112 protein-coding genes, 2 tRNA genes, 1 rRNA gene and 1 riboswitch (1 of these 116 running past the window's edge) are annotated in these 115,343 nt (G+C 40.7%); of the genes, 9 read left to right on the top strand and 106 right to left on the bottom strand.

The window, feature by feature from the left end:
* The 35 genes from G592_RS0113440 to G592_RS0113610 all read right to left on the bottom strand — a co-directional run.
* Window positions 1-251, bottom strand: a 16S ribosomal RNA gene (locus G592_RS0113440); the annotation flags it as partial.
* A gap of 458 nt (window positions 252-709) precedes the next feature.
* Entirely contained in the window at window positions 710-1,732 is a 1,023-nt protein-coding gene (locus G592_RS0113445; RefSeq protein WP_028248271.1) for a threonine aldolase family protein, read from the bottom strand.
* A 191-nt stretch (window positions 1,733-1,923) separates the two neighbouring features.
* Window positions 1,924-2,009 (bottom strand) — tRNA-Ser (locus tag G592_RS0113450).
* A gap of 156 nt (window positions 2,010-2,165) precedes the next feature.
* Window positions 2,166-2,861, bottom strand: coding sequence for a 2-C-methyl-D-erythritol 4-phosphate cytidylyltransferase (gene ispD / locus G592_RS0113455; protein WP_028248272.1), 696 nt, complete (start codon window positions 2,859-2,861; stop codon window positions 2,166-2,168).
* On the bottom strand, window positions 2,861-3,886 hold the full coding sequence (tsaD, locus tag G592_RS0113460) for a tRNA (adenosine(37)-N6)-threonylcarbamoyltransferase complex transferase subunit TsaD (protein WP_028248273.1): 1,026 nt from the start codon (window positions 3,884-3,886) through the stop codon (window positions 2,861-2,863). Before tsaD ends, ispD begins: the two co-directional genes overlap by 1 nt.
* Complete coding sequence (locus tag G592_RS0113465; protein WP_028248274.1) at window positions 3,876-4,460, bottom strand: DUF6715 family protein; 585 nt, start codon at window positions 4,458-4,460, stop codon at window positions 3,876-3,878. Before G592_RS0113465 ends, tsaD begins: the two co-directional genes overlap by 11 nt.
* A gap of 1 nt (window position 4,461) precedes the next feature.
* Window positions 4,462-5,373 (bottom strand): ribonuclease Z, encoded by a 912-nt coding sequence (locus tag G592_RS0113470; protein WP_028248275.1) that lies wholly within the window; start codon window positions 5,371-5,373, stop codon window positions 4,462-4,464.
* The gene (gene rimI, locus G592_RS0113475; RefSeq protein WP_028248276.1) at window positions 5,373-5,819 is read right to left on the bottom strand and encodes a ribosomal protein S18-alanine N-acetyltransferase; all 447 of its coding nucleotides are present in this window, start codon (window positions 5,817-5,819) and stop codon (window positions 5,373-5,375) included. Before rimI ends, G592_RS0113470 begins: the two co-directional genes overlap by 1 nt.
* Window positions 5,819-6,529 (bottom strand): tRNA (adenosine(37)-N6)-threonylcarbamoyltransferase complex dimerization subunit type 1 TsaB, encoded by a 711-nt coding sequence (tsaB, locus tag G592_RS0113480; protein WP_028248277.1) that lies wholly within the window; start codon window positions 6,527-6,529, stop codon window positions 5,819-5,821. Before tsaB ends, rimI begins: the two co-directional genes overlap by 1 nt.
* Before the next feature lie 3 nt (window positions 6,530-6,532).
* Complete coding sequence (gene tsaE, locus G592_RS0113485) at window positions 6,533-6,964, bottom strand: tRNA (adenosine(37)-N6)-threonylcarbamoyltransferase complex ATPase subunit type 1 TsaE (RefSeq protein ID WP_028248278.1); 432 nt, start codon at window positions 6,962-6,964, stop codon at window positions 6,533-6,535.
* The gene (locus G592_RS0113490) at window positions 6,961-7,464 is read right to left on the bottom strand and encodes a YcxB family protein (protein WP_036953088.1); all 504 of its coding nucleotides are present in this window, start codon (window positions 7,462-7,464) and stop codon (window positions 6,961-6,963) included. Before G592_RS0113490 ends, tsaE begins: the two co-directional genes overlap by 4 nt.
* A gap of 250 nt (window positions 7,465-7,714) precedes the next feature.
* Window positions 7,715-9,874, bottom strand: a complete 2,160-nt coding sequence (locus G592_RS0113495; RefSeq protein ID WP_028248280.1) for a Tex family protein — start codon at window positions 9,872-9,874, stop codon at window positions 7,715-7,717.
* Window positions 9,875-9,883: 9 nt separating this feature from the next.
* Window positions 9,884-10,933, bottom strand: coding sequence for an acyltransferase family protein (locus tag G592_RS0113500; protein ID WP_028248281.1), 1,050 nt, complete (start codon window positions 10,931-10,933; stop codon window positions 9,884-9,886).
* 137 nt (window positions 10,934-11,070) lie between these two features.
* Window positions 11,071-11,658, bottom strand: a complete 588-nt coding sequence (locus G592_RS0113505) for a 50S ribosomal protein L25 (RefSeq protein ID WP_036953091.1) — start codon at window positions 11,656-11,658, stop codon at window positions 11,071-11,073.
* A gap of 203 nt (window positions 11,659-11,861) precedes the next feature.
* The gene (locus G592_RS0113510; protein ID WP_028248283.1) at window positions 11,862-12,227 is read right to left on the bottom strand and encodes a DUF1667 domain-containing protein; all 366 of its coding nucleotides are present in this window, start codon (window positions 12,225-12,227) and stop codon (window positions 11,862-11,864) included.
* Window positions 12,228-12,245: 18 nt separating this feature from the next.
* Entirely contained in the window at window positions 12,246-13,508 is a 1,263-nt protein-coding gene (locus G592_RS0113515; protein WP_028248284.1) for an NAD(P)/FAD-dependent oxidoreductase, read from the bottom strand.
* On the bottom strand, window positions 13,508-14,965 hold the full coding sequence (locus G592_RS0113520; RefSeq protein ID WP_028248285.1) for an NAD(P)/FAD-dependent oxidoreductase: 1,458 nt from the start codon (window positions 14,963-14,965) through the stop codon (window positions 13,508-13,510). The genes G592_RS0113515 and G592_RS0113520 overlap by 1 nt, the downstream gene beginning before the upstream one ends.
* A gap of 117 nt (window positions 14,966-15,082) precedes the next feature.
* Window positions 15,083-15,805: an MIP/aquaporin family protein gene (locus tag G592_RS0113525; RefSeq protein WP_028248286.1), complete on the bottom strand. Its 723-nt coding sequence runs from the start codon at window positions 15,803-15,805 to the stop codon at window positions 15,083-15,085.
* A 34-nt stretch (window positions 15,806-15,839) separates the two neighbouring features.
* Entirely contained in the window at window positions 15,840-17,339 is a 1,500-nt protein-coding gene (gene glpK, locus G592_RS0113530) for a glycerol kinase GlpK (RefSeq protein WP_028248287.1), read from the bottom strand.
* A gap of 67 nt (window positions 17,340-17,406) precedes the next feature.
* The gene (locus G592_RS0113535; RefSeq protein WP_028248288.1) at window positions 17,407-17,985 is read right to left on the bottom strand and encodes a glycerol-3-phosphate responsive antiterminator; all 579 of its coding nucleotides are present in this window, start codon (window positions 17,983-17,985) and stop codon (window positions 17,407-17,409) included.
* Window positions 17,986-18,353: 368 nt separating this feature from the next.
* On the bottom strand, window positions 18,354-18,956 hold the full coding sequence (gene thrH / locus G592_RS0113540) for a bifunctional phosphoserine phosphatase/homoserine phosphotransferase ThrH (protein WP_028248289.1): 603 nt from the start codon (window positions 18,954-18,956) through the stop codon (window positions 18,354-18,356).
* An 11-nt stretch (window positions 18,957-18,967) separates the two neighbouring features.
* On the bottom strand, window positions 18,968-20,164 hold the full coding sequence (locus G592_RS0113545; RefSeq protein WP_028248290.1) for a homoserine dehydrogenase: 1,197 nt from the start codon (window positions 20,162-20,164) through the stop codon (window positions 18,968-18,970).
* A gap of 7 nt (window positions 20,165-20,171) precedes the next feature.
* The gene (locus G592_RS0113550) at window positions 20,172-20,615 is read right to left on the bottom strand and encodes an ACT domain-containing protein (protein WP_028248291.1); all 444 of its coding nucleotides are present in this window, start codon (window positions 20,613-20,615) and stop codon (window positions 20,172-20,174) included.
* 135 nt (window positions 20,616-20,750) lie between these two features.
* Window positions 20,751-21,888 (bottom strand): peptide chain release factor 2 gene (gene prfB, locus G592_RS0113555; RefSeq protein WP_155942212.1). Its coding sequence is split into 2 segments (ribosomal slippage): window positions 20,751-21,812 and window positions 21,814-21,888, totalling 1,137 coding nucleotides; the frame shifts between segments, so codons are not numbered across the junction.
* A 153-nt stretch (window positions 21,889-22,041) separates the two neighbouring features.
* Window positions 22,042-23,337, bottom strand: a complete 1,296-nt coding sequence (locus tag G592_RS0113560; RefSeq protein WP_051194936.1) for a S41 family peptidase — start codon at window positions 23,335-23,337, stop codon at window positions 22,042-22,044.
* Window positions 23,338-23,409: 72 nt separating this feature from the next.
* Window positions 23,410-24,318, bottom strand: coding sequence for a permease-like cell division protein FtsX (gene ftsX / locus G592_RS0113565; protein WP_028248294.1), 909 nt, complete (start codon window positions 24,316-24,318; stop codon window positions 23,410-23,412).
* Window positions 24,308-24,988 (bottom strand): cell division ATP-binding protein FtsE, encoded by a 681-nt coding sequence (gene ftsE, locus G592_RS0113570; RefSeq protein ID WP_028248295.1) that lies wholly within the window; start codon window positions 24,986-24,988, stop codon window positions 24,308-24,310. Before ftsE ends, ftsX begins: the two co-directional genes overlap by 11 nt.
* A 33-nt stretch (window positions 24,989-25,021) precedes the next feature.
* A complete protein-coding gene (locus tag G592_RS0113575) occupies window positions 25,022-26,110 on the bottom strand; it encodes a PucR family transcriptional regulator (protein ID WP_028248296.1) in 1,089 nt (362 codons plus the stop codon).
* 608 nt (window positions 26,111-26,718) lie between these two features.
* Window positions 26,719-27,945, bottom strand: a complete 1,227-nt coding sequence (locus G592_RS0113580; protein ID WP_028248297.1) for an SH3 domain-containing C40 family peptidase — start codon at window positions 27,943-27,945, stop codon at window positions 26,719-26,721.
* A 153-nt stretch (window positions 27,946-28,098) separates the two neighbouring features.
* Complete coding sequence (gene trxB / locus G592_RS0113585) at window positions 28,099-29,013, bottom strand: thioredoxin-disulfide reductase (RefSeq protein ID WP_028248298.1); 915 nt, start codon at window positions 29,011-29,013, stop codon at window positions 28,099-28,101.
* Between the two features lie 18 nt (window positions 29,014-29,031).
* Window positions 29,032-29,409: a RidA family protein gene (locus G592_RS0113590; RefSeq protein ID WP_028248299.1), complete on the bottom strand. Its 378-nt coding sequence runs from the start codon at window positions 29,407-29,409 to the stop codon at window positions 29,032-29,034.
* 81 nt (window positions 29,410-29,490) lie between these two features.
* Window positions 29,491-30,321, bottom strand: coding sequence for a S1 RNA-binding domain-containing protein (locus G592_RS0113595; RefSeq protein WP_028248300.1), 831 nt, complete (start codon window positions 30,319-30,321; stop codon window positions 29,491-29,493).
* Window positions 30,321-31,019, bottom strand: a complete 699-nt coding sequence (locus tag G592_RS0113600) for an acyl-[acyl-carrier-protein] thioesterase (RefSeq protein ID WP_028248301.1) — start codon at window positions 31,017-31,019, stop codon at window positions 30,321-30,323. Before G592_RS0113600 ends, G592_RS0113595 begins: the two co-directional genes overlap by 1 nt.
* A gap of 54 nt (window positions 31,020-31,073) precedes the next feature.
* Window positions 31,074-31,145, bottom strand: a tRNA-Gln gene (locus tag G592_RS0113605).
* Between the two features lie 99 nt (window positions 31,146-31,244).
* Window positions 31,245-31,898, bottom strand: a complete 654-nt coding sequence (locus G592_RS0113610) for a YigZ family protein (protein WP_028248302.1) — start codon at window positions 31,896-31,898, stop codon at window positions 31,245-31,247.
* 79 nt (window positions 31,899-31,977) lie between these two features.
* On the opposite strand from G592_RS0113610, the gene G592_RS0113615 reads away from it, so the two are divergent.
* Window positions 31,978-34,566, top strand: a complete 2,589-nt coding sequence (locus tag G592_RS0113615) for a transglycosylase domain-containing protein (protein ID WP_028248303.1) — start codon at window positions 31,978-31,980, stop codon at window positions 34,564-34,566.
* Between the two features lie 65 nt (window positions 34,567-34,631).
* Here G592_RS0113615 and G592_RS0113620 read toward each other — a convergent pair whose 3' ends face one another.
* From G592_RS0113620 to rpsJ, 47 genes are all read right to left on the bottom strand, one after another.
* Window positions 34,632-36,752 (bottom strand): glutamine synthetase III, encoded by a 2,121-nt coding sequence (locus tag G592_RS0113620; protein WP_028248304.1) that lies wholly within the window; start codon window positions 36,750-36,752, stop codon window positions 34,632-34,634.
* 114 nt (window positions 36,753-36,866) lie between these two features.
* Window positions 36,867-37,730 (bottom strand): class II fructose-1,6-bisphosphate aldolase, encoded by an 864-nt coding sequence (gene fba / locus G592_RS0113625; RefSeq protein WP_028248305.1) that lies wholly within the window; start codon window positions 37,728-37,730, stop codon window positions 36,867-36,869.
* A gap of 73 nt (window positions 37,731-37,803) precedes the next feature.
* The gene (locus tag G592_RS0113630) at window positions 37,804-38,697 is read right to left on the bottom strand and encodes a diacylglycerol/lipid kinase family protein (RefSeq protein WP_028248306.1); all 894 of its coding nucleotides are present in this window, start codon (window positions 38,695-38,697) and stop codon (window positions 37,804-37,806) included.
* A gap of 22 nt (window positions 38,698-38,719) precedes the next feature.
* Window positions 38,720-38,968 (bottom strand): HPr family phosphocarrier protein, encoded by a 249-nt coding sequence (locus tag G592_RS0113635; RefSeq protein ID WP_015548321.1) that lies wholly within the window; start codon window positions 38,966-38,968, stop codon window positions 38,720-38,722.
* Window positions 38,969-39,009: 41 nt separating this feature from the next.
* A complete protein-coding gene (gene whiA, locus G592_RS0113640) occupies window positions 39,010-39,852 on the bottom strand; it encodes a DNA-binding protein WhiA (protein ID WP_028248307.1) in 843 nt (280 codons plus the stop codon).
* Window positions 39,853-40,725, bottom strand: coding sequence for an RNase adapter RapZ (gene rapZ, locus G592_RS0113645; RefSeq protein WP_028248308.1), 873 nt, complete (start codon window positions 40,723-40,725; stop codon window positions 39,853-39,855).
* On the bottom strand, window positions 40,722-41,657 hold the full coding sequence (murB, locus tag G592_RS0113650; protein WP_051194937.1) for a UDP-N-acetylmuramate dehydrogenase: 936 nt from the start codon (window positions 41,655-41,657) through the stop codon (window positions 40,722-40,724). The genes rapZ and murB overlap by 4 nt, the downstream gene beginning before the upstream one ends.
* Entirely contained in the window at window positions 41,650-43,047 is a 1,398-nt protein-coding gene (locus G592_RS0113655; RefSeq protein ID WP_028248310.1) for an aminopeptidase, read from the bottom strand. The genes murB and G592_RS0113655 overlap by 8 nt, the downstream gene beginning before the upstream one ends.
* Window positions 43,048-43,133: 86 nt before the next feature.
* Window positions 43,134-44,072, bottom strand: coding sequence for an HPr(Ser) kinase/phosphatase (hprK, locus tag G592_RS0113660; protein WP_028248311.1), 939 nt, complete (start codon window positions 44,070-44,072; stop codon window positions 43,134-43,136).
* A gap of 55 nt (window positions 44,073-44,127) precedes the next feature.
* Window positions 44,128-45,978, bottom strand: a complete 1,851-nt coding sequence (gene uvrC, locus G592_RS0113665; protein WP_028248312.1) for an excinuclease ABC subunit UvrC — start codon at window positions 45,976-45,978, stop codon at window positions 44,128-44,130.
* 3 nt (window positions 45,979-45,981) lie between these two features.
* Window positions 45,982-47,991, bottom strand: a complete 2,010-nt coding sequence (ftsH, locus tag G592_RS16630) for an ATP-dependent zinc metalloprotease FtsH (RefSeq protein ID WP_051194938.1) — start codon at window positions 47,989-47,991, stop codon at window positions 45,982-45,984.
* Window positions 47,992-48,077: 86 nt separating this feature from the next.
* Complete coding sequence (locus G592_RS0113675) at window positions 48,078-48,875, bottom strand: ABC transporter ATP-binding protein (protein ID WP_028248313.1); 798 nt, start codon at window positions 48,873-48,875, stop codon at window positions 48,078-48,080.
* A complete protein-coding gene (locus tag G592_RS0113680; protein ID WP_028248314.1) occupies window positions 48,868-49,797 on the bottom strand; it encodes an ABC transporter permease in 930 nt (309 codons plus the stop codon). The genes G592_RS0113675 and G592_RS0113680 overlap by 8 nt, the downstream gene beginning before the upstream one ends.
* A 76-nt stretch (window positions 49,798-49,873) precedes the next feature.
* Window positions 49,874-50,902 carry an ABC transporter substrate-binding protein gene (locus G592_RS0113685; RefSeq protein WP_028248315.1) on the bottom strand — a complete coding sequence of 343 codons (1,029 nt, stop codon included), beginning with the start codon at window positions 50,900-50,902 and terminating at the stop codon, window positions 49,874-49,876.
* A gap of 153 nt (window positions 50,903-51,055) precedes the next feature.
* Window positions 51,056-52,420 carry an MATE family efflux transporter gene (locus G592_RS0113690; protein ID WP_028248316.1) on the bottom strand — a complete coding sequence of 455 codons (1,365 nt, stop codon included), beginning with the start codon at window positions 52,418-52,420 and terminating at the stop codon, window positions 51,056-51,058.
* A gap of 158 nt (window positions 52,421-52,578) precedes the next feature.
* Window positions 52,579-53,103: a bL17 family ribosomal protein gene (locus tag G592_RS0113695; protein WP_028248317.1), complete on the bottom strand. Its 525-nt coding sequence runs from the start codon at window positions 53,101-53,103 to the stop codon at window positions 52,579-52,581.
* Between the two features lie 136 nt (window positions 53,104-53,239).
* Window positions 53,240-54,199 (bottom strand): DNA-directed RNA polymerase subunit alpha, encoded by a 960-nt coding sequence (locus G592_RS0113700; protein WP_028248318.1) that lies wholly within the window; start codon window positions 54,197-54,199, stop codon window positions 53,240-53,242.
* Window positions 54,200-54,355: 156 nt separating this feature from the next.
* Complete coding sequence (gene rpsD / locus G592_RS0113705; protein WP_028248319.1) at window positions 54,356-54,949, bottom strand: 30S ribosomal protein S4; 594 nt, start codon at window positions 54,947-54,949, stop codon at window positions 54,356-54,358.
* Between the two features lie 16 nt (window positions 54,950-54,965).
* Entirely contained in the window at window positions 54,966-55,358 is a 393-nt protein-coding gene (rpsK, locus tag G592_RS0113710) for a 30S ribosomal protein S11 (RefSeq protein ID WP_015548335.1), read from the bottom strand.
* A 35-nt stretch (window positions 55,359-55,393) separates the two neighbouring features.
* Window positions 55,394-55,762, bottom strand: a complete 369-nt coding sequence (rpsM, locus tag G592_RS0113715; protein ID WP_028234412.1) for a 30S ribosomal protein S13 — start codon at window positions 55,760-55,762, stop codon at window positions 55,394-55,396.
* Window positions 55,763-55,972: 210 nt separating this feature from the next.
* The gene (gene rpmJ, locus G592_RS0113720; RefSeq protein ID WP_004604068.1) at window positions 55,973-56,086 is read right to left on the bottom strand and encodes a 50S ribosomal protein L36; all 114 of its coding nucleotides are present in this window, start codon (window positions 56,084-56,086) and stop codon (window positions 55,973-55,975) included.
* Window positions 56,087-56,217: 131 nt separating this feature from the next.
* Complete coding sequence (gene infA / locus G592_RS0113725) at window positions 56,218-56,436, bottom strand: translation initiation factor IF-1 (RefSeq protein ID WP_015548337.1); 219 nt, start codon at window positions 56,434-56,436, stop codon at window positions 56,218-56,220.
* Window positions 56,429-56,695 carry a hypothetical protein gene (locus G592_RS0113730; protein WP_028248320.1) on the bottom strand — a complete coding sequence of 89 codons (267 nt, stop codon included), beginning with the start codon at window positions 56,693-56,695 and terminating at the stop codon, window positions 56,429-56,431. The genes infA and G592_RS0113730 overlap by 8 nt, the downstream gene beginning before the upstream one ends.
* Window positions 56,686-57,486, bottom strand: a complete 801-nt coding sequence (gene map, locus G592_RS0113735) for a type I methionyl aminopeptidase (RefSeq protein WP_028248321.1) — start codon at window positions 57,484-57,486, stop codon at window positions 56,686-56,688. Before map ends, G592_RS0113730 begins: the two co-directional genes overlap by 10 nt.
* 1 nt (window position 57,487) lies before the next feature.
* Window positions 57,488-58,132 (bottom strand): adenylate kinase, encoded by a 645-nt coding sequence (locus G592_RS0113740; protein ID WP_028248322.1) that lies wholly within the window; start codon window positions 58,130-58,132, stop codon window positions 57,488-57,490.
* Window positions 58,133-58,239: 107 nt separating this feature from the next.
* Window positions 58,240-59,553 carry a preprotein translocase subunit SecY gene (secY, locus tag G592_RS0113745; protein ID WP_028248323.1) on the bottom strand — a complete coding sequence of 438 codons (1,314 nt, stop codon included), beginning with the start codon at window positions 59,551-59,553 and terminating at the stop codon, window positions 58,240-58,242.
* Between the two features lies 1 nt (window position 59,554).
* Entirely contained in the window at window positions 59,555-59,998 is a 444-nt protein-coding gene (rplO, locus tag G592_RS0113750; protein ID WP_015548342.1) for a 50S ribosomal protein L15, read from the bottom strand.
* 17 nt (window positions 59,999-60,015) lie between these two features.
* Window positions 60,016-60,201 carry a 50S ribosomal protein L30 gene (gene rpmD / locus G592_RS0113755; RefSeq protein WP_015548343.1) on the bottom strand — a complete coding sequence of 62 codons (186 nt, stop codon included), beginning with the start codon at window positions 60,199-60,201 and terminating at the stop codon, window positions 60,016-60,018.
* Between the two features lie 14 nt (window positions 60,202-60,215).
* Complete coding sequence (rpsE, locus tag G592_RS0113760) at window positions 60,216-60,725, bottom strand: 30S ribosomal protein S5 (RefSeq protein WP_015548344.1); 510 nt, start codon at window positions 60,723-60,725, stop codon at window positions 60,216-60,218.
* 11 nt (window positions 60,726-60,736) lie between these two features.
* Complete coding sequence (gene rplR, locus G592_RS0113765) at window positions 60,737-61,105, bottom strand: 50S ribosomal protein L18 (RefSeq protein WP_015548345.1); 369 nt, start codon at window positions 61,103-61,105, stop codon at window positions 60,737-60,739.
* A gap of 18 nt (window positions 61,106-61,123) precedes the next feature.
* On the bottom strand, window positions 61,124-61,663 hold the full coding sequence (gene rplF, locus G592_RS0113770) for a 50S ribosomal protein L6 (RefSeq protein WP_015548346.1): 540 nt from the start codon (window positions 61,661-61,663) through the stop codon (window positions 61,124-61,126).
* An 89-nt stretch (window positions 61,664-61,752) separates the two neighbouring features.
* On the bottom strand, window positions 61,753-62,154 hold the full coding sequence (rpsH, locus tag G592_RS0113775) for a 30S ribosomal protein S8 (RefSeq protein WP_015548347.1): 402 nt from the start codon (window positions 62,152-62,154) through the stop codon (window positions 61,753-61,755).
* 41 nt (window positions 62,155-62,195) lie between these two features.
* Window positions 62,196-62,381, bottom strand: coding sequence for a type Z 30S ribosomal protein S14 (locus G592_RS0113780; protein WP_015548348.1), 186 nt, complete (start codon window positions 62,379-62,381; stop codon window positions 62,196-62,198).
* 10 nt (window positions 62,382-62,391) lie between these two features.
* The gene (gene rplE, locus G592_RS0113785; protein ID WP_028234422.1) at window positions 62,392-62,937 is read right to left on the bottom strand and encodes a 50S ribosomal protein L5; all 546 of its coding nucleotides are present in this window, start codon (window positions 62,935-62,937) and stop codon (window positions 62,392-62,394) included.
* 22 nt (window positions 62,938-62,959) lie between these two features.
* Complete coding sequence (gene rplX / locus G592_RS0113790; protein ID WP_015548349.1) at window positions 62,960-63,271, bottom strand: 50S ribosomal protein L24; 312 nt, start codon at window positions 63,269-63,271, stop codon at window positions 62,960-62,962.
* Window positions 63,272-63,284: 13 nt separating this feature from the next.
* On the bottom strand, window positions 63,285-63,653 hold the full coding sequence (gene rplN / locus G592_RS0113795) for a 50S ribosomal protein L14 (protein WP_015548350.1): 369 nt from the start codon (window positions 63,651-63,653) through the stop codon (window positions 63,285-63,287).
* 18 nt (window positions 63,654-63,671) lie between these two features.
* Window positions 63,672-63,926 (bottom strand): 30S ribosomal protein S17, encoded by a 255-nt coding sequence (rpsQ, locus tag G592_RS0113800; protein ID WP_028234423.1) that lies wholly within the window; start codon window positions 63,924-63,926, stop codon window positions 63,672-63,674.
* A 40-nt stretch (window positions 63,927-63,966) separates the two neighbouring features.
* Complete coding sequence (gene rpmC / locus G592_RS0113805) at window positions 63,967-64,173, bottom strand: 50S ribosomal protein L29 (protein WP_015548351.1); 207 nt, start codon at window positions 64,171-64,173, stop codon at window positions 63,967-63,969.
* On the bottom strand, window positions 64,173-64,601 hold the full coding sequence (gene rplP, locus G592_RS0113810; RefSeq protein WP_028234424.1) for a 50S ribosomal protein L16: 429 nt from the start codon (window positions 64,599-64,601) through the stop codon (window positions 64,173-64,175). Before rplP ends, rpmC begins: the two co-directional genes overlap by 1 nt.
* A gap of 1 nt (window position 64,602) precedes the next feature.
* Entirely contained in the window at window positions 64,603-65,262 is a 660-nt protein-coding gene (rpsC, locus tag G592_RS0113815; protein ID WP_028234425.1) for a 30S ribosomal protein S3, read from the bottom strand.
* 11 nt (window positions 65,263-65,273) lie between these two features.
* Entirely contained in the window at window positions 65,274-65,663 is a 390-nt protein-coding gene (gene rplV / locus G592_RS16635; protein WP_036947839.1) for a 50S ribosomal protein L22, read from the bottom strand.
* Between the two features lie 22 nt (window positions 65,664-65,685).
* Window positions 65,686-65,967 carry a 30S ribosomal protein S19 gene (rpsS, locus tag G592_RS0113825; protein WP_028242197.1) on the bottom strand — a complete coding sequence of 94 codons (282 nt, stop codon included), beginning with the start codon at window positions 65,965-65,967 and terminating at the stop codon, window positions 65,686-65,688.
* Between the two features lie 11 nt (window positions 65,968-65,978).
* Entirely contained in the window at window positions 65,979-66,821 is an 843-nt protein-coding gene (gene rplB, locus G592_RS0113830) for a 50S ribosomal protein L2 (protein WP_028248324.1), read from the bottom strand.
* Window positions 66,822-66,907: 86 nt separating this feature from the next.
* Window positions 66,908-67,207, bottom strand: coding sequence for a 50S ribosomal protein L23 (gene rplW / locus G592_RS0113835; RefSeq protein ID WP_028248325.1), 300 nt, complete (start codon window positions 67,205-67,207; stop codon window positions 66,908-66,910).
* Window positions 67,207-67,827, bottom strand: a complete 621-nt coding sequence (gene rplD / locus G592_RS0113840) for a 50S ribosomal protein L4 (protein ID WP_015548358.1) — start codon at window positions 67,825-67,827, stop codon at window positions 67,207-67,209. Before rplD ends, rplW begins: the two co-directional genes overlap by 1 nt.
* A 29-nt stretch (window positions 67,828-67,856) precedes the next feature.
* Window positions 67,857-68,540: a 50S ribosomal protein L3 gene (gene rplC / locus G592_RS0113845; RefSeq protein ID WP_015548359.1), complete on the bottom strand. Its 684-nt coding sequence runs from the start codon at window positions 68,538-68,540 to the stop codon at window positions 67,857-67,859.
* Window positions 68,541-68,704: 164 nt separating this feature from the next.
* Window positions 68,705-69,016, bottom strand: coding sequence for a 30S ribosomal protein S10 (gene rpsJ / locus G592_RS0113850; protein ID WP_015548360.1), 312 nt, complete (start codon window positions 69,014-69,016; stop codon window positions 68,705-68,707).
* 473 nt (window positions 69,017-69,489) lie between these two features.
* On the opposite strand from rpsJ, the gene G592_RS0113855 reads away from it, so the two are divergent.
* Together G592_RS0113855 and G592_RS0113860 are read left to right on the top strand one after the other, a co-directional pair.
* Window positions 69,490-70,377, top strand: coding sequence for a class I SAM-dependent methyltransferase (locus tag G592_RS0113855; RefSeq protein ID WP_028248326.1), 888 nt, complete (start codon window positions 69,490-69,492; stop codon window positions 70,375-70,377).
* Window positions 70,378-70,477: 100 nt separating this feature from the next.
* Window positions 70,478-71,848, top strand: a complete 1,371-nt coding sequence (locus G592_RS0113860; RefSeq protein WP_028248327.1) for an MATE family efflux transporter — start codon at window positions 70,478-70,480, stop codon at window positions 71,846-71,848.
* Between the two features lie 34 nt (window positions 71,849-71,882).
* On the opposite strand, the gene G592_RS17205 is transcribed toward G592_RS0113860, so the two are convergent.
* From G592_RS17205 to G592_RS0113885, 5 genes are all read right to left on the bottom strand, one after another.
* Window positions 71,883-73,172, bottom strand: coding sequence for a diguanylate cyclase domain-containing protein (locus tag G592_RS17205; protein WP_081660420.1), 1,290 nt, complete (start codon window positions 73,170-73,172; stop codon window positions 71,883-71,885).
* Between the two features lie 456 nt (window positions 73,173-73,628).
* Window positions 73,629-74,660: an ABC transporter permease subunit gene (locus G592_RS0113870; protein WP_028248328.1), complete on the bottom strand. Its 1,032-nt coding sequence runs from the start codon at window positions 74,658-74,660 to the stop codon at window positions 73,629-73,631.
* Entirely contained in the window at window positions 74,660-75,724 is a 1,065-nt protein-coding gene (locus G592_RS0113875) for an ABC transporter permease (RefSeq protein WP_028248329.1), read from the bottom strand. The genes G592_RS0113870 and G592_RS0113875 overlap by 1 nt, the downstream gene beginning before the upstream one ends.
* A complete protein-coding gene (locus G592_RS0113880; RefSeq protein ID WP_028248330.1) occupies window positions 75,724-77,238 on the bottom strand; it encodes a sugar ABC transporter ATP-binding protein in 1,515 nt (504 codons plus the stop codon). The genes G592_RS0113875 and G592_RS0113880 overlap by 1 nt, the downstream gene beginning before the upstream one ends.
* Before the next feature lie 69 nt (window positions 77,239-77,307).
* Window positions 77,308-78,408, bottom strand: coding sequence for an ABC transporter substrate-binding protein (locus G592_RS0113885; protein WP_028248331.1), 1,101 nt, complete (start codon window positions 78,406-78,408; stop codon window positions 77,308-77,310).
* A 348-nt stretch (window positions 78,409-78,756) separates the two neighbouring features.
* Here G592_RS0113885 and G592_RS0113890 point away from each other — a divergent pair, with 348 nt between their 5' ends.
* Window positions 78,757-79,719, top strand: coding sequence for a GntR family transcriptional regulator (locus G592_RS0113890; protein ID WP_028248332.1), 963 nt, complete (start codon window positions 78,757-78,759; stop codon window positions 79,717-79,719).
* Here G592_RS0113890 and G592_RS0113895 read toward each other — a convergent pair.
* From G592_RS0113895 to G592_RS0113920, 6 genes are all read right to left on the bottom strand, one after another.
* Window positions 79,716-80,726 (bottom strand): ABC transporter substrate-binding protein, encoded by a 1,011-nt coding sequence (locus G592_RS0113895; protein WP_028248333.1) that lies wholly within the window; start codon window positions 80,724-80,726, stop codon window positions 79,716-79,718. The two genes, G592_RS0113890 and G592_RS0113895, sit on opposite strands and share 4 nt — an antisense overlap.
* A complete protein-coding gene (locus G592_RS0113900; protein ID WP_028248334.1) occupies window positions 80,719-82,164 on the bottom strand; it encodes a sensor histidine kinase in 1,446 nt (481 codons plus the stop codon). The genes G592_RS0113895 and G592_RS0113900 overlap by 8 nt, the downstream gene beginning before the upstream one ends.
* Window positions 82,161-83,768: a response regulator transcription factor gene (locus G592_RS0113905; RefSeq protein ID WP_028248335.1), complete on the bottom strand. Its 1,608-nt coding sequence runs from the start codon at window positions 83,766-83,768 to the stop codon at window positions 82,161-82,163. Before G592_RS0113905 ends, G592_RS0113900 begins: the two co-directional genes overlap by 4 nt.
* A 39-nt stretch (window positions 83,769-83,807) precedes the next feature.
* Window positions 83,808-84,407 carry an AAA family ATPase gene (locus G592_RS0113910; RefSeq protein ID WP_028248336.1) on the bottom strand — a complete coding sequence of 200 codons (600 nt, stop codon included), beginning with the start codon at window positions 84,405-84,407 and terminating at the stop codon, window positions 83,808-83,810.
* A gap of 175 nt (window positions 84,408-84,582) precedes the next feature.
* A complete protein-coding gene (locus tag G592_RS0113915) occupies window positions 84,583-85,932 on the bottom strand; it encodes an SLC13 family permease (RefSeq protein WP_028248337.1) in 1,350 nt (449 codons plus the stop codon).
* A gap of 77 nt (window positions 85,933-86,009) precedes the next feature.
* Entirely contained in the window at window positions 86,010-88,712 is a 2,703-nt protein-coding gene (locus tag G592_RS0113920; RefSeq protein ID WP_196801850.1) for a glycoside hydrolase family 3 protein, read from the bottom strand.
* Window positions 88,713-88,907: 195 nt separating this feature from the next.
* On the opposite strand from G592_RS0113920, the gene metF reads away from it, so the two are divergent.
* Window positions 88,908-89,759, top strand: a complete 852-nt coding sequence (gene metF / locus G592_RS0113925) for a methylenetetrahydrofolate reductase [NAD(P)H] (protein WP_028248339.1) — start codon at window positions 88,908-88,910, stop codon at window positions 89,757-89,759.
* A gap of 138 nt (window positions 89,760-89,897) precedes the next feature.
* Window positions 89,898-90,779 carry a serine O-acetyltransferase gene (locus tag G592_RS0113930; RefSeq protein WP_028248340.1) on the top strand — a complete coding sequence of 294 codons (882 nt, stop codon included), beginning with the start codon at window positions 89,898-89,900 and terminating at the stop codon, window positions 90,777-90,779.
* A gap of 80 nt (window positions 90,780-90,859) precedes the next feature.
* On the opposite strand, the gene G592_RS0113935 is transcribed toward G592_RS0113930, so the two are convergent.
* On the bottom strand, window positions 90,860-92,464 hold the full coding sequence (locus G592_RS0113935) for an RsiV family protein (protein ID WP_196801851.1): 1,605 nt from the start codon (window positions 92,462-92,464) through the stop codon (window positions 90,860-90,862).
* 136 nt (window positions 92,465-92,600) lie between these two features.
* On the opposite strand from G592_RS0113935, the gene G592_RS0113940 reads away from it, so the two are divergent.
* A complete protein-coding gene (locus G592_RS0113940) occupies window positions 92,601-93,542 on the top strand; it encodes a P1 family peptidase (protein WP_028248342.1) in 942 nt (313 codons plus the stop codon).
* A gap of 143 nt (window positions 93,543-93,685) precedes the next feature.
* Here G592_RS0113940 and G592_RS0113945 read toward each other — a convergent pair whose 3' ends face one another.
* The 10 genes from G592_RS0113945 to dapA all read right to left on the bottom strand — a co-directional run bounded on the left by G592_RS0113945 (window position 93,686) and on the right by dapA (window position 111,237).
* Window positions 93,686-95,194 (bottom strand): flotillin family protein, encoded by a 1,509-nt coding sequence (locus G592_RS0113945; RefSeq protein WP_028248343.1) that lies wholly within the window; start codon window positions 95,192-95,194, stop codon window positions 93,686-93,688.
* 96 nt (window positions 95,195-95,290) lie between these two features.
* Window positions 95,291-98,791: a C1 family peptidase gene (locus G592_RS0113950; RefSeq protein ID WP_028248344.1), complete on the bottom strand. Its 3,501-nt coding sequence runs from the start codon at window positions 98,789-98,791 to the stop codon at window positions 95,291-95,293.
* A 99-nt stretch (window positions 98,792-98,890) separates the two neighbouring features.
* Window positions 98,891-101,167, bottom strand: coding sequence for a cyclic nucleotide-binding domain-containing protein (locus tag G592_RS0113955; RefSeq protein ID WP_028248345.1), 2,277 nt, complete (start codon window positions 101,165-101,167; stop codon window positions 98,891-98,893).
* Between the two features lie 164 nt (window positions 101,168-101,331).
* Entirely contained in the window at window positions 101,332-104,127 is a 2,796-nt protein-coding gene (locus G592_RS0113960; protein WP_028248346.1) for a glycosyl hydrolase 53 family protein, read from the bottom strand.
* A gap of 255 nt (window positions 104,128-104,382) precedes the next feature.
* The gene (locus G592_RS0113965) at window positions 104,383-105,780 is read right to left on the bottom strand and encodes an MFS transporter (protein WP_028248347.1); all 1,398 of its coding nucleotides are present in this window, start codon (window positions 105,778-105,780) and stop codon (window positions 104,383-104,385) included.
* Between the two features lie 71 nt (window positions 105,781-105,851).
* Window positions 105,852-106,490, bottom strand: a complete 639-nt coding sequence (gene upp / locus G592_RS0113970) for a uracil phosphoribosyltransferase (RefSeq protein ID WP_028248348.1) — start codon at window positions 106,488-106,490, stop codon at window positions 105,852-105,854.
* A 120-nt stretch (window positions 106,491-106,610) separates the two neighbouring features.
* Window positions 106,611-107,966 (bottom strand): uracil-xanthine permease family protein, encoded by a 1,356-nt coding sequence (locus G592_RS0113975; RefSeq protein ID WP_028248349.1) that lies wholly within the window; start codon window positions 107,964-107,966, stop codon window positions 106,611-106,613.
* A gap of 47 nt (window positions 107,967-108,013) precedes the next feature.
* Window positions 108,014-108,766: a TraX family protein gene (locus G592_RS0113980; RefSeq protein ID WP_028248350.1), complete on the bottom strand. Its 753-nt coding sequence runs from the start codon at window positions 108,764-108,766 to the stop codon at window positions 108,014-108,016.
* Window positions 108,767-108,827: 61 nt separating this feature from the next.
* Window positions 108,828-110,366, bottom strand: coding sequence for a Na+/H+ antiporter NhaC family protein (locus G592_RS0113985; RefSeq protein ID WP_028248351.1), 1,539 nt, complete (start codon window positions 110,364-110,366; stop codon window positions 108,828-108,830).
* Window positions 110,353-111,237: a 4-hydroxy-tetrahydrodipicolinate synthase gene (dapA, locus tag G592_RS0113990; protein ID WP_028248352.1), complete on the bottom strand. Its 885-nt coding sequence runs from the start codon at window positions 111,235-111,237 to the stop codon at window positions 110,353-110,355. Before dapA ends, G592_RS0113985 begins: the two co-directional genes overlap by 14 nt.
* 67 nt (window positions 111,238-111,304) lie before the next feature.
* A riboswitch (Lysine riboswitch) is annotated at window positions 111,305-111,482 on the bottom strand.
* Between the two features lie 114 nt (window positions 111,483-111,596).
* On the opposite strand from dapA, the gene G592_RS0113995 reads away from it, so the two are divergent.
* Entirely contained in the window at window positions 111,597-112,397 is an 801-nt protein-coding gene (locus G592_RS0113995) for an N-acetylmuramoyl-L-alanine amidase (protein WP_028248353.1), read from the top strand.
* A gap of 22 nt (window positions 112,398-112,419) precedes the next feature.
* Window positions 112,420-113,391 (top strand): ion transporter, encoded by a 972-nt coding sequence (locus tag G592_RS0114000; protein WP_028248354.1) that lies wholly within the window; start codon window positions 112,420-112,422, stop codon window positions 113,389-113,391.
* Here the strand turns inward: G592_RS0114000 and G592_RS0114005 are convergent.
* Both G592_RS0114005 and rlmD read right to left on the bottom strand, forming a co-directional pair.
* Window positions 113,377-114,852, bottom strand: a complete 1,476-nt coding sequence (locus G592_RS0114005; protein WP_196801852.1) for a GGDEF domain-containing protein — start codon at window positions 114,850-114,852, stop codon at window positions 113,377-113,379. The two genes, G592_RS0114000 and G592_RS0114005, sit on opposite strands and share 15 nt — an antisense overlap.
* Window positions 114,853-114,937: 85 nt before the next feature.
* Window positions 114,938-115,343: the 3' end of a 23S rRNA (uracil(1939)-C(5))-methyltransferase RlmD gene (gene rlmD / locus G592_RS0114010; RefSeq protein WP_028248356.1), read on the bottom strand. Its footprint extends 1,004 nt past the window's final position; only the last 406 of its 1,410 coding nucleotides appear in the window; its start codon lies beyond the right edge, outside the window; it ends in the stop codon at window positions 114,938-114,940.

Below are 115,343 nucleotides of genomic sequence, written 5' to 3' on the forward strand. Positions count from 1 at the left end.
CGGGTCCATCTTGTACCGAAAAAACTTTTCACACTGCATCATGCGATGCTGTGCGCTTATGCGGTATTAGCAGTCGTTTCCAACTGTTGTCCCCCTGTACAAGGCAGGTTACCCACGCGTTACTCACCCGTCCGCCACTCAGTCAATAACTCGTCACCCCGAAGGGATCGTAAGAAATTGCTTCGTTCGACTTGCATGTGTTAAGCACGCCGCCAGCGTTCATCCTGAGCCAGGATCAAACTCTCATGTTAAAAAGTTTAATTCCGAATCAGTATAAAACTGACTTGTTTACTAATAAAGGTTTTTATTTCGTCTTAGAAACTAAATGAATTTCAAGGATACATGTTTTAAATAAAACTGTATTAATTCAAGGTTTGTTTCACTGTTCAGTTATCAATCTTCGCTTTATTGTTGCTCTCAGCAGCAACTCGTTTATAGTATCACGATGTCGGCTGTTTGTCAACAACTTTTTTAATTAATTTTTCTTGACTTTCTCAGGAAAACCAAGGGCTGATGCTCTCTCGAGTCAGCTTGTATATAGTATCAAGTGGATGTCTTTTTGTCAAGCACTTTTTACTAAATTTTTTCAGCTGATTTTGTGAGTATTTACAAGCACTTTTTCAAGTGTTTTCGCTCACGCGACAGCTTGTTTATAATAGCACCCAGCCCCTTATGTGTCAACAGCTTTTTAGATATTTTTTCACTTTTTTCACAGAATCTTTTTCAGCTCATTTACAGCTTCATCTGAAGTGGACCAACTGGTGGCAATTCGGATTACTGTATGGCTGTCATCGTACTTCTCCCAGAAGCCGTAAGCAACCTTTTCTCCAAATGCTTTCAAGGTCTCATTTTCCATTACAACAAAGATCTGGTTTGTAGGGTTCTCCATAAAGAGCTGATAACCCTTATGACGAAGATCCTCTCTTATTATAGAAGCCTGTTTAATTGCATGACGCCCCATTTCCATATAAAGGTCGTCTGTGAATAATGCACCGAACTGAACTCCAAGCAATCTGCCCTTAGCCAAAAGTGCACCGTGCTGTTTGATCTGTGTAATCATATGCTTTGGAGTATTTCCCCTTGTGAAGACTACAGCCTCACCAAAGAGTGCGCCCACTTTTGTTCCTCCTATATAAAAGACGTCTGCAAAGGAAGCAATATCTGCCATGGTCAGATCATCCTGAGCAGCCAGTCCATATGCAAGACGAGCGCCGTCTATAAACAGAGGCATATCATATTCCTTACATATAGAAGAAACAGCTTCAAGCTCGCTACGGGAATAAAGTGTTCCATACTCTGTTGGATAAGAGATATAAACCATTCCAGGATTAACCATGTGCTCACAGCTGGCATCTGCATAATGAGTCTCTAACATATCTTTCAACTCAGCAGCATCAATCTTGCCTTCATGAGCTGGTAAAGTAATAACCTTATGACCGCTGTACTCAATAGCACCTGCTTCATGACAAGCCACATGACCAGTAGATGCCGCAACCACACCATCATAATTAGAAAGCATTGAATCAATTACAGTCTGATTAGTCTGTGTGCCGCCTACAAGAAAATATATGTCAGCATCAGGACATTTAATATAATCACGAATCTTCTTTTTAGCTTCCTCGCAATATTGATCCTCACCATAGCCTGGTGTAGAAACCAAATTAGATTCTGTTAAAGCTTCAAGTACCTTTGGGTGACAGCCCTCGGCATAATCACATGAAAAATATAACATTATACTACCTCCTACATACATATAACCAACGCTTCTTACACTAACAATCCCATAGTACTCTTCCCTCAACTAATATGTTTCGTTCAGAGTATATGGAGATTGTTAGCTAGAAGCTTACCTGCAATATTAATATACATTTTATATACGAATATACGAAAAAAGGCAACCGCTTTCGCGATTGCCTATCTTAACGCAGAGGGTGGGATTCGAACCCACGCGCCCTTGCGGACAAACGGTTTTCAAGACCGCCTCGTTATGACCACTTCGATACCTCTGCATGTATCTCTCGGACACGAATAGTATAATAACATCCGTCTACCTATATGTCAACAAAATATTAGAAGTTTTTTTGTAAATTTTTGAATTCGAAATATTGTGACAATATTAGGTTTTTCCCAACTTTTCTGGCACATTTATTTATGCCATTAAACCACTAGATTTTACGTTGATTTCTAAGGATCGCTTCACCAAAAGCAATGTCATCAGGTGTGGTTACTTTTATATTAGAATAAGACCCAGGAATCATATGTACATCATGATCAGTAGCTCTTTCCACAATCATGGCATCATCAGTAATAGATGTATCAGCTGAAGCTATAATCTTATCGTATGCTCCACGGATAAGATTGTACTCGAAACACTGAGGTGTCTGAACTATCCAGACATTACTTCTGTCTGGTGTATCAAGAACCTTTCTATGATCATCTGTAAGCTTTACTGTATCCTTTGTAGGCATGCCAACAACACAAGACTCGTAAAGAGTAACGGCTGACATACATCTATGAATAATATCTATAGAAACAAAAGCTCGTGCACAATCATGAATAAGCACATAGCCATCATCAATAGCCTTGAGTCCGGCGTAAACGGAATTGTAGCGCTCTTCTCCACCTTCAACTATGGCAACGCACTTTGTGATGCGATATCTTTCGATAATCTCCTTCCGGCATTTTTCAACGTCACCTGGAGCCACTACAAGAACAATCTGGGTAACCTTGCTTTCCTGGAAAGTGCGCAGGCAATGAACCATCAAAGGGGCATCACCCATACGCATATATTGTTTTGGAATTTCCTGTTCCATTCGCTTACCACTACCTGCTGCAAGAACTATTGCTGTAAACTTATTCATTATCTCTCACCTAATTTTAAATTTGGTATAGCATTAAGATCCCAGCCATCGCGGCGGCCTGCAAGATACTCATAGTATGCTGCTGCACCTATCATGGCTGCATTATCTGTACAAAGAACAGGTGATGGATGATAGAATTCTACACCCTTCTCCTGACACATTTTTTCCATAGCGGTACGAAGAGTCTGGTTGGATGCAACACCTCCAGCGATTGCAAATTTGTCCATACCAAATTCGTCGATAGCCAGTGCCGCATGCTCGCAAAGAGTATCAATAACAGTCTGCTGGAATGACGCTGCAACATCAGCCTCATTTACTGCCTCACCCTTCATCTGGGCACCATTAATATAATTTAATACCTGAGATTTTAATCCACTGAAAGAGAAGTCATAAACTCCGTCAGAAACCTTAGGTCTTGTAAACTGAATTTCAAAAGGATCTCCCTCGTGGGCAGCCTTTTCAATCTTAGGTCCTCCTGGGTATCCTAATCCGATAGCGCGGGCAACCTTATCAAAGGCTTCGCCTGCTGCATCATCTCTGGTGCGACCAAGGATTTCGTATTTACCATAATCAGCCACGCGTACAAGATGTGTGTGACCGCCTGAAACTACCAGACAAAGGAATGGTGGCTTCAGTTCTTTATTCTCGATGTAATTGGCACTGATGTGACCTTCGATATGATGAACACCAATGAGAGGCAGCTGCTCCGCAAATGCGATAGCCTTTGCTTCTGCAACGCCTACAAGAAGAGCGCCAACAAGACCAGGACCATAGGTAACAGCAATGGCATCCATATCCTCGAGGCCCATATCAGCCTCTTCGAGAGCCTGCTCTATAACCTGATTTATACGCTCTATATGTTTACGTGATGCAATCTCTGGAACGACACCACCGTAAAGTGTATGAAGTGGTATCTGTGTGGATATCACGTTACTTCTAACATCTCTTCCGTTGATAACTACCGCTGCTGCAGTCTCATCACAGGAACTTTCAATTGCCAATATTTTTATTTCTTTAGTATCCATTTACTTTATCCTCTGAAGACAGCCTCCATGTAAGGATCTTCCAATTGCCGTTTTTATCCTTTCTTAAACAGAAATCTTCGTAGGTACGATCATAGCTGCTTCCTTCCCTGATAAAGTAATAAGTAGAAACGAAAGCGCACTCGTATCCATTAACGGTTTTATATTGAACTTCTTTAGAATCACTAACCGTAGCAGAAACGATAGTTCTCGAACGATTCTTGTAATCCTGTATTTCCAAATTTAGAGAAGCCAAATATGTATCTCTTGGATTGTATTGCAATAGCTCGTCATCCATAAGAAATCTGGCCTGATCTGCCATCTTTTCAAGCTGTGCCTGATCATACTCCTCTGCATAGTAAGCTGTGATTATTCGATTGTACCATTTTACTACTGCTCTAGGCGTCCCCGGATAATCATCTCTAAAATTCTTCGAAATGATTGTCTGTACTTCGGATATTTCTACATTTTCATCCGCCTTAGCTGTGGCATTACGGCGTGATAAATAGGTATAGTAGCCCACAATAAGGCATGCCATACAGATAACCGCTATTCCTATTCGCAGTACCTTTTTCATATTACTCCTCCGCAAAATCCAATTCTAAGAACTTGCCATCTTCCCCGAGCTTAGCCTGTGGAAAAATATCACAGACAGCTTTCATATACCTTTTGTGACCTGTCATGGATGGCGAGAAATGTGTGAGCCAGAGCTCATTTACATTTGCATCCTTGGCAACCTGGGCTGCCTCATAGAAGGTCATGTGCTTATTCTGTTTTGCTTTTGCTAACTTATCTTCCTCTGCATACATGCCTTCGCAGATAAGAAGATCTGAGTCCTTTGCCGCCTCCACAAGTGATTTGGTAGGACGAGTATCTGTACAATAGGTAACCTTTATTCCCTTTCGGGCATCTCCCATAACCATTTCAGGAGTGAAGGTCTTTCCTTCATGTTCCACGGTTTTTCCTTTTTGAAGTGGATTCCATAATGTAACTGGAAGTCCAAGTGCCTGGGCTGCCGCCACATCGAAGCGCCCCTTTCGTGGAATATCTATCGTATATCCGTAGCAGAGTACATTGTGATTAACTCTGAATGCATGGATATGATAACCTAATAATTCAAAGTGCTCATCCGCTTCTGTAATCTCGTGAAATTTAATCTCAAAGGGAAGCTCTGGAGCAATTACCCTGAGAGAATTTACCACCTTTTCAAGTCCCTTTGGACCAACGATGGTGATTGGTTCTACTCTGTCTGAATTGCCCATGGAAAGGAGCAATCCCGGCAGACCGCTGATGTGATCAGCATGATAATGAGTGATACATATGATAGAGATTGGGTTTGGTGAGAAGCCTGCTTCTCTCAGAGCCACCTGGGTGCCCTCGCCACAATCTACTAACAAGCCCTCTCCATTGAATCTGAATAAACATGAAGTGAGCCATCTATTAGGCAGCGGCATCATGCCGGCTGTGCCTAGTAAACAAACGTCTAACATTAAATATTCCTTTCAAGTTTCATGCAAATAGCATCCTCTACTGGATCGCTGTAGAAATATTTTCGCGTGCCAATTTCTTCGAAGCCTAAACCTTCGTATAAGTGGCGGGCTGGTGTGTTGCTGACACGAACCTCAAGGAAGATGGTGTCAATGCCGCGACTTTCAAGTTCTTCCAAAGCTTTGGAAAGAAGCTGACGACCTAATCCCTGGCCGCGATATTTTTCGTCCACAACAATATCTGGAAGTTCTGCCTCTGGCGGAGTGAGATAGAAAACACTGAATGCTGCTATCTGCCCATCATCCTCTGCCACCATAATAAATGAGTGGTCGGAGGATATTGCTTCCTCGTAAGACTTTAAGGACCATGGACAGCTCATGGCTGCATTTTCGATTTCAACAATCGCAGGCAGGTCCTGTGCATTTGCAAATCTATATGTAAAAGCCATTAAGCTTTTCCTTCCTTTTCCATACGCTCTCTTTCAGCCTGAGACAGACGAAGATATTCTGGTCTGTGGTCTGCTGCAATCTCGCAATCTCCATTTGCATAGTAGATAGCACCAAGTGTAGCTACCGAAGATGCATGCTGGCGGTTGAGATGTGCTGGCGCAAATCTGTATGGAACCTTAATGATTTCTGCAATCTTATCTTTGAAAACTGGAACGCCATCTCCAAGGAATGTAACTGGCTGTCCCATTTCATTTATCTTTTCTGCTATCTCAGCGAAATCAACTGCACACTGTGGATGTACTACAGTAAATTCACCTGACTGTTCGAACTTGTAAAGACCAGTGTAAACCTGTCCACGTCTTGCATCTAAGATAGGGCAGATAATACCGTCATTTCCCCACATATTATATGCAATGGCATCTACTGTAGGCACTGACACGATTGGGCATCCAAGCGAAAGACCAAGTCCCTTTGCTGTGGCAGATGCGATTCTGAGGCCTGTGAAAGAACCAGGGCCTGCGGAAACTGCAATGGCATCTACTGAATTAAGATCAAGCTCTACCATCTTTGAAAGCTCATCAAGCATTGGAAGCAATGTCTGTGAATGAGTCTTCTTATAACCTGTGGTGTACTCGCCAATTAAATTGTCGTCTTCTACGATAGCTACTGAGGCTACAAGCCCTGAGCCATCTATTCCTAAAATCTTCATATTCTATATCTGTTCTACCGTGATTTTGCGGTAGTCGAATCCCTTTTCTAAATCTTTTTCGATAGTAATCTGAGTGTAGTGCTCAGGAAGAATATCTTCGATGAGATTTGCCCACTCAATAAGTGAGACGCCATCACCGTAAACATAATCCTCGTAACCTATCTCATCCATCTCTTCCACATCGCCTATACGATATACGTCGAAGTGGTAGAATGGCAATCTGCCTGTGTCGTATACCTGCACGATGGTGAAGGTAGGACTGCAGATAGCCTCATCAATCTGAAGACCTGTAGCAAAGCCCTGTGTGAACACGGTCTTGCCAACACCCAAATCTCCGATAAGTGTAAATACCTGCCCTGGTGTGGCTGCAGCGCCAAGCTTTCTGCCGAGAGCATCTGTTTCTTCTGGTGAATTAGTTTCGAATATTTCTATCATTTTATTTGTAATTTGTAATCCTCTACGTGATTTTTAATGTAGTCAATTGCCTGTGGATATACATCCTTAATTTCTTCTTTTGGTACGATATAAGCATTTACACGGTTGCTATATACAAGAAGATACTCCTTCCATGTGGCAATTTTGTAAATGTATTCCCAAGGAAGCTCTGCTGGCTCCTCCGATGCTGGGGAGCTAACCTTTATGCCAGTCTCAATAAGCTCATAAGTAAGTGGGTGCTGAAATACATCCTGCATCATCTGATTTTTGACTCTGAGCTTAAGACTCATTGGAATATATAAAAGGAAAATAACCGCAATGAGTGGGTAGAATAGGCGATAAATTGGAGAAAGCACTGGGAAGCGCATAATCCAAACTGCTATCAAAAGAACAAATAGCACCACCGAAAGTATACCCTGGCTGGATCTGTATGTGTGGAACAAATTAAATCTGTATAAATCTCTCTCGCTAATCTTTACACTAAACTTTATGTTGTTCATAATCAGACTCTCCCTATTTTTTATTAGTTTATCATATATTTGTGCATAAAAAAAGTGAGCCGAAACCCCTAACGACTCACTCAAACCTTATCTCCTAAAAAGCAAACTCACTGTTACTTTTCTCGACTAATGAAAAGTATAGAAGTCATGGTAAAAAATGTCAACAGTTTGCCATTAGGAGAGTATTATTTTGTATAATTGTGACAATTTCCTGCATTAATATCTGTGTAGGATTACAACACTTAAACCTTTAAGATTTCTTAGCTTTATTGAGCTTCATTGTGAGGGCGATTCTTCCCTTCTTCTCATCAACAGATAAAACTTCAACATCAACGATATCACCAACAGAAACTACTTCAAGAGGATGCTTGATGTAGCGGTCTGTCATCTGAGAAATATGTACCAAACCATCCTGGTGAACGCCGATATCGATGAAGGCACCAAAATCGATTACGTTTCTTACTGTACCCTTAAGCTGCATGCCTGGCTTAAGGTCCTTCATCTCAAGAACGTCACTCTTAAGGATAGGCTTTGGCATATCTTCACGTGGATCACGACCTGGCTTTTCAAGCTCTTTAACGATATCCTCCAAAGTCATCTCACCAACACCAAGTTCTGTGGATAAAGCCTTGATGTTAGAAATACTCTTGTGGATATCCTTTAGTGTACCTGCTGCAATATCCTTTGTATCGAAGCCAAGCTTCTCAAGAAGAGCCTTTGCTGCATCGTAGCTCTCTGGATGCACGGCCGTAGCATCAAGAGGATTCTTTCCACCAATGATACGCATGAAACCTGCACACTGCTCGAATGCTTTTGGTCCAAGCTTTGGAACCTTCTTGAGCTCAGTGCGGGAATTGAAGCGTCCATTTGCTTCGCGGTATTCAACGATGTTCTTTGCAAGAGTCTTGTTGATACCTGATACATATTCAAGAAGAGATGCTGATGCAGTGTTAAGATCAACACCAACTGCGTTAACGCAGTCCTCTACAACGCCAGCAAGAGTCTCGTCTAATTTCTTCTGATTCATATCGTGCTGATACTGACCAACACCAACTGATTTTGGATCAATTTTTACAAGCTCAGCAAGTGGATCCTGAAGACGACGAGCCATAGATGTGGCTGAACGCTGTCCTACATCGAAGTTAGGGAACTCCTCTGTAGCAAGCTTGCTGGCAGAATAAACTGAAGCTCCTGCCTCGTTTACAATGATGTATTCAACCTTCTCTGGAATCTCCTTAAGCATATCAACGATAATCTGCTCAGACTCGCGGCTGGCAGTACCATTTCCAAGAGAGATAAGAGAAACATTGTATTTCTTAATAAGGCCTTTGATAACCTTCTTTGTCTCCTCAACTTTGTTCTGAGGTGCTGTTGGATAAACAACAGTAGTATCGAGAACCTTTCCTGTTGCATCAACTACTGCAATCTTACAACCTGTACGGAAAGCTGGGTCCCAACCAAGGACATTGCGGCCTGCGATAGGTGGCTGCATAAGAAGCTGTGTAAGGTTCTTTCCGAATACCTTGATAGCTCCGTCTTCTGCCATTTCAGTAAGATTGTTTCTAATCTCATTTTCGATTGAAGGTGCAATAAGTCTTGTGTATGCATCCTCAATTGTATCGATGAGAGCCTGATTCGTATTTACGTTATCACGACTGATGATTTTCTTCTGAAGGTAGTTAAGAATATCCTCTACAGGAGCTTCAATGCTCACCTTGAGGATCTTCTCCTTTTCACCACGATTGAGGGCAAGGATTCTGTGTCCTGGAAGCTTTGCAATAGCTTCATCATAATCATAGTAATTCTCGTAAACTGATTCTGCCTCAGCATCCTTTGCCTTTGAAACAATACGGCCATTCTTGAAAGTCTTTTCACGAATCCAGGTACGATAATCTGCATCGTCAGAAATGCTTTCAGCGATAATATCGCAGGCACCTGCAATAGCTTCCTCAGGTGTATTAACCTCTTTTTCTGGATTGAGGAAAGCTTTTGCCTCGTCTGTGAGGGACTTATCTGTCATCTGAAGGATGATGATGTTTGCAAGTGGTTCCAAGCCCTTTTCCTTAGCGATAGTTGCACGAGTGCGACGCTTTGGGCGGTAAGGACGATATAAGTCATCAACAGCTACCTGTGTCTCTGCTTCAAGAATTGCCTTTTTAAGCTCTTCTGTGAGAAGTCCCTGCTCTTCGATAGAAGCAAGGCATGTAGCTTTTTTATCTTCAAGGTTTCTTAAATATGTGAGACGCTCTGAGAGAGCACGAAGCTGCTCGTCATTAAGACCGCCTGTAACTTCCTTTCTGTATCGTGAGATGAAAGGAACTGTGTTGCCCTCATCTAATAATTTTATTGCAGCATCAACCTGCTGTGGGCGAACCTGTAATTCAGTTGCTATTTTTTTAGTAATATCCATGATGTACTCCTATTTAAAAATTTTCTTCACACGTGATGAAAGATTACGAACGAGAATTGACGCCGACCAGGTGATGAATATGCACGCTAAGAGCAGCGCAAATATTTCTCGATGATTGTAAGCTTCTACTGATAAGTGTGAGTAGAATAGAATCATTATTCTATGATGTAATAAAATTACATACCAGCTAATGCCAGAGATGTAAGTTATTAACGTATATACGAATTTATCTGATGAGATTTCCACATCACGAAGTGCAACAAGCATTGTCATGCTGATTGCAAAGTAAATAAGCTCATTCTGCTCCTGTGTTAGCTTCATCCACTCCAAAGATGGAACAAAACCAATGAGGCAGAAATATATAAATATCAGTGCTGAAAGGACTGCACATACTAATCTTAGCTTTGTGTTAATCTTTTCTTCTCCGGACTGCTGTTGAAGAAGCATTCCAATATAAAAATATACAATGATAAATAATGGATTCATCAGCTGTGTAAATGGGAATGGATTGTAAATCAAAAGCACCACAATATACCATACAAGCAATACTCCAAGTGTGACGAATTTATACTTCTTAAGTAGCTTGGCAAGGATTGGGAACAATGCATAGCATATTACTATGCAGGACATAAACCACTCACCAATAAGATAAAAATCTGCTGTAACAAGCTGAGCCACTCCATCTACACCAAGAATAGTAAAAATGAATCTGCTGATTGGAAGATCGTGACCTACCACCTGATTATTTACTAAAAAACAAACCACAAACATCAATGTGTATGCTACATAAAATGGAATGAACAGTCCCTTAAATCTTCTTAAATAATATTTTCCAAGAGGAAGCTCATCCTCATGATTGTACATAAGGGCATAGCCTGAAATTACAAAAAGGAAAAGGCTGGCTGGACGAGCCAGAATATTAAAGAAATAGTTATAGCCAAACATAGCACTATCTGTGCCCTGGGCTGTAACAATGTACTCCACAAAGAAGTGGTAAAAGAATATGAAAATGACACCGATATCACGGAGGATATCAAGGCCTATGATTCGTTTTTTCATGTATACTCTCCTAGAATTATTTTCTAGATAAGTATATTAAAAATGGATTGGGATAGCAACTTCATCATACTAACTCCCACTTGTCAAAATACATATAAAAAGGAGCCTCCGAGCGGAGACTCCATATTGATAACTCTCTATGATGCTGCCTGAGTAGAATCCTCTTCTTCCTCTGCATCTGCAACTTTATTCTTTGCTGCAATAACCTCAACAACTACCTGATCAGCTCTTGTGGTTACTTCAACCTTCTTGTTCTTTGCTATTGCTAAATCTGCAACCTTAATTGTATCACCCAATCTCAGTGAACTGCAGTCTATTTCAATCTTCTCGACTACATCCTCGGCCTTAGCTTTGTAGGCTACCTCTGATACTAACTGCTCTAAAACACCTTCTGTAACAGCTTCCTTGTTTTCAAGAACAACCTCTGCTGTTGCATGGATAACCTCTCCTTTAACAAGCTCCTGGAAATCCATCTCTAAAATCTGGTGCTTTGCTGCATCGAAATGCAGTTCCTTTAATAACACATTGTACTTCTTTCCTTCCAAATCAAGGGTCATCTGAGTGTGCTTACTCTTTCTAAGAGCCTCAGCCTCTTTAACCTCGAACTGGAGTGGGATTGATTGCTCGATATCTCTACCGAACAGGTTACCTGTAACGTAGCCCTCTCTTCTCAACCTCTTTGCTTTCTTTTCCATGTCACGTCTTTGTACCTTGTAAGTATCCATTTGTCTCTTCCTCCTAAAATACAAATATTTGAGCAGGGAAATTTGCGGAATGTCGATATTCAATTGGCGTTTCGTTTGTTTCTCGTGTTCGACTATGTTATAGTCCTCTTTTTTCAAATAGTCAAGTCCCGAAACAGGAAGTCTTTTGATAATTCTTCTGAATAATACAAAAATGACTGACACCAAGTGTCAGTCATTTCATTTTATAATACCTCTACATTTCTTGTTGCTACCACATCTACGCCGGTTCCGCAGACATCTTTCACAACAACATCTCCGATATGAACTGGAGCTTTCATGACTGCTGCATCAATCTCCTTCATAACGTCAGCGATCTTATCTTTTGGAATATTAGACTTCGTTTTAACAGATACACGTGGCTTGTCCCCGCCTAAGATAACAGCTGTAGATGTAACTGTTCTCTCTGGATGTGTAACTTCGTTTTTAGCGTAATTCTCGCCAATCTTACAGGTATTTCCTGTAACTGAGACAACTTCTCCTGCCTCAAGTTCTACTGTAATCTGGCAACCCATTGGGCAGCCGATACATGTTAATTCTCTCTTTTCCATCTTATCTTCTGCCTCCTATTACTCTGCTTCTATCTTTACTGTAATTTTCTTAAGACCTGGCTTTTCAGCAAGCTTATCTTTAAGAAGGATAACCTGCTCCATTTCACCTGGTGCCATAATTCGCTTCTTATTGTGCATTACTCTTTCATCATCGAAGTAAACACTTACATATGAATCCTTGTAAACAGCGCCAACTCTGAAACGAACTGTAAGCTTGTCATCCATTCTGTCTACGTTGATAGTAGATGGAACTGTATATCTTGCGCCCTCTGTTGCAACGATTTCGATATCAGCTGCACCATCAGAAAGCTCACCTTTAACAAACTTAGCTGCATTCTGTCCCGCTCTGTCTGCTTCCTCTGAAACATAATCAACAAGATCATGTACGTGAAGAACGTTACCGCAGGCAAATACACCTGGGATATTTGTCTCAAGGGACTCATTTACAACTGGTCCGCTTGTGATTGGGCTCATTTCAACGCCTGCTGTTCTCGAAAGCTCATTCTCTGGAATAAGTCCGCAAGAAAGAAGAAGAGTATCGCAAGTATATCTTTCCTCTGTGCCTGGAATTGGCTTGCCCTTGTTATCAACTGCTGCAATTGTAACAGCTGTAAGGTGCTCCTTGCCCTCGATATCAACAACTGTATGGCTGAGCTTAAGAGGAATACCAAAGTCATCAAGACACTGAACGATATTTCTCTTTAATCCGCCTGAGTAAGGCATAAGCTCTGCTACAACCTTTACCTTTGCGCCTTCAAGTGTCATACGACGTGCCATGATAAGTCCGATATCACCTGAACCTAAAATAACAACCTCGCGACCTGGCATATAGCCTTCGATGTTAACAAGACGCTGTGCTGTACCTGCTGAGAAAATACCAGCTGGTCTGTAACCTGGAATGTTTAAAGCTCCTCTTGGACGCTCACGACATCCCATTGCAAGGATAACTGCACCGGCTTTAATCTGGTACATACCGTCCTCACGGCTCATGGCTGTAACAACTCTGTCACCTGAAATATCCATTACCATTGTGTTGAGCTTATACTCGATTTTTGCATCAAGAACCTTCTCGATGAAACGGTAAGCATACTCAGGACCTGTAAGCTCCTCTTTAAATGTGTGGAGACCAAAACCATTGTGGATGCACTGATTAAGGATACCACCTAACTCTTTATCTCTCTCTAAAATAAGAATCTTATCTACACCAGCGTTTCTTGCTGCAACTGCAGCTGCAAGACCTGCTGGGCCACCGCCAACAATAACAATATCATAATTCAACATTACTGCTCGCCTCCCTTCTGATTCTTGGTGCGCTCAATAACAATGTTTGAACGTCCACCGCTCTTTGTAATCTCTTCATACTTAAGGCCGAGCTCTCTATGAAGAATTTCCATTGTCTTAGGAGAACAGAAACCTGCCTGGCATCTTCCCATTCCAGCACGTGTTCTTCTCTTAACACCATCAAGAGAACGAGCACCAAGTGGTCTGTGAATTGCATCAAGAATTTCTCCCTCTGAAATGGATTCGCAGCGGCAAATGATGTTACCATATGCTGGATTTTTCTTAATCAACTCATTTCTTTCTTCTACTGAAAGGTCTGCTGGGTTCATAACATCCTTACGTGTGCTAATCCAGTTAGCCTTTGGAGTAAGTCCCATCATATCCTTTAACATATTTCCTACCATCTCACCAATAGCTGGGCTTGATGTAAGACCTGGTGACTCGATGGCTGCACAATCAATAAAGTGTGGAGCGCCATCAACTTCGCCGATAATAAACTCGTGACGAGCCTCGTGCGCGCGAAGGCCTGCAAATGATGTGATAACCTTTCTCATTGGAAGGTTCTTTACGTGGTCATTTGCCTTTGCAATAAGGTCATTGATTCCGTCAGCTGTTGTGTTTGTACCTTCTTTATCTTCGATATCGATAGCTGTAGGACCAACGATAAGATTGCCGTGAACAGTAGGTGATACAAGAACACCCTTACCAAGGTTAGTAGGCTGTGGGAAGATTGTGTGACTAACATGACCACCCACTTCCTTATCAAGGAGGCAATAGTCTCCGCGACGAGGAATGATTTCAATCTTATCATCATCCTTGCTAACCATGTTATGGATAACACCAGAATAAACACCTGCTGCATTTACTACATATCTAGAAACATACTCACCATTGTTGGTGCGAATGTGCCATAATCCATCTTTATCTTTTACAATATTCTCAACCTTAGTATTGAATCTAAAGTCGACTCCGTTTACATTTGCGTTTTCTGCCATTGCAATGCAAAGCTTGAATGGGCAGATGATACCGCCAGTTGGTGCATATAAAGCCCCCTCAACATTATCTGAAAGGTTTGGCTCCATCTTAAGAGCCTCCTCACGTGTAAGAATCTTTAATCCTTTTACACCATTTTTAACGCCTCTGTCATAAAGGTCCTGAAGTCCTGGGAGTGCCTCCTTATGGATGCAAACAACCATAGAACCATTTCGTTTGAACGGAATGTCCAAATCACGGCAAAGGTCGTCCATCATCTCATTTCCACGTACATTTAATTTAGCCATTAACGAACCTGCTGCAGCATCAAAACCTGCATGAACAATTGCAGAATTTGCTTTTGATGTACCCTCACATACATCCTCACACTTTTCAAGAACACAGACGTTAGCTTCGAAACGTGAGAGTTCCCTTGCAATTGCGCTTCCTGAAACGCCTGCGCCTATGATTATGACATCATACAACATATTTTTTCTCCTTCTAATAAAACTTATTAAATAAGGCGAGAGAAATAAACTACGTCCCCCGTAGTCTCATTATTCTCTCGCCTCAATGAATCGCTATTTAATTATATTTATATTTTAGCCAAACATCTGAGCAGCTGCAAGTGCATTATAAAGAAGTGATGCAACAACACCGCCGCAGATAGGTGCTACAGCTGGAATCCATCCATAGCTCCAGTTACCATTCTTCTTGCCGAAGTTTGGTGCAAGGCAAAGGTAAGCAATACGAGGAGCTGTGTCTCTTGCTGCGTTCATTGCGTATCCTGTAAGACCACCAAATGAAGCACCGCAAGCAACGATTACGCCGTAAACGAGTACCCAAACTGTACGATCTGAACCTGCTGGAATAAGAGCAAGTGTAAATACAAGTACAAATGTAGCTACGAACTCTGAAAGGAAGTTCAAGCACTGGTTTGGAATTGAAGGTGCTGTACAGAAGCATCCTCTAACAACATCATCTTCAGCAGTAGCTTTGATGTGATCGCTGTATAGAAGGATAAGGATAGCTGCTCCAACGAAACCACCGAGCATCTGAGCTACAATCTGTCCAGGAACTGTGCTCCAGTCACCTGTTCTGATTGCAAGACCAATTGTAACTGCAGGGTTGAATGCTGAAGGACATCCTGTGAAGTTGCTCATTGCAAATGCAGGAACCATAACTGCCATTCCCCAACCGATAAGGATGTGAACAGCTCCGCCGCCCTTGAATCCTGACTTGTTCAATGAAACATTACAGCAAACACCATCTCCGAGTAATACCAGTAAAATAGTACCTATAAACTCGCCTACATAAACTGACATAAATATTAACCCCCTTTTATTTAATTTTAATTGTTTACTCTTTTGCCCAGCCTCTTGTAGCTGCAACAGCCTTAGACCATCCCTTGATAGCAGCTGTTCTATCAGCATTTGTCATCTCTGGCTTGAACTCACGATCAACTGACCAGTTCTGGATAACGTCTTCTTTGCTCTTCCAATATCCAACTGCAAGACCTGCAAGGTAAGCAGCACCCATAGCTGTTGTCTCAACACAGCTTGGACGAAGAACGTCAGTGTTGATGATATCAGCCTGGAACTGCATCAAGAAGTTGTTGTTTGATGCACCACCGTCAACCTTGAGAGCTGTAAGATGCTTTCCAGAGTCGAGCTCCATAGCATGAAGAACATCGTATGTCTGATAAGCAAGAGACTCAAGTGTTGCTCTGATAAGGTGATATTTATTTACACCACGTGTAAGACCTGTGATAGCTCCACGTGCATATGGATCCCAATAAGGTGCACCAAGACCCGTAAATGCAGGTACAACGTAGCATCCATTTGTATCCTTAACGCGAGTAGCGAAGTACTCTGAATCTGGTGAAGAATCTACAATCTTTAACTCGTCACGGAGCCACTGGATAGCAGCACCAGCAACGTATACAGAACCTTCAAGTGCGTATGTAACCTTTCCATCTAATCCCCATGCGATGGTTGTAAGAAGGTCATTCTTAGAGAAGATTGGCTTCTCACCTGTGTTCATAAGCATGAAGCAACCTGTTCCATATGTATTCTTTGCCTCGCCTTCCTTGTAGCATGTCTGTCCGAAAAGAGCTGCCTGCTGATCACCAGCAGCACCAGCGATACGGATAGGACCGCCAAAGAATTCTGGATCTGACTCACCATAGATGCAGCTTGAAGGCTTAACCTCTGGAAGCATGCTCTTTGGAATATCAAGAATCTGGCAAAGCTCATCATCCCACTCAAGAGTGTTGATGTTGAATAATAATGTACGGCTAGCGTTAGAGTAATCTGTAACGTGTACTTTGCCCTTTGTAAGCTTGAAGATTAACCATGAATCTACAGTACCAAAGCAAAGCTCACCTTTTTCCGCTCTCTCACGAGCACCCTCTACATTATCAAGGATCCAACGAATCTTTGTTCCTGAGAAATATGGGTCAAACTTAAGACCTGTCTTCTGCTGGAACTTCTCAACGATGCCAGGAATCTTTCCCTTCATCTGCTCAGCCCAGTCAGCTGTACGACGGCACTGCCATACGATTGCGTGTGTGATAGGCTGTCCTGTTGCTCTATCCCAAACGATAACTGTTTCACGCTGGTTAGTGATACCGATTGCTGCCACATCTTCAGCCTTGGCACCAACCTTTCTCAAAGCCTCACGTGCTACCGAAAGCTGTGTCTGCCAAATTTCATTAGCATCATGCTCTACCCAGCCTGGCTGTGGGAAATACTGTGTAAATTCCTTCTGTGCAACAGAGCACATCTCACCTTTCTCATTGAAAAGGATACATCTGTTACTTGTTGTTCCGGCATCGAGCGCCATTACGTATTTTGCCATTATTACTCCTCCTTCTTTTGCCTTGTGGCTTTGGCTAATACTAAGGAGTGGTCAAAATATGAATCACTTAAAGCTTCCATACCTCTTCGTTCGTTGTAGATACGGCAAGCACCCCATTATTAAGTGCATTCATTACATCATCTCTGTCGCCGATAAGACCTCCTGCCAAAACAGGAACCTTACTGGCTTTGTTAACTCTCTTGATAATCTTTGGTAAGACTATACCAGGGAGAATCTCGATGACATCTGGCTGAGATACCCCGTGCCGGTCCTGTTTCTCAATGTTAACAAGCGCCATGCTGTCGATTACGAAATATCTGAGCACTGTATATAAGCCCAACTCCTTTGCCCTTCCGATGAGATTTCCCTTTGTAGTGATAATTCCATCAGCGTGGGTGTTATTCTTGATAAAGTCTACTGAGATTTCTTTGGTATTGTTGAGACCTGCAATCAGGTCAAGGTGAACCATGGCGATTTTTCCTGAAGATTTGATTCGTTCCACGATACCTGGAATCGTGCAAACATCTCCATACAGTATGAAGATTATCTCGCAATCAGTTTTTATTGCCTTCTCAAGCCCTTTATCATCTTTTATGGCTGCGATTACTGGATTTGCCTCCAGCTTTTCAATGAAGTCTCTGTGCATTATGTTTACTCCCTCTAATACCCCTATTGTTTTTAGGCACAAAAAAAGAACATGCCTAAAGATACAAGAGCTCCAACTCTCGACACAGCCACATTCTCATCTCTCACGGGCATTTATTAACTTTTATATGTAAATGATACACGACACTTGGGTAAAATTCAACATAAAATTTTCACATATTTACCATTAGTTGTTCATAATTGCTCAAAATTGTCATTGTTAGTATATTAACAAACTGTCAATTATGTATATTTTCGTAAGTTTAAGGGATTCTAGCTTTAGGTAAAATAGACAAGTGTTCGACAGGGAAAGAATTTTGGTAAAATTAAAGCAAGTTTTGATAATAGATACCAAAACTTGCTTTTTTGTTATTTTTGAACTTCAATTATTGCGTTGTATAAATCGTCGTATTCTTCAAAGGCTGGATACTGTGGGTAATCCCTCTTGATTGCATCAGTAGTTCTGAATAAGAAGCCTGCCTTTGATGCTTCAATCATTGCTAGGTCATTGAAGCTGTCGCCGCTGGCAATAGTTTCAAATCCACATGACTGTAACGCTCTTACAGTAGTAAGCTTGCTCTTGTCACAGCGCATCTTGTAACCTGTGATTTCTCCATTGTCTCCAACGATTAACTCGTTACAGAAAATAGTAGGCATTCCAAGTTTCTCCATAAGAGGACCTGCGAACTGTGAAAATGTATCACTAATGATGATAACCTGGCCAAAGGCTCTAAGCTTATCTAAGAACTCCTTTGCCCCTGGAAGTGGGTCGATAGTTGCAATAGTGTTCTGGATTTCCTTTAATCCCAAACCATGCTCCTTTAAGATACCGATTCTGTAATTCATGAGCTTATCATAATCTGGCTCATCTCTTGTTGTCTTTTTAAGCTCAGGGATGCCTGTAGCTTCTGCAAATGCAATCCAAATCTCTGGAACCAAAACACCTTCTAAATCTAAGCAAGTAACGTACATGTCTATTCTCCTTATGCCAATCTAATAACTGAAATTATTCCACCAAGTGCAGCTTTTCTTTCGTTGAACTCGTGCTCTGTCATCTCTGAAGTAATGAAACCTACTTCCTCGTCTAAATCGAGGCTTGCGTATTCGACAGATTCGAATTCATTTTCAATATTAGACTGAAGGGCTGAGGTTCTTACGAAGTATCTGAACTTCTCCTCAGAAGGATCTGCAAGCTGGTACTTATCTTCTGTCCAGCCAATCTTCACGTATTTATCAATATTCTTAGCAAGGAAAACCATATCTCCTACAACGGCTGATGCTGTAGGAAGGGCTCCGGCGCCTGCACCGTAGTACATAGACTCGCCAAGCATATTTCCCTTAACAGAAACTGCATTCATAACACCTGAAACATGGTAAAGCATGTTCTCTGGCTTAACTAAATATGGAGCTACGCGGCATGCATATTTATCTCCAACCTTTACGCTGCGGGCAATAAGCTTAATGCTTCTTCCCATTGCCTTTGCATATTTGAAATCAGTAGCGGAAATCTTGCTGATTCCTTCTGTAGGAATATCATTGAAATCAACATTCTTTCCTGTAATAAGAGATGTGAGGATGGCGATTTTACGGCAGCTGTCGAATCCTTCAACATCAGCTGTTGGGTCCTTCTCAGCATAACCTAATGACTGAGCCTCTGCTAAAATCTCTGCATAATCACTTCCAAACTGTTCCATGTTTGTAAGCATGTAGTTTGTAGTTCCGTTGCAGATAGCATCGATTTTCTCTATAACATCACCAGTTAAGCAGGCAGTCAGGGTTCTAATAATAGGAATACCGCCGCCTACGGCTGCTTCAAACACAAAGTTAACTTTGTGCTTTTCTGCAATCTGCATCAGCTCCGCACCTTTATCAGCTACAAGCGCCTTATTAGATGTGGTGACTGATTTACCAGCTTCCAACATTGCCTTCACAAAGGTAAATGCAGGCTCAACTCCGCCCATTGTCTCGACAACGATTTTGACATCTTTATCTTTAACAATTTCCTTGTAATCCTTAACAAATAACTTTTCGTTAGGGTCACCAGGAAAGTCTCTAAGATCAAGAATATATTTAAGCTCAAGTGGCTCACCTATTCTCTCGGCCAAGATGTCCTTGTTTGTCTCAAGAACCTTTGCTACACCGGAACCGATAGTTCCATATCCCATAATTGCTGCTTTCATCCTGTTGTCACTCCCTTGCTAAAATTTTTACATAATGAACACCATCAACGGCCTCGATAGCACTAACCAGATCAGAAAAATCTCCTGAATCCTCAAGTACATCCACCGATATAGTAAGGGTGGCAAAACCATTGACCGGAATACTTTGATGTATAGTCAAAATATTCACATGGAAGTGGGCCATCTCCTCCAAAACTCTGGATAGAATTCCCGGCTCATCCTCCAGCTGGATAACCATATTAATAGTCTTTCCCTTTATATCCTCATGGAATGGGAAAATGTCATCCTTATACTTATAAAATGAGCTACGGCTTATGCCAACTTTTTCAGTAGCCTCCTGAACTGAATCGCATTTACCAGTATCAATAAGCTTTTTAGCGGCAACAACCTTTAGCAATACTTCTGGTACAGCTTTTTCTTTTAAAACAAAATAGGTAGTCTTCTCTGCCATATCTCCTCCACAAGTGTCTTTTGTACAAATACATTTGTACACGCTTCAAAGATAATAACATTAAACACTACCTAAATTCAAGTACTTTATCATATTAAATTGTGAAAGTATTCTAAACCTTACGCAAGTTACACTCTATTCATCATCTGATGCATTACGCTCTGGGCATCCTAAAGAAAGCCACTTTAAGTACGCGTTCATAAACGGGGTTAGCTTACCATCAAGGACTGCATCGGCGTTTCCTGACTCTTCTCCAGTACGGAGATCTTTGACCATAGTGTAAGGCTGAAGGACGTAAGAGCGAATCTGATTGCCCCATCCAATTTCTGATACCTCGCCTCGAATACCGCTGGCTTTGGCTGCATTTTCCTCCTGTTTCAAAAGAAGAAGCTTAGTCTTCAGCATCTGCATAGCCTTATCTTTATTCTGGAACTGGCTTCGCTCGTTCTGACAGGTAACCACGATTCCTGTAGGGAAATGAGTGATTCGAATAGCCGAGCTGGTCTTATTGATATGCTGACCACCGGCACCTGATGAACGATATGTATCGATTCGGATATCCTCATCCTTAATCTCTACATCAACATCCTCTTCTATGTCTGGCATAACATCGCAGCTGGCAAAGGATGTCTGGCGCTTTCCCTGTGCATTAAATGGAGAAATGCGTACCAAACGGTGGATACCTTTTTCAGACTTAAGATATCCATAGGCATTTTCCCCATTTACCTGGAATGTAACTGATTTGATTCCGGCTTCATCGCCTTCCTGATAATCAAGCTCATCCAAGGCAAAGCCCATATCACCAGCCCAACGGCTGTACATTCTATAAAGCATCTGTACCCAGTCACAGGCTTCTACTCCACCTGCACCTGAATGCAATGTAACGATGGCACTATCTCCATCATATTCCCCAGAAAGAAGAGTCTTCATTCTGAGAGTCTCTAAATCTGTCTCGAACTCTTCAATAAGAAGAGCCACAGTATCTACTATCTCCTGATCCTCTTCTTCATTTCCAAGCTCTATGTAATCTTCTATTTCCTTATATAAATCCTCAAGCTTATCTATGACCGCAACGTCATCTTTCATGGATTTGAGCTCTTTCATCTTGGCTGTAGATGTGGTAGCATCTGTCCAAAAATCTGGAGCTTCCATTTCGCGCTCAAGCTCTTCTATGCGAGCTTTCTTGGCTGCGACGTCAAAGTGAATCCCTCACTTCCGTCATAGAATTCTTTTGCGACGTAAGTCGCTGCTTGAACTGATCAAGTTCTATCACGAAATCACCTCTTTCCAAAATCACACGCCTGTCACGCTCTCAAGCCTGAGATATTACTCCGCTCAGCTGAAGAAAGCTTCGCGTGAGTAACACTCAGAGCTTGATAGCTACAGGCTTACTTTTTCTAAAAATGCTATTAGATAATTTCTTTGATTACTTACGTAATACCTCTAACGCTTTTTGGATTTGATTATCTAAGTCTACACTATAAGCGTCGTCTTCGCCACCCTGGAATTCGTACTCGAGCTCGATGTCTGGAGCGATTCCTTTGCCGTGGATGCACTCGCCACTTGGAGTGTAGTAAGTCTGAGTGGTGAGCTTTAATGCCGAACCATCGCTAAGAGGAATTGTAGACTGAACAATTCCCTTTCCAAATGTGTTTGTTCCTATGATTGTTCCATATTCAAAATCTCTGATGGCACCCGTGAAAATCTCTGCCGCTGATGCAGTATTTCCATTTACAAGTACTACCATAGGAATATCCTTTGATGAGCCTTCATCTGAAAGGAAATCTTCACGATTGCCTTCCTTATCCATTGTGTAAACAACAGTGCCCTTTGGAAGAAGATAATCAAGCATCTCTACAACAGAATCAAGCAATCCGCCTCCATTATTTCTCATGTCAAAAACAACTGCTGTCATGCCCTGCTTCTCAAGGTCTTTATATGCCTCTACAAAATCTTTGTAAGTGTGATCTGTAAACTGAGAAACTGCAATGTAACCAACATTTCCCTCAAGCATCTGATGCTCAACTGTAGGAGTGGCAATAGAAGCTCTTGTACATACTATTGTCTGCTCTTCTCCATCTCGAGAAATAACAAGCTCAACGTCTGTACCTTCCTCGCCACGAATGTGCTGAACAAAAGTATCAAGGCCTTCATCAGTAGCAAGATATCCATCTGCAGAAATAATGTAGTCCCCTTCCTTGAGGCCAGCTTTTTCAGCAGGTGTATCCTTGTAAATCTTTGTAATAGAAACTGCACCTGTTTCAGCATTTTTCTGAAGAAGGGCACCTATGCCGGCATAATTTCCTGTGAGGGTAGCCATCAAATCCTGATACTCCTCAGCTGTGTAATATTCAGAATATGGGTCGTCCAAACTTTCAACTACACCCTTGTATACACCATTTACCAGCTTGTCATTATCAACATCCTGATAATAATATGTCTCTATTATAGAAAGAATAGTGCTGAATTTTGAATCTCCAGACTCTCCTCCCTGAAGGGATTCAAGTACTTCCTTAGAAGACTCATCTTTAAATGAAATCCTTGAACCAACCATTCCAAGGCCAACAATTACTGTCGCGATACATCCAAGTAAAATGCCTAAAAATCCCACAAGAAACAATGGCCACTTCTTTGGCTTTGGCTGTACCTTTTCCTCAAAATAATAATTAACTGACTCTGGATCTACTACCTTCCCAACTCGTTCATTCTGATCTTCAAACATTACATACCTCCATTATATATATAGAAGTGCCTCAGCATCCGCCAAGGCACTCCCTGTATAAAACATTTTTAACTATACTCTTAAATGTTTGTGCAGTGTTACACGAGAACCAAACCAGCCGATTCCGATACCAAGAATAAGAGAAATTGGAACCAAGGTTCTAAAAATCTCCTCCACTGGGATGAATGTAACCATATTGCTCAAGAAATTGAATTCTGAACTAGCGTATTCAATTACCTTTTCATAAATGAAGAAAAGAAGGACAAGGGGAATGATTGAACCAATCAAACCAATGAAAACACCTTCTACTATGAAAGGTGCTCTGACGAAAGCGTCCTTTGCACCGATAAGTTTCATAATAGCGATTTCTTCTCTTCTAACTGAAATACCAACCATAACAGTGTTGCTGATAAGGAAAACAGATACAGCAAGAAGTATGATGACAATTGCCATCGATACAATTGTAATGGCTCTATTGATATCAGTAAGTGTCTTAGCTGCCACCTCTGACTGGTTTACCTGACGTACTCCATCGAGACCATTAAGGAACGAAACCAATGTAGGCTGCATTGATACATCGTTAAGATATATCTCGTAGTTTGCTGAATTAGCAAGAGGATTGTCATCTGCAAAACCAGCTGCAAGCTCCTCATTTCCGCCAAAGTATTCTTCCTGGTAATCAGCCCATGCCTGCTCGGCAGATATATAATTGTAACTCTTAACCTCTACACGTTTTTTAATCTCATTACCAATCTCATCTATACGCTGCTGAGTAATTCCCTCATCGAAGAAAACTGTAACTGCAACGCCTTCCTCAGCAGATTTAACCATTGCCTGGAAGTTAGTTCCTAAGGCAAAGAAAATACCAAAAAGGAAAATACATGCTGTCATTGTAGCAATGGAAGCAAGTGAGAACATCTTGTTTCTCCAGATGTTCTTTAAGCCCTGTCCCAGGTTGTAAATGTGGGTACTAATCTTCATAGCTGTCACCTCCCACATCACTTACTACAACACCTTTTTTAATAGTGATGACTCTCTTTTTCATGGCTCTGACGATTTCCATATTATGTGTAACTACAACAACTGTAGTGCCACGCTGGTTAATCTCGTCAAGAAGTCGCATGATTTCCCATGTATTATCACTATCAAGGTTTCCGGTAGGCTCATCTGCCAAAATAATCTTTGGCTCATTAACAAGAGCTCTTGCTATAGCAACACGCTGCTGCTCTCCTCCGGAAAGCTGACTAGGCTTTGATTTATATTTAGCTGCAAGACCAACAAGTGAAAGCATTGTTGGAACTGTCTTTTTTATTTCTCTGTTTGAACGCTCTACAACCTTCATAGCAAATGCTACATTCTCGTAGACATTTCTATCTGGCAAAAGTCGGAAGTTCTGGAATACTACTCCAACATTCCTACGATACATAGGAACCTTTTTATGAGTAACCTTTTTTAAGTCCTGACCATTAATATAAATTTTGCCTTTGGTAGGCTCCAATTCTTTCAACAATAATCTGATAAGGGTAGACTTACCAGAACCACTATCTCCAACAACAAAAACGAATTCGCCTGGATCAATGTGAATAGTGACGTCCTCAAGGGCAGGCTTGCCAGCCTCATAGGACTTACTAACATGATCTAATCGTATCAATTCTATACCTCATTTCCAAACTAACTAATATATCTAGAACTTTTCACTTTCCATATACTTCATGTATTTTACTACCATTAAAGCAATCTTGAAAGTAATGGCATCCTCGAATACACGTAAATCAAGACCTGTACTCTTCTCCAATTTATCAAGTCTGTACACAAGAGTATTTCTATGAATGTAAAGCTGGCGTGATGTCTCTGAAACGTTCAGACTGTTCTCGAAGAACTTGCTGATAGTAGTAAGTGTCTCTTCATCGAAATCATCTGGAGATTTGTTCTCGAAAATCTCAGAGATAAACATCTTGCAAAGTGGAATAGGAAGCTGATAAATAAGACGTCCAATTCCAAGCTGAGAATATGCAATAACATTCTGATCGTTAAAGAAGATTTTGCCTACATCCATAGCCATAGAAGCTTCCTTGTATGAACGAGAAACTTCCTTAATCTCTCCTACTACTGTACCGTAAGAGACTCTAACCTTCTTTGTATCTTTATCATGGAAAGCATCGATAATAACCGCTGCAATCTTATCAATCTCTGTGTTTGAATCGTTCTCTCCAAGCTCTTTGACAACGATAATATTTCTCTCATCAACTGCAGTAACGAAATCCTTATTCTTGCCGCCGAATACAGAGCGCACTCTGTCGAGCTCATCGCCGTCCTTCTCAGGACCCACTTCGACAATCATAACTACTCTGCGGGCATTAATATCCACATGCAGTTTCTTTGAGCGATTATAGATATCAACAAGAAGTAAATTATCCAATAATAAATTCTTGATGAAATTATCTTTATCAAAACGCTCCTTATAGGCAATCATCAGCTCCTGAATCTGAAAAGCTGCTATCTTACCAATAGTAGAAGACTCCTCGTTGTCACCTATAGCTAAGACAACGAACTCTAACTGCTGGTCGTCAAATACCTTAAAAAAGTGACAGCCTAAAGCGACCTGGCTTTCAGCCTCTGATGCCGCAAAAACAGCCACTGCGTCTGAGTATTGAGCAGTGTCCCCAAATGTAGCTGCACACATGACACCATCAGAATCCATAACTGCTAAGTCTATCTTAGTCAGCTGATGAAGCCCTTCTAGCGTATTTTGCATAATTTGATTCGAAATCATATCGAATACCTCCTGTGTATATATGCAATATAAACAATGTAAAACTCCCATTTTGCATACAAATTCACATAACCTATGCCTATTCTAATATAAATAACCAAAAATGGGAATACTTATATTGTGTTTTTTTATGCAAATTTACAATTATACTCCAAAAAGTTTTTTGTGCGGTTTCACATAATTACCAAATCGATGAATAATTGTCAGATAATACTCAGATATTTCAGATAGAATTCCTTCAGTTCTAAAGTCAAGACTTTTTAGCAATTTCACAAGTTTTGTAGATTTGAGACAAAACAGATGTTTCGGTAAATTGTGGATAACTTTTCTTATTAGTTCACAATTATTGTGGATAAAGTGGATAAGCCGTGCACAAGTCCGATTTTTCGCGTTGATTGTATGATTTTTTGTTGATAAAATATTGTGTTTCCACACAATAGATTATTATATGTATTTTTAACATTCAATTCTTTTGTGCAATATTATCTAAAAAAACATCTCAAAGTGTAAATATCATTTTCTGACAATTGTAAAAATAGTATGACGATATAGCCAAAATAAAAGGCATCACACTGGGTGATGCCTAAGTATTTAAATTATCTTATCAATTAGAAGATTCTTCTGATAGCTAAAATCTTCTTGTAGTTTACATTTGAGTATGTAATACCTGTTCTCTTGTTTGATGCATGAAGAAGAGTACCGTTACCAGCATAAATACCAACGTGACCTGAGTAACATACGATATCTCCAGGCTGCATCTCATCATAAGAAACGCCATATCCAACGCTACGCATTGAACTAGAAGAATGTGGAAGGCTAACACCAAATGCTGAATAACAGCTCATAACGAAACCTGAACAATCAGTACCGCCTGTAAGTGATGAACCTCCATATACATATGGATTACCAACGAACTGTGATCCATAGTTTACGACTGAACCACCGCCTGAACCTGATGGTGCAGCGTAGCTCTTCTTACCTGATGATGAAGAAGAACCAGATGATTCTTTTGTAGAGCTCTTTGCTGCTGCAGATGCTGTAGCCTTTCTAGCTGCTTCCTCTGCTGCCTTTCGCTCTGCCTCTTCCTTAGCTAAACGAGCCTGCTCTGCTTCCTTTGACTCTGCAACTGTGAAGTCTGTAGAGATATCAACATAATCTGTGCTGACATATCCTTCGCCCTCGTTACATGTAACCTTTACCCAACCACTATCGATATCTGATTCATCGATAACAACAAGGTCATCTCCGATAGGAAGTAAATCGATAACTGCTGAATCAGTAGAAGCTGACTCTCTTACATGAAGAGTAGTAGTAGTAACTGTAGCAAGACGCTTTGAAACCTGCTTAGCAAGCTCCTCGTCGTTCTGTACAACGTATTCGCTCTTAACATAACCTGTTACATCACCAGAAGTGATAAGTAACCATGTACCGTCTTCTGCCTCTACAGTATCTGAAACTGTAGCTGCTGAATTATTATAAAGCTTTCCAACGTACTCGCTCTCAGCTGAAGCTGTCTCGCGAATGTATACGTAATTATCAACCTGTGCGATAGCTATATTAGCGTATGGATTCTCTGCTGCAGCTACTGCATCAGCCCCATTGTCTGCCAACTGTGAATCTGCTGCTATAACTGTTGCATTAGCAAGCATATCGTTAACTGTAAGCTGCGCTCCTGCAAAAGCAGTGTAATTAGTAGTCTCTAAAACGCCTGTAGCACTTGAAAGTGCGCTAACACCTGATGTAGCAACGGCTGCATCTGAGGTGAGTGATATACTAGAAACAACGACGCAAGCAGCGATGGTATAGCTAACGGCTCTTGTCAATTTATTATTCATTATGTAAGAAATCCTCCAATTTGTTACAACTTTATTACAACTTTTTACATTATATAGTCTAAATTCAATCCTGTCAAGTCCGGATATATCCCTACCCTTACAATGATTAATTCTCATGTGTGTCATTGTAATATTTCGACATTATATACGCTTCTATGATAATTGTAAATACCTTTCTATAGAAGCAATAGCATTTGCTCCATCTGCAGTAGCAGTGATAACCTGTCTGAGCTGCTTTGTTCTAACATCTCCGGCAGCATAAATACCGTCTATAGATGTGCCGCAAGTCTCATCCGCAATAATGTATCCTGCTTTATCCTGTGCTGGCAACCCCTCAATCGCCCCAGTATTTGGAACATTGCCAACTGCAATGAACACACCGTCAAGATTAATCTGCTGAATAGCATCTGTGTTTTTGTTTTTAACACTGATGGCTTCAACTTTATCCTGCCCTAATATTTCCTCAACTGTAGAGTCGAGAATAATCTGTATCTTATCTGTGGCCTTTACCTGCTCCTGAAGCACTGCTGCTCCACGGAACTCATCGCGACGATGAATCAGATAAACCTTCTGACAAAATCTCGCAAGATAAATAGCATCCTCCAATGCAACATCACCACCGCCTACAACAGCGACTACCTTATCTTTGAAAAAGGCACCGTCACATGTGGCACAGTAAGAAACTCCCATTCCTGAAAGTTCTTCCTCGCCAGGACAACCAAGCTTCTTATTAGAAGCTCCTGTAGCGATGACAACTGCTTTGGTCTCAAATGTAGCTTTCTTTGTGATAAGCTCCTTTGTATCGCCCTTATCTATAATAGAAGTAACTCTTCCTCTGGCAAACTCAACATCAAGCTTTTCACAGTGTGCCTTCATGGCCTCTGCCAATCCTTCACCTGAGACACCTGGCATTCCAGGATAATTGTCAATCTCGTAAGTGTTAAGAATTTGTCCACCGCTGATGGAACTGGTATCTAAGACAAGAATGTTTCTTCCCGCTCTCTTGCCATAGATAGCCGCCGCAAGCCCTGCAGGACCTGCGCCTATAACAACTATGTCATAAATCATAACTTATTCTCCAAAATCCTAGTTTTTAGTGGCAATAGCCTCTGCCTCTAAAAGAACATCCTTTGGGATTCTGGCAACTTCGATGCACGAACGTGCTGGGAATGGCTCTGGGAAGTACTTAGCGTACACCTCATTAATAGCTGCAAAATCTTCCATGTTCTTGATAAACACAGTAGTCTTTACAACATTAGCCATAGATGTGCCTGCTGACTCTAAAAGAGCAGACATACTTTTGAATACTCTGTCGGCCTGAGCAGCTGCACCTTCAGGGATAACACCTGTAGCTGGATCCACAGGGATAATTCCCGATGTGTAAACCATACCATTCACTTCAATAGCCTGTGAATATGGGCCAATTGCTGCCGGAGCCAATTCGGTAGAAATTACATTTTTCATACCAATATCCTCCTTTTTCTCCCAGAAATACGCTTGTCACGATATCTACAAGCTCATCTATTGTATATTATACATTAATTTTTACGATTCGGCACGACGAATTTTGCCATCATTCAAAGTAATTTTTCTTTCCTTATAAAGACGGCCTACGGCACGCTTAAATGCAGCCTTTGAAAGACCAGTCTCTCGTTTGATAACCTCAGGCGATGCCTTCTCAGAAAATGGAAGTACACCTGCATAGCTGTCAATAAGCTCAAGAAGTGCCTCTGCATCGTCCTCCATCTGAACATATGCCTTGTCTCTGATGGTGACATCACATTTGCCATCTTCCTTGATGCCAGTGATGCGAACCATAATGACATCACCGATGCGGTATTTAGAAACGTCCTCGTGACGAGGAATCATAGATGAATATTTGTCTTCAAGGGCTACGAATGTACCGAAGTCATGACCGAACTCATAAATACGAGCCTCAACCTCATCGCCAACCTGATATGGTGGCTTCTTTGAAAGGAGCTCATATATTCCCTTCATGCTGGCACAAAGTCTCTCACTCTTATCAATGTAAACTCTGACAAGTATCTCATCACCTTCAGATGGCTGGCGTGTCATCTCCTTAAATGGAAGGAATAAATCTTTTTCAAGTCCCCAATCTAAGAATGCTCCAACCTTATTTACCTGGCTAACTGAAAGGACGCCATACTGACCTAATGTCAACTTTGGCATGTTTGTAGTAGCGATAAGTCTGTCCTTTGAATCCTTGTAAACAAAGGCCGATATCTCATCACCAATACCTGCTCCCTCTGGAACCTGCTTCTTAGGAAGGAGAACTCTGTCCTGTCCGTCGGAAAGATATACTCCAAACTCTACCTTTTTTTCTATTTTAAGCTTCTGTATTTCTCCTAGCTTCATTATTTGTACTCCACAATTGTATAAATCTCATCGTCCTTCATAAGAACGACCTGGTAACCATGTTCTAATTCTACCAAATAAACCTGTAACTCATCAAATAGCAATGCTGCCTTCTTATAATTAACCATTATGGTAGAGAAATCTTCTGTTGGAAGAAAACGTCTTGTCACATCAATATAGTAGGAATTGTTCATGTGACTATTTGTATCAAGATGGAACTCACCGACCTCGAAAGTACCTACCTGTTTGCCCTGCCCATTGTATCTGAGCTTTTCGCGACTAAATTCAACCTCGGGTCTGTCAGGATCTTCCGGATATGCTTCGATAATCTTTTTTGTAAGACGTGCTGGTCGTGAATTTAACAAGTCCATCAATACCCAGAGTGAATCAGCATACACAAGCAGCTCACCTTCCTCTGAATAGATAAGGTACATACGTCTGGCAAGCATGCCTCTCACCTGATATGGATATGTTTTTACAACAATTCTTTCCATATACTTAGGCATTCTGTTTATATGGATTTCGTATGAAGTAACAAACCAGCCCATGTTCTGTGGTGCAAGGTAATGTACTCCTACCCCTGCATCGTCAGAATGAAAGCAACTGCAATCCTGCATATAATTAACCAAATCAAAATAAGTAAGATTAAGATTGGAATCAACTTCGCTGTAGCTTACTCTACCGTTGTACTGATACATGATTTCTCCTTAAGAATAAAAAAAGACCTAAGCACTTTCGCTTAGGTCTTGAAGCTGGCCCACAAGGATTCGAACCTTGAAATGACGGAGTCAGAGTCCGTTGCCTTACCATTTGGCGATGGGCCATTACTATTCGTTGCGCTGTGTTTTTGTTTCTTTACCGCGTCAACGAATGCTATTATAAGACATAGATTTTAAAAGTGCAAGTACTTTTTTCAACTTTTTTTAAAATTTTAAAAGTTGGTCGTTTAAGATGTCGTATTTAATCTCGTCACCCCACGTAATTACAGCATTTCCCGCAGTTTTGTCTGCGATAATTTTATTTATATTTTCTATCATTTCTGATGGTGCAACAGAAAAAATATTTACATCGGCACCAAAATCCGTATTTAAAATTGGAAGATTATTTTCACGAAGGACATATTCTATTTTTCCATATCCATTATAATCCGTAGCGATGGAACATTCTCTTCCTGTTTTAGGTGAAAGAAGCTGGCAATTAGCCAGGCCTTCCTGAACTGCTGCCTGATATGCTCGCACGAGACCACCTGTGCCAAGGAGAACTCCTCCAAAATAGCGAGTGACGACCACAACACAGTTGTGAATGTTCTCCCTAAGCAATACATCCAGCATTGGACGTCCTGCAGTCTGAGCTGGCTCGCCATCATCGTTGCATCTTGTTATTTCATTATTTTGGCCAATTACAAAAGCGGAACAGTTATGTCTGGCATCCCAGAATTCTTTTTTCTTTCCATTAATAAACTGCACAGCCTCTTCCTCGGAAGTAACTGGAGCTATGTGGGCAATAAAGCGAGATTTCTTCTCTTCTATCTCACCAATACCACCTTTGTATACGATTCTAAATTCTTTATCAGCCATACCGCTTCCTTCCCGATATTAGTTCACTTTATTATATAGAATTTTTTTGCTATAATGAAGTCTAAATTTGGAGGTTATTATGAATTACGGAAAAGAAAATGCAGCTAAGCAATCAGCAAAGCTTGCAGGACGAAGCAAACGTAAGCGCCACAGTGCCGGTCTTGCTATAATTCGTATCACATTGATATGTATAGTCTCTGTCATAGTAGCAAGCGGTGTTTTTGCTTACCTCTATGCTAAAAATCTCATCGATCAATTACCAGATGTTTCTACTATAGACATCTCACCTACAGGGTATATGAGTAAGGTATATGATTCAGATGGCAACGAAATTGAAACTTTAGCATCCACAGGTGCCAACAGAACTTACGTCACGCTGGATCAAATCCCAGAAGATTTACAACATGCATTTGTTGCAATAGAAGACTCCCGTTTCTATGAACATAACGGAATCGATCCTCAGGGTATCATAAGAGCTGCCGTTGATGGTGTTTTAAATGGTTTTCATTTTTCACAGGGTGCCAGTACTCTTACCCAACAGTTACTAAAAAACAACTATTTCACAACCTGGACATCTGAGCGCACCAAGCTGGACAGTATTAATCGAAAGATTCAGGAACAGTATTTAGCTGTTCAGCTTGAAAAAATAGTTAAAAAATCAGTAATTCTTGAGAATTACCTTAACAGTATCAACTTAGGCCAGAACACATTAGGTGTACAATCTGCCGCTGAAAGATATTTTAACAAGCCAGTTTCAGAGCTTACCCTTTCAGAAAGTGCTGTTATAGCTAGTATTACACAAAATCCATCAAAGTATAATCCAATTACTCATCCTGAAGAGAACGCGAAGCGTCGTAAAAAATGTCTTAATCATATGCTTGATCAAGGCTACATTACAGAAAATGAGTACGAAACAGCCCTTTCAGATGATGTTTACGACAGAATCCAGGTTCTCAACACTGAGCTTTCAACTTCATCTACGTCTTATTTTGTAGATGCGCTTACAGATGAAATCGTTGAGGATTTACAGGATAAACTTGGATACAGCGAGACGGAAGCATATTCATTATTATATTCAGGCGGTCTTTCAATCTACTCTACTCAGGATTCAAACATCCAGTCTATTGTAGAAGAGGAAATTAACAACACTGATAACTACAACAAGCTTGAAAAGGTTTCTTTCTCATACAGACTTACTATTAATAAAGCAGATGGTTCTACAAAAAACTATTCTGATATCACAATGCTTTCTTATTATCAAGCAGCTAAGAATAACAGCAATTACAACTTGGAATTTGATTCTGAGGAAGCAGCTGCAGAAGCTATCGAAGCTTACAAGGCAGCTGTTATGGAAGAAGGCGATGAAATTGCCGGCGAGTCAATCACTTACACACTTCAGCCTCAGGCAGCAATGACCATCATCAATCACTCTACTGGAGAAGTTGTTGCTATGGTCGGTGGACGTGGAGACAAGACAGCAGCCAAAACATTGAACCGTGCTACTGGTATTAAACGTCAGCCAGGTTCTACTTTTAAGGTAATCGCCTGCTACGCAGCAGCACTTGACGCCGGCGGTATGACACTTGCATCTGTTGAGAACGATATGCCTACCACTTATAGAAATGGTAAACCAGTTAAGAATTATAATAATGCTTACCTTGGATGGACTAATATTCGTACAGCGATTACTCATTCTATCAATGTTGTTACAATCGAAGTAATGGCTGATATTGGCACAAGTCTTGGTTTCCAATACGCTAAAGATTTAGGAATCACAACTCTTGTTGACGGTGATAACAATCAGGCTCTTGCTTTAGGTGGTATCACAGATGGTGTTACAAACGTTGATTTGACATCAGCATATGCCACAATCGCCAATGGTGGCGAATACAACAAGCCAATCTTCTACACAACAGTAGTTGATCATCAGGGAAATATAATTCTTGATAACAGAGAAAACGCTCCTAAGAGAGTTTTAAAAGAAACAACAGCATGGCTTCTTACAAGTGCTATGCAGGATGTTATGACTGCCGGAACCGGTAAAGTTGCAAACTTCGAAGGAATGGCAGTTGCTGGTAAATCTGGTACAACAACAAAGAATAAAGATACTGTATTTGCTGGTTTTACACCATACTATACAGGTGTTATCTGGGGTGGATTTGATGACAATACACCACAGAGCTACACCACTTATTCAAAGGTTATTTGGAAAGCAGTTATGAGCAGAATCCATCAGGGATTGCCATACAAGAACTTCACTCAGCCTTCTGGAATCGTACAGGCTACTGTATGTAAGAAATCAGGTAAGATTGCCGTTCCTGGCGTTTGTGACTGCGACCCTAGAGGTTCTCAGGTATACACAGAATACTTCGAGCAGGGTACAGAACCAACAGAGTATTGCGACAAGCACTACCTTGGCAATGTATGTACTCAGTCTCACATGTTTGCAACATCAGGTTGCCCATCTTACTCAGGTGTATTCATAATCGGTGCAGGTGCAGGCTCTCAGGATGAGCCATATGGCGTTGATCCAGCCACATTCGGACAGTATTGCCCATTCCATGGAGGTGAGCCACTACCTAACTCAGGCTCCTTCGGAGGAAGCGCTGGAGGCGCCACAGAAACCACCTCAGACGGTGTAAAGATCCAAGTAATTGGTGGCGAATAAATACCCGAATTTAATACAAACAAAAAAGGACTAGTCAAAAATGACTAGTCCTTTTATATTACATATTAAACTTCAAAGATCATGTCGCCGTAGCTTGGCATTGGCCATGAATCCTTGTCTACAATCATCTCAAGGGCGTCTACAGGCTTGCGGAGGTTCTCCATAGCCTTTACAACCTCATTGTGATAGTAGTTGGCCTTCTCGCAGCTAGATGCCTTCATAGTGTATGCCTTCTCATTAGTTTCCTTGAGGGCAATAAGAGCATCCTTTGCTTCACGAAGGTAATTAGATACCTTTACAAGAAGCTCTTTCTGTGTGCTTACATCAGCCTCAGGACATGCATCAGCGATAGTACCGATAGAAAGTCCAAGCTCTGTAGCGTAGCTGATTACAGCTGGAATAATCTGCTTAGAAGCCATATCAATCATTGTACGGGCCTCAATGTTAATTGACTTGATATACTGCTCGTATTCGATTTCTGCACGAGATTCAAGCTCTACCTTAGAGAATACGCCGAACTTCTCGAACATTGAAACTGTAGCATCTGTTGTAAGAGCTGGAATGGCTTCTACAAGAGAATTGATGCTTGGAAGACCTCTCTTCTCAGCCTCTGCAATCCATTCCTCACCGTATCCATTACCATTGAATACGATACGCTGATGCTCTGTAGCAAGCTTCTTAATCATATCATGAACAGCAGAATCGAAATCCTTTGCCTTCTCAAGAACGTCACAAGCCTCACAAAGTGCTTCTGCCATAATTGTATTTAATACAACGTTTGGCTCTCCAACTGAATCCTGAGAACCTGGCATTCTGAACTCGAACTTGTTTCCAGTAAATGCAAATGGTGATGTACGGTTTCTGTCTGTAGCATCTTTTCTAAAATCAGGAAGAGTCTTAACACCTGTAGCAAGCTTCTCACCCTTCTTTGACTTTGTAGCTGTACCTGTAGAAATAAGCTGAGTAAGAACATCCTCAAGCTGCTCTCCAAGATATACAGAAATGATAACTGGAGGTGCCTCATTTCCGCCGAGACGCTGGTCGTTACCAACATCTGATGCAGATTCACGAAGAAGGTCTGCGTGACGGTCTACAGCCTTTAATACGAGGCAAAGAACAAGTAAGAACTGGATATTCTCGTGTGGTGACTTTCCTGGCTCAAAAAGATTGATACCATCGTCTGTAACAAGTGACCAGTTGTTGTGCTTACCTGAACCGTTAACGCCGCTAAATGGCTTTTCATGAAGAAGACACTGAAGACCGTGACGGTTAGCCACCTTTCTAAGTGTCTCCATAATAATCTGGTTGTGATCTACAGCAACATTACATTGTGCATAGATAGGTGCAAGCTCGTGCTGAGCTGGTGCAACCTCGTTGTGCTGTGTCTTAGATGATACACCAAGCTTCCAAAGCTCAATGTTTACATCGCGCATATATGCCTCAATTCGCTCTGGAATAGAACCAAAGTAATGGTCGTCCATCTCCTGTCCTTTAGGAGGCATAGCGCCGAATAATGTACGTCCTGTGTACATTAAATCTTTACGTGCAAGATACATTTCACGATCTATAAGGAAATATTCCTGCTCTGCACCAACTGATGGTGTGACACGCTGTGATGTAGTGTTACCAAATAATCTAAGAAGACGAACTGCCTGCTCAGAAAGAATCTCCATTGAACGAAGAAGTGGAGTCTTCTGATCAAGTGCTTCGCCAGTGTATGAGCAGAAAGCTGTAGGAATACAAAGTGTAGCTCCAGCTGCGTCCTGTCTAACGAAGGCAGGAGAAGTTGGATCCCAGGCTGTATATCCTCTAGCCTCAAATGTGGCACGTAATCCACCTGAAGGGAATGATGATGCATCTGGCTCACCCTTAATTAATTCCTTACCAGAAAAGCTCATAAGAACCTTTCCTGATGGTAATGGAGCTGAAATGAAGGAATCATGTTTTTCTGCTGTGATACCAGTAAGTGGTTGGAACCAATGTGTGTAGTGAGTAGCACCCTTCTCGATTGCCCATTCTTTCATCTCATGAGCAATAACATCTGCTGTCTCTAAATCAAGTTCTTTCCCCTCTGAGATAGTCTGCTTAAGCTTCTGATATGTCTTCTTTGGAAGGCGTTCCTGCATAACTGTATCATTAAATACGTTCTCTCCAAAGATGTCAGCCACATTAAAATATCGTTCCATTATATATGTATCCTTTCACTGATAATATAGAAATAGACAATCAGGAAGAGGTCCAAAAGGCCTCGCCGATTGTCTATTTCAAAAGCTCATGTAGGAGCTGAAATTCTAGAAATATTAAGCCTTACCTACTGAACCGAAAAGTTCCATTTTCTCTTTAACTGTAGCCTTGATAGCCTCTGTACCAGGAGCAAGAAGCTTACGTGGGTCAAATCCCTTACCCTCAAGGTCCTTACCAGCCTCTACATACTTACGTGTAGCATCAGCGAATGAAAGCTGGCACTCTGTGTTAACGTTGATCTTAGAAACGCCAAGCTCGATTGCCTTCTTAATCATATCAGCTGGGATACCTGTACCACCGTGAAGAACGAGTGGCATAGCACCTGTCTTCTGCTGGATAGCATCAAGTGTCTCGAATGAAAGACCAGCCCAGTTCTCTGGGTACTTGCCGTGGATGTTACCAATACCAGCTGCAAGCATATCAACGCCAAGGTCAGCGATTGTCTTGCACTCTTCTGGATCAGCACACTCACCCATACCTACAACGCCGTCTTCCTCACCACCGATTGAACCAACTTCGCACTCGATAGAAAGGCCAAGACCATGAGCTACATTAACGAGCTCCTGAGACTTTGCAAGGTTCTCCTCGAATGGATAGTGTGAACCATCGAACATGATAGATGTGAAACCAGCCTTAATGCACTTGTAGCATCCTTCGTATGTACCGTGATCAAGGTGAAGAGCAACAGGAACTGTAATACCAAGCTCCTCATCCATAGCCTTAACCATAGCTGCAACTGTTTTGAAACCAGTCATGTACTTACCAGCTCCCTCAGAAACACCAAGAATTACAGGTGAGTTGAGCTCCTGTGCTGTAAGAAGAATGGCCTTTGTCCACTCAAGATTGTTAATGTTGAACTGACCAACTGCATAGTGGCCTGCTTTTGCCTTATCAAGCATTTCTTTTGCAGAAACTAACATAAAATTATTCCTCCATATTTTCGTTTTAGGCTTTTTACCCTATCTAAACGAAATTTTAGCATAAGCTAAATTTCTATTCAATAGCTATTTCCACAGCGTGGCTCTCATCCTTGATAACAACCACGTCATGCTTTCCTCCAAATTCTCCATCTAAAGTCCATGGAACAACATCTGTACTGAGGAATTTAACCTCCTCTGTCTGGAATGAATATACCATGTCGGAATCTGGAATAATACCAGTCATGAAGCCAAGAATCTCATTAAGCTCGATAGGATTACGTGGCATTTTAATAAGAGTAACCTCAAATACACCATCATTTAATCCAATATCGCCACGAATGATGCCCTGGAATCCTCCAACTGATTTAGAATTGGTAATCATTCCATAGATAAACTCGTCGTATACCACATTTCCATCGTATTCAACCTGCATTCTGAATGATGGAATGTCTCTGAGCTGCTTGGCTCCTTCTATAATATATGCTGCATGTCCTAGAATATTCTTCATGTCCTGTGGTGTAGCATAAGAAACTTCTGTAAATAAACCAAATGCAGCCACATAAACGAATGAATCTGAATTGAAACGACCTATGTCACATGGGAATAGGTTGTCAGAAACACTCATACGCGCTGCATTTAACATGTTCTTATCTATACCGAGAGAGTTTCCGAAGTCATTAGTAGAGCCTGCCGGAATATATCCGATAGGCTTTCTCTGAGATGGTTCCAATTTCATCATGCCGGTAACCACTTCATCAAGTGTACCGTCACCACCTGAACACACGATTCTGTCGAAATTCTCTGCCTGTGCAATTGTCTGATCTGTAGCATCACCACCAGCCTGAGTAATATGAACACTCACCTGATAGCCTGCCTTGATCATAATATCTAAGATGTCAGCCAGATGTTCTTTTATCTGCCCCTTGCCTGAGCGAGGGTTTACTATAAATAATAATCTTTTTGACATATATCCCTCTAATTTAATTTACTTATTTTGTAAGGAAATCAGAAAGCTCAGCTACTGCTTTTTCTTCATCATCACCTGCTGCATCAATAACAACGCGTGAACCTGAAGACAATACCAAACTCATCATTCCCATAATGCTCTTTGCGTTAACCTTTTTCTCATCCATTTCAAAATAAATGGAACTAGAAAATCTATTTGCCAACTGAACTAAATGGGCTATAGGTGTAGCTTCCATTGAATTTGACATCTGAATAGTAACTTCTTTTTGCATGACGTCCTCCTGAATTTCTAATAAAACCTAATGCCGGCTGATTATAATTCCTTTGCTATTGCAGCCAGCTTTTTAAACCGATGGTTAACTCCTGATTTTCCGATAGGTGGCTCCAGCAACTGCCCTAAGTCAGCCAGTGGCGTGTCTGGATAAGCCAATCTCAAATTGGCGATCTCCTGCAGCTGCTCCGGAAGATTTTCCAATCCTATCTTTTCATTGATAAGATTGATTTCTTCAATTTGACGAACTGCCGCACTAACCGTCTTTCCTATATTAGCTGTTTCGCAGTTTACCTTTCGGTTTATTGTGCCCCTGACTTCCTTAACCACACGGATGTTTTCCAAATCCATAACAGAATGAGCTGCTTCCATAACACGAAGTATCTCAACTATCTGCGCACCATCTTTGATGTAAAGCACATGTTTACCTGTGCGCTCTACAATCTTGGCCTCAACATCAAATGCCTTCATCGCCTTCTGAAGCAACTTGGCCTGCTGAGGAATGTTACACACTATTTCATAATGATAACCTTTGTTTGGATCTGATATAGAACCCGCTGCCAGAAATGCTCCTCTAATGAATGCTCTCTTACAACATGGCTGCTGAATGATAATTTCATCAACCAACTGTCCATCCTTAGAAAGCTTCAACATTTTTTGCGTGTCAAAAAAAACATCGTCGGAAATCACGATGGCATCTTTCCCTATATTACATGCATTATTTAATAAAGTAAAGACTTTTCTATTTAAATGGTCCTCAGATTTTTCTCTGAAGCTGTCGAGCCCTTGTAACATAAGGACTCCGGCAAGCTCAGCAACCACACAATGTCGGCTCTTCGGAACAACCAAAATAAGCTCTTCTTTTACACTCTTCGAAAATGACAATTATTTCCCTCTCAAAGCATCTTTTCCAATATCACGATGCTCAATTTTAAGTCCGTAAGACTCATCTCCATTTAATGCTTCAAATATCTCATCTGCAAGACATACTGAACGATGCTTTCCGCCTGTACATCCCACAGCAATAACCAACTGATTCTTTCCTTCATTAATGTAGTTTGGAATCAAAAACTTAATAAGGTCAGTAGTCTTTTCCAGGAAGATTTGAGCCTCATCATATTTTAATACAAAATCTTTGATAGGCTGATCGTTTCCCGTAAATGGGCGAAGCTCAGTATCATAATAAGGATTAGGAAGAAATCTTACATCAAAGACGAGATCCGCATCCTCTGGAATACCATACTTGAAACCGAATGAGATAATTGTAACGAAAAGACTCTTGTAATCCACGTCATCGACAAAAATCTTTTCAAGCTCCAGCTTCAACTCTCTTGTAAGCAGGTGAGTGGTGTCAATAACATAGTCAGCCTCTTCTCTAAGGAAACCGATGGATTTTCTCTCTTCTTTGATACCTGCTGCAATTCTCTCTCGACCTGATAATGGATGATTTCTTCTAGTCTCCTTATATCTTTTTATAAGGACATCATCCTCAGCATCGAGAAATAGTATATTAAATGGCTTCTGATCGTTGTCTAATTCCTGCAGGATGTCAGGCAAAAGCTTCATGGCATTGCCATTACGTACATCAATTCCTACTACAATTTTTTTATCAAAGGAACCATTGTCAGCCAATTCCACTACGCTCTTAAGTAATTGTACAGGCAAATTATCCACACAATAATAGCCCATATCCTCAAGCATTTTAAATGCTGTATTTTTACCTGACCCGGACATTCCGGTAAGAATTAGTAGCTTCAATTGACGTTCCTCCCGATAATTCTAACCTCTGGAGTAAGGTGTACTCCAAACTTTTCATATACTTTCTCGTCCACATCCTTCATGAGCTTTAATACATCTGAAGCTGTGGCATCTGATTTATTAATGACGAAGCCACAATGTTTCTCTGAAACCTGTGCGCCTCCTACAGTATAGCCTCTAAGGCCCGTATCATCAATAAGTTTCCCTGCAAAATATCCCTCAGGGCGCTTAAATGTAGAACCTGCACTTGGGAAATTAAGTGGCTGCTTGTCGATGCGTTTCTGTCTGATATCATCGATTGTAGCTTTAATTTCCTCAACATTGCCTGCTGCAAGCTGGATTTTTGCACTGAGGACAAATCCTGTATTTTCCATAAGAGCAGAATGTCTGTAGGATAAATCAAGTTTATCAACAGAAACCTCTTCAACCGCTCCATCAGCCTTTAAAATCTGAACAGATGTGATAACATCCTTCATCTCTCCGCCGTAGGCACCAGCATTCATATAAACTGCACCACCGATGGTTCCAGGGATTCCTGAAGCAAACTCAAGACCTGTAAGGCCTGCATCTGCTGCTCTGTTGGCTACAGATGAAAGCATTGCACCTGCATCTGCTGTAACGGTTTGGTTAGCCTCATCAATGATTATTTCTGACATAGCCTTTCCGATAGCTACAACCACCCCTTCTATTCCATCATCTGAAACCAGAAGATTGCTTCCATTTCCGATTACCATAAATGGTACATCTGCTTCTTTCAGGAAAGCAATAAGAGGAACCACCTGAGAAACAGATGGCTCCACATAAATGTCTGCAGGGCCGCCAATCCTGAAGGTGGTGTGCTTCTTCATTGGCTCATCAAGAATGAAGTCCACCTCAGGAAAACGCTTCTGCAGCTCATTATAAAAATCTTTTTTAGAAAAACTGTTATGCATACTTAATAAATGCCTCGTATCCTAATAAAGCTTCGTATAAATCAACCTTTGAGATAATCTCACATGGTGCATGCATTGAAAGTACTGCAACACCTGAATCGATTACCTGCATGTTGTAGTTACCCATGATGTAAGCGATTGTTCCGCCGCCACCCTGGTCTACCTTACCAAGCTCTGCTGTCTGCCAGCAAACCTTATCCTTATCCATGATTGCTCTAACCTCTCCAACATACTCTGCCGAAGCATCGTTTGAACCGCTCTTTCCTCTGGCGCCTGTGTACTTGTTGAATACAAGACCGCGTCCAAGGTAAGCTGCATTGTTCTTCTCAAATGCTGAAGCATAGTTTGGATCAAATGCTGCAGATACATCAGATGAAAGTACCTTGCAGTTTGTAAGAGCTCTTCTAAGCTTAAGCTCTGAGTAGTCTCCCATAAGGTTAAATACCTCTGCAAGTGTGTTCTCAAAGAACTTAGACTGCATACCTGTTGCACCTACTGAACCAATCTCTTCCTTATCAACAAGAAGTGCGCAGGCTGTCTTCTTAAGCTTCTTTGTAGTATTAAGAAGTGCCATGAATGATGGGTAAGCACATACTCTGTCGTCATGACCATAGCCTAAAATCATTGAACGGTCAAAACCGAAATCTCTTGCCTCACCAGCTGGAACAACTTCGATTTCTGCTGAAATGAAATCTTCCTCTTCAATATCGTACTTTTCCTTGAGAAGCTTAAGTACATTCTTCTTAACAGATTCCTTTTCCTTCTCACCCTTCTTGTCGAAGCCTGGGATGCTGCCGATGATTACGTTAAGATCTTCACCCTCAACTACCTTGGCACCCTTCTTGTCCATCTGGTCTGCTGCAAGGTGAATAAGAAGATCTGATATACCAAATACAGGATCTGTAGGGTCCTCACCTACATTTACCTTTACAACCTCACCATTCTTCTTAACAAGAACACCGTGAAGAGCAAGTGGAATAGTAACCCACTGGTATTTCTTGATACCACCATAGTAGTGTGTATCTAAGATCGCCATATCTGAATCTTCGTATAATGGATTCTGCTTTAAGTCCATACGAGGGCTATCAATATGTGCTCCAAGGATATTAAGACCGTTCTCAAGAGACTCTGAGCCGATGTTGAATACTGCCATCATCTTGCCCTTGTTTACAGCGTAAACCTTGTCTCCAGCCTTAAGCTTTGTATTCTTTGCAATGGCATCCTCAAGATTAATATATCCAGCTGCCTCTGCCTTTTCTACAAAGAAATCAATACATTCTCTCTCTGTCTTGCACTGTGAAAGGAACTTTCTGTAGTCCTCACCAAATGCCATAACCTTCTTTAAATCTTTTTCTGAAGTATACTTACTCCATGCGTTAATGCGTTCCATTTTTTTTAATAACTCCTACTTCTAAATAAATATTACTTATATATACTCAATCACCCTAATTTAATATTTAGGCAATTGTAATTATCTTACTGCTGCTCTCCTGCAATATTGTTCTGAACTCTGCGGTAAAGCTCTTCTGCTGCGTTGTAACCCATCTTTTTCTGACGATGGTTAACAGCTGCTGCCTCACAGATAATTGCAAGATTTCGACCTGGTCTGATTGGAAGTGAATGACATGTAACATCAATACCAAGAATGTTCATGTACTCATCTGTCATACCAAGACGGTCATATTCCTTTTCCTTGCTCCAATCTTCAAGCTTAATAACAAGGTCGATTCTCTGCTCATCCTTAACAGCCTCAACACCGTAAAGAGATTTAACATCGATGATACCGATGCCTCTAAGCTCGATTAAGTACTGAGTGATAGATGGAGCGCGACCATATAATCTCTCGTTGTTAGGGCGACGAATCTCAACCACATCATCAGATACAAGTCTGTGACCACGTCTGATAAGCTCAAGCGCTGCCTCTGACTTACCAATACCAGACTCGCCTGTTATAAGAAGACCTTCGCCATATACATCAACCAATACACCATGAATAGTAGTGTATGGAGCAAAGTCCTTATTTAATGAGAAGATAAGTGCCGACATAAATTCTGATGTAGCACGGTCTGTTCCAAGGATTGGAACATTTGCCTTAACAGCTGCCTTTAAAAGAACATCTGCCGGCTTTTCTCCTCTACAGAAAATGATACAAGGAATATCATATGAGAAAAGCTTGGCAAAGCTCTCTGCCTTTTCCTCATCAGTCTTCTTTGCTATATATGCAGCCTCAACATTACCAATAACCTGAATACGGCTTGGCTCAAAATGCTCATAGAATCCATGAAGCTGAAGAGCTGGTCTGTTGACATCGGAACAAGTAACCTTTACCTCCCCCAAGTTCAATTCAGGTGTGTAATTTGTAAGATTAAATCTTTCCTGGACAGTAGCCACTGTAACAAATTTGTTTGCTGCCATAAAATTCCCTCCATTATAAAAGATATCGCTTTATATATGATATATCATTTTTTAATTAATTCATAGGGTGAAAGTAATTGAAAACGTTGGTTGCAGCCTCCTGATTCATTCCATCTGTAGCTACCAGTTCTTCAATTGTAGCCTCCGCCATTTTCTCTGCTGACACAAATCTCTTCATGAGAGCTTTTCTTCGTTTTGGTCCAATTCCAGGAATGTCATCTAAGAAACTGTGAACCTGCCCCTTGCTACGAAGACTTCGGTGATATTCAATGGCAAATCTATGGGCCTCATCCTGTAATCTTGTGATAAGCTTAAAGCCCTCAGAGTGGGTGTCGATAGGAAGTTCCTGGTCTCTGAAATAAAGACCTCTGGTCCTATGGTGATCATCCTTTACCATTCCGGCTATAGGAATGTGGAGCCCTAGTTCGGCAAGCACCTGCTCTGCAATATGCACCTGTCCTTTACCACCATCCATCATGATTATATCAGGGAATTTTGTAAAACTGTCCTCTATGACTCCACCGTTTTCTTCCAACTCCTCTAATCCGTGCGAAAAACGGCGTTTAAGAACTTCATACATGGATGCGTAATCATTCGGACCCTCAACAGTTTTTATTTTGAATTTGCGGTAATCTGAGCGTTTTGGCTTACCTTTTTCAAAGACTACCATGGAACCTACTGACTGGAATCCAGAAATATTGGAAATATCGAAGGCTTCCATTCGGCTGGCATTTTCCAAACCAAGAAGTGAAGATATCTCCTTCATGGCTCCAATGGTACGGCCCTCTTCTTTCTTAATCTTTTCTCTATCCTGATCAAGCACCATCTGGGCATTCTTGGCTGCCAGCTCCACCAGCTTTTCCTTTGCTCCTCGCTTAGGAGTTCTAAGGTACACTCGCGCGCCCTTTTTATTTGTAAGCCATGTCTCTATCAGCTCAGCTTCCTCTAAATCATACTGAACAAAAATTTCCCTTGGCACAAATGGAGTGCCAGTATAATAATCTTCCAGGAAATACTGTAATAATTCCTCGTCAGTATCGTCCACCCGAACATTTATAAAGAAATGCTCGCGGCCAATCATCTTGCCACCGCGGATAAAGAATACCTGCACAACAGCATCCTCGGTAGCTTTTGCCATGGCAATAATGTCTCTGTCTTCACCATCAAGCTGTGTAGCCTTCTGTCTGCCGGCGCAGGCTTTTACTGATTCGATTAAATCACGATAAAGTGCAGCCTTTTCAAAATCCATCTCCTCTGAAGCGGCAAACATTTTTGCTTCCAAATCTTTAAGTGTATCGAAGTAATCTCCATTTAAAAACTCGATTACCTTATCAACATTTTTCCGATATTCATCCTTATCAACATTTCCCTGACATGGACCAAGACACTGCCCAATATGGTAATTCAGGCATGGTCTGTTCTTGCCAAAGTTCTCTGGCAACTTCTGATTGCAGGTACGAATCTTATATAATTTCTGTACTAAATCAATTGTGTCGTGAACTGCTCCCGCTGAAGTGAAAGGGCCAAAGAATTTGCTTCCATTCTTTTTAAGTCTACGGGAAAAAAGAACCCTCGGATAAGCTTCAGTGAGGGTAACTTCGATGTAAGGATAGGTCTTATCGTCTCGAAGCATTGTGTTGTACTTTGGACGATATTCCTTTATTAGATTGCACTCTAAAATGAGGGCTTCCATTTCGGAATCAGTAACAATGAATTCAAAATAATCGATATTCTGAACCATTTGCTTTTTCTTTAGGCCCTCATCGTGACTAGGCTGAAAGTATTGACGGACTCTGTTACGAAGCGACAAAGCTTTGCCCACGTAAATAATCTCATCATTTTTTCCGTGCATTAGATAAACTCCCGGTTGGTCCGGGAGTTTACTTAAGTCTTGTTCTGTTACCATAAATTACTCATCAAAAATACTATCTGTAACTACGTTGTTAGGATCATCTTCAAAGAGGCTCTTAAACTGTGATGCAGGATTTTTCTCCTTATCTGCATCTGGGTCTGGGATGCCCTTGCTCTCTCTGAAAATCTTCATGAACTCTTTACCAGTAATGGTCTCGTTTTCGAAAAGATACTCAGAAATCTTATCAAGACTTTCCATATTCTCTGAGAGAAGTTCCTTAGCCTTAGCATAGGCCTCAGTAATCATCTTGAGAACTTCGTCATCAATCTGGGCAGCTGTATTCTCGCCGCAGATAAGAGATGCCCTTCCATCAAGGTACTGGCTCTCAACAGTGGCAAGTCCCATCATTCCAAATTTCTCTGACATACCAAAGCGAGTAACCATAGCTCTGGCAATCTTTGTAGCCTGCTCAATATCATTTGCAGCACCTGATGTAAATGAACCAAATTTGATATCCTCGGCTGCTCTACCACCCATGTATGTAACAATCTTTGCAATGAGCTCATCCTTAGTCTCAAGGAACTTCTCCTCCTCTGGAGTCTGAAGTGTGTAACCAAGTGCGCCCATAGTACGTGGTACGATTGTAATCTTCTGAACTGGCTCAGCATCCTTTTGAAGTGCTGAAACAAGTGCGTGACCAACTTCGTGATAAGAAACGATTCGGCGCTCCTTCTCACTCATTGCTCTATCCTTCTTCTCCTTACCGCCTACGGCAACAAGTTCGAAGGCTTCAAATAAGTCTTTCTGGTTAACGAACTTTCTCTTGTCCTTTACTGCAAGGATAGCAGCCTCGTTGATAATGTTGGCCAAATCAGAACCAACAAGACCAACAGATGCAAGAGCAAGTGCATCCAAATCAACTGACTCATCCATCTTAACATCCTTGGCATGAACCTTAAGGATTTCAAGACGTCCCTTCTGATCTGGACGGTCTACAATAATACGTCTGTCGAAACGTCCTGGACGAAGCAAAGCTTTATCAAGAACTTCTGGACGGTTAGTTGCTGCAAGAATAAGAAGACCCTTGTTTGAATCAAATCCATCCATCTCTGAAAGGAGCTGATTAAGTGTCTGCTCACGCTCGTCATTGCCACCGCCATAGTGAGCGTCACGGCTCTTACCGATGGCATCAATCTCGTCGATGAATACGATACAAGGTGCTACCTTCTGTGCCTCCTTGAAAAGATCACGTACACGTGATGCACCTACACCAACGAACATTTCTACGAAATCAGAACCTGCAAGTGAGAAGAATGGAACTCCAGCTTCTCCGGCGACTGCCTTTGCAAGAAGTGTCTTACCTGTTCCAGGAGGGCCTACTAAAAGTGCACCCTTTGGAAGCTTGGCACCGATTTCTGTGTATTTCTTAGGATTGTGGAGGAAATCAACCATTTCCTGAACTGATTCCTTCGCCTCATCCTGGCCAGCCACATCCTTGAATGTGATGCCTGTAGCCTTTTCCATGTTGTAGAGCTTGGCATTTGATTTGCCAACGCCCATTGGGCCTGCGCCCATCTTCTTCATAAGGTAGCCAAGGATTACCCAAAGCAATACCAATGGAAGAACAAAGGATAAGATGTTGTAAATGATAGCTGCTGTAGAATCAGCAATTGTACCTTCGATTTCAACATCATGCTTTTTTAATGTAGGAATAAGATCCTCATCATCAACATAGGCTGTGTAAAGAGTGGCCTTTGCTTTCTGACCTGTTGCCTCGTAAAGCTGCTGAAGCTTGGCTGCCTCTTCCTCTGAAACGCCATATGTCTCGCCTTCTTTGAGTTCAATGTTAATAACGTCATCCTTGAAAGTGACGCTATCTACCTTGTCGTCCTCAACTAATGTCAGGAACTCAGTATATGTGATTTCCTGATTACTGCTGGAACTTGAGCCCTTATACATCATACTTGTAAAGAAAAGTGCAATAAGCACAAGGATTCCTAATGTATAAAAAGGCTGACGATTATTCTTTTTATCCCCACCATTCTGGTTGTTATTATTTTCGTTCACATCTGCCTCCGTGTATTTAGTTTTTTCTCATTCTAATTTAACACAATTAATAGCAAATGTAATGATTTTAATAAAAGTTTAATACTTTATTTAGAAAGGATTTCAGTATCGTTTGTGAACTCTGTACCTGAAACTTCCTCAAATTTATGGAGAAGATCTTCGATTGTAAGATTCTTCTTTTCCTCTCCACTGATGTTAAGGATTACACGACCCTCATTCATCATGATAAGGCGGTTTCCGTAATTGATAGCGTCACGCATATTGTGTGTAACCATCATGGCTGTAAGATTGTGTTCCTTGATAAGCATATCTGTAATCTCAAGAACCTTTGATGCTGTCTTTGGATCAAGAGCAGCTGTATGCTCATCTAAAAGTAATACCTTTGGCTTCTGGAGTGTAGCCATAAGAAGTGTAAGAGCCTGTCTCTGACCACCTGAAAGAAGTCCTACTTTTGCAGTAAGTCTGTCCTCAAGGCCAAGATCAAGTTCCTTAAGCATCTCATGATATCGGGCACGCTCTGCACGTGTAACACCCCATCCAAGGCCTCTGCCCTTTCCACGGCGTGCTGCAAGTGCCATATTTTCATCAATCTGCATATTTGCAGCTGTTCCTGTCATTGGATCCTGGAATACTCTTCCAAGATACTTTGCACGCTTGTGCTCAGGAAGCCCTGTTACATCAATTCCATCGATTGTAATGCTTCCACCATCTACAGGCCAAACGCCTGCAACAGCGTTAAGGAATGTGGATTTTCCTGCACCGTTTCCACCGATTACTGTGCAGAACTCTCCCTCCTCAAGATTAAGTGTGGCACCAGCCAATGCTATTTTTTCGTTTATAGTGCCAGGATTGAAGGTCTTTTGTAAATTAAAAGCATTAAGCATTTCCCTTTCCTCCTCTTCTGGCAGCCTTTCTAAATGAGCTGTTTGCCTTATTTTTCAAGTATGGTACTGCAAGGAATACTGCAACGATAATTGCTGTGAAAAGCTTCATGTCGTTTGCAGGCATCTTGAGCCAAAGTACGATTGCGATAAATAAATAGTAAAGAATTCCACCGATGATGACAAAAGCCAATGAAAGGGCAAAATTTGATTTCTTTCTGAATAATGCTGTGCACAAAACATCGCCTATGATGATAGACGCCAAACCGATAACGATTGCACCACGTCCCATATTTACATCTGCATTTCCGTTGAACTGAGCAAATAAGGCACCAGCAAATGCAACTAATGCATTAGAGATAATAAGGCCGAGTGCCTTCATTACATTTACATTGATACCCTGAGCCTTTGCCATTGCAGGATTTGTTCCTGTGGCACGGAGAGCAGAACCCATCTCTGTACCGAAGAACCAGTACATAAGAGCTATAATAAATGCTGCCATAACAATAACTGTAAGAAGTGCATCTGTCTTATATCTAAGTGATACTGCCAAATTATATTTATCTACAGAAATAGGAGTGTTAGGCTGATTGTTAGCTATTCTAAGATTGATAGAATACAATGCGAGCTGTGTTAAAATTCCTGCCAGAATATCTGGTATTCCCAGTACTGTATGAAGCACACCTGTGATAAGACCAGCTGCTGCTCCTGCAATAAACGCAAGTACAAGGGCAAGTACCCATGAACGGCCTGAAAGGATAACCATTGCTGCTACAGCGCCGCCTGTTGCGAAAGATCCGTCTACTGACAAATCTGCGAAATTTAATAATTTAAATGTAATAAATATACCGAGAGCCATAATTCCATAGATAATACCCTGAGCTACGGTGCCCGGCATTCCTGCTATTAATGTTTCAATTCCCATTTTAAACTCCAAAGAGCAAGGTCAAAATATCTGACCTTGCCCGTATTAATTATTTTTTAGTTAATAATACTTTTCCTTATTCCATTTCAATTTCTACGTAGTCTTCTGGAATCTTGATGCCAAGTGTATCTGCGATAGACTTGTTGTATTCCTTTGTGAACTCTGTAGCGTACTCGATGTCGTATGTTGCTGGGTCTTTTCCGTTTACTAAAATCTCGTAAGCCATGAGACCAGCGTTGTAACCGATGTCATAGTATGAGATTGAAAGAGTAGCGATACCACATCCCTTGCAGATTCCTTCCTCGCCTGCAACGATAGGAATACCCGCTGTTAATGCTACGTTGTTGATTGTCTCTGCTGCGTTAGCTGCTACATTATCTGTAGGAACATATAAAACGTCGCTAGAGCCACATGCAGACTGTACAACTGTTGCAACATCTGCAGAATCAGCAAATGTGTAATCTGTTACGTTGTAACCATACTTCTCTAAGTACTTTGTGATTTCCTTTGCCTGGTATAATGAGTTCTTCTCACCTGAGCAATAGATAAGTCCAACTTCCTTTGCATCTGGGAAAAGTGTGTTTAACATCTCTGCCTGACCATCAAGTGGTGCAAGATCAGATGTACCAGTAACGTTTACGCCTGTAGCGCCGCTCCAATCCTCAATATCAAGTGCAGATGCATAATCTGTAATTGATGTAGCAACGATTGGAATAGAATTTGTAGCTGTAGCTGCAGCCTGTAATGCAGGTGTAGCGTTTGCCATGATTAAGTCTACGTTATCAGATACAAATGTATTGGCAATTGTAGCGCATGTAGCATTATCGCCTGAAGCGTTCTCAATTGTAACTGTTACATTATCACCTAACTTTTCAACTAAAGCATCCTGGAATCCCTTAGTAGCAGCGTCCAAAGCTGGATGCTGAACAAGCTGAATAACTCCCACATTATAAGTCTTTGAAGAGTCTGTAGAATCAGCTGCTGCTTCTGTAGCAGCTTCTGCTGGTGCGCTCTCAGCTTCTTTCTGAGCAGCGGAATCAGTTCCACAGGCCACCAATGAAAGTGTTATTGTCATTGCTGCGATCAGACTAACAATTTTCTTCATAATTTTCTCCTCCTTAATATTCAATGTGTACACTTTAGCACTTTTAATGGCTAAAGTCAATTAGTCAAAATAAGGTTTTGGAGGGAAATTATTTCTGTATTTAATTGATTTTTCTGTTTGATTTAATTTCTAGGGATTGCATTATTGGGATTATTAGAAATGGTGAAACCCATCTTCGCCAAATTTCTTATCCAGCTTTTTGCAGCAATAATAGAATCCTGGAATAAGGAAGAAAACAGCAAACAGCCATGCAATTGGGCTAGCCCAGATTGCACCTGCATAACCTATCATTGGCACAAATGTAAAAGCCACGAGAATTCTTGCTATCATCTCCATTACACCTGAATATATTGCGAAGGTAGAGAATCCCATACCCTGAATTGCAAATCTGAATATATTCACTGCCGCAAGCAATGTATATGTAATTGCATTTGCAAGCAGGAACATCATTGCCTGCTCTATAACTATATCAGTAGCTGTAAACAATCTAAGTATATATCTTCCTGAGAAGAACAGTATTATAAATATAATAACTGCGTATATTGTTCCCAAAAGCTGTGCTGTCCAAACGCCCTTCTTAACTCGTGGGATATTCTTTGCTCCCACGTTCTGGCCTGCGTATGTGGCCATTGTGCCGCCTAAGGCATCAAATGGGCATACTACAAACATGGATACTTTTACACCCGCTGTCATGGATGCTACGGCAATTGTACCTAGTCCATTAACCGCAGTCTGGAGAATTACTGAACCTATGGCTGTAATAGAGTACTGTAATCCAAAAGGAATACCCATGGCAATCAACACCTGAGTATGGTGTTTACCGAGAACCATATCTGTTTTCTCCATTTTTAAAATTGGGAATTTCTTTCTCATGTAAATAAGACAGCTTAAACCTGCGATAAGCTGTGATATTACTGTAGCAAGGGCTGGTCCTTCTACATTCATTTTAAGGCCGACAATGAATACTATATCAAGTACGATATTTATTCCTGCCGCCATTATAAGGAAGTATGTAGGTGTCTTGCTATCGCCTAAGGAACGCATAATACCTGCTGTTAAGTTATAAAGGAAAGTAACTGGAATTCCAAAGAAAATAATTGATATATAAGCATAAGCTAAATCGATAATGTCATCTGGTGTTTGCATTATCGATAAAATATTATAACAAAAAATAGATATAACTGTAGTAAGCACTACAGAAAAAATAACAGATAAGATAATAGAATTACCTACGAATTTTCTCATTGAGTCATAAGATTCTGCTCCAAAACGCTGTGCCACTGGAATTGCAAATCCCGAACATACGCCTATACAGAATCCGTTAATAAGGAAATTTATTGAACCAGTAGAACCTACAGCTGCAAGAGCGCTATCTCCAAGAGTCTGCCCTACAATGATAGTATCCACCAAACTATACATCTGTTGAAATAACAAGCCTGCTAACATAGGAATTGAAAAACCAAGTATAAGAGTAAGTGGATTTCCTTCGGTTAACTTCTTTGTTGAATCTGCAGCCATGAAATACTCCTTTGTATTTTAGTATAAATTTTGCTCCATTAAATTGTCGTTGTCTTCATAATACAATATATGACTTTTATATGATATGAATTTTTTTCAAAAAATGTGCAAAAAAATCCCAGAACAATTTCTGTTCTGGGATTTATGAAAGTCTTAAATTATACTAACTCAAGAACAACTTCCATAGCTGCATCGCCCTTACGTGGTCCGATCTTAACGATACGTGTGTAACCACCCTTACGATCAACGTACTTTGGAGCGATCTCATCGAATACGAAGTTAGCCATGTCAACCTTGTGAGTCTCAGACTTCTTTGTACCCTTAGCTGTTGGTGTGTAAAGAACCTGCATCATCTGACGACGAGCGTGAAGTCTTGAAGCTGAATCCTTCTTGATCTTCTTGTCTACTGTATCGTATACAGTAACCTTCTTGCCATCAACAACTTCCTTTACTCTCTTACCATCTTTATCCTTGCGAGCTACCTTAGCCTGAACTGTAACCTCTTCGAAGTTATCCTTTTCCTTGATACCAAGTGTAATGATGTGCTCTGCAATCTTCTTTACTTCCTTAGCCTTAGCTTCAGTTGTAACGATCTTTCCGTGATAAAGAAGCTCAGTTACCTGATTTCTTAAAAGTGCTTTTCTCTGTGAAGATGTTCTGCTTAACTTTCTGTACTTTGCCATTTCTTTTCTCCTTATTACTGGCGTCACAGGTGCTCATCGGTCTTACCCCGTAACTTGATTAATGGAAAGGCATGCGCGAAAATGCTCATCGGTCTTATATTTCACGTATTATTTCCTGTAACTTTATGTAGGCGATTTAGTCCTCAATTAATCTAAGTGAAAGACCAAGCTCGCTAAGCTTCTGCTCTACTTCTTCCATAGACTTGCGACCAAGGTTACGTACCTTCATCATATCATCAGGTGACTTGTCGCAAAGCTCTGCTACTGTGTTGATACCAGCTCTCTTTAAGCAGTTGTATGAACGAACTGAAAGCTCAAGCTCATCAATGCTCATCTCAAGAGTCTTACCTGTTGTATCATCAGGCTTGTCAGCGATAACGCTGAGATCCTGAGCAGCCTCTGAAAGATTAACGAATAAGTTGAGGTGCTCACTGAGTACCTTTGCAGCCATTGAAACGGCCTCATCAGGACCCATAGTACCATTTGTATATACATCAAGTGTAAGCTTGTCATAATCTGTAACCTGGCCTACACGAGTGTCTTCTACTGTCATATTTACACGCTCTACTGGTGTGTAAATTGAGTCAACTGCAATCTTGCCGATTGGAGTATCTGGAGTCTTGTTCTTATCTGCTGAAACATAACCACGATTCTTTGTGATTGTAAGCTCCATGTAAAGCTTGCAATCATTACCACCGTTAAGGTGTGCAATTACAAGATCAGGGTTAATAATCTCGATATCAGAGTCAACCTGGATATCAGCAGCTGTTACTACTCCTTCTCCCTCGAACTCGATATATGCTGTCTTTGGCTCATCTGAACTACTATTATTTCTAATAGCAAGCTCCTTGATATTCATAACGATTTCTGTAACGTCTTCCTTAACGCCTGGGATGGCACTAAACTCATGAAGAACGCCTTCAATCTTAATCTGGCTAACTGCAGCTCCTGGCAGAGATGAAAGCATAATTCTACGAAGAGAATTGCCAAGTGTTATACCATAACCTCTCTCAAGAGGCTCTACAACGAATCTGCCGTATTTTTTGTCCTCAGAAATCTCAGCGATTTCAATATTTGGGTTTTCAAAATTTAACACTACATTGCCTCCTTAATATAGTTTGCTAGACTCTAAAAAACAGAATATTTTAAAAATATTCTGAATCTGCTTATGCCGTATAGAAAAATTTTAACAAATCGCACTTATACAAGCAAGCTTGTATAAGTGCTTTTTGTAATAATTTACTAAAATTTATTATTTTGAATATAACTCGACGATAAGCATCTCGTCTACAGGAACATCGATCTGTTCTCTGTTAGGAAGCTCCTTAACTGTACCCTTAAGGTTCTCAGCGTCAACGTCAACCCACTCAGGAACTGTTCTACCAGCTGTTACCTCAGTGATATCCTTGAATCTCTGAATGCTCTTTGACTTCTCGCGAACTTCGATAACATCTCCAGCCTTTACAAGGTATGAAGGGATGTTAACTGGCTTTCCGTTTACAAGGAACATCTTGTGATCTACTACCTGACGAGCTTCCTTTCTTGTACGTGCGAATCCCATACGGAATACGACGTTATCAAGACGGCTCTCAAGCATAGTCATGAGGTTCTCACCTGTCATGCCCTTCTGACGGTCTGCCTTCTCATAATAATTACGGAAAGGCTTCTCAAGTACGCCATAGATGAACTTAGCCTTCTGCTTCTCCTGAAGCTGAAGAGCGTACTCAGACTTCTTACCTCTTCCTCTATTCTTCTGTCTACGTGACTTTTTATCATATCCTAAAAATGTAGGATCTAAATCAAGAGATCTACATCTTTTAAGAACTGGTGTCTTATTAACTGCCATTAGATTTTCCTCCTAATTAGACTCTTCTACGCTTTGGTGGACGACATCCGTTATGTGGAACTGGAGTAACATCCTTGATTGTAAGAACCTGAACGCCGTTTGCATCGATTGCTCTGATTGCAGCTTCACGTCCTGAACCTGGTCCCTTAACGAATACATCTACACTCTTTAAACCGTGAACTAATGCAGCCTTAACTGCTGTCTCTGCTGCCATCTGTGCAGCATATGGAGTAGATTTTCTTGAACCTCTAAATCCTAGACCACCAGCACTTGCCCATGAAAGAGCATTACCCTGAGCATCTGTAATAGTAACGATAGTGTTATTGAAAGATGCCTGAACATGTACCTGTCCGTGTTCAACGTTTTTCTTTACACGCTTTTTTGTTGTCTTCTTTGCAACTTTAGCCATAATTAAACTAACCTACTTTCTTTCTATTAAAATAATTACTTCTTCTTATTTGCTACTGTACGCTTTGGACCCTTACGAGTACGAGCGTTTGTCTTAGTCTTCTGTCCACGAACAGGAAGACCCTTTCTATGACGGATTCCTCTATAGCATCCGATTTCCTGAAGTCTCTTGATATCAAGGGCAACTTCTCTTCTAAGATCACCTTCTACAGTTAATGTCTCATCGATAACTGTGCTGATCTTCTTAACTTCTTCATCAGTTAAATCCTTAACACGTGTGTTAGGATCTACGCCAGCTGCCTCAAGAACCTTGTTTGAGCTTACTCTACCAATTCCGTAAATGTAAGTTAAACCAATTTCAATTCTCTTGTCTCTTGGTAAATCTACACCTGCAATACGAGCCATGTGTGTTTACACCTCCATAAATATTTCTACAATTAATAAGCGATATAAAATAATGCAGCTCCGAATAGTCGGCCTGAAATGTGTGCATATCCTATATCTTGTCCAAAGTGGCCCCGGTATGATGGGCCGTTTTATTATGAACAGCCTAAATTAGATACTCTTTAGGCTGCAGCCGCACATAATAAATGCATTACATAAACTAATCAGAAATTAACCCTGACGCTGCTTATGCTTTGGGTTTTCACAAATGATGCGAATGCTACCCTTTCTTTTGATGACCTTGCACTTCTCGCACATAGGCTTTACAGAAGATCTTACTTTCACGATTTTCCTCCTTTCCATGCCCTTTTTTCAAAGGTTGTGGTCAACTTTTATTTGAACATTCTAAAAACGTCCGCTTAATAGTATAGCGACCGTTTGTCAGTATGTCAATAACTTTTTTCAATAACTATTTGTTACTTATCTCTCCAAATAATTCTTCCCTTAGAAAGATCATATGGACTCATTTCGATTGTAACTTTATCACCTGGTAAGATACGAATGTAATTCTGTCTTAACTTACCACTAATGTGAGCAAGAATCTGGTGACCATTCTCAAGCTCTACTTTAAACATAGCGTTTGGAAGTTTTTCAACAACAACTCCCTCTACTTCAATAACATCTGCCTTAGACATCCTGGTTCCTCCTATTATAAACCTTAAGAATTCTTTTAATAGTTATATCATCCAGCGCTTCTTTATCCTGGATTTCATCCAACACTTCTGATGGAATATTTTTTATAAGTTGTAAATGAATCTTTTTCTTTTTCTTAGGCTTGGCAACTGGCTTTGTTGTACCATTTGCTATCATATAGAAATCATTGTTTTCTTCTATAATAACGTATACCTGATTTCTATCATGACCTGCCTTTGATATTGCAAGCATTAAATCCATTTATTTCCCTCCGGATTTGAAAGCTCTGTTGGAGTAAGTGTAAGAATCTCTGGAGCTCCATCTGTTATAACAATTGTATTTTCGTAATGAGCTGATAAAGACTCATCCATTGTAACAACTGTCCACTCATCATCCATCCAAGCTACATCAGGACCACCTGCATTAATCATTGGCTCAACTGCAAGAGTCATGCCTTTTACAAGCTTAGGTCCTTTTCTAAATTTACGACGGAAGTTTGGAATCTCTGGAGCTTCATGTAATGAACGGCCGATACCGTGACCAACCAAATCTCTGACAACTCCATAACCAAAGCTTTCAGCATAATCGCCAATCGCTCCTGAAATATCATAAAGATGATTTCCAGCTGTTGCAAATTTCATTCCCTGAAAGAAAGACTGTCGTGTTCTTTCTATAAGAAGTCTTGCCTCTTCACTAATCTCTCCAACGCCAACTGTACGAGCTGCGTCTGAATGATAGCCTTTGTACAAAACTCCTGTGTCCAAACTAACAATATCACCATTTACTAAAATGTGATCTGCTGTTGGTATGCCATGAACCACTTCATCATTAACAGAAACACAAACGCTTCCTGGATAGCCATATAAGCCTTTGAAGTTTGGCTCGCAGCCATAACTTCTAATGACTTCCTCACCCAGTCTGTCCACATCTAAAGTAGACATACCTTCATGAATCTCTTTTGCAAGAGTCTCATGTACCTGAGCAAGAATCTTTCCAGCTTCTCTCATTAATTGAATTTCTTCTTCAGTTTTAATAGTTATAACTTCCGACATCTTAAGCTCCTAATATAGCTGTGATATCCTCAAAAACTTTTTCCATTGGCTGTGTACCATCAACAGACTTAAGAATACCCTTACCATTATAGTAATCAATAAGTGGCTGTGTCTGATCATGATATACATCAAGTCTCTTCTTAACTGTCTCTGGCTTGTCATCTTCTCTTAAAACAAGCTCGTTGCCACATGTATCGCAAATTCCTTCCTTCTTAGGTGGAATAGAAACGATGTGATATGTAGCACCGCAGTTAAGGCAAGCTCTACGTCCTGACATTCTGTTGATGATATTCTCATCTGGAACATCTACATCGATTGCATAATCCATAGCCTGGCCAATCTTTGTAAGAGCTGCATCAAGTGCCTCTGCCTGTGGAATTGTTCTTGGGAATCCATCTAATACAAATCCATTTTTTGCATCATCCTGTGCAATACGGTCCATAACAAGATCACATGTAAGTTCATCTGGAACAAGCAAACCCTGATCCATGTATTCCTTTGCCTTCTTGCCAAGTTCAGTACCGTTTTTAATGTTAGCACGGAATATATCACCTGTCGAAATGTGAGGAATAGAATACTTAGCGGCAATCTGCTTTGCCTGTGTTCCTTTGCCTGCACCAGGTGCACCTAACATAATAATCTTCATTTTTATAAAAACCTCCTGCATGGTAGATTGTCGATAAAATTTTTTCTCTAAAAACACCTTAAGAGATACGTGAAATTCACGTATCTCCCTCGGTATCTTAATGACGCTTAGTCATTTAAAAATCCTTTGTAATTACGAACCATCATCTGTGATTCAACCTGCTTAAGTGTCTCAACGATAACACCAACAATAATGATGATTGATGTTCCACCGAATGAAACGCTTGCGCCAAGTAAACCATTAAAGATGAGTGGAAGTATAGCTACGATTGAAAGACCAATTGCACCAATGAAAATGATGTGCTTCAGAATGCTTGTTAAGTAATCTGAAGTTGGCTTTCCTGGTCTAATACCAGGGATAAATCCGCCTGAACGCTTAAGATTCTCAGCAATCTCAAGTGGATTGAATGTAATCTCTGTGTAGAAATAAGCAAATCCAATGATGAGAAGTACGTATACAACTGCACCAATTGTATTTACCCAATTTCCTGGGTTAAACCAGTTAGACTGATTCATAGCATTTAAAACTTTACCCCAGAATCCCTGAACGCCATCCTTATCGAATAGCTGAACAAGCATTATTGGAGTCTGTAACAGGGACTGTGCGAAGATAACTGGGATAACACCTGCTGTATTAACCTTCATAGGAATTACAGATGAGTTACCGCCAACCTGTCTTCTACCCTGAATTTTATTGGAATACTGTACTGGGATACGTCTTTCAGCGCTCTGTAAGATAACAACAAATACAACAAGAGCAACGATAATTGCTGCAATAATAACTCCAGCAAGAACTGCCTTTGGTACTGTTTTACCTTTCATGAACTGCTCATAAAGCTTTGTTAAATCAGATGGGATTCGGCTGATAATGTTAATAGTAAGAACTATTGAAATACCATTTCCGATTCCTCTTTCTGTAATTCTCTCACCAATCCACATAAGGACTGCAGAACCTGCTGTAAGAGAAGCTACAACTAAAATAACATATAAAGGATTATAAGCTACAAGGTATCCGCTTCTTCCAAAACCAATTGCCATAGCAATAGATTCCCCCAGTGCTAAGCCGATTGTAAGATAACGTGTAATCTGAGTCATCTTCTTTCGACCAGCTTCACCATCTCGCTGCATCTCTTCTAATTTAGGAAATGCAATTGTAAGCAACTGCATAATAATTGAAGAGGTAATGTATGGTGTAATGTTCAGTGCAAATACTGACATTGCTGAAAAAGAACCACCAGTGATTGAATCGAAGAAATTCAACGCACTGTCACTATCCGCGAAGAGACTGCTAAAGGCACTGCCATTGATGCCAGGCACTGGAAGCAAGCTTCCAAGTCTGACAACAATAAGCATTAAAAATGTAAAACCAATTCGTCTTCTTAAATCTTTAATTTTAAAAGCATCGCGTAGTGTTTGAAGCATATTAGATCACCTCTACAGTTCCGCCTAAAGCTTCAATCTTTTCCTTTGCGCTAGCGCTGAATGCATTAGCCTGAACGTTGAGCTTCTTTGTAAGCTCGCCGCCGCCAAGAATCTTAACGCCATCACGAGGGTTCTTAATGATACCGCTCTCGATGAGTGTATCAACAGTTACAGTAGCACCATTATCAAATCTTTCTAAATAAGAAACATTGATACCAACGATTTCCTTTGTGTTTCTATTCTTGAAACCACGCTTAGGAAGACGTCTGTATAAAGGCATCTGTCCACCTTCGAATCCAAGTCTAATGCTTCCGCCAGAACGAGCCTTCTGTCCCTTATGACCCTTACCAGCAGTCTTGCCATTTCCTGAACCGTGTCCACGGCCTCTTCTGAAATTATCGCTATGCTTTGAGCCTTCTGCTGGCTGTAAGTTAGATAAATCCATTATGGCACCTCCTTCTATTAAATTTCTTCAACTTTTACTAAGTGATTGACCATTCTAAGCATTCCGCGAACGCTGTCGTTGTCAGGAAGCTCAACAGTCTTATTGACCTTTCTAAGGCCAAGTGCTTCTACAGTCTTCTTGTTCTTAGGAACAGCACCGATTGTAGACTTTACGAGTGTTACTCTTAACTTCTTCTCTGCCATTTTAACTTTCCTCCTTAAGCAAGAATGTCTTCAACCTTCTTGCCACGAGCCTTAGCTACTTCTTCAGGTGACTTAAGAAGCTTAAGTCCCTCGATAGTAGCAAGAACAACGTTCTGCTTATTTGATGATCCAAGTGACTTTGTACGGATGTTTCCGATACCTGCAAGCTCACATACGGCACGTGCTGGACCACCAGCGATGATACCAGTACCTTCTGGAGCCTTCTTAAGAAGGACAGAAGCACCTGTGTGCTTACCCTGAATGTCATGTGTAATACTGTGGTTGTCATCAAGCTTAACTGTGATGAGCTTCTTCATTGCATCTTCCTTACCCTTGCGGATAGCTTCAGGAATTTCAGCTGCCTTGCCAAGTCCAGCGCCAACGTGTCCGTTCTTATCGCCTACTACAACAAGAGCTGTGAAACGCATGTTACGTCCACCCTTAACAACCTTTGTTACACGCTTAATTTCTACAACCTGCTCAGTTAACTCTAACTGGCTAGCGTCAATGATTTCACGTTTCATGTGTTCTCCTCCTAGAATTCTAATCCAGCTTCTCTAGCTGCGTCTGCAAGAGCTGCAACCTTGCCGGCATAAATGTAACCACCTCTGTCGAATACGACTTCCTTGATTCCCTTTTCCTGTGCCTTCTTTGCAATAACTGTACCAAGCTTTGAAGCAGCTTCTACGTTATTTGTCTTTGCAAGATCTGCCTTAACGTCTGCGTCAAGAGTAGATGCTGAAACGAGTGTATTTCCACATGTATCATCAATAACCTGAACATACATGTGATTGTTGCTTCTGAACACTGCTAAACGTGGTCTTTCTGCAGTACCGGCTAGAGTGTTACGAAGTCTTCTATGCTTTGTCTGGCGAACTACTGATCTAGATTTCTTACTTACCATTTTACATTCACTCCTTTACTATTTCTTACCGGTCTTACCGACTTTACGTCTAATAACTTCATCAGAGTACTTAATACCCTTACCCTTGTATGGCTCAGGTCTTCTCTTATCTCTGATGTTGGCAGCGTACTGACCAACCTTTTCCTTGTCGATACCCTTGATGATAATTTTATTTCCGTCAACAGTTGACTCGATACCCTCTGGATCTTCCATCTCTACTGGGTGTGAGTAACCAAGGTTAAGAGTAAGCTTCTTACCAGCCTTTGATGCTCTGTAACCTACACCGTTAACCTCAAGAGTCTTCTCATAGCCATCAGTAACACCAACAACCATGTTGTTGATAAGTGTTCTTGTAAGACCATGTAAAGACTTCATCTTCTTTAAATCATTAGGTCTAGTAACAACAACTTCTGCACCCTCAAGCTTAATATCCATCTCTGATGGAAGTGTTCTCTCAAGAGTACCCTTAGGACCTTTTACAGTCACATGATTATTTTCTGCAATCTCAACTGTAACACCAGCTGGAACTGCGATTGGCATTCTTCCTATACGTGACATGCCCGTACCTCCTTAAATAAGATAGTATGTCCGGCTTCTGTAACCGGGTTATACTTTTTGGTAATTAGTTACTTATTGTTTGGAAATGATTACCAAACGTATGCAAGAACTTCGCCACCAACCTGAAGCTTACGAGCTTCCTTATCTGTGATGATGCCCTTGTTTGTTGAAAGGATAGCGATACCAAGACCACCTAAAACGTATGGGATATCGTCCTTACCAGCGTAAATACGAAGACCTGGCTTAGAGATTCTCTTAATACCAGAAATGATCTTCTCGTTCTTGTTTGCACCGTACTTTAATGTAACACGGATATCCTTGAAGTTACCATTATCAACGATGTCGTACTTTGTGATAAATCCTTCATCAACAAGAATGTCTGCAATTGCAAGCTTCATCTTTGATGCAGGAATATCTACTGTATCATGTTTTGCAGTGTTTGCATTACGGATTCTTGTAAGCATATCTGCTATTGGATCACTCATATTCATGATGCAAATTTCCTCCTAATTTTCAATCTGTGCTCGTTATCTTACCATGAAGCTTTCTTAACGCCTGGGATCTGACCCTTGTAAGCTAACTCACGGAAACATACTCTACAAATACCATACTTTCTAAGGTATGCATGTGGACGACCGCAGATTTTGCAGCGGCTATATTCCTGTGTAGAGAACTTAGCTGCGCGCTGCTGCTTAACTTTCATTGACTTCTTTGCCATAACTTTCCTCCTATGCTTCCTTAGCGAAAGGCATATTGAATAAACGAAGTAATTCTCTTGCCTCTTCATCTGTCTTAGCTGTAGTTACGAAGATGATATCCATACCACGAGTCTTGTCGATCTTATCGTACTCGATCTCAGGGAAGATAATCTGCTCCTTGATACCAAGTGCATAGTTACCTCTACCATCGAAGGAATTAGGATTTACACCTCTAAAGTCACGTACACGTGGGAGTGCAAGATTGATGAGACGATCTGCGAACTCGTACATCTTCTCTCCACGAAGTGTAGTCTTACATCCGATTGCCATACCTTCACGAATCTTGAAGTTAGCAACAGAATTCTTAGCCTTTGTTGTAACAGCTTTCTGGCCTGTAATCTTTTCCATATCATTAACTGCAGACTCAAGAAGCTTTGCGTTGTCCTTTGCCTCGCCAACACCCATGTTGACAACGATCTTTTCGATCTTAGGAACTTCCATAATATTCTTGTATCCAAACTTCTCTACCATTGCTGGTACGATCTCATTAAGATACTGATCTTTTAATCTACTCAACGAACTGTTCTCCTTTCTTCAATTAGTCAATCACTTCGCCAGTCTTCTTAGCGAAACGGACTTTCTTATCTCCGTCCATCTTGAAGCCAACGCGTGTAGGCTGACCGTTATGAAGTAACATAACATTTGAAGCATCGATAGGAGCTTCCTGCTCGATGATACCGCCTGCCTGGTTAGCCATGCTAGGCTTAACATGACGCTTAACCATGTTAACACCTTCAACTGTAACGGTGTTATTCTTCTTATCTACTGCGATAACCTTACCTTCGTTGTTAACATCGCCACCAGCAATGACACGAACTGTATCGCCCTTTTTAATTTTCATAGTTGCCATTCTACTCTTCCTCCTACAATACTTCTGGAGCGAGAGAAACAATCTTCATGAACTGCTTCTCACGAAGCTCTCTAGCTACAGGTCCAAAAATACGAGTTCCTCTTGGAGTCTTGTCATCTTTGATGATGACTGCAGCATTTTCATCAAACTTGATATAAGAACCATCTTTACGACGGGCACCTTTAACTGAACGAACAACTACTGCCTTAACAACGTCACCCTTCTTTACAACGCCACCTGGTGTTGCATCTTTAACGGTAGCAGTAATTACGTCGCCGATATTGGCATATCTTCTTGTAGATCCACCCATAACACGGATAACAAGGATTTCCTTTGCTCCTGTATTATCGGCTACCTTTAATCTACTTTCCTGTTGTACCATTATAGTAGCCTCCTTTAATTATTTTGCTCTTTCGATTACTTCTACAAGTCTCCATCTCTTATCCTTAGAGAGTGGTCTTGTCTCCATAACCTTTACAGTATCTCCGATGTGAGCATCGCCGTTCTCATCGTGAGCCTTAAGCTTATATGTCTTCTTAACGATCTTGTTGTAAAGTGGATGCTTTACATTGTCACGGATTGCAACAACGATTGTCTTATCCATCTTGTCGCTTACAACAACACCTGTACGTGTTTTTCTTAAGTTTCTTTCCACGTCTTTGTTCTCCTTTCAAATAGTTAAGATCCAAAACTAATTATGCGTTCTTCTCAGCTTCTGTGATAACAGTCTGAATACGAGCGATGTTACGACGAACCTCACGGATTCTTGCTGTATTGTCTAACTGATTTGTAGCATTCTGGAATCTTAAGTTGAAAAGTTCTTTCTTAGCTTCTACGAGCTGAGCGTTAAGCTCTGCTACTGAAGTGTTCTTTAAATCTTCTACGTACTTTGTATTCTTCATTATGCTTCACCGCCTTCTAAATCCTCACGGGAAACTATCTTGCACTTGCAAGGAAGTTTATGTGTAGCGAGACGAAGTGCTTCTCTAGCAACTTCCTCAGATACTCCTGAGATCTCGAATAATACACGGCCCGGCTTAACAACAGCTACCCAATATTCAAGTGTACCCTTACCTGAACCCATTCGAGTTTCAGCAGGTTTTGCAGTAACTGGCTTGTCTGGGAAAATCTTGATCCAAACTTTACCACCACGCTTAATGTAACGTGTCATAGCGATACGAGCTGCTTCGATCTGGTTTGACTTAATCCAAGCTGGCTCCATTGCAACGATACCATACTCACCGTATGAAATCTTATTTCCTCTTGAAGCTTTACCAGCCATGTTTCCACGGAACTGTTTTCTATGCTTCGCTCTCTTTGGCATTAACATATTATTCGGCTCCTCCTTCCACATTCTTCTTCTTTGGAAGTACTTCACCCTTATAGATCCATACCTTTACGCCAACCTTACCATAAGTAGTGTCAGCCTCAGCGAATCCATAATCAATATCAGCACGGAGTGTCTGAAGTGGAATAGTACCTTCGTTGTAAGACTCGCTACGTGCCATATCAGCACCACCAAGACGACCTGAACAGCTTGTCTTGATACCCTTGATGCCAGTCTTCATTGCTCTTGACATGCAAGACTTCATTGCTCTACGGAAAGATACACGGTTCTCAAGCTGACCTGCAATGTTCTCAGCAACAAGCTGTGCATCACGATCTGGTCTCTTGATTTCCTTGATATCTACAACAAGCTTATCGCTTGTCTGCTTCTGGAGCTCTGTCTTAATCTTGTCGATTTCAGCGCCGCCCTTACCGATAACTACGCCAGGCTTTGCTGTATAAACTGTAACCTTAACTCTACCAGCAGCACGCTCGATTTCAATCTTAGAAACGCCTGCAGCATAAAGCTTCTTCTTAAGAAATTTTCTGATATTATAGTCTTCAACTAAGTAGTCTGAGAAGTTCTCGCCCTCAGCATACCACTTAGAATCCCAGTCCTTAATAACACCGACTCTTAAGCCATGAGGATTAACTTTCTGTCCCATGTTTTGCCTCCTTAATTTTTCTGATCAAGCACTACTGTGATGTGGCTCATTCTCTTTTCGATTCTGTAAGCTCTACCCTGTGCTCTTGGTCTGATTCTCTTCATTGTAGGTCCCTTGTTTGCATAGCACTCAGCTACTACGAGGTCCTTACGATCTAAGCCGTTATTGTTCTCAGCGTTTGCAATAGCAGACTTAAGTAATTTTTCTATAACGCTTGAAGCGTATCTTGGATTGTACATTACGATAGCAAGTGCTGTATCAACATCCTTACCACGAATGGCATCAAGTACGAAACAAGCCTTCTGAACTGACATTCTAGCATAAGATAACTTTGCTGAAGGTCTTGTATCCTTTACATCGTTTCTCTCACGTTTAATTTGAGATCTATGTCCCTTAGCCATGATTAAAACTCCTTTCTGTTAATTAGCGTACCTTTGACTTCTTTTCGTCCTTGCCGTGACCTCTGTAGGTTCTTGTAGCAACGAACTCACCAAGCTTGTGTCCAACCATATCTTCTGTTACGTATACTGGAACATGCTTTCTTCCGTCATGTACTGCAATTGTATGTCCAACCATCTGTGGGAAGATTGTAGAACGACGTGACCATGTCTTGATAACTGACTTGTCGCCGTTTGCGTTCATAGCGTCAACCTTCTTTAATAAGCTTGCATCAGCAAATGGTCCTTTTTTTAATGAACGTGCCATGTGTATCCTCCTTACTTGATTGCTCTACCATCGCGTCTTCTTACGATGAGCTTGTTAGACTGCTTATGTTTCTTTCTAGTCTTGAGACCAAGAGCAGGCTTGCCCCAAGGTGTACATGGACCTGGACGTCCGATAGGAGCGCGGCCCTCACCACCACCATGTGGATGGTCATTAGGGTTCATAACAGAACCACGAACTGTAGGTCTGATACCCATGTGTCTCTTACGACCAGCTTTACCAATCTTAACAAGGTTGTGATCACCGTTACCGATAACACCGATAGATGCGCGGCAGTTAAGAGGTACCATTCTCATTTCGCCTGAAGGAAGACGAAGTGTTGCATACTTTCCTTCCTTAGCCATGAGCTGAGCTGAGTTACCAGCTGAACGAACAAGCTGTCCGCCACGACCTGGATAAAGCTCGATATTGTGAATAAGTGTACCAACTGGAATCTTCTCAAGTGGTAAGCAGTTACCAACTCTAACTTCAGCGTCAGCACCGTTCATAACTGTCATGCCGTCTGTAAGACCAGCTGGAGCAAGGATGTAAGCCTTCTCACCATCTGCGTAGCAGATAAGAGCGATGTTAGCTGTTCTGTTTGGATCGTACTCGATACCGATAACCTTTGCAGGAACTCCATCCTTATTTCTCTTGAAATCGATAAGTCTATATTTCTGTCTATTACCGCCACCGTGGTGTCTTACGGTAATCTTACCCTGATTGTTACGACCAGCGTGCTTCTTAAGTGAAACAGTAAGTGACTTCTCTGGAGAGTTCTTTGTGATCTCTGAGAAATCTGAACCAGTCATATTTCTTCTCGAAGGTGTATATGGGTTATATGTCTTAATTCCCATTTTGATTCTCCTTTCAAAAACTCGTTTATTGTCGTGCTCGACTGCACATAAAATTAATTAACTCTTGTCTATAAAAGACCTAAATCTTAAAGACCTGAGAAAATCTCGATGTCTTTGCTATCAGCTGTAAGCTGTACGATAGCCTTCTTTGTCTTTGCTGTCTTTCCGTAAGTCATTCCACGTCTCTTTGTCTTACCATCAGCGTTCATTGTGTTAACTGATGCAACCTTTACTCCGTCGAACATCTTCTCAACAGCTTCCTTAATCATAGTCTTGTTAGCTTCTGGATGAACAAGGAATGTATACTTCTTCTCAGCCATTGCGTTCATAGACTTCTCTGTGATTACAGGCTTAAGGATTACGTCATAGTACTGTACGTTTGCCATTATGCATACACCTCCTGAATCTGATCAACAGCAGCCTTTGTTACTACTACTGTGTTGTACTTAAGGATGTCATATACGTTGATTGTGTTTGTAAGAGCTGTCTTAACTGTAGGAATGTTCTTTGCAGACATTACTACGTTCTGATCGTTTGTATCAAGAACTACGAGAGCCTTCTCAACGTTAAGGTTTGTAAGAACCTTTGCGAAATCCTTTGTCTTAATAGAATCAAGCTTAAGCTCGTCAACAACGATGAACTTGTTCTCGTTAACAACTGAAGTAAGTGCAGACTTAAGAGCTGCTCTCTTCTCCTTCTTGTTAAGCTTGAATGAATAATCTCTTGGAGTTGGTGCGAATACTACGCCACCACCTGTCCACTGTGGAGATCTTGTAGAACCCTGTCTTGCATGACCTGTTCCCTTCTGTCTCCAAGGTTTTCTACCACCACCAGAAACCTCAGAACGAGTCTTAGCCTTCTGTGTTCCCTGACGGTTATTTGCAAGCTGCTGGACAACTGCCATGTGCACTAAGTGCTCATTGATCTCAACTGCGAAGATGCTATCGTTAAGATCCATGCTGCCAACTTCTTTGCCTTCCATATTAAATACGGATACTTTAGCCATTGCTAAGTTCCTCCTTTCCTATCGTAAGATTACTTTCCTGCTTTAACTGACTCTTTGATTGTTACAAGAGACTTCTTTGGTCCTGGAACAGCACCCTTTACTAAAAGCAGATTGTTTTCAACGTCAACACGTACAATCTCAAGATTCTGGATTGTAACTCTTGTTCCGCCCATCTGACCAGGCATACCCTTGCCCTTGAATACACGGCTAGGTGATGAACATGCACCGTTTGAACCCTGGTGTCTGTGGAACTTAGAACCATGAGCCATAGGTCCTCTGTGCTGACCTAATCTCTTGATAGCACCCTGGAATCCCTTGCCCTTTGATGTTGCTGTAGCGTCAACCTTGTCGCCAGCCTCAAAGATATCAGCCTTGATTTCCTGAGCGAGTGCGTAATCTGCACAATTATCAAATCTGAACTCTCTAACAAATCTCTTTGGCTCAACACCAGCCTTATCGAAGTGACCCTTCTCTGGCTTGTTTACGCCATTGCGATGAATGATTTCTTTGCGTCCGTTAGCATCCTTATTAACAAGCTTAACCTTCTTGTCAACAAAGCCAACCTGAACTGCATCGTAACCGTCGTTCTCTACTGTCTTGATCTGTGTAACAACACATGGGCCAGCAGAAAGTACAGTTACAGGAATAAGCTCGCCGCCTTCATTGAAGACCTGAGTCATTCCGACCTTTGTAGCTAAAATAGCTTTCTTCATTTTTCTTACCTCCATTTTCTACAGCGGAACGCTTCTTGCCCATACTATGGGGTAGCGGAACCGTTCATCCTAGAACAGTGTCATATAAGTGGAACTAGATAAGAAATCTAAGTTGCTTCTATATAAAACCATCTTGGATGTTAACTAAAATTGGTTGAACTCAATTACTTGTTCTTGATGCTGATCTCAACACCTGCTGGCATCTCTAACTTAGAAAGTGCCTCAACAGTCTTCTGTGTTGGGTCGATGACATCAATCAATCTCTTATGAGTTCTCTGCTCGAACTGCTCACGAGAGTCCTTGTACTTATGTACAGCTCTAAGAATTGTAACAACTTCCTTCTTTGTTGGAAGAGGTACTGGACCACTAACCTGTGCTCCGTTCTTCTTAACAGTCTCGATGATTTTCTTGGCAGATGAATCTACTAACTCATGATCATAAGCCTTGAGTGTGATTCTCATAACTTGATTTGCCATAAAAAAAGTCTCCTCCTTTTTCGTTTTTTCTGACTTCTGAAAAATCGAACAAGTGGCGACTGTACACTTACCCGTGTGTATCATGGTTTAAAACTCAAAGTTCGAACCAAGTTCTCACACGTCGTCTCCGCGAATGCGGACGGTTTTCTGTTGTACAGTGACTTGTCGTCAGTTTCCTAACTTGACATTCGCTCCACGGAAAACCAACTCAAAACTGAGTTGCAACCTCACGCTTCATAGCTATCATGTCACAGCAAGTTATAATATACACGCGAACAGGGGTATATGCAAGAAAAAGATGAAAAAAATTGTATTTTATTAGGTACAATTTTTAGAACCACTAAATCTAGTAGATGAATTGATATTTTTAAACTAGAAATCATTGAAGATTAATAATCTTTAAGTATAATAGTCAAGGCAAAGAGTTTTGTAAAGACTTATTTCATTATTATATAGAAAGCAAGGTATCAAATATGCAACCAGCTAATAATTGGAAAGATTACGAAATAATAGACTGTAGCTCAGGCGAGAAGCTGGAGCGCTGGGGAGACTATGTTCTTCTTCGTCCAGACCCACAGGTTATCTGGAACACAAAAAAGAAGTCTCCTTATTATAAGAAGCTAAACGCTCACTATCATCGTTCAAACAAAGGTGGCGGCGAGTGGGAGTTCTTTGACTTACCAGAGCAGTGGACTATCAGCTACCCTATCTGTGATAAGAATCTCACATTCAATCTTAAGCCATTCGCATTTAAGCACACTGGTCTCTTCCCAGAGCAGGCTGTTAACTGGGATTGGTTTTCTTCTATTATAAATAAGGAAATCAAAGAGAAGAATCGTCCGGTAAAAGTACTTAACCTTTTCGCTTACACAGGTGGTGCTACACTTGCTGCAGCTGCAGCCGGTGCTCAGGTCACTCACGTTGATGCGTCTAAGGGTATGGTTCAGTGGGCAAAAGAGAACGCTGCTTCTTCCGGTCTTGCTGATGCTCCTATTAGATGGCTTGTAGATGACTGTCGTAAGTTTGTTGAAAGAGAGATTCGTCGTGGAAATAAATACGACGGTATTATCATGGATCCTCCTTCATATGGAAGAGGTTCAAAAAATGAGGTGTGGAAGATTGAAGATGATATCTTCCCATTCATCCAGCTTTGCGAAGAGATTCTTGCTGATGATGCTCTCTTCTTCCTGGTTAACTCATACACAACAGGCCTCCAGCCTGCAGTTCTAAATTATATGATTAGCACTGCTCTTCTTAAGAATCATCCTGGTGAAGTTACAGCAGACGAGATTGGACTTCCTGTTACTGAATCAGGACTTGTGCTTCCATGTGGAGCCAGTGGTAGATGGGTAAGAAAGTAATGACACATTATAATAAGAAGAAACACAAAATTTAACTATCATTTTGTATTCTGATTAGACTATAATATCTACCATATCTATATAGAAGGAAAATAATTTTATGAATGAATCGACAACTATGAATCCACTTGGAACCGAGCCAGTTGGAACACTTCTTAGAAAATTTGCTATACCAAGTATCATCGCTATGCTTGTAGGTTCACTTTACAACATGGTGGACCAGTTATTCATAGGAAACTTTGTAGGTCCTCTTGGAAATGGTGCCACAAATATCCAGTTTCCACTTTCGATTTTGAATGTAAGTATCGCTTTACTTTGCGGTATCGGTGCTGCTTCCACATTCAATCTTGCAATGGGACGTGGCGAGACAGAAAAAGCCGGATATTATATAGGAAATGCTGTTTCACTTATGCTCGTCGGAGGCTTGGCCCTCACTGTTATTACAGAAGTTGCTCTCAAGCCTATCCTTTTAGGATGCGGCGCTACTGAGAATATTCTTCCTTATGCAATGGAATACTCTCGTATCTGTGCATTAGGATACCCACTGTTTATCCTTTCAGCCGGTGGTGCTCACATCGTAAGAGCTGATGGCAGCCCAAATATGACAATGGCCATCAACATGACTGGTGCCATTATCAATACCATTCTTGATTTCCTTTTCGTTGCTGTATTTGGATGGGAGATGACAGGTGCGGCTGTTGCCACAATCATTGGACAGTGTATTTCAGGTATCATGGTTCTTGTATACCTTACAAAGTTTAAGACTGTTAGATTAGAGAAAAAGCATTTTGTTCCAAATCTTCACATGATTGGTGCCATTGCATCTCTTGGTACTGCACCTTTCATTAATCAGATTGCTATGATGCTTGTTCAGATTGTTATGAATCACGTAATGGGTCACTATGGTGCTCAGTCAATTTACGGACCAGATATTCCAATTACATGTGCTGGAATCATTTCAAAGGTAAATGGAATCTGCTTCTCATTTATCATTGGTATCTCACAGGGATTACAGCCAATTATCAGCTTTAACTACGGAGCTCAGAATTACAAACGTGTTAAGCAGGCTTACAATCTTGCCATTAGAATTGCAGCCGCTTTAGCTATTTTCTTCTGGGCAAACTTCCAGCTGTTCCCAAGACAGATTGTTTCGATCTTTGGTTCAGGTAGCGAATTATACTTTGATTTCTGTACAAAGTACTTCCGAATCTTCCTTGTAGGATTATTCACATGCTTCCTTCAGCCATTGTCATCAAACTTCTTTACATCAATTGGTAAGCCTCAGAAGGGTGTATTCATGTCCCTCACAAGACAGGTGCTTTTCCTTACACCACTTATCATTGTCTTACCTTTAATCTTTGGATTCAACGGAGTTCTTTACGCAGGACCAATTGCAGATGCTCTTTCATTTACAATTTGCTACATCCTCGTAAAGCGCGAATTCAATCATCCAGAATTTAAAAACTGCTAAAAAATGTGCCCACCATATGGTGGGCACTTCTATTTTATTTACATATAATCTGATTTCTTCCACCTTCCTTAGCCTGATACAAATTCTCGTCTGCGCGCTTAAGAGCATCATCCACAGATTCTCCAGGCTGAAGTGCAGTCAATCCAAAACTCATTGTGATCTGGCGATCTGAATCTGGCACCCAGATGGTTCTTACTTCGTCCATAATCAGCTCAAGTTCTCGTCTGGCAATATCCAGCTCACGGTTATCAAAGATTAGAAGGAATTCCTCACCACCCCAGCGGGCTGCCATTCCCTTTCCAACCATTCCAGCCTTGAGTTTTTCGGCAACCTTCTTAAGAACGTAATCACCCATCTCATGGCCAAAGGTATCATTAACTTTCTTAAAGAAATCGATATCAGAAATACATACGCAATATTGCATTCCCTGTTCAACGGATCTAATTCTTATATCCTCAAGCTTCTTCTCTGCGTATCTTCTGTTATTCAGCTCAGTCAGAGCATCATAATCGACCAGCATCTGAATTGCTTTTGCCATACGCTTTCCATCAGTGGCAAGATGCTTAATCTCATCATCCTCAAGCATAAGTTCTCTAGGCATTTCAACATCAAAGTTTCCATCAGCCAGAGCGTTCATATACTTGTCCATCTTTCTGATTCTGCCGGCGAGCTTTCTATTAAAGTAAATCATTATGTAGCCCATAAGAAAGGCGGTCAATCCACAGGTTACACAAATAGGAAAGATGTATTGTAAAAGTTCCTGCTTAACAGATTCCTGAGAACGGCTAACTGCAATCATTCCGTCTGTTGTCCCAGCCTCACTTACTAATGGCATATAGTATGCATAACTTTTCCTGTCATATACCATTACGTTGCTGTAGAACTTGCTGGCACCCTCCTCCAGAACTTCCTTTTTTACTATTACAGAAGCACTTGTTCCGGTAGCTCTATTCCCGTCGGTGTCTTTTAAGGTTGTAATCAAACGAACATCGTTGTAAAAAACAGATATATCTATATCAAGCATATCTGCCAAATCGTCAACCATAGTATACTCACCGTTGATACGCTGTTCGCCTTTATACATCTCAGCCACGCCATCACCGTCAGCATCTTCTGCCCAGTATTCACCAACATATATTTCATTTAAAACATACTGCGCCAGCTGAGCATCACGAATAAGCTCTTCCTTTGTTTCATTTGCCACCAGCTGATAAAGACCACTGACACTTACAGAAATAATAATGATTGCCATCAATGTAAGTGGTATCAGGGTCATACGTAGCATCTGACTATTTAGACTATTGCTAAATTTCCTTTTCGCCATGGGAAACTCCTCAGCCGCCCTCCCCCTTTAAAGGTGGCCACTTTTAGTTATTTTCCCATAATATTATGTCATTATCGTGAACTATAATTCGATTTTACCTGTTTAAACACTGAATAAACTAATTTTCACTATAGCTAATAATCTCAGCTTTACCCCAAGGTACTGAAGCGTTAGGATCATTGATTACTGGTGCAAGAATATCGAAAGCATTACTGCCTTCCCAATAATTAACCTAGCCCTTTTCATTTCATCATTCTCCTTTGTTCAAGTGTAAGTTATTCAAGCATTATTAAAATGCAATTTGTTACTAAATTATTACATAAAATAATTACCAGCACAACTAATTATTGTATTATTTCATATTTGAGAAATATCTGTGGATTTATATTAAAAAAGTCCCGAAACCATCCAAATTTAGATAGTTCCGAGACTTTCATTCATAATAATAAATATTTACTATTTGTTTCTCTGTGCCTTAACTAAAGCAAAGATAGACTGAAGGATGATGAATACACAAAGGAGTGCTGCTGTTGCGATGTTAGCCCAGCTTGAAAGGAGCTTTCCGTTTGTATTAACAAGTACAGTAATTGTACCATTGATAAGAACACCAAAGAGTGATCCGATTACGTTACCTACACCACCTGTAAGAAGTGTTCCACCGATAACTGCTGAAGCAATGGCATCCATCTCAAGTCCCTTTGCCTGGTTTACAGAACCTGACATTGTGTTCAGGCAGTAGAGAATACCACCGATTGAACAAAGGAATGAAGAAAGGATGTGTGAAAGCATTCTTGTCTTCTTAACATTAAGACCCATCATTGTTGCAGATGTCTGATTGCCACCTACTGCGTATAGGTTACGTCCAAACTTTGTGTACTTAAGCATTAAGAAGATAAGTACTAATACTATCAAAGCGATAAGTACTGTTGGTCTGATGTATGGAGCAACAATCTTACCATGCTTGTTTGCCTTTCCAAGGAACTCAGGAAGATTAATTTTTGAGTTTGCCCATGCGTAGAACACTGGGTTGTCTGCCTCTGTGATTGAAATCTGACCTGAGCAGATAACTGCTGTCATACCTCTTGCAAAGAACATACCTGCCATTGTTACGATGAATGGCTGAATTTCAAGGTAACCTACAAGGAATCCCTGAACAGCACCGAATATCAAACCAATAACAAGAACAAGTATTACCATTGGAACAGCGCCCATGTGCCACTCTGTCATACCAAATACCAGGAGCATACAGTCCATTGCAATTACTGAACCAACTGAAATATCAATACCACCTGTAAGCATTACACAGGTCATACCGCAGGTTACACAGATAAGACCAGCATTGTTGATAAGTACGTTAAGGAAAGTCTGAAGATTTCCAAATCCCTTATCAGCGTAAATTACACAACCAACTGCATACATGAATACGAATAATGCAATTGTAATGAAAATAAGTACTGTGTTTGAATCTAATTTCTTTTTTGTCTTCATTATGCTGCCTCCTTTACTACTGGCTGCTGAGCTCTTGAAGCTTTCTGAGCCTTTCTGGCAGCCATGTAAGCCTTAAATGCTGGAGCCTGCACAACTACGATAATAATAACGATTATTGCCTTAAATACTGGTGCCTTATCAGTTGAAACACCCATAGCAAGAAGTGTTGTTGTGATAGCCTGAATCGTGTAAGCACCGATGATAGAGCCTGCAAGATTAAACTTACCACCACCAAGTGAGTTACCACCAAGAGCAACTGCAAGAATGGCATCAAGCTCGTAGTTAAGACCAATGTTATTTGAATCTGCTGAATAGATTCTTGATGAAGCAACGATACCAGCAATACCAGCGCAAAGGCCGCATACTACGTAGCAGATAAAGCAGATTACATCTGAATTGATACCTGAAATACGAGCTGCTCTGCCGTTGATACCAACTGACTGAACATAAAGTCCAAGAGCTGTCTTCTTAAGAAGAACTGCTACTATCGCAATTACGATAGCTGCCACAAACACTGGTGTAGGGATTGGACATCCCGGTATAAAGTTACCCAGATATTTATATGGCTCATATCGTATATACGTAATCTGGTTGTTGCAAAGAAGTAAGCCGATAGCACGTGCTGCTGTGAATAAAATCAAAGTAGCAACCATTGGCTGAATCTTAAGTTTTGCTACAAGTGCTCCGTTCATCGCACCGCTGACACCACCCATAAGTACACCAAAGAGCATACCTACAATCATAGGAACAGCAAGTGTTGAAACTGAGTTGTTGCCATATCCAGCAAGTAACATACAGCAGCTACAAGCTGAAAGTGACATTACCGAACCAACTGAAATATCAGTTCCGGCTGAAACAGCTACTACAAGTGTCTGACCAACTGCCAGAATAGCGATTTCAGATCCACGATTTAAAATATCAATTAATCTACCAAATAAAACACCGTTGTTGATACTGATTGCAAAGAAATCAGGCGACTTAATCAAGTTTATCAACAGTACCAATATCATACAGAAAATTGGCAAGAACAGTGGCTTTTTTGTAAGCTTCTTAAAGTTTTCCATTATTCTCCACCTCCTGCGATAGCTGCCATGACTGATTCCTGAGTCATTTCACCAGAAATCTCTCCTACCTGAGCGCCATCACGCATTACATACATTCTTGAACAGGTACGAAGCATCTCCTCGATTTCTGAAGAGATGAATACGATACTCATTCCCTCTTCCTCAGCAAACTTTAATGCAAGTTTCTGGAATTCAGTCTTAGTACCGATATCGATACCTCTTGTTGGCTCATCTAAGATTAAGAAATCTGGATGTGTGCATAACCATCTTGCCAAAATTACCTTCTGTTGATTACCACCAGAAAGCTGATTTATAGGAGTCTCCCTTGATGCTGTCTTTATCTGAAGCATATCGATAAATTTATCAGCAAGTTCAATTTGTTTTGACATTGGAATCTTTTTGAACATTCCGCTTCTAGCCTGAAGGGCAAGGATAATATTCTCCCTAACTGAAAGATCACCGATACAACCATCCGCTTTTCTATCATCTGGAAGGTAACCCATTCCAGCTTTAATTGCATCAAGTGGTTCTTTAATATTAATCTCTTTGCCGTTAACTTTTAACGAGCCTGTCTGAGCTTTATCTGCACCATAGATGCAACGAACCATCTCTGAACGACCAGACCCAAGAAGGCCAGTAACGCCAACAACTTCGCCCTTTTTAATCTGAAAATCAAATGGCTTAATAGTACCTTTATGACTGAGATTTTTTGCATCAACAACAACATCTTCAGAAACATTTCCAGCTCCTTCCTTCTTGATTGATGCCAGGTCATCGAAGTCTTTTCCAAGCATAGCCGCAACAAGTTTGACACGTGGCATCTCTTCAACAGAATACTCACCCGCAAATTCGCCATTTCTAAGAACAGTGATTGTATCGCATACTGCATATACCTGCTCAAGGAAATGAGTTACAAATATTATTCCAACTCCCTTTGCTTTAAGATCCTTCATAACCTTGAAGAGCTTTTCTACTTCGTTGTCATCAAGTGATGATGTTGGCTCATCAAGAATGAGGACCTTACAATCCATATCTACAGCTCTTGCAATTGCTATCATCTGTTGAATTGCAAGAGAATAATTTTCAAGTGCAATAGTTACATCAATATGTAAATCAAGTCCATCCACTATTTCCTTTGCACGCTTGTTCATTGTGCGCCAGTCGATGGTTCCTATTTTTGTCTTTGGCTCACGGCCAATGAATAAGTTTTCTGCTACTGTTAAGTTAGGGCAAAGGTTTACCTCCTGGTAAACTGTAGCAATTCCCTTTTCCTGAGCTTCTAATGTTGAGTGATTAATTACAGGACCCTCAACTCCAGCTACATGTATCTCGCCTGCATCGAGAGAATAAACGCCAGTCAACACCTTAATCAATGTAGACTTACCCGCACCGTTTTCTCCCATCAGCGCATGTATCTCTCCCTTTCTAAGAGTAAACTGTGCATGATCTAATGCTTTTACGCCTGGAAAGGATTTGGATATGTCGCGCATGGTAATCAGTATATTTTCATCCATAATCTTTCTCCACTTTCTTTAAAAATAAGGGGAAGGCGATGGGCCTTCCCCCATAACAAAATCTAAATTTTAGTATGAAGCCTGTGAAGCTGCGTCTGTTACCTGGATAAGATCCTCTGTAACTTCGTCGCCAGCGTTGTTTGTGTATGTGATTGACTTAAGAATGTCTTCTGCAACATACCATGGCTCTGTCATGAATGTCTGCTTTGCAACTGTCTCACCGTTCTTAAGAGCCTTAACGATGTCTGCACAGTAAGATCCCTGAAGTGGGTAGCACATGAAGTCTGCGTTGATGTCGCCAGACTGTACATACTCAAGACCAGCCTTGCAAGCGTCGAAAGAAATAAGGATTACGTCCTTATCAACACCGTAAGAAACACCAGCTGCCTTCATAGCATCCATAGCACCGAAAGCTTCGTTATCGTTCTGGCAAACAACTACGTTAAACTTGCCTGCATAAGACTTGCAGTAAGACTCCATAACCTGCTGTCCACCGTCCTGTGTGAAGTCACCATCCTGAGAATCAAGGATTGTCCATCCCTCAGCATCTGCGTACTTCTTGAAACCATCTGTACGTCCAATCTGAGCTGAAGAACCATTAGAACCCTCGATAACAAGGATGTTAAGATCTTTAATACCCTTAGCCTCTGCATAAGCCTTTAACCAAGCACCTGATGCAAGACCTTCGTTCATGAACTCTGAGCCTACCCATGAAACATACTTATCTGAATCTTCGATTGTTCTATCGATAACGATTACTGGAATACCAGCATCCTCGCACTCTGTAAGAACTGTATCCCATCCTGTTGAAACGATAGGATCGATTACGATGTAATCAACGTCGTTCTGGATGAACTGTCTAACTGCCTCGATCTGCTTAGCAGAGTCGTTATCGCAGTCAACGAACTGTAAATCATATCCATTAGCCTCAGAGAAAGCATCCTGAACTGAATTTGTAGAAGCTGTTCTCCAATCTGACTCGTGTCCAACCTGTGCGAAACCAACAGTAATCTTTTCCCCGCTGTCTGCTGCTGCCTCGCTACCAGACTCCTCTGTTGTCTCAGCTGCTGTATCTGCTGATGTGTCTGCTGCTGTATCTGAGCTTCCACAAGCTACCATTGATGCAGCCATAAGTGCTGTGAGCATTCCTGCTACTATTCTTTTTTTCATAAGGTTATCTCCTTCCTTCTCCTGCCAGGCAACCTTTTTCCTGGCCCCTTTGTTTTTCTGATATTAATTTATCATTATGAATTTTTTACAACAATGAAATGGAATCAAAAAGAAAGGTTTCTATTTTTGAGATAATACCAATTTTTAAATATACAAATTTTTACATACCAATTTTTATGATAATGGGATTCTTTCGTTGAAGTGTTGAATATTTTTTAATCAAAAATTGATTATTTTTCGATTGGTATGTTTTCAAATGCTACAATTTTCATACCAATTTTATCGGTCATATGCTAAAATCTTATATAGACGCGTGGAAACTCTTTGAATAAAGGGGAATAATTTTTTATGGTTCCAAAATATATAATTCTTAAAGAAAAAATAAATGAGGATATTTTATCAGAGGTTTACCCACTGGATTCAAAATTACCCACCGAAGTGGAGCTTGCTAAGAAATATAATGTTAGCCGCTCTACTGTCCGACAGGCTTTGGAGCTTTTGGTAAACGATGGGATTATCAGCAAACGTTGGGGCAGTGGAAACACTGTCATCTCTAAAAGTGATTCTTCCAAAAAGAAGACAATCATGTTGCTTATGCCTGAGATGAAATCGCCTCAGTCACAGGCTATTCTTGATGACCTGACTTCTACTTTATTAAAAGAAGGCTATTCTATAGAAAGCCACGAGACTCTTCAACAGTACTCTCTCGAGAGAGAATATTTATCAACAATGCTGACCGATATCTACAGTGGTCTTATTATCTCCCCTGTCCTTTCTGCCATGCCTTCCACAAACTCTGACCTGCTTCATATTCTATTGAAACGACAGCTGCCTGTTGTATTTTTAGAATCTGCACCTGCAGGACTTTACAACACAACTGTTGTAGCTTCCGACAATTACGGCCGTGGCTACCAGATGGCAAGGCGCTTTATTAATTCCGGTCGAAAAAAGCTTGGTGGAATATTTATCCATGACAATGCCTCTTCCATTGCTGCCTTTTCAGGCTATGTGGATGCTATAAGAGATGCCGGCCTTACCATCTGCGATTCCTGCTTCCTCTGGTGCAACTCCGTAGCCCCTCAGGGCATCAATACCAGAAATACTACCTTTATAAATAAATTTCTTAAACATGCCTGTGAAGAAGCTGAAATCATATATCTTGATGACGATAAGATTGGTACGGAGTGGCTCTTCCCAGTTAAAACAAACCAGCTGGAATTAAGCAAACCTTTCGGCAAAGAAGCCGCAAAGAAATTTATAGAAATAAAAAAGAATGGCAATGCCTCAGGCATCACCATTCCATATCACTAGAATCTTCTTTTTTCAATTATTTCAGGTGCGAGATTGTCAGCAGTAAAACATTCCTCGTGCACATATGTGATTTTAGGAACCGCATTTCCCCTTTCAAGGCGACTAATCAGGTTATAGATGTAAGGGCCCTGAAGGGGATTGCACTCCACTTCCACACTAATATGACCATTCATACATAGTACCATTGCCGAATTCATGGCATCAAAAGATACTATCTTTATTCCTTCTTTATTTCCATATTTTACTCCGGCCTCATTCATTGCCTGAATAGCGCCGTAAGCTTCCTCGTCATTTTCACAGTAAACAACATCAATATTTTCGGCTCCAAGGTCTTCAATAGCCTGAGCCATTATTTCTCTACCCTTAGCCTTTGTAAATTCTCCACAATTCTGAGCTACAATGTTCCAATTGCTGTGTTCCTTCACAGCTTCTTCAATTGCCTTGGTCCTGCCAAGCTGTGCTGATGAGCCAAGTGTTCCCTGAATATGAACTATATTTATCTGTCCATCCTCATCATTCTGCAAATATTTTTCCAGATTAGAAATTGCATATTCTCCCTCAGCTGTAAAATCCGAACCCACAAAAGCTGTATATAAGGATTCATTTTCCACAACCACATTTCTATCGCAAATAATCACAGGAATGCCTGCATCCTTTGCCTCTGATAAAACGGTATCCCATCCTGTCTCAACAATAGGACTGATGATAATGTAATCTACTCCCTGTTGGATAAAGGTGCGAATATCCTTTATCTGATTATCCTGCTTAGAGCGGCCATCTCTATAAATTAATTTATAGCCTCTCTCCTCAGTAAAATTCTCCTTTACTGAATCTGTAAGAGCAACACGCCAAGCCGATTCAGCCCCGGGTTGGGAAAAACCAACCACAATCAGATCGCCATTGTCCTCTTCGAATACTCCTAATGTTTGCTGCGAACCGCAAGCCGTTATACTAATCGCCAACATTATTGCCATCAAGGCACACATTTTTCTCTTTACCCTAAACATTTATAATCCCCTTTTCAATACTCTCCACCTTTGGAATTACTGCTGTAATGGTGGTTCCTACTCCCTCAGAGCTTGATATTTTAAGACCATACTCATCTCCGAATAACAGCTGCATTCTTTGATGAACCGTCCTGAGGCCAAAGCCTACTTTTTCGCCATTTTCAATGGCACTTCTCATTTCGGCAAGGCGCTCTTCACTCATACCTGCACCATTGTCTCTTACCGTGAGTTCGATTTTATCTCCAATATCCACCGCATTTACCTTAATTACGCCCTTCTCACGCTGAAGCTTAATTCCATGGTAAATACTGTTTTCAACCAATGGTTGAAGAGTCAGCTTTGGAATGGAATAACCATAAAGGCTTTCCGGTATGCTGACATCATAATCCATTCGGTCCTGATATCTAATCTTCTGGATAGACAGGTAGCTAAGCACATGCTTCTGCTCCTCCTCCAGTGTGATAATATCCTTACCTCTGCTCAAACAGAATCTGAAGAAATCTGAAAGAGCGCTGACCATCTCGATACTTTCTTCTTTTTTATCTGCCTCAATGAGCCAGATGATTGTATCCAAAGTATTATATAGGAAATGCGGATTAATCTGGGCCTGTAAAAGCTCCAGCTCCGCATGACGTTTTCTTCGCTCAGCCTTTTTATTCTCCTGAATAAGAGAATTGAGCTGGCCTACCATTTCCTCGAAACCATCTGACAAGGTCTGAATCTCCACCGCCTTGGCTTCTACCGGAATATGCTGCTCAAAATCACCTCTTTGAATGTCCTTTACTCTGTCAGTAAGTTTTGTAAGAGGTGATGTGATTCTGTCTGTAAGATGAGAAGCGTAAATTGCTATACCCACCACCAGAATCAAAAATCCACCTACGATTGCCAGGATGACATATTGCAACTGTTCAGTAATTTCATTTTGCAGCTGGCTCAGGTGAGCTGATTCGTAATACAGGTAATCATACATGTAGGTCTGAATCAACTCAGTCAGAATATAAATATTGTTCTCCAACTGAGTCATGCCTTCGTCGTAAGAGCCTGCATCATCGATTTCATCCATTCGCTGTTCCAGTGTCACGCACAGGTCGCGCACGGATTCAATAGCCTCTATACTTTTCTTCTGAGTGGTATGAGACAAAAGTGTATCCGCCAGTTCGCGGGCACGCTCAACCTCATCAACAGGTTTACCCTCAGAATATGCACTATCACTAACGTAATAGAACATCTTCAAATCAACATCATTTTTGAAGTTCTGGCTGAAGGCTGATGCCGCTGTAACATTCTGCAGAATGGTTCTGTATTGAATTGAATACCAGCAAAGTATTCCTATAAGTACCGCTACAACGATACTCATAGGTATCAGGGTAACTGCTATAAGTCTTCGAAGCATATTGCTGGTGGTAGACTTTCTTTTGATTGCAGTATTTATTCTCATGCGCCCTGCCCCTTTGCTCGGAATTCCTTAGGGCTGAGGCCATAAGTCTTTTTGAATATATAACTGAAATAATGTGGATCCTTGTAGCCTACCTGCTCTGCAATCACCTGAGATTTTTCACCTGTGGTAAGAAGCATTTTTTTCGCATGCTCCATTCGCTTTGTGGTCATGTACTCAACAAAAGTAGTCTTATTTTCTCTGGAGAACATGGCACTTAAGTAACTAGGTGAAATATTCACCTCTTTTGCCACCTCATTCAAACTGAGATTGCTGTCGAAATAGTGTTCATCCACATATTTAATAGCAGCAGACAACTGAGATTTTGACTGATTACCTACTACGTTTTTACGTTTTGAAATAGCGATGGCAAACATGCGCTCCACCAATTCCATAACAGTCTCAGGCTCCACATTTTCAATGGAAGCTCTTGTGTTTGGATCCAGTGCTGCGGTAGGGTCCAGCGAAAGCTTTCTGAGATAATCACAGACACACATATACATTGTCATAGCAAAATACTTGCTAAATAATACAGACTTCATAGCATTCTTAGTCTGCTTATTGATGAGGTTGCCAAGGAACCCCTGTATCTCAGATTCCTCTGCATTTTCAAGGAACAGCATAACCAGTTTCTGATCAATGGCAGCTGTATCGCTTTCCTCGTTGTTATTTCTGATTGTCTCAATATCCACATCTGTAAATACATGTCCCGAAGGATTCATGTATCTACAGCTAAGTCTCTTGTTTGCAATTTTGCATGCTTTAGAAAATTCGGAGAATCTTGTAATAGGTCCACTTTCAGCAAGATACCAATTTATCTCATCCTCATAAACCATGCAGCGTCGCTGGATGTTTTCAATAAGAGTAGTGGTATGACTTGCTATTGTGTCAGCATCTCCCTTTACGATAATAGCATAAGTATCCATATTCCAATGGAACACAATATATTCCGGACAGCACTTCAAAAACTGCATCAGCTGCTCTGAAAGACGTGCCATGTATTTAGAATAAACAGGTGCTGCCGCCACCTCTGTCATCGGTGAAAAATCAAGAAGCACCAGATTATAATTTGTGGCATCAAGAGAAAGCCCCAGCTCCTCAGATTTCTCATAAACCTCTGAGACAGACATGGCGCCGCTAACGAGCTGATTAAAGAATCTTACTCTGGCGAACTGTTCGTACTCCTGACTTTCTGCTTTGAATTGCTCTAGATAATTATCCTTTTCATTTTCCTTGTCCAGCTTTGCCTTGGCATCTGCCATAACCTCTTTCAGCTTATCCTTTGTGATAGGCTTTAAAAGATAATTGTCAACGCCAATGCTTATTGCCTCCTGGGCATAAGAAAAATCATCGAAGCCACTAATAATAATAATTCTTGTATTAGGAAGCTCCTTCTTAATCATTTTAGATAAGGCTATGCCATCCATAAAAGGCATTCTAATATCTGTAATTAAAACGTCTGGCTTAGTCTGTCTGATAAGTGGCAATGCCATCTCCCCATCAGCTGCATCCCCTACATAAGCGAACCCATACTGTTCCCATGGAAAGCTGGCTTTTAACCCGTCGCGGATAACAATTTCATCCTCGACCAAAAATACACTATACATTATTCCCCAAAATCCTTCTAAAACTAACTAAAACTAATACTACTTCTCTTTGTTTTTCAGATACTCTGAAATCAAGTGATATAAGCCTTCCGCTGTAGCTTCTACACCCATCAATGAACTATTAACGCAGAAATCGTAACCTCTGCTGTCACCCCATTTCATCTTCGAGTAATAGTTGTGATATGCCTTTCTTTTTTTGTCGTGGCGGAACATCTTTGCCTTTGCCTCAAGCTTGTTAAGCTTGTACAGGCGGCTGATTCGTTCTACCTTTGCATCTTCCTCGCCTCTGACGAAGATAGAGATAAGAGCTGGATTATCGCGCAAAACATTTTCTGCGCATCTACCAACTACAACAAAGCTTTCGCCCGATTCAGCTTTCTCTCTGATGAAATTAAATTGAAGTTGTGCAATGGAATCCTGAACAGAAGAAGAATGCCCTCTGACGGTACGATGAAGACCCTGGCGTTTCATTTCCTCGTGCTTGTAAAGATTTTCAGCATCGATTCCATTACGTTCTGCCAGCTGATCTAGCATGTTGCGATCATACATAGGTACATTGAAACGTTCTGCCAAAATTGAAGCGATGTAATGACCTCCGCTTCCGTACTCTCTACCAACTGAAATGATAAACTGCCCCATAAACTAACCCCCTTCAGTATTTTGTTAATTTTATTTTATATGATTATTCAAATAATTAAAAGCCCAAAAAAGCCTTCAGTTACGCTCTCAAGCCTTAATATTTCTCCGGTCAGCTGGAAAAAGCTTCCCTTGAGAAACATTAAGAGCTTGATAGCTACTAAAGGCTATCTATATTTTATAAGTATCTCAAATAAATATTAAGCATCGATACGACAAGTACAATGATTGTGCCTGGTACGAGCTCTTTGCAGTAGGTTGCCCAGCTGATAGGATAACCTTCCTTACCTGCTGTAGAGATACCAACTACGTTAGCTGATGCTCCGATTGGAGTCATGCTGCCGCCGATATCTGTACCAACTGCAAGTGTCCAAGCCATTGTAGAAAGATCAACGCCTGTAGCCTGTGCCAATGCATTGATAACAGGAATCATTGTAGCTGAGAATGGAATATTATCAATGAATGCTGATGCAACTGCACTTACCCAAAGAATAATCGCAATCATAACATGAGCATTACCACCTGAAATCTTTGCAATAACATTTGCGATAGTAACAAGTACTCCTGTCTCCTCCAGACCACCAACTACAACGAAAAGCCCGATGAAGAAAAGAAGTGTCTCATAATCTACTCTTGTGATAAGCTCTTTGAATCTCTTTCTTCCGGCGCATAATGTGATAATTGCCACAAACACACCAATGAATGCTACGGTAAGACCTGTCATAGCATGTGTAATAAGAAGTCCAACTGCGATGGCGAAAATTACCACGCTCCAGAAGAACATCTTCTTATCATCAATTTTAACATCTACATCGATTGTACTAGGGTCTACCTTGTCTCCTGGAGCCTGTAAACGATTACGCATTGTAAAGTAAAAATAGATAATGATAATTACCAGTGAAACACCAGCAAGTGCTCCAGTATTCATTACGAAATCTGCAAATGAATAACCAAGCGATGTACCAATGATAATATTTGGTGGATCACCGCACATTGTGGCACTACCGCCAAGGTTTGCACAGAAAATCTCCGCCATGATAACAGGCACTGGATTAAACTTTAGTGTACGTGCCAAACGGATTGTAACTGCTGAAAGGAACAGTATTACTGTGATTGAATCAATGAACATGGCAAGTACTGATGAAAGTACCATGAAAGCCACAAAAATCTTTCTAGGCTCGAAATGTGCCAGCTTTGCAATCTTGAGACAAAGCCAGTCAAAAAATCCTGCCGCTGCCATTCCTTCTACCATTACCATCATACCCCAAAGGAAAATGATAGTAGCCCAGTTAATACCTGAGGTCTGCTCTGCTGCCTCTCCTGCTGAATACCAAAAACTAGTTTTAAAAATGTTCTTAAATGCTAACGTATTTACGAATGCCTGAGCATCTCTCAAACCAATACCAAATACAAAAATACTGGTAAGAGCAGCACAGCACAGTGTGACATAATGCTTTGGAAATCTATCCCATACAATCAGCACGAACATAGCCACGAAAATGACTATAGCTAATATTTCTGCTAACATAAAAACCCCCTTCGTATACTTTTTATTTCCAACATATTGTATACGAAGAGAGTTGCTTTTTGAATAAACATTTTGCACTAAATGTTTGCATTTTCTATTAATTTTTTCATCGATGCAGTATTCTTATATTCATTTAATAAGTGAATGACTGCCTGCTGCAAATCGCCGAGAGCAAGATATGGACCACGATTGAATCCTTTGTAAGTGATTTTGGTTGTTCCATCAACTTCTTCCTTGATTTTGCACACGCCAGCTTTTTGCAATTCTATAGCTTTATCACTAATTTTTTTGCCTGGTTCAACGATTGTAGAAACAAGGGAATCTCCCTTCTTATCCAATTTGAAGGAACCCCATTTTTCATACTTTATCATTGGCATTCCATAAAGATATGCTCGTTCAACAATTGATACATATCCATCTGGCTCAAATGTAGGCGAAACATTCATCATAGACTCCAGAAGTTTATCAGGATCATAACCTGGCATTATCAAATCACAGCCTGCATGAATATCCTCACCCTTGTCAGATATTGATCCCCAGTCAGACATTATAAATCCGTTAAATCCCCAGTCATTTCTGGCAATATCTGTAATAAGTCCCTTCTGGGATGATGTGTACTTTCCATTTATTCTATTTCCAGATGTCAAAAAGCCCGCTGGCTTAATAATGCTCACACACGCAGAGAATGGTCTCAGATAAATCTCAGCAAATGCCCTTCTTGTAAGATTAATATCAGCATCCAATGCAAAGGTCTCCTGGTTAAATGTAACGAGATTCTTGATAATTACATTTCTACCCTCATATCTCTTTACGCCCATGATGAAGCCAGCGCCTAAAACACCTGACAATGCAGGGTCTTCAGAGTAAAACTCAAAAGATCTGCACCACATTGGGTTTCGGTCTACATTCAAAAATGGTGCTAGACCGTAATCAATATCATAAGCTTCCATCTCACGTCCATAGGCGCGTCCCATTCTAACCATTGCGCTCATATCCCAGGTCTGTGCCATGTTAAGTGGTGATGGGAAACAGGTACATGGAATTCCTATAATTCGTAAACCCGAAGGACCATCTGCAAACCTCACCCTTGGAATTCCAAGAGTAGTCTCGAACTGATTGGTTGTTCTGGCAGCTATATCAAGTTTCTTATCTTTAATATTAAACTTATAATTGAATCTGCTATCGTTATCCAGCTTTGAATCTTCCACTGCCCCCACTACGATTCTGGCAAGAATTTCAGGTGATAAAGATGCAATAAATTCCTCCATGGTAACTTTGCCCTTTATCACGTCTATAAAAGTAGCGTTACCACAAGGCTTTACAGTTTCAATATTTTCATAAGCTCTGAAAGGAATCTCATAGGCATTATTATTTACATAAGATGCATAGTTACTTCCCTCAGAAATATATGTTGTAAATTCTTCCTGCGGATTAACATCTCTGTTCAATGAGTTGTAATCATCCCCTGACAGGGATGCCACCATGATGTATCCTGCCTCCTCTTCCTTTCTAGGAGGTGGAGTAAGGAAATTGCCAAAATCTCTGTTCTCCACAAACTGCGTAACCTTTTTGAGGATAGTAGTCTTATCCAATACCATCTTGGCGCATATCTTTGTATCTCTGGAATGACTTCCCAATCTAAAGATATAATCACCCTGTTCCATAAGGAATTCAGATTTCTCTTCATCAAAAGATGTGATGGCCATCATAGGAATCTTTACGGTAATCTCTTCTGACTCTCCAGGCTTTATTTTTCCTGTTTTGCCAAAGCCGCAAAGTACCTGATATGGCTTATCCAGCTTGCCTTCTGGCAATGTACAATACACCTGCACAACCTGACGACCAGAGCAGCTACCTGTATTTGTGACCTTCACTCTCATCATGATGGAAATCCAGCTAGCCTCGAAATATTCCAGATTCATATCGAAGGTGGTATAGCTCAGTCCATATCCAAATGGATAAAGCGGCGTGATGTCAAATGTATCAAAATAACGGTATCCAACATAGATACCTTCCTTATAATCGATAGTCTTATTCTTAACAGCTTTGGAAGTGGCAGCGTGGGTATAGCATGTAGAATAATCCTTGAATTTCTTAGCCCATGTACTTGTAAGACGTCCACTTGGATTCACAGCTCCTGTAAGAACATCCGCAAGAGAATTTCCTGCTTCCATACCTGGAACACCCATCAAAATAATGCCCTTAATATTTTTCAGTCGGGCAACTGATGCAATCTCCAGGGCGTTTGAATTCAAAACAAGGATTACATTTTTAAAAGAATTGTTTATGCGATTAATATTATCAAGCTCTTCCTGTGATAACTGATAAGTCTTATTTGTCTCAAAAAAACTTGGGTCATCAACAAATGGTCTTCTGGCAACATAGATACATGTGTCTGTTCCAAGAATAGCCTCAGCCATATCAGCTTCTGAAATAGGTACTTCAGGGGAAAGCATTTTCATTCCGCCGAACATAACATTTACCCTGTTCTTTAAATCTGAAAATTCCTTCTCCGCCTGCTTAACAGCCTTTTCCATTTTGTTAAGCCAGCTTTCAGTACTAAAAGTAAATCCGTTATTTTCAAGACCTTCTCGTACATTTACATTTTTATCAGTATGCACTCTATTGTAAAAAATGCCGCAAAAAAGAGTGTCAACAGCACCTGCTCCGAACAATGCAACCTTTCCTTTTTGAATAGGAAGAATTCCATTATTTTTCAGCAACACCATACTGTCGGCACCAAGCTGGCGGACTAAGTCCCTGTGTTCAGGAAAAGCCATTTTTCCACTCTTAGTAATTATTCCCCTCAATTGTCTCAGGTTCATCTTCAAGTACTCCTTAGCAATTACATAACCCCGAAAAATCCCTCCCCAGAAATCTTTCATTTCGACAAATTATATGATAATATTTTTTTATTTAAAAAATGTGATAAAAAAGTGAATTTTACGCATTTTTAAACGATTAAGGAGGCCTGCATGTTTAAAGATATGTTCGAAAGAGATTCCTCTCTTTCCTTTGAAGTTTTTCCACCTAAAAAAGATGATGAATTCGAAAACTGCTACAAGGTTTTGGATTCACTTGCTGAGATCAATCCTGATTTCATAAGTGTTACCTACGGTGCTGGCGGCAGTCGTTCAAAGAAAACTGTAGATATCGCTTCGTATATACAGAATCAGTTAAAGATAGATGCCATGGCACACATGACCTGTGTAGGCTCATCTGAGGAAGATATCCTTGCTGTCACAAGAGACCTTGAGGCTGTAGGCGTCAATCACGTACTGGCTCTTCGTGGAGATAAGCCAAGAGATATGTCAGATGAACAGTTCGAACAGAGAATCTTTCCACATGCTACTGACCTAATTCAGTTCATTAATAAAAATACTAACCTTATTGTATCAGCATCCTGCTATCCAGAAAAGCACCCTGAAGCAATTTCTATGGATTCTGACATTGCGTTTATGAAAATGAAGCAGGATATGGGTGCCGAGATGTTTATCTCACAGCTCTTCTTTGACAATGCAGACTTTTACAGATTTATCGAGCGTGCCCGCAGAGCTGAGATTACAGTACCTATCGTTGCAGGTATTATGCCTATCACATCTGCTAAGCAGATTGGCTCTACAGTCACTCTGGCAGGCTCTTCTGTTCCAAAGAAACTTGCTGATATTTGCGCCCGCTACGGTGAGTCACCTGAGGATATGCGTAAGGCCGGTATCGCATATGCGATAGATCAGATTAATGACCTGAAGCGCTGCGGAATGGGGCACATCCATATCTACTGCATGAACAAACCTAAGATGACAAAAGAAATTTGTGATGCTATCTAAGCATGTTACACTCTCAATCCATAATATTACTTCGCTCAGCTGAAGAAAGCTTCGCTTAAGTAACATTATGAGATTGATAGCTACATGCTTTATAATGTGCTAGAATTCTTTTATATAAAAGATACGAGGAGAGTTATTATGGATGGTAAAAAGATTGAGCAGGAGATTTTAGAAATCACCAATGAGCTCATAAAAGACTATAAATCAGACCGTGCTATAGATAAGATGGACACATACCATCAGCCAAATAAGGATAGCATTATCGATATCACTAAGAAGCTTCTTAGAATCGTTTATCCTGGCTACTATAGAGACCACGTTTATAAGGTCTACAATGTAGAGACAAACCTTAACACTTTAATGGAGGATGTTGTTTACAACCTCAATAAGCAGATTGCTTTAGTGCTTTGCTACAATCCTTCTTACTGCAATATCTGTGAGGAGTCATGCACTACAAAAGCCGAAGAAATGTCACTGGCATTCTTAAAGCGTATTCCTAAGGTTCGTGCTTTACTTGATACAGATCTTACTGCTGCATACGATGGCGATCCCGCTGCCACAAGCATCGATGAAATCATCTTTGCTTACCCAGGTATTTTGGCAATCACCATTTTCCGTCTGGCTCACGAGCTTTACGACCTTGGGGTGCCTATCATTCCTCGTATCATGACTGAGCATGCTCACTCTCTTACCGGAATCGATATCCATCCAGGTGCTACCATCGGTGAATATTTCTTCATCGACCACGGCACAGGTATCGTAGTTGGTGAGACAACAGTTATCGGAAAGAACGTTAAAATCTATCAGGGTGTTACTCTAGGTGCTCTTTCAACAAGAGGCGGCCAGAACCTTCGCGGCGTACGTCGTCACCCTACTATCGAGGACAACGTTACTATTTACTCTAACGCTTCCGTACTTGGAGGCGACACAGTCATCGGACACGATTCAATCATCGGAGGTTCTACCTTCATCACAGAATCGGTTCCACCTGAGTCAAGAATATATTATGATGTGAAATAAAATTGAGCCAGCTCCTTCAAGAGCTGGCTCTTTTTTTACCCGGGTTCACACCATATTTGCGATAGATTGCCTTCTGCACATTATCTATTAATCTTATACGTATATGCGGTATTGTAAGTTGCCACATAAAGTGTATCATCTCTAACTTCGATCTGTTCAGGTCCTGTAACAAGCTTAATCTGATCAACCTTTTCACCTGTATTTTTATCAAGGAGATAGAGGTAATCAGGTTCCTCTGTAAATCCGTATCCACAGATGATTGTGTCATCAACAATCTGGAAGTTTGAAGCATTACTTACAAGTGGCTCACTTCTCCAAAGTACTTTGTCTGTAGACATATCGATGGCTACCATATAATTTGACCAAGGCTCTTCAGATGCATAGCCATTATGTCCGAGAGAAACATATAATACTCCGTCCATGGCCTTAGCCCAACGGACATACTGTGTAGTAGCTGAGTACTCATTTTCCTCCTGGTCAGGACCATTGCAAAGCTCTGCCAGGTCATATGTATGAAGCAAATCATTTACCTCATAATCATATAAGAAAATAGTAGTGAACTCGTATCCGTACTCGCCACCATTACCAGGTGCATAGTAGTAATTGCCATCACCATAGCTAAGGAATGGGAGCTCAAATCCATTCTTTTCAGCCCATACTTCTGTGCTAAGCCAATCTGTTGTTTCCTTGCTTGTCTCAGTAAGAGTGATGTGCTTTGCAGCTGCTGGCTTTGCCTTATCACTTACATAGCGCTTCCATGTTGGGTTCTCGATAGAAACACCTCTGTCATTTTCTTCATCGTATTCATCATAATTATATTCAGATGGTTCCACCGTAGTAACATCAGCTTTTTCAGTAGTCAATAAAGCTGAAATGTCCTGATGTGATTTCTGCTTAAAAGCATCCTGGATGAAGCCTGGTAAATCATCTTCAGTAACTACAACATCCATTTCACCGGCTGCATAGCTTGCAATTTCATATGGTGAAAAATAAATATGCAATCCTTCATCTGTAAGTGTCCAAGTATAAGTATTATCATCCATCATAGTTTTAAAAGGATCTTCATCTGTAGCACATTCACATATGTAATAATTCTCGATTTCCTCTTTATTTTCTGGATATTTTTCATATACCTTATTGCGGATAGCATCAACAAGCTTATCTTTATTATTTACAACCTCAGATAAATTAATAACATGGCCTGTTGTAACATCCAGGTTCAAAGAAAAATTATAGTGATTTGGATGCGCACCGCCTGAGCTGTAATATGATGAACCTAATAAAGTGAACAATCTTGAGTCGGCACGTACAAGTTCAAATGTAGTTTCATCAACATATTTGCCTTCTACATTGTCCTCGTCATTTAATGCATAACCGCCATATTCTGCCACAGTGTTCTCGCAACCTTCTCTCCAGTTGTTGCTATATTCCTCTAATGAACTGTTCAAGTTAGGAAATGTTTTAGCACTATCTTCAGAAAGAATTACTTCAGCATAATTTCCTGTAGCCAGTACCTGACCATCCTGCTTTGCCTCCACAGGGTGATCTATTATTGTAACTGTAATAGGAGAACTGCTCTTATCCCCGATGAGGCCCTTGAACTTATCTGATACATTGGCATCACAACCCATAAGTGACAATGAGCAGGCTATGGCCAATACACCAGCAATTATTTTCTTTTTCATTATCATCATTCCTTTCATAAATATCATCCCAAAAACAAATCATAAAAATATTACCAAATATTTGGATTTATAGCTATAAGATATGAAAAGTAGTAATATGAAAGCTGAAAATGAAAACAATTGAGCGGGGGTATATATGAAATTTAAAGAGATTTCTATTAACTCAATCGGTAACGTTAAGATTGGACAAACAGAGAATAAGAAGGCTGGCACCGGCGTCACAGTATTTGTTGTTCCAGAGGGAGCACCTTGTGGACTTGATATCAGAGGAGGTGGCCCCGCTGGTCGTGAATCAGGATTGCTAGATCCACTTGCAGCTGCAGAGGTAATCCACAGCGTAGTTTTAGGCGGTGGTTCAGCATTTGGACTAGAAGCAGCCAGCGGTGTAATGCAGTATCTCTCAGAGCACAATATAGGTTTCCCTGTGGGAGATGTTGTAGTTCCACTTGTTTGTCAGTCAGATATTTTTGATTTAGGATATGGCCGAAGCGATGTATATCCAGATAAGGCCATGGGTTATAAGGCTACAGAAAATGCTTTCAAGGGTAAGCATGGAAATTATAAAGATGGCAGTTTAGGTGCGGGATGTGGCGCAACAGTTGGAAAGCTCCTGGGCCCTGATAGATGCTGGAAATCTGGTTTAGGCAGTTATGCTGTAGAACTTGGTGAACTTAAGGTAGGTGCCATTATCTGTACAAATGCAATTGGTGATGTATATGATGCTAAAAATGGTAAGCGAATTGCGGGAGTAAAAAATGAAAAGGGTACCGGCCTGAACAAGGTTTCCTGCGAGGAACTTTTATACGATATGTATGTAAATCCTCCAGTTGGAATGACCACAAACACAACCATCGGAATCATTCTGACTAATGCGAAGTTTAATAAGACTCAGCTTTGCAAGTTGGCTGGAATGGGTCACGATGGATATGCACGTTCTATTCGACCTGTTCACACTTCTATGGATGGAGACAGCATTTACGCCATGTCACTTGGTGATGTTGAGGCATCCCTTGATGTGGTTGGCACACTTGCAAATCATGTAATATGTGAAGCTATTAAGAGAAGTGTAAATGTTTAATAGCTACTAAAATAATAATCCGGAACCAATGCTGGTACTGGTTCAGGAGCTACTTCTTCTGAAGACATGGAGGTTATACTTGTTTGTAATATGCATGAAAAAAGAGACTAGGAGTCCTAGTCTCTTTTTGTTTGCCACCATTTTTACTTCTCTTCAGTCTTCACGCTTACATCAGCACCTGTGATGTTTACGTTCTTATTTACCTTAGCGTCGTATGTGTTAGCTCTCATGATTTCTGCGAAATCTACTCCTGTAGCCTCACTCATGGTATCAAATACCTGCTTCATAACGATTGGCATGTTACCAGAAATCTTTGAAGCTCCGCTCTGGCCGCCATCACCTGTCTCATAGATGTTAATCTTGTCAATCTGCGAAAGTGGCTTAGCAATTTCAGCTGCGATTTCAGGCATTACCTTAATCATCATCTCTGCCATAGCAGCGCCGTTGTACTTGCGGTATGCTTCTGCTTTCTTTTCCATTGCCTCAGCTTCTGCAAGACCCTTTGCCTTGATAGCTTCAGCTTCTGCCTTACCTTTTGCTGCGATACCAGCTGCCTCAGCATCGTACTTAGCCTTAATACCAGCTGCTTCCTGCTCTGCTGCGAACTTCTGAGCCTCAGCCTGTGCCTTTCTAGCATCAGCCTCGCGCTCCTGCTCGTACTTAGCAGCCTCAGCCTTCTTCTGTCTCTGGATTAACTCTGCCTCAGCCTTCTTTTCAGCCTGATACTTTTCAGCATCTGCCTGCTTCTCAATCTGAGCTGCAAGTTCCTGCTGCTTTACAATTACTTCCTTCTGCTTCAGTTCTGCTTCGCGCTCTGCCTTAGCAATCTGAGCATTTACTGTAGCAGCTTCAATTGTCTTCTGCTGTTCCTGCTGCTGGATTGAGTATGCTGCATCGGCAACAGCGTTTGCTGTATCTGCCTGCTGCTTTAACTCTGCCTGCTTAATAGCAAGTGCGTTGTTCTTCTCAGCGATTTCTGTCTGTGCTGTAACTCTGGCATCATTTGCTGCCTTATCAGCCTCAGCCTGTGCGATAGCTACATCTCTGTCAGCCTGCGCCTTAGCAATTGCGGCATCCTTCTTAATCTTAGCTGTGTTATCCATACCAAGATCATTGATAAGACCATTCTCATCAGTTACATTCTGGATGTTGCAAGAAAGGATTTCGATACCAAGCTTACTCATGTCGCGTGAGGCTTTTTCCATAACCTGATCTGAGAAACTGTCTCGATCAGTGTTGATTACCTTAAGAGAAAGGGTACCGATAATCTCACGCATGTTACCCTGTAATGAATCCTGAAGATCCTGAGTAATCTGCTCTGGGTTCTTGTTAAGGAAGTTCTTTGCTGCAAGCTGAATAGCTGCTGGGTCAGTACCAATTCTTACCTTTGCGACAGCATCAACATTTACATTAATGAAATCGTTTGTAGGTACAGACTGTTCTGTCTTAATATCTACTGTCATCTGTCCAAGATAGAGCTTATCAACTCGCTCAAAGAATGGAATCTTGATACCAGCACGACCAACTAAAATTCTAGGATTCTTTCTAAGACCTGAAATGATAAAAGCTCTGTCAGGTGGTGCCTTTACGTAGCCTGCTACAATAATTAATAGAAGCACTATAATAAGTGCAATAATAGGAATTAGTTCCATACATTTCCTCCTTCTGCGATTAAGTCGCTGTAACTATCTCTTGATAGTTATATGTTATAGCTTTACTTACCATTTAAACATATCTGGTTAAGAAAATTAAGATAGTATATCTCTCAATTTTTGCGAAATAATTGACCATATAGAAGTTCTTTTACTATTCTTACTTTTCTTTTTAGTCTTGTTATCTTTTGCTTCTGTCTTCTTTGTCTGCTTCTTTTTATTTTGCTTTTTCGTAGACTTAGACTTCTTTTTGTCTTTTTTCTTTTTGGAATTCTTCTTTGAGTTATTCTTGGTCTGTTTGTTTTTATTAACCTGTTTCTTAGTTGAATTCTTTTTATTATCTATCTTTTCAGTTTCAACATTCTTTGAAGAGTCATTTTCTATCTGTGTTGAGTTTTCCTCCTGAGTATCAGTCTTCTCATCAGCCTTAGTATCTTCTTGTTTTTTATCCTCTGGTTTCTCTTCCACAGGTTTCTCTTCCACAGGTTTCTCTTCCACAGGTTTCTCTTCTACAGGTTCCTTTTTCTCTCTGTACTGAGGATAAAGATAAACCTCTGTATCAACTATAAATTGCTTTTGATAATTACTGAAATGACATCTAAACATCTGATCTTCTGTTATTTCTGTGACAGGCTGCTTACCTTCTGGATCTAACGACCAATAAGCAAATTCCATATTGGAATCTTCTGGAATATAGCTTTCTGGACTTACCATATTTATCATGGCTTCATCCAGTGCAGGAATCTTATATGGCATATGTTCTATATCAACCTCATATTCCATATACATCCTTTCATCTGTATAGCTCTTCAAATCTTCATTTGGAATATAGTACGCTACCGAGCCATACTCATATCCCCACTCAGGATATAAAACAATATCACCGGTTAATTCTGCCAAATCACAATTTGGTACAGGCTTGGTTAAGTCCTCATCTAAATACCACTCGTAAACTGCATAGCCCTTTTTATAATAGTTTCCTTTGAAATAATAAGGGCAATTTTCTGAGTCTCCTGGATAGTAGTACTTTGGAACATTATAGGTTTGCACATCATCGCCAAATTTAAACTCCACATTATATGGCTCAACTGTTGCATATAAAACAGTTCTGTAGGAGCCATAGGTTCCGATAATTGCCGCATTTCCCTTCTTTCCATTAATAGTGACAAGACCGTTTTCATCTACATCAGCTACCTCTGGATTTCTTGATTCCCATTTAATCTCTGATGGTTCTGTTACAACAGAGTTCTCTTCCAGTTGAATTTGGAAGGTATCATCCTTATGACCCTTAAAAGCTTCCTCTTTTACGATAATGCCTCTTTTTTGATTTGTAGAACCTTCATCCTCAGTGTTATTTGTATAAAGGTAGATTCTAGGGTCCCTATCGTATTCTTCCCCATTGATAGTACAGCCGTGATCTATTGGATTCTCAATTTCATAGGAATCACTCATATAGTTATAATCAGGCTCCACTGGTACATAAATCCAGTAATCTTCCTTATCTGTAATAGATAATGTAACTGTAACCTTTGTATCCTTCTTGATTTCTATAGGATTGTCAAGGTGAAGGGTATATGCACCACTATACTTTGCATCTGTATGACCTGTAGCTGTTTTGCTTCCCGCCTTGACTTCTACCTCTAGTTCTGAGTTGGGATTAGTAACAAATGCAGCAACAGCCTCTATTGTCTCACCAGCTTTAACATTGTAATCTGTGGATATTTCTGCATGAGCTGACTTTACAGGAACATTATTCAGGTTAAGAGAAGAAGCGTAGGTATAAGTGTTATCGTATGGATGGATACTTGTTGAGAAGGCTGTAACTGTCTCATCCCAATTTATTCCCTTGTCGTAATAGGAAACCCAAAAATATCCAAACAAACCATAATCATCAAGACCCCAGCTGTTTCTGATTAACCATGCTCCATCACCAGGTGGAGTGTTTGTGAAATTCTCTGCTGGAAAATTATCATCCCATCCAACGATTGTTACAGCATGGTTTGGAATGGCATCATCGCTACCATTATACATACAGTTTTCCATAGAATTGTATGCCATATCATCTGCATCAATAGTTGTGTAGACCGAGCCATGCTTTAAAATCGCATCTTTAACATTGTCTCTCTGATAGATTCTAATATTGTTAACGCTCTCGATTCTTACACAGTTGAAATCCATAGCATATTTTGGCTCTAGCTCCTGTCCTGCCATGCTATAAGGAACAACTGACTCTGGAACAGCACCTACGCCATTTAGCATAGTTGCGTAAACGTATTGAACAAATCCTCCGTCCTGAAGGTAATCAGTATCTGGGTAAATAGTATATTTATCATTATCATGGCAATCCTTTGGGTCATCGTAATAATGAGCACAATAATATGCCATCTGGTATTCAGATAAATCAAAGCTATTATCAACACAGGTGTTTCTGTTTATAACATCTGTCTCAATAGAACACATAGCTGCATGAGCCCAGCAGGTACCATAATTTCCCTGGTTTCTAACTGAAGGAAGTGCTCCTGCTTCGTAGCCATTGTATGCTGAAGGTAGCTCGTAGCCGGGTCCCTCATAATTAGGGTCATCAATATATGGTCTGAAATTAGCATTTGGATCACACTCTGGATCATAAGGACAATCTGGGTCCTCATACTCTGGGCAATCAGGACAGTCCGGGCAATCTGGGTCTTCATACTCTGGACAGTCTGGGCAGTCCGGACAATCTGGGTCTTCGTACTCTGGACAGTCTGGGCAGTCCGGACAATCTGGGTCTTCGTACTCTGGACAGTCTGGGTCCTCATACTCTGATTCATCCGAGCCATCCACCCAGTCAAACAGCTTGGCAAACTTAGCCTCAGCAAAATCACTTATCTTTGTAAATAATGAAGTTAAGATGTTCTTTTCAACCTTTTCAGTTGGCTCTATAGGCTTTTCTGGATTTACAATTCCATCTGCTGGTGCTTCTTCGTCCTGTACTTTCACTGTAATTTCAGGAACCGTCACATCCTCTGCCAACTCATATTCTTCATCAATAACTGGACTGAAGGTGTAGGTGCCAAGCCACTCATTATAATCTGTTACAGGCTCCCACTTAGTGACCTTTACATCTATATCCTCATCATCCTCTGTATGAGCTACGATGCTTTCTGGGAACTTTTTCTTAAGGCTGACGAAGGCTAGCTTATACTCTGTTTCTATAGGCTCAAGTTCGTCAAAGCCTGTAATAAGTTCTGAGGTTTCTTCCTCTTCTTCTAGCTCTTTTTCCTTTAGCTCCTCTTCATCTAATTCCTCTTGATCTTCTTCCTCTGAATCTTCCTTGGATTCATCTAATTCGTTCTTTTCATTTTCAGATGAATTATCTTCTACTTCCTCTGTAGATTCTTCCTGGGAAATATCCTTTGAATTATCGTCTGATTTTTCTTTAGAATTTTCTTCTGAACTGTCATTAGAATTGTCTTGTAGAGCTTCTTGCGTAACTTCTGTTGTTTCTTCCTGGGGTATATCCGCAGTTTCTGTGGCGATGGAAATAATACTATCGCTACAAAGCAATGAAACAAGAAGCAAGCAGGATACTGCTCGCATTTTAATCTTTGTTTTCATACATTAAACTCCATAACTTAAATATTGCCAAATTAGTTTATCATTCTATAATACTGTGGTCAAACAAATGGCAGGTCCATCGGACCTGCCATAATCGCATTACATTTTCAAGTATTCCAATCCCTGTTTTACCTCATCAGGCACAACGCCTTCGTTTTTCTCCACCTTATCTATCATGGTTTTCAGGTGATTATATGCCTGACTGCACTTAATCTCATGTCGTGAAATAACCTGCTCGTACATTGGATGGTTTGCCACCTTCGAGCGATACGCCTTTGCAAAGGTGCAATGTTTGTTCAGGATATTACGTTCCGCCTTATTCAAGCGGATACTTCCCTGTGCCTCGAAGTTAATCCATATTGTATACTGCTTCGTGAATGCTTCACGCATGTTGTTGCGGGAAGATTTAAGCAGTGTCTTTACCTTCTCTTTATTCTCAGCTGATAAATCCTTGTTCTTGCGATAGAAAGTAAAGTAATCATAAAAGTCTGATGTAAGACACTCTGAGCCAATATCGTTCCAACGAGAGCCCTGCTCTTTTCGGCAAATCTCCCAACGGAAGGCACCACAGCAGTAAATCATCAGCTTATCCAAATCATCAAAGGTGAACATCGGAAATACGAATCGACCTGGTGAATCAACCTTTATACCGCCGCACTCCTGCCACATCATTGCACGCATGCCGCAGTTTGGAAGAAGGATGATATCAGGCTGAACTCGTTTCAAGTATGATTCACTCTTTACGCCAGCTTCCATATCGGTAAAAAATCCTTCTCGAAGGAAGATACCATAATCAACCTCTTCAATCTTTCCCATGGCCTCTTCGAGCTTGGCTTTTGTAAGTAACATTTTCATTACTTCTGCGCCAAAATCTTCTTTTGTAAGTACCGGGCAGAATGAAGTCATTTTTCCAGAGGTTGTTCTGTTTGCTGAAACGAAGAAATTGTTCATTTCGAACTTAACCTTCTGCTCCTGGTCATTCATCCAGGTTGGCATATCAGCCTCTGAAATATTTCCTGCTTTTCTTTCCTCTAAAACAAAACCACGATAATCTAAATCCAGCTCGTTACGACTAGGCTCTCGCTCGCCAGCGTATACCGCTCTAAGCCAGGTGTAGATAGTAAATACGTGCTCACCCTGACATAACGTATCCATTCTATCCATGATGTCAGCGAGCTCATTTGTAAGTTCATCTCCAATAGCATCATAATAAATGTAACCCATATTCAGGAACATCTTTATGATAGTATCAAGCTCACCGCCGTATGCTTCAAACTCTAGCGCTCTAAAGAAGGTCTTTTGGTATAGCTCGTAGAACAAATCAACGGCTTTCTTACGAACCTTACGTTCATTATCCTCCTTACCTTCTCTATCAGCCAAAGCTAAGTATTCATCAAGCTGACTCTTATATTCAGCCGTCTTCTCTTCATCAACCTCTGCGAACTCACAGATATGCTCGAAGGTCTGTGTAAACTCAGCCTGCTTCATCATCTTAGCCTCATCAAAGTTTGCAGCTGTGGCGGCAAAATCGTGTCCTTCGTATTCTGCCCAACGTTCTTTGATAAGAGCCTTATCATAAAGCCCAGACTGAGACATAAACTTATAGAGCATCTTCATGAGCTTTTTAATATCATCCTGCTTTGCGCCATGCTGGGCTGCATATATCTGAAGATTAAAAATCAACTCAAACATATCCCCTTTATCTGGAGATAACAGGATGGATGAGAACTCGTCTAAATAAAAGCCCATAGTCTCTACACATTCTATAGCACGCTTCATATATCCACAGCTGATTCCGATTACACCTGTAGCAATCTCATTGCGACTTCCATAAATATTTTCTATTTCTTTATTATCAACGGAATTCAAGCTATCGATGTATCCATGCTCCCATTTAAGAATTTCATCCTTTAAATCAAGTGGCTCAATTTCCTCAAGCATAGGAATTTCCTGAATCTCGGCGCCTATTGTTCTGCATTGCTTTTTATATTCATTATTAATTCCTCGGCAGTAGCTGTAAAAATCATCTACCTTCTTTTTCTTGTCATCGTAGATTTTAAAAACATCTCGACACTGCCTAAAGGCACCCTTTGAGAAACCAAAAATGTATACAGGCTGAGCCTCAAAAATAGCATCGAAATCGTTCATGTTCTTATAAGGACATTTTATAACCATGGCATCCTCTGCCACAGTATAGTCAGCCTCATAGTCCACGTTTAATGCATCGGAAAGACCCGCGATAGTACCAGGCCCCAGTGTCAAATGCTGGCCTCGCCACACCTGTTCAATAGCACCTGTAACAACAACATACATGCTATCTACAGGATCACCCTCGTTTATTAACTTTTTCCCCTTTTCAACATTAATAGGTTCCAAAGATTCCCCTCAATAGTTGTATATACCACAACGTCATTCATTAGCAGCGGCCTACCGGCACACTTTCCTGCAGGATACTATAACTTACTATAATTATAGAATTGTCTGAATATTATTGCAATTCCATTGAAATAAATTCACAAAAATTTAACGGCTGAGGGGGATTACCATCTAAACCATCCGAAGATTTTCTTCACAACCTTGATGATTTCTTTTACTACTGGAACTACAACCTGCTTTACGAAGGTGTCTACAGCTTTTATTATTTCCTGGACTGCCTTCTCTACAGCTTCTTTTTCTTTGTCCTTGTTGTCGTCGGATGGGGTGTCGCTAGGGGCTGGGTCATCTTGGTTGCCTGCACCTGGGTCATCGATTACTGGATCATCACCAGGTGTAGGTGTTGGGTCGTCGCCACCGCCGATTTCCTCGGATGAAGCCTCGGCTGTTTTGTAGAGATAGAAGTCATCCCATGCGCCCCAGCCGCCTGCTGCAGCTTTGACACTTACGCCAACAGTGATTTCTGTTGAATCCGTATTTACGATAATGTCTGTGACCTCTGGGTTGGCCCAGTTCTGCCAGCCTGTTACACTTGTATCTGTAGAAAGATTATTATCACCAACAACTGCGTAAAGCTTGAACTCAGCTGCGTCACCGCAATCTCCACCTTCAACGAAGGCACCAAGCTTGTAAACGCCCTTATCGACAGTAACCTTCTGTTCTACTGTGTAGTAGATTTCCTCGTTGTCCCAGAACTTAAGGCTCATCTGGCCTGTTCTTACATTTGAAGAATCTGCCTGGATTGAGACACCGTTGTTGCCATCGGCATTTTTGATGTCGCTGATAGTCCAAGCCTTGTTGCCATCCTCGAAGCTTCCATTCACAAGAAGATTCTTAGGGTTGATGGTAAGCTTACAAGTTACATCCTTTGTTTCATCATTAACTACTACAGTTCCAGGGATTTCGTATTCGCCAGCGCCGGCTTCCATAGCTTCTGCAACCTTTGCCTCATCCCAGGTAACCTTGGCATCAACCTTTGAGCCGTCGTTATATACTACTGATGCATTTTCAGGAAGAACCACATCATCACCAAGCTCCACTGTCACTGCTTCCACATCGATTCGGATGACAGAAAGAGGAGCCTTGGCGCCTGAGCGAACGTAGCTATAAATCTTTGCTGATGCAAGGGCGTGGCCTTCGAAATCAAACCATGCTTCATTGTCTACTGCAGAACCGCCGTACCAATCCTTAGCATCCTTATCATAAGCACCGGCATAAGATGATGCCCAGCCACTGCCGTATTTTTCCCAGGCTTCCTTATTGCCAGCAAGCACATCTGCTGCATCCTCTGCATCTGCATCATAAGCCTTTACTGGAATCCAAGCTGGCTCCCAGTAGAACACGCCGATACCATCATCGATCGATGCAACTGTGTCGATTACTGAACGAACTGAATCTGCCTGGCCCTGAACAGAGATGTCGAAGTTTAGGGCATCTCCAGACTTGCCTTCGTATTCAGTATTTGTATGACCATCTCCATCCTTAAGTGTGTGAACGTAAGATGTTTCTGCTACCATGACCTTCTTGTCATAGGTGTCCGCTATATCAGAAAGGACGCTCTTAAGATTGCTTAAAGTTCCATGCCAATATGGATAATATGATGATGCGAACACATCATAGTCAACGCCATATTCATCTAACTTCTTGGCGTAGCCTGCATATCTTCCGCTGGTCTCAGGATTTGTGAAATGAACTGCTACTAATATGTCATTATCAAGATTCTTAGAAACAGCCCTTACTGCCTTGCTGCCTGCTGAAAAGATTTTTGACATGTTCTCCCATGACTTCTCTCCGGCCACTCCGTTGTTTGTTTCGTTTCCGATTTGAACCATGCCAACGTTTACGCCAGCATCAATAAGCTTGTCTAAGCTGTCCTTTGTGTACTTTTCTACTGCCTCAGATTTTTCATTGATAGACATAGATTTCCAAGCCTTTGGTGCAGTCTGCTTGCCAGGGTCTGCCCAGAAATCAGAATAATGGAAATCGATAAGTACCTTCATGCCTGCGCTTGTAACCCATTTACCGATTTTAACAGCAGTGTCGATGTCGCAGTTTCCGCCACCGTAGCCATTGCCGTTGCCATCAGTTGGGTCGTTCCAAACTCTGATTCTCACATAGTTGACTCCACAATCATGCAAGAAGTCAAAGAATCCCTGATTGCTAAGCTCATTGCCGTCGAAATCATAGTATTTTACTCCACTATTTTTCTCAGATAGATATGAGCTTACATCCACACCTGTAATGAAATTGTCATCACAGCCTGCTACCTTTTCTACATTTATCTCTGAGTCAACTGGTTCAGTTTCCTCTGTTTCTTCCTGACCAGGTTCCTCTGCTGAAGAGTCCTCTAGTGTGTACAATACAAAATTGTCCACATCGCCCCAGTAGCCACTTTCAACTTTTCCACTGAAGCTAACGGTAATATCCTCTTTATCCTCAACTGTGAATTCCTCTGTTGTAAATACACTCCATGAATCCCAGCCTGTAGTTTCTACATCGATGTCTTCTCCTGCGATGCTGACTGTCATTCCAGACTGGCTGGTTGCACCATCAGCCTCAAAGGACAGCTTGTAGGAACCGGCAGGTAGATTCTTAATTGTCTGAGACAAAGAAAGCTCTGCCCCATCAGCATTGTTATTCCAGTAATTAAAAATGTTAGTTTTATTATTGCTGGCCCATTCATCTACCTTTATTTTTGAGCCGACATTTTCGCTATCATCATCTGGCATAGACACTGACCAGCCAGACAAATCGCCCTTCTCAAAGTCACCATTTTCAATATAATCTGTTTTCTTCCAAGTCTTTTCTTCTTCAGCATTTGCTGATATTGGAGTCTGGGCAAGTACCACAGACACAATAGAAAATGCGCTAAGAGCGCGCACAAACACACTTCTTCTCTTCATTCTATACCCTCCCTTAAGTTTTCCTCTGGTTGCAACCGATTGCAAGTGATAATATAGCACTTTAAATCCCGTAAATTCCATTGACATTACAAACGATTTACTAGAAATATCTTTGTTAAAACCCCACATTTTTGCGCAGCTGTTGCGCAAGTTCAAAAAGTTATATTAAATAATTTATTCATGATTTTTCACAAACGCCGATTAATCTTTTGCTAATATATAGCCTCCAAAAACTTGCTTACTATTTATTTAAATCTATTTAAATGTATCCACTGTAACCTGATCCAGATTAACGAACTTGGTCTCTTTAACCTTGGTCATTAATATTAAAAGTGATAATGCCATAAACGGAACACAGATTACTAAGAATAGCACATCAATAGGAATAAACTTTTGACCTATAATAAATGCAATCTGTCCTATAAACATGCCGGCTCCAATAAGGACTGATATGGTACCCATAACAGATGAACGCATGCTTGATGGAGATGATTCTGCAGGCATTGTAAGAATCAGTGTATCTGACATGGACCAAAGGCCACCTATAGAACAACCATAAGCTACTCCTGCTGTAATTGGACCCCAGCCTAGTCTACATGCTAATACAAAAATTAAAAGTCCCCCTAAAGCTATTGTTCCAAGTAAGAGGCATACTCTTTTTCTTCCTAATTTGTCCGAGAAAAGACCGCTCAGTATAGTAACAATTCCATTACAGAATGGATATATCAAAAGTGCCAATGACACCATCTGCGTTGTCATGGCTCCCTCTAAAACTGTTGCATAGTAGGATGTGTAGAAGGTTGTTGCAAAGAATAAAAATCCTGCGATTAAAATCCATCTCAATTGCTTGTTTGAAAATATAAACTTAACTGCATTAAAAACTCCACCTTGGCTGGAGGTATTGTTTTCCTTTTCTGTCTGGCGGCGTCTTTCCTTCTCTTCTTCAGTTAAAGAAAGATAAAATATTCTTTGTTCTAAGAACACAGGTGTTTCTTTAACTAAAACCACTGATAAAATTCCTACCACTAATGCCACTACAACAGGTATGGCATATACATATTTCCAACTTGATGATACACCATCATTCAAAAAAACTTTCGAAAGAACACCAATAGATGACACTGAAATAAGGGCTATGCCCTTAGCTACAAAGCTGTAGGTGGCACGTTTCTCCTTTGGTGCTGTCTCCATAATATAAAGAACCTGCATATCATTAGGTGTGAAAAACAACATGAAAAGCATACCTATTATATATTGAAAAACACTTGTTGAAGTCATAACAACAAGCATACCTAGACCCATACCTATGGTGTTAATCATAAGAAATAATCTTCTTCCATAGCGATCGGACAGAGCCTTATAAAAAGGCGCTATTATCAGGAATAGGTTTGACAGCAAATTCCAACTTGCCACGTAGTTTAGCGACTCCTTATATTCTGTTGAATTTACGTCCCTGGATGATATTTTGAATAAATCAAAAATAATGTATGGCTGCATAGCCGAATTTATGTTAGATGTAACCTCATCAACGATGTAGATAATAGTAAGAACCACCATTATCATACCAAGATAGTAAGCAGGCTTAGGTGCACTGGCAGCCTTTCTAAGGCGCACTAACTCCTTGGCCTCCTTCTCAAGAGTATTATTTCCCATATAAAATTCCCCCTTATCATTTATACCCTAGACATAAGAGTATCACGATAAGAGGGAAATGCAAGACTTGATTATTTAGTTCCGAAGATTCTGTCTCCGGCATCGCCAAGACCTGGGCAAATGTAAGCATCTGCATTGAGCTCACGATCAATGTGTCCGATGTAAATCTGTACATCTGGGTGAGCCTCATGAAGAGCACGAACACCCTCTGGAGCACCGATGATAGCCATGAACTTAATGCGCTTTCCACCGTGCTGCTTGATGAGGTTGATTGCATCGATTGCAGAACCGCCTGTAGCAAGCATAGGATCTGTAACTACGATGAGACGCTCCTCGATTGGGCTAGGAAGCTTGCAGTAATACTCGTGTGGCTCATGTGTCTCCTCATCACGGTACATACCGATGTGACCAATCTTAGCTGTAGGAACGAGACGCTGAATACCATTTACCATACCAAGACCTGCACGAAGGATTGGCACGATTGCCATCTTACGACCAGCGATAACTGGTGCCATGCACTTCTCGATTGGTGTCTCGCACTCGATGTCTACTGTCTGTAAATCGTTGAGAGCTTCAAAAGCCTCAAGCATAGCTATTTCTTCTACAAGAGCACGGAACTCTGCTGTACCTGTGTTCTTATCTCTAAGCATTGTAATTTTGTGTTGAAGTAAAGGATGTGTTAACTCTACTACATTATCTAACTTTTCCATTAGATACCTCCTAAATATATCTTTATTAACAAGGTAGTTCGCCCCATTTTAAATTGCCTGCGGCAAGGGGGCTCACAGCAATTTCATTATGCAATCATAGATTGCATAATAAAACTGCCTTTACCAACCTTCTTTATCAAAACGATATCTCTCAGGATTACCATACTCGTAATCTCTTCCTGGGATAATCGCATTGAGAACTACACCTGCGATTGCAGCGATTGCAAGGCTTGTAAGTGTGATGTCTGTAGAACCTACTGTAAATGTAAGTCCATCAGAGAAACCAAGGCCGCAAACTAAGATAACTGCTGCAATAATAAGGTTTCTTGAATGTGTGAAATCTACATGATTCTCAACCACATTTCTAATACCTATCGCACTAATCATACCATAAAGCATGAAGCTTATTCCACCTACGATTGCGCTAGGCATTGTGCCAATGATGTCTGCCATCTTAGGAATGAATGAAAGTACAATAGCATAAACTGCTGCAATTCTGATAACCTTTGGATCATGAACCTTTGAAAGTTCAAGTACTCCAGTGTTCTCACCGTATGTTGTGTTAGCAGGGCCACCGAAGAATGCTGAAAGTGCTGTAGCAAAACCGTCACCTACAAGTGTACGGTGAAGACCTGGATCAGTAACAAGATCCTCGCCAACTGTAGCTGAGATTGCTGACATATCTCCGATGTGCTCCATCATTGTAGCAATGGCGATTGGTGCCATAACAAGGATTGCTGAAATGTTGAACTTGCAGATGAAGAAATCTGGAAGACCAACCCATGCTGCCTCGTTTACAGCTGTGAAATCAAGAATTGCGCTACCGTCTGCATTTGTCATGCCAAAGGCATTGAAAACAAGTGCACATACATATGAAATTACTACACCCATAAGAATAGGAAGAATCTTAAACATTCCTTTTCCCCAGATGTTGAAGATGATTACTACTGCAAGAGCTATAAAAGCAAGAAGCCAGTTTGAAGATGCATTGGTGATAGCTGATGGTGCAAGTGAAAGACCAATGCAAATGATAATAGGACCAGTAACTACTGGTGGAAGAAATTTCATAACCTTGTTGATTCCAACAAGCTTAATGATTAATGCAAGAATAAGGTAAAGGGCTCCGGCAACAACAATACCTCCGCATGCGTATGGAAGCTTTTCGCCCATAGTCATATTTTTGAAAATACCAGTATTTAAATTAGCAACAGTGTGAAATCCTCCGAGAAAAGCGAATGAGGAACCAAGGAAAGCTGGAACTTTTAATTTAGAACATAAATGGAAAAATAAGGTGCCGACACCTGCGAAAAATAAAGTAACCTGAATTGAAAGACCTTCGCCATTGAAATAATTGTTGACGAGAATTGGAACTAAAATAGTGGCTCCAAACATTGCAAATAAATGCTGAAGACCTAAGATGAGCATTTTAGGAATACCTAGCGTAGAGGCATCCTTGATTGGTGCATGAGTGTTCATACATTTCCTCCCTAAACTTTAATTTAACTTAAACTTTCAGTATTCTATCACAACAGGATTGCTCTGACAATCCCAATTATAAAAAGATGTATTGGATAAAAATAATTAAAGCTGTAGCGCATGATTTTCGAAGAACTTCCGCGCTTTCCATTATAAAATGCGATAGGGATAAGCATTAAAAATGCAGCTGATTCCAGTGTTCCGCATCCCAGGGTAAGGATAGCTACACCAGCAGCAAATGCCAGTAATCGTCTGTTCCTTTCTTCTCCGTGTAAGCAGTACATCAAAACAATAACTGCCACTCCAACTATGTTGTAGTCCACACTGGCAAAATAAGCTGCGACCATTCCTGCCACATAACATAATAAAACCACCAGCTTCTTTGCCACTATATTTTCAATACCCCAAAACTTTTCCTTCTTTGACTCTTCCAAAATCCAAATCAAAAGAAGTCCAATTAAAAGAGTGAATACTACATTGGTCTTGTTCCATACAAATAAGTCCCCAAACAAGCTCCAGTCAAATGGTATTTCTGAAAGCAGTGCCAAAATAACCAGTCTGATAGCATACTTTTTCACATTTCTGGTATGAAAGAATCCTTCCACCAAAAGAAAACAGTATATAGGAAATGCCATTCGGCCAACGCCTCTCAAAAAGCGATAGAGCTCCCAGTTCAGGCAATCATTAGCCATGCCATATGTGTAATACAAGCCATAAGTAGCATGGTCCACCAACATTGTGATTATGGCGATGAGCTTTAATCCATTTCCAGTTATTTGAAATCCTGCTTTATTTTCCATGTAAACCCCTTCTCATAAAAAAACTCCCTGGTGCCAAACACACCAAGGAGATTATACCACACTATGCTTTTTCTTGTCCCTTTGAAAATACCTTTATTCCAAATAAAGTTCCAATCATTACTACGATTCCAATAGCAAGACATGCAATCCAGTTTCTTACGAAACCTGAAATAACATAAGATAAAAGTGAAACACCTGCTACTGTAAACGCATATGGAAGCTGAGTACTTACATGACTGATATGATCACAATCAGCTCCCGCCGATGCCATGATAGTTGTATCGGAAATTGGTGAGCAGTGATCACCGCAAACTGCACCAGCCATACAAGCTGAAATAGAGATAATCATAAGCTCGTTATTAATATCTCCACCAAATACATTTACTACGATAGGAATAAGAATACCAAATGTACCCCATGATGTTCCTGTTGCAAATGCAAGGAAGATACCTACTAAGAATACGATAGCAGGGATAAAGCTCATAAAGTGACCGTTATCAGCAATATTTGCTACTATTCCAGCAACATATTCCTTTGCTCCAAGAGAATCTGTCATAGCCTTAAGTGTCCATGCAAAAGTAAGAACCAAAATAGCAGGAACCATACTCTTGAATCCCTCTGGGATGGCGTTCATGCACTCGCTAAAGCTGAGAACTCTTGTCACAAGGTAAAATACGATAGTAATTAAAAGAGCAACGACTGAACCGTAAACCAAACCTACTGAAGCATCTGAATTAGAGAATGCATCGATAAATGTTTCCCCCTCAAAGAATCCACCAGTGTAAATCATTCCGATTACGTTGCAGATAATAAGTGCAGCGATAGGAAGCACAAGGTGAATAACCTTTCCTTTTTCAGAAACAGGTGGATGTGGCTGATCCTCTGCACCAGTTAATGAAGCTGCATCCTTCTTCTTTCTCTGCTTTAAAGCTGCTCTGTGATTAAGCTCTGCAAGATTCATAGAAGCATAATCAAAATTCATAAATGTAATGGTAAACATCATTACAAGTGTAAGCAATGCATAGAAGTTGTAAGGAATAGCTCTGATGAAAAGAGTAAGTCCATTTGCTCCATCTACGAAACCTGTAACAGCTGCAGCCCATGAAGAAATAGGAGCGATAATACATACAGGAGCTGCTGTTGCATCAATAAGATATGCAAGCTTCTCACGTGAAATTCCATGCTTATCTGTAACTGGTCTCATAACAGAACCTACTGTAAGGCAGTTGAAATAATCATCGATGAAAATAAGCATACCAAGAATGATTGTAGCTACCTGTGCGCCGGCCTTTGTCTTTACATGAGTAACTGCCCACTTACCAAAAGCAGCCGAACCACCGGCTCTGTTCATAAGCATTACCATACTTCCAAGGATAACAAGGAAAATAAGAATACCTACGTTCCAGCTGTCTGAAAGCTGACCAATCATTCCATCTACAAAGATGTGCTCCATAGCAGCCGTTAGATTAAAGCCTGCATATAAGAGTCCACCTGCGAAAATTCCTATAAACAAAGAAGAGTAAACTTCCTTTGTAATCAGTGCCAAAATGATGGCGATAAGTGGTGGCAGAAGCGACCAGATTGTATTAGTAAATTCCATATTCTTTCATCTCTCTTTCCAAAACTTTTGCGTGAGCCTCTTCCATTTCTGTAAGTGGCTTTCTAAGAGGACCTGCCTCAAATCCCATAATGTTAAGAGCCTTCTTAACAGGGATTGGATTAACCTCTGAGAATAGAGCATCTATAAGTGGAAGTGCCTTAAGCTGCATAGCAGCTGCCTTCTTGAAATCTCCATCGAGACATGCCTGGCATAAATCATGTGTCTGCTGTGGTGCCACATTTGAAAGAACTGAGATAACACCCTTTCCACCAAGTGACATGATTGGTACTATCTGGTCATCATTTCCAGAGTAGATATCAATGCATCCATCAGCTAACTGTGCAAGCTTTGCAATCTGGCTGATATTTCCACAAGCCTCTTTGATTGCCACAATGTTATCCACATCTTTAGCAAGTTTTACAGCTGTTTCTGGGAGAATATTGCAGCCTGTACGTGATGGTACATTGTAAAGGATGCAAGGAATCTTAATGGCATCTGCAGTATCTTTGAAATGCTCATACAAACCGTTCTGTGTAGCCTTGTTGTAATAAGGTGTTACAAGAAGAACTGCATCTGCGCCAGCCTTCTCAGCTTCCTGAGAAAGATAAATAGCTGTCTCAGTCGAGTTTGAACCTGTTCCCGCAATAACAGGTACACGCTTGTTTACAGTCTGTACGCAATGTTTGATTACATCTATATGTTCCTCATGAGAAAGTGTAGATGCTTCGCCTGTAGTTCCGCAGATAACAATAGCATCTGTGTTGTTCTTAATCTGAAATTCAATCAGATTATCAAGCTTTTCATAATTAACCGAACCGTCATTGTTGAAAGGTGTAGCGATAGCCACTGCAGCGCCAGTAAAAATACTCATTATCATATCCTCCTAAAAAAAATTGGCTAACCATTATAATAAATGGTTAGCCAAAAAATACGTTCATTTCAATGATAGCTCCCCATCTATTACTAGATGACAGTCATACGGCTCTTAACCGTATGCCCAAGACAAACACACACAGGAGTGTGCTCTCTTTCGGCGAAATCCCCTTTTATCTCATATCACTTGGGCCTGTCCCATCAATGAGATTACTAATGTTTCTCGCAACCTCTATCTCTTATTAAGTTGTGCTTATACTACATCAGTAAGTACCTAGTGTCAACAACAAATTGATAAACAATCATAGTGATGATAAAATTATTTCAAGATTTTTTAATTGGGGGACAAGTAAAATTATGAAAACATATTTCAAAAAAATCATTACTATCGCGATTTGTTTAATAACTATCCTTTCGCTCATGGCCAGCAATACTGTTATTTCTGAGGCCAAATCCAAATCATCAAAGAAATCATCTAAAAACATCGTAGTTGTCCTTGACCCTGGTCATGACACTACCCACATGGGATGCCATTATGAAAATTTTGAAGAAGGCATCGCTAATTTATATATTGCCTACTACTGCAAACAGGAGTTGGAAAAATATTCAGGTGTGACTGTATACATGACCCGCTACGGATTCGATTGTCCTTACGGTGCAAATCCTGAAACAACATCTGATTGTCTCACATCAAGAGTTGAGTATGCTAAGTCTGTAAAAGCAGATGTGCTTATCAGCCTTCACAACGATTATGATCCTGATTTGGATAAGTCACAGAATGGTGCAAAGGTCATCATTCCTAATCCAAACTACAGACCTGATTTATGTATCAAGGGACATGACCTTGGTCAGTCAATTTTGACTCAGCTCACCACTACAGGTCTTGCCGTAAACGACTGGAAGCTCTGCCCTAACGGAACAGGTCTTGTTACAAGAGATTCTGAAGGTGGTAAATATCCTGATGGTTCTGCCAAGGATTACTATGCATTGATTAATAAATCAAAGGTATCTGGCTTTGCCACTATTATTGTGGAGCACGCTTTTTGCACCAATGACTCAGATAGAATTAATCACCTTAGCACACCAGAACAGTATCAGCAGCTAGGTATCGCAGATGCTACTGGAATTGCAAACTATTACGGATTAAAACTGAAATAGGAGAATTTTTAGGAGAATATCAATGAAAAAACTAAACAGGCAGGAAATCTTTAATATTATTCAGATTGGCCATAAGGGAGATGTGGCAAGCCGTACTTTCGATATTTTCATCACTGCAACCATCCTTATAAACGTTCTTGTGATGGTGCTCCAGACATACGAACAGTTCTCGCCATATGCTGATTTATTAAATGCTCTGTCTTTAATTACAATACTTATCTTCTGTGTGGAGTATGTACTTAGAATATGGACTGCAGACCTGCTTTATCCAGAGGATTCCCGCCCAAAGGCTATAGTAAAATTCCTGCTATCCTTTGACGGTATAGTAGATTTATTTACCATACTTCCATTTTTCTTCTTATCAGGATTTGTAGCATTTCGTATTCTTAGAGTAATAAGAATTTTCCACCTGTTTAGAATCAATGGGCAGTACGATTCTTTCGCAGTTATCTTTTCAGTTTTAAAGGAAAAGCGAAATCAGATTACATCTTCTCTCGTAATCCTGATGATTCTCATGCTGGCCAGCTCTATTGGAATTTACTACGCAGAACACGATGCTCAGCCTCGTGTATTCAGAAATGCCTTTTCAGGAATATGGTGGTCTGTTTCCACACTTCTTACAGTTGGATACGGTGACATTTACCCTATCACTACTGCCGGACGTATTATGGCCATACTTACCGGTTTCCTGGGTGTTGGCGTCGTGGCTATCCCTACTGGTATCTTAAGTGCCGGATTCGTTGAGCACTACGCAAAGATGAAGCTACTTAACAATTTTGCCAGGGACGAGCAGATTGATTTGCTTACAATTCATGTTACAGAGGGACATTGTTGGAATGGATTGAAGGTTTCAGAAATTGGGGTGCCAGATCATTTCCTTCCGGCTATCGTTACCCGAGAGGGTGAATCTATGATTCCTGTACAAGATTTGAAATTAAAAATCGGCGACACAGTCATACTGGCCGCCGAAGCTTATTTCTCACATACGTACTAATGAATCGATTGCTTCACCAAATACTTCATCAGGTAAATCGTACATTAGGACTTTATCTGCTCCCAAATCCTTCGCCAGTTTTTCTCCTTCCGGAGATTTAACAACGGCAAGGATTGGGATATTATTGAAGCTTTCTCTTTGCTTCATGTATTTCATTGTTAATACACCAAATTCATTATCTTCATTAACTTCCAGTAATACCAACTTCAGTTGCTTATGATACTGGCTTATGGTGCACAGAGCATCATGGTCACTGGCTGCTGAAAGAATCTCAAAGGTTTCCCCTTTATATTCCTTCAACTTCTTAATAACATCCATTCTTCCATCATTTATGCTAATGAGAATTGGCTTCTCATAATGACGATAGTCCACACTCCAAATTGTGCAGTTATTTTTGCCACCAATTTTTGATTTATAAAGAGCATCATCTGCCATCATAAACACTTCATTGCTGTCGCGCATGCTATTACTGATAATAGCACCAATACTCATGGTAAATGGCTCGCTGTTGCCCAGATTTATATCGCTTAAAAGCTTCTGCAAAGCCCTGCAACGAGATTGAAGAATGGTAATATCACTCATTTGTGGCATCAATACCACAAACTCGTCTCCCCCATATCGTCCTGTAATATCGTAAGCTCTGAAACTGTCTAGCAATAATCTTCCCACATGTTCCAAAAGAATATCACCGGTGTTATGTCCAAGATTATCATTTACTGATTTGAAATCATCCAAATCCAAAATCATCATGGCACAATAATCATCCTCAGGTTTTTGAAGGAAATATAAATCAATCTTTGAAAGAAGAGCACCCTTATTAAATACGTGAGTAAGCTTATCCAACGAGCTTTCACCCTTCAGTTCCTTCATGGCCAAAGCCTCTCTGCTTCGCATCTCAAGAATAAGATGACCAAGGACCATGGAAACAGAATAAGCACCAAGGATCATGTAAACATCTCGTCTAAACAAGTTAAAATCTTTGAAGGTATAAGAAAATGCGGAGAATGTAACAGTAGCTACCAGCTCCTCCCAACCATACTTATACATCCTGTCTATATATAATGTAGGGAAAACAAGTATCAGCATCGGAACAAAATAGGCCTGCTTATCTGAATATACCACCGTATCAACAAGGATAAAGACCAGAGCAAGCCAAAAATAGAATGAGCAGCAAACTATTCCTGCCACTTGAGAACTTACTGGGCCGTGATTTAATAGATATACATTCACACGATATTGAATTACCATCAGAGGAAGCATTAAGACATGAACCCATGAAATTCTGAAATCTGGAACGAAAATAAGAGCAATAACTATCATCAAAAGATAGATGATGGAAATGTACATGCAGGCACGACGAAGCATGTACAGATTACCCTCATTGATTGAATCTATACATACTTCAAAATATTCATTGATATCTGCATTTTTCTGCTGGTGTTTCACAACAGATCTATACATATGTCCCTGCATTATATTTCACCTTTGCTTCAATGAATACTAATCACACAATAACGCTATCTTAAATGTATCAGATTATGATTTTCTATTGGTGTGTACACTGTGAATTTTCTGTGAGATATGTAAGTAAAGCGCAGGTTTCTGTATGTGTTGTATGACCGAACTGATCACAGACAGTATATTTCTGTAAGCTATATCCATTTGCCTCAAGATGCTTTAGGTCTCTGGCTAATGTAGCGCTGTCGCAGCTGACGTAAACAATACGGGCCGGCTGCATCTTAATCATGGTATCAAGTGCTGTAACATCACAGCCTTTTCTTGGTGGATCCACCATAATGACATCTGGGTGTGACATCTTTTCATAAATTTCTGGAAGAACTACCTCTGCCTCGCCACAGTAGAACTCAGCATTATCAAGACCATTAAGCTTAGCGTTTGCCTTTGCATTTTCGATGGCCTGTGGCACTACCTCGATTCCTATTACTCTGCCA

The organism is Pseudobutyrivibrio ruminis CF1b, from assembly GCF_000424005.1.
GTDB lineage: Bacteria > Bacillota > Clostridia > Lachnospirales > Lachnospiraceae > Pseudobutyrivibrio > Pseudobutyrivibrio ruminis_C.

What these genes read in the sequence shown, in the direction of transcription:
- G592_RS0113580 (WP_028248297.1), bottom strand. Translation starts at nt 27,945, where the DNA reads ATGAATAATAAATTGACAAGAGCCGTTAGCTATACCATCGCTGCTTGC.
- G592_RS0113965 (WP_028248347.1), bottom strand. Translation starts at nt 105,780, where the DNA reads ATGGGAAATAATACTCTTGAGAAGGAGGCCAAGGAGTTAGTGCGCCTT.
- G592_RS0113975 (WP_028248349.1), bottom strand. Translation starts at nt 107,966, where the DNA reads ATGAACACTCATGCACCAATCAAGGATGCCTCTACGCTAGGTATTCCT.
- rpsH (WP_015548347.1), bottom strand. Translation starts at nt 62,154, where the DNA reads ATGAATATGAGTGATCCAATAGCAGATATGCTTACAAGAATCCGTAAT.
- rplV (WP_036947839.1), bottom strand. Translation starts at nt 65,663, where the DNA reads ATGGCTAAGGGACATAGATCTCAAATTAAACGTGAGAGAAACGATGTA.
- G592_RS0113935 (WP_196801851.1), bottom strand. Translation starts at nt 92,464, where the DNA reads ATGAAAAAGAAAATAATTGCTGGTGTATTGGCCATAGCCTGCTCATTG.
- G592_RS0113675 (WP_028248313.1), bottom strand. Translation starts at nt 48,875, where the DNA reads ATGCTTAATGCTTTTAATTTACAAAAGACCTTCAATCCTGGCACTATA.
- G592_RS0113445 (WP_028248271.1), bottom strand. Translation starts at nt 1,732, where the DNA reads ATGTTATATTTTTCATGTGATTATGCCGAGGGCTGTCACCCAAAGGTA.
- G592_RS0113575 (WP_028248296.1), bottom strand. Translation starts at nt 26,110, where the DNA reads ATGATTTCGAATCAAATTATGCAAAATACGCTAGAAGGGCTTCATCAG.
- G592_RS0113635 (WP_015548321.1), bottom strand. Translation starts at nt 38,968, where the DNA reads ATGCAAAAAGAAGTTACTATTCAGATGTCAAATTCAATGGAAGCTACA.
- fba (WP_028248305.1), bottom strand. Translation starts at nt 37,730, where the DNA reads ATGTTAGTTTCTGCAAAAGAAATGCTTGATAAGGCAAAAGCAGGCCAC.
- map (WP_028248321.1), bottom strand. Translation starts at nt 57,486, where the DNA reads ATGTCGGAAGTTATAACTATTAAAACTGAAGAAGAAATTCAATTAATG.
- G592_RS0113620 (WP_028248304.1), bottom strand. Translation starts at nt 36,752, where the DNA reads ATGGAACGATATTTTAATGTGGCTGACATCTTTGGAGAGAACGTATTT.
- rpsC (WP_028234425.1), bottom strand. Translation starts at nt 65,262, where the DNA reads ATGGGACAGAAAGTTAATCCTCATGGCTTAAGAGTCGGTGTTATTAAG.
- G592_RS0113995 (WP_028248353.1), top strand. Translation starts at nt 111,597, where the DNA reads ATGAAAACATATTTCAAAAAAATCATTACTATCGCGATTTGTTTAATA.
- rplO (WP_015548342.1), bottom strand. Translation starts at nt 59,998, where the DNA reads ATGGATTTATCTAACTTACAGCCAGCAGAAGGCTCAAAGCATAGCGAT.
- G592_RS0113550 (WP_028248291.1), bottom strand. Translation starts at nt 20,615, where the DNA reads ATGGCAGAGAAGACTACCTATTTTGTTTTAAAAGAAAAAGCTGTACCA.
- G592_RS0113980 (WP_028248350.1), bottom strand. Translation starts at nt 108,766, where the DNA reads ATGGAAAATAAAGCAGGATTTCAAATAACTGGAAATGGATTAAAGCTC.
- rplD (WP_015548358.1), bottom strand. Translation starts at nt 67,827, where the DNA reads ATGGCTAAAGTATCCGTATTTAATATGGAAGGCAAAGAAGTTGGCAGC.
- G592_RS0113960 (WP_028248346.1), bottom strand. Translation starts at nt 104,127, where the DNA reads ATGAAGAGAAGAAGTGTGTTTGTGCGCGCTCTTAGCGCATTTTCTATT.
- thrH (WP_028248289.1), bottom strand. Translation starts at nt 18,956, where the DNA reads ATGTACGTTACTTGCTTAGATTTAGAAGGTGTTTTGGTTCCAGAGATT.
- G592_RS0113610 (WP_028248302.1), bottom strand. Translation starts at nt 31,898, where the DNA reads ATGGCTGATAAAGAATTTAGAATCGTATACAAAGGTGGTATTGGTGAG.
- G592_RS0113525 (WP_028248286.1), bottom strand. Translation starts at nt 15,805, where the DNA reads ATGTCAGTTTATGTAGGCGAGTTTATAGGTACTATTTTACTGGTATTA.
- G592_RS0113910 (WP_028248336.1), bottom strand. Translation starts at nt 84,407, where the DNA reads ATGGGGCAGTTTATCATTTCAGTTGGTAGAGAGTACGGAAGCGGAGGT.
- rpsE (WP_015548344.1), bottom strand. Translation starts at nt 60,725, where the DNA reads ATGAAACGTGAAATCATTGACGCTAGCCAGTTAGAGTTAACTGAGCAG.
- secY (WP_028248323.1), bottom strand. Translation starts at nt 59,553, where the DNA reads ATGCTTCAAACACTACGCGATGCTTTTAAAATTAAAGATTTAAGAAGA.
- G592_RS0113950 (WP_028248344.1), bottom strand. Translation starts at nt 98,791, where the DNA reads ATGAAAACAAAGATTAAAATGCGAGCAGTATCCTGCTTGCTTCTTGTT.
- rpmC (WP_015548351.1), bottom strand. Translation starts at nt 64,173, where the DNA reads ATGAAGAATACAAAGTACGTAGAAGATTTAAAGAACACTTCAGTAGCA.
- G592_RS0113535 (WP_028248288.1), bottom strand. Translation starts at nt 17,985, where the DNA reads ATGCACAGAGACTTCATTGAAAAGCTGGAGGCAAATCCAGTAATCGCA.
- murB (WP_051194937.1), bottom strand. Translation starts at nt 41,657, where the DNA reads ATGCATAACAGTTTTTCTAAAAAAGATTTTTATAATGAGCTGCAGAAG.
- metF (WP_028248339.1), top strand. Translation starts at nt 88,908, where the DNA reads ATGTTTAAAGATATGTTCGAAAGAGATTCCTCTCTTTCCTTTGAAGTT.
- rplN (WP_015548350.1), bottom strand. Translation starts at nt 63,653, where the DNA reads ATGGTACAACAGGAAAGTAGATTAAAGGTAGCCGATAATACAGGAGCA.
- rplW (WP_028248325.1), bottom strand. Translation starts at nt 67,207, where the DNA reads ATGGCAAACGTACAGTACTATGACGTAATCCTTAAGCCTGTAATCACA.
- G592_RS0113465 (WP_028248274.1), bottom strand. Translation starts at nt 4,460, where the DNA reads ATGAAAAAGGTACTGCGAATAGGAATAGCGGTTATCTGTATGGCATGC.
- G592_RS0113730 (WP_028248320.1), bottom strand. Translation starts at nt 56,695, where the DNA reads ATGGATTTAATGCTTGCAATATCAAAGGCAGGTCATGATAGAAATCAG.
- G592_RS0113590 (WP_028248299.1), bottom strand. Translation starts at nt 29,409, where the DNA reads ATGAAAAATGTAATTTCTACCGAATTGGCTCCGGCAGCAATTGGCCCA.
- G592_RS0113905 (WP_028248335.1), bottom strand. Translation starts at nt 83,768, where the DNA reads ATGTATAGTGTATTTTTGGTCGAGGATGAAATTGTTATCCGCGACGGG.
- G592_RS0113930 (WP_028248340.1), top strand. Translation starts at nt 89,898, where the DNA reads ATGGATGGTAAAAAGATTGAGCAGGAGATTTTAGAAATCACCAATGAG.
- rpmD (WP_015548343.1), bottom strand. Translation starts at nt 60,201, where the DNA reads ATGGCAGAGAAGAAGTTAAGAGTAACACTCGTAAAGTCTACAATCGGT.
- infA (WP_015548337.1), bottom strand. Translation starts at nt 56,436, where the DNA reads ATGTCTAAGGCAGATGTTATTGAAGTAGAGGGAGTTGTTGTTGAAAAA.
- glpK (WP_028248287.1), bottom strand. Translation starts at nt 17,339, where the DNA reads ATGGCAAAATACGTAATGGCGCTCGATGCCGGAACAACAAGTAACAGA.
- tsaE (WP_028248278.1), bottom strand. Translation starts at nt 6,964, where the DNA reads ATGATAGAAATATTCGAAACTAATTCACCAGAAGAAACAGATGCTCTC.
- G592_RS0113940 (WP_028248342.1), top strand. Translation starts at nt 92,601, where the DNA reads ATGAAATTTAAAGAGATTTCTATTAACTCAATCGGTAACGTTAAGATT.
- G592_RS0113510 (WP_028248283.1), bottom strand. Translation starts at nt 12,227, where the DNA reads ATGGAAAAGAGAGAATTAACATGTATCGGCTGCCCAATGGGTTGCCAG.
- G592_RS0113500 (WP_028248281.1), bottom strand. Translation starts at nt 10,933, where the DNA reads ATGAAAAAACGAATCATAGGCCTTGATATCCTCCGTGATATCGGTGTC.
- G592_RS0114005 (WP_196801852.1), bottom strand. Translation starts at nt 114,852, where the DNA reads ATGTATAGATCTGTTGTGAAACACCAGCAGAAAAATGCAGATATCAAT.
- rpsS (WP_028242197.1), bottom strand. Translation starts at nt 65,967, where the DNA reads ATGGCACGTTCATTAAAAAAAGGACCATTTGCTGATGCAAGCTTATTA.
- G592_RS0113470 (WP_028248275.1), bottom strand. Translation starts at nt 5,373, where the DNA reads ATGTTAGACGTTTGTTTACTAGGCACAGCCGGCATGATGCCGCTGCCT.
- G592_RS0113515 (WP_028248284.1), bottom strand. Translation starts at nt 13,508, where the DNA reads ATGTTGAATTATGATATTGTTATTGTTGGCGGTGGCCCAGCAGGTCTT.
- rpsK (WP_015548335.1), bottom strand. Translation starts at nt 55,358, where the DNA reads ATGGCTAAAGTTGCAAAGAAGACAACAAAAAAGCGTGTAAAGAAAAAC.
- tsaD (WP_028248273.1), bottom strand. Translation starts at nt 3,886, where the DNA reads ATGGATACTAAAGAAATAAAAATATTGGCAATTGAAAGTTCCTGTGAT.
- rimI (WP_028248276.1), bottom strand. Translation starts at nt 5,819, where the DNA reads ATGGCTTTTACATATAGATTTGCAAATGCACAGGACCTGCCTGCGATT.
- G592_RS0113495 (WP_028248280.1), bottom strand. Translation starts at nt 9,874, where the DNA reads ATGGATATTACTAAAAAAATAGCAACTGAATTACAGGTTCGCCCACAG.
- G592_RS0113870 (WP_028248328.1), bottom strand. Translation starts at nt 74,660, where the DNA reads ATGAAGACAAAAAAGAAATTAGATTCAAACACAGTACTTATTTTCATT.
- ispD (WP_028248272.1), bottom strand. Translation starts at nt 2,861, where the DNA reads ATGAATAAGTTTACAGCAATAGTTCTTGCAGCAGGTAGTGGTAAGCGA.
- rpsD (WP_028248319.1), bottom strand. Translation starts at nt 54,949, where the DNA reads ATGGCAGTTAATAAGACACCAGTTCTTAAAAGATGTAGATCTCTTGAT.
- G592_RS0113915 (WP_028248337.1), bottom strand. Translation starts at nt 85,932, where the DNA reads ATGTTAGCAGAAATATTAGCTATAGTCATTTTCGTGGCTATGTTCGTG.
- ftsX (WP_028248294.1), bottom strand. Translation starts at nt 24,318, where the DNA reads ATGAAGATTAGTACCCACATTTACAACCTGGGACAGGGCTTAAAGAAC.
- trxB (WP_028248298.1), bottom strand. Translation starts at nt 29,013, where the DNA reads ATGATTTATGACATAGTTGTTATAGGCGCAGGTCCTGCAGGGCTTGCG.
- G592_RS0113600 (WP_028248301.1), bottom strand. Translation starts at nt 31,019, where the DNA reads ATGTATCAGTACAACGGTAGAGTAAGCTACAGCGAAGTTGATTCCAAT.
- G592_RS17205 (WP_081660420.1), bottom strand. Translation starts at nt 73,172, where the DNA reads ATGGCGAAAAGGAAATTTAGCAATAGTCTAAATAGTCAGATGCTACGT.
- G592_RS0113560 (WP_051194936.1), bottom strand. Translation starts at nt 23,337, where the DNA reads ATGTTTGAAGATCAGAATGAACGAGTTGGGAAGGTAGTAGATCCAGAG.
- rplC (WP_015548359.1), bottom strand. Translation starts at nt 68,540, where the DNA reads ATGAAGAAAGCTATTTTAGCTACAAAGGTCGGAATGACTCAGGTCTTC.
- G592_RS0114000 (WP_028248354.1), top strand. Translation starts at nt 112,420, where the DNA reads ATGAAAAAACTAAACAGGCAGGAAATCTTTAATATTATTCAGATTGGC.
- G592_RS0113875 (WP_028248329.1), bottom strand. Translation starts at nt 75,724, where the DNA reads ATGGAAAACTTTAAGAAGCTTACAAAAAAGCCACTGTTCTTGCCAATT.
- rpsJ (WP_015548360.1), bottom strand. Translation starts at nt 69,016, where the DNA reads ATGGCAAATCAAGTTATGAGAATCACACTCAAGGCTTATGATCATGAG.
- dapA (WP_028248352.1), bottom strand. Translation starts at nt 111,237, where the DNA reads ATGAGTATTTTTACTGGCGCTGCAGTGGCTATCGCTACACCTTTCAAC.
- G592_RS0113630 (WP_028248306.1), bottom strand. Translation starts at nt 38,697, where the DNA reads ATGTCAAAAAGATTATTATTTATAGTAAACCCTCGCTCAGGCAAGGGG.
- G592_RS0113595 (WP_028248300.1), bottom strand. Translation starts at nt 30,321, where the DNA reads ATGAAGCTAGGAGAAATACAGAAGCTTAAAATAGAAAAAAAGGTAGAG.
- G592_RS0113985 (WP_028248351.1), bottom strand. Translation starts at nt 110,366, where the DNA reads ATGGAATTTACTAATACAATCTGGTCGCTTCTGCCACCACTTATCGCC.
- G592_RS0113680 (WP_028248314.1), bottom strand. Translation starts at nt 49,797, where the DNA reads ATGGGAATTGAAACATTAATAGCAGGAATGCCGGGCACCGTAGCTCAG.
- hprK (WP_028248311.1), bottom strand. Translation starts at nt 44,072, where the DNA reads ATGGCAGCAAACAAATTTGTTACAGTGGCTACTGTCCAGGAAAGATTT.
- G592_RS0113740 (WP_028248322.1), bottom strand. Translation starts at nt 58,132, where the DNA reads ATGAAGATTATTATGTTAGGTGCACCTGGTGCAGGCAAAGGAACACAG.
- G592_RS0113945 (WP_028248343.1), bottom strand. Translation starts at nt 95,194, where the DNA reads ATGGAACTAATTCCTATTATTGCACTTATTATAGTGCTTCTATTAATT.
- G592_RS0113890 (WP_028248332.1), top strand. Translation starts at nt 78,757, where the DNA reads ATGGTTCCAAAATATATAATTCTTAAAGAAAAAATAAATGAGGATATT.
- rplR (WP_015548345.1), bottom strand. Translation starts at nt 61,105, where the DNA reads ATGGTAAGTAAGAAATCTAGATCAGTAGTTCGCCAGACAAAGCATAGA.
- G592_RS0113695 (WP_028248317.1), bottom strand. Translation starts at nt 53,103, where the DNA reads ATGGCAAAGTACAGAAAGTTAAGCAGAACATCTTCACAGAGAAAAGCA.
- G592_RS0113895 (WP_028248333.1), bottom strand. Translation starts at nt 80,726, where the DNA reads ATGTTTAGGGTAAAGAGAAAAATGTGTGCCTTGATGGCAATAATGTTG.
- G592_RS0113900 (WP_028248334.1), bottom strand. Translation starts at nt 82,164, where the DNA reads ATGAGAATAAATACTGCAATCAAAAGAAAGTCTACCACCAGCAATATG.
- G592_RS0113505 (WP_036953091.1), bottom strand. Translation starts at nt 11,658, where the DNA reads ATGGATACTTACAAGGTACAAAGACGTGACATGGAAAAGAAAGCAAAG.
- upp (WP_028248348.1), bottom strand. Translation starts at nt 106,490, where the DNA reads ATGGAAAAGTTAGATAATGTAGTAGAGTTAACACATCCTTTACTTCAA.
- G592_RS0113860 (WP_028248327.1), top strand. Translation starts at nt 70,478, where the DNA reads ATGAATGAATCGACAACTATGAATCCACTTGGAACCGAGCCAGTTGGA.
- G592_RS0113780 (WP_015548348.1), bottom strand. Translation starts at nt 62,381, where the DNA reads ATGGCAAAGAAGTCAATGAAAGTTAAGCAGCAGCGCGCAGCTAAGTTC.
- rplX (WP_015548349.1), bottom strand. Translation starts at nt 63,271, where the DNA reads ATGGCAACTATGAAAATTAAAAAGGGCGATACAGTTCGTGTCATTGCT.
- G592_RS0113490 (WP_036953088.1), bottom strand. Translation starts at nt 7,464, where the DNA reads ATGAACAACATAAAGTTTAGTGTAAAGATTAGCGAGAGAGATTTATAC.
- tsaB (WP_028248277.1), bottom strand. Translation starts at nt 6,529, where the DNA reads ATGAAGATTTTAGGAATAGATGGCTCAGGGCTTGTAGCCTCAGTAGCT.
- G592_RS0113655 (WP_028248310.1), bottom strand. Translation starts at nt 43,047, where the DNA reads ATGGAACGCATTAACGCATGGAGTAAGTATACTTCAGAAAAAGATTTA.
- G592_RS0113855 (WP_028248326.1), top strand. Translation starts at nt 69,490, where the DNA reads ATGCAACCAGCTAATAATTGGAAAGATTACGAAATAATAGACTGTAGC.
- G592_RS0113615 (WP_028248303.1), top strand. Translation starts at nt 31,978, where the DNA reads ATGAATTACGGAAAAGAAAATGCAGCTAAGCAATCAGCAAAGCTTGCA.
- rpsM (WP_028234412.1), bottom strand. Translation starts at nt 55,762, where the DNA reads ATGGCTCGTATTGCAGGTGTAGATTTACCAAGAGACAAGAGAATTGAA.
- G592_RS0113885 (WP_028248331.1), bottom strand. Translation starts at nt 78,408, where the DNA reads ATGAAAAAAAGAATAGTAGCAGGAATGCTCACAGCACTTATGGCTGCA.
- rplP (WP_028234424.1), bottom strand. Translation starts at nt 64,601, where the DNA reads ATGTTAATGCCAAAGAGAGCGAAGCATAGAAAACAGTTCCGTGGAAAC.
- G592_RS0113685 (WP_028248315.1), bottom strand. Translation starts at nt 50,902, where the DNA reads ATGAAGAAAATTGTTAGTCTGATCGCAGCAATGACAATAACACTTTCA.
- G592_RS0113690 (WP_028248316.1), bottom strand. Translation starts at nt 52,420, where the DNA reads ATGGCTGCAGATTCAACAAAGAAGTTAACCGAAGGAAATCCACTTACT.
- G592_RS0113920 (WP_196801850.1), bottom strand. Translation starts at nt 88,712, where the DNA reads ATGGCTTTTCCTGAACACAGGGACTTAGTCCGCCAGCTTGGTGCCGAC.
- G592_RS0113545 (WP_028248290.1), bottom strand. Translation starts at nt 20,164, where the DNA reads ATGAAAGCAGCAATTATGGGATATGGAACTATCGGTTCCGGTGTAGCA.
- rplB (WP_028248324.1), bottom strand. Translation starts at nt 66,821, where the DNA reads ATGGGAATTAAGACATATAACCCATATACACCTTCGAGAAGAAATATG.
- G592_RS0113880 (WP_028248330.1), bottom strand. Translation starts at nt 77,238, where the DNA reads ATGGATGAAAATATACTGATTACCATGCGCGACATATCCAAATCCTTT.
- rplF (WP_015548346.1), bottom strand. Translation starts at nt 61,663, where the DNA reads ATGTCACGTATAGGAAGAATGCCAATCGCAGTTCCAGCTGGTGTTACA.
- uvrC (WP_028248312.1), bottom strand. Translation starts at nt 45,978, where the DNA reads ATGGTAACAGAACAAGACTTAAGTAAACTCCCGGACCAACCGGGAGTT.